Annotated in this window: 98 protein-coding genes and 4 pseudogenes (1 of these 102 running past the window's edge); 94 read left to right on the top strand and 8 right to left on the bottom strand. The window is 42.4% G+C overall.

What is annotated here, in order from left to right; genetic code table 11:
• The 11 genes from DWW60_RS09435 to DWW60_RS09485 form a co-directional block, all read left to right on the top strand.
• Positions 1–2,439: Ig-like domain-containing protein (locus tag DWW60_RS09435; RefSeq protein WP_199414453.1), on the top strand; the 2,439-nt coding region annotated here is incomplete at its 5' end.
• Between the two features lie 220 nt (positions 2,440–2,659).
• Positions 2,660–3,283, top strand: a complete 624-nt coding sequence (locus DWW60_RS09440) for a GDSL-type esterase/lipase family protein (protein WP_117875185.1) — start codon at positions 2,660–2,662, stop codon at positions 3,281–3,283.
• A 100-nt stretch (positions 3,284–3,383) separates the two neighbouring features.
• Complete coding sequence (gene cysK, locus DWW60_RS09445; RefSeq protein WP_055223423.1) at positions 3,384–4,316, top strand: cysteine synthase A; 933 nt, start codon at positions 3,384–3,386, stop codon at positions 4,314–4,316.
• A gap of 241 nt (positions 4,317–4,557) precedes the next feature.
• Positions 4,558–5,568 (top strand): sulfate ABC transporter substrate-binding protein, encoded by a 1,011-nt coding sequence (locus DWW60_RS09450; RefSeq protein ID WP_117875296.1) that lies wholly within the window; start codon positions 4,558–4,560, stop codon positions 5,566–5,568.
• A gap of 18 nt (positions 5,569–5,586) precedes the next feature.
• Positions 5,587–6,456, top strand: a complete 870-nt coding sequence (gene cysT, locus DWW60_RS09455; RefSeq protein WP_117875187.1) for a sulfate ABC transporter permease subunit CysT — start codon at positions 5,587–5,589, stop codon at positions 6,454–6,456.
• Positions 6,457–6,517: 61 nt separating this feature from the next.
• A complete protein-coding gene (locus DWW60_RS09460; RefSeq protein WP_117875189.1) occupies positions 6,518–7,390 on the top strand; it encodes a sulfate ABC transporter permease in 873 nt (290 codons plus the stop codon).
• A 97-nt stretch (positions 7,391–7,487) separates the two neighbouring features.
• Positions 7,488–8,549 carry an ABC transporter ATP-binding protein gene (locus DWW60_RS09465; protein ID WP_004851740.1) on the top strand — a complete coding sequence of 354 codons (1,062 nt, stop codon included), beginning with the start codon at positions 7,488–7,490 and terminating at the stop codon, positions 8,547–8,549.
• 25 nt (positions 8,550–8,574) lie between these two features.
• Positions 8,575–10,353: an adenylyl-sulfate reductase subunit alpha gene (locus tag DWW60_RS09470; RefSeq protein WP_117875191.1), complete on the top strand. Its 1,779-nt coding sequence runs from the start codon at positions 8,575–8,577 to the stop codon at positions 10,351–10,353.
• Positions 10,334–10,648 carry a 4Fe-4S dicluster domain-containing protein gene (locus DWW60_RS09475; protein WP_004851736.1) on the top strand — a complete coding sequence of 105 codons (315 nt, stop codon included), beginning with the start codon at positions 10,334–10,336 and terminating at the stop codon, positions 10,646–10,648. Before DWW60_RS09470 ends, DWW60_RS09475 begins: the two co-directional genes overlap by 20 nt.
• A gap of 30 nt (positions 10,649–10,678) precedes the next feature.
• Entirely contained in the window at positions 10,679–11,578 is a 900-nt protein-coding gene (gene cysD / locus DWW60_RS09480) for a sulfate adenylyltransferase subunit CysD (protein WP_015534724.1), read from the top strand.
• A gap of 1 nt (position 11,579) precedes the next feature.
• The gene (locus DWW60_RS09485) at positions 11,580–13,220 is read left to right on the top strand and encodes a sulfate adenylyltransferase subunit 1 (protein ID WP_117875193.1); all 1,641 of its coding nucleotides are present in this window, start codon (positions 11,580–11,582) and stop codon (positions 13,218–13,220) included.
• A gap of 96 nt (positions 13,221–13,316) precedes the next feature.
• On the opposite strand, the gene DWW60_RS09490 is transcribed toward DWW60_RS09485, so the two are convergent.
• Positions 13,317–14,255 (bottom strand): hypothetical protein, encoded by a 939-nt coding sequence (locus DWW60_RS09490; protein ID WP_117875195.1) that lies wholly within the window; start codon positions 14,253–14,255, stop codon positions 13,317–13,319.
• 395 nt (positions 14,256–14,650) lie between these two features.
• Between DWW60_RS09490 and DWW60_RS09495 the strand changes: the two genes are divergently transcribed.
• From DWW60_RS09495 to DWW60_RS09580, 18 genes are all read left to right on the top strand, one after another.
• Positions 14,651–16,024 carry an MATE family efflux transporter gene (locus DWW60_RS09495; RefSeq protein ID WP_055145444.1) on the top strand — a complete coding sequence of 458 codons (1,374 nt, stop codon included), beginning with the start codon at positions 14,651–14,653 and terminating at the stop codon, positions 16,022–16,024.
• A 185-nt stretch (positions 16,025–16,209) separates the two neighbouring features.
• Complete coding sequence (locus DWW60_RS09500) at positions 16,210–16,524, top strand: helix-turn-helix domain-containing protein (protein WP_117875197.1); 315 nt, start codon at positions 16,210–16,212, stop codon at positions 16,522–16,524.
• 392 nt (positions 16,525–16,916) lie between these two features.
• Complete coding sequence (locus DWW60_RS09505) at positions 16,917–18,140, top strand: O-acetylhomoserine aminocarboxypropyltransferase/cysteine synthase family protein (RefSeq protein WP_117875199.1); 1,224 nt, start codon at positions 16,917–16,919, stop codon at positions 18,138–18,140.
• Between the two features lie 126 nt (positions 18,141–18,266).
• The gene (locus DWW60_RS09510) at positions 18,267–19,127 is read left to right on the top strand and encodes a 4Fe-4S binding protein (protein WP_004851725.1); all 861 of its coding nucleotides are present in this window, start codon (positions 18,267–18,269) and stop codon (positions 19,125–19,127) included.
• Positions 19,120–19,365, top strand: coding sequence for a sulfurtransferase TusA family protein (locus DWW60_RS09515; protein ID WP_015534730.1), 246 nt, complete (start codon positions 19,120–19,122; stop codon positions 19,363–19,365). Before DWW60_RS09510 ends, DWW60_RS09515 begins: the two co-directional genes overlap by 8 nt.
• A 19-nt stretch (positions 19,366–19,384) precedes the next feature.
• Complete coding sequence (locus DWW60_RS09520; protein WP_022217143.1) at positions 19,385–19,702, top strand: thioredoxin family protein; 318 nt, start codon at positions 19,385–19,387, stop codon at positions 19,700–19,702.
• Positions 19,703–19,866: 164 nt separating this feature from the next.
• A complete protein-coding gene (gene thiS, locus DWW60_RS09525) occupies positions 19,867–20,076 on the top strand; it encodes a sulfur carrier protein ThiS (protein ID WP_015534732.1) in 210 nt (69 codons plus the stop codon).
• On the top strand, positions 20,076–20,885 hold the full coding sequence (thiF, locus tag DWW60_RS09530; protein WP_004851717.1) for a thiazole biosynthesis adenylyltransferase ThiF: 810 nt from the start codon (positions 20,076–20,078) through the stop codon (positions 20,883–20,885). The genes thiS and thiF overlap by 1 nt, the downstream gene beginning before the upstream one ends.
• A gap of 265 nt (positions 20,886–21,150) precedes the next feature.
• Positions 21,151–21,567, top strand: a complete 417-nt coding sequence (locus DWW60_RS09535; protein WP_117875201.1) for a M67 family metallopeptidase — start codon at positions 21,151–21,153, stop codon at positions 21,565–21,567.
• Positions 21,568–21,665: 98 nt separating this feature from the next.
• Positions 21,666–22,961, top strand: coding sequence for a hypothetical protein (locus DWW60_RS09540; RefSeq protein WP_117875203.1), 1,296 nt, complete (start codon positions 21,666–21,668; stop codon positions 22,959–22,961).
• A 126-nt stretch (positions 22,962–23,087) separates the two neighbouring features.
• A complete protein-coding gene (locus DWW60_RS09545; protein ID WP_243002945.1) occupies positions 23,088–23,687 on the top strand; it encodes a precorrin-2 dehydrogenase/sirohydrochlorin ferrochelatase family protein in 600 nt (199 codons plus the stop codon).
• Entirely contained in the window at positions 23,677–24,729 is a 1,053-nt protein-coding gene (hemC, locus tag DWW60_RS09550) for a hydroxymethylbilane synthase (protein WP_117875205.1), read from the top strand. Before DWW60_RS09545 ends, hemC begins: the two co-directional genes overlap by 11 nt.
• 32 nt (positions 24,730–24,761) lie before the next feature.
• Entirely contained in the window at positions 24,762–26,354 is a 1,593-nt protein-coding gene (gene cobA / locus DWW60_RS09555) for a uroporphyrinogen-III C-methyltransferase (RefSeq protein ID WP_117875207.1), read from the top strand.
• A 1-nt stretch (position 26,355) separates the two neighbouring features.
• Entirely contained in the window at positions 26,356–27,348 is a 993-nt protein-coding gene (hemB, locus tag DWW60_RS09560) for a porphobilinogen synthase (RefSeq protein ID WP_117875209.1), read from the top strand.
• Positions 27,349–27,520: 172 nt separating this feature from the next.
• Positions 27,521–28,798 carry a glutamate-1-semialdehyde 2,1-aminomutase gene (hemL, locus tag DWW60_RS09565; protein WP_117875211.1) on the top strand — a complete coding sequence of 426 codons (1,278 nt, stop codon included), beginning with the start codon at positions 27,521–27,523 and terminating at the stop codon, positions 28,796–28,798.
• 416 nt (positions 28,799–29,214) lie between these two features.
• Positions 29,215–30,162 (top strand): NAD(P)/FAD-dependent oxidoreductase, encoded by a 948-nt coding sequence (locus DWW60_RS09570; protein WP_117875213.1) that lies wholly within the window; start codon positions 29,215–29,217, stop codon positions 30,160–30,162.
• Positions 30,163–30,364: 202 nt separating this feature from the next.
• Complete coding sequence (locus DWW60_RS09575; protein WP_015534740.1) at positions 30,365–30,799, top strand: RrF2 family transcriptional regulator; 435 nt, start codon at positions 30,365–30,367, stop codon at positions 30,797–30,799.
• A 119-nt stretch (positions 30,800–30,918) separates the two neighbouring features.
• Positions 30,919–31,674, top strand: coding sequence for a tRNA threonylcarbamoyladenosine dehydratase (locus DWW60_RS09580; RefSeq protein ID WP_117550388.1), 756 nt, complete (start codon positions 30,919–30,921; stop codon positions 31,672–31,674).
• Between the two features lie 20 nt (positions 31,675–31,694).
• On the opposite strand, the gene DWW60_RS09585 is transcribed toward DWW60_RS09580, so the two are convergent.
• Positions 31,695–32,123 (bottom strand): DUF3592 domain-containing protein, encoded by a 429-nt coding sequence (locus tag DWW60_RS09585; RefSeq protein WP_117875215.1) that lies wholly within the window; start codon positions 32,121–32,123, stop codon positions 31,695–31,697.
• Between the two features lie 309 nt (positions 32,124–32,432).
• Between DWW60_RS09585 and DWW60_RS09590 the strand changes: the two genes are divergently transcribed.
• The 48 genes and pseudogenes from DWW60_RS09590 (at position 32,433) to DWW60_RS09815 (ending at position 84,251) form a co-directional block, all read left to right on the top strand.
• Entirely contained in the window at positions 32,433–33,290 is an 858-nt protein-coding gene (locus tag DWW60_RS09590) for a DUF3737 family protein (RefSeq protein WP_117875217.1), read from the top strand.
• A gap of 374 nt (positions 33,291–33,664) precedes the next feature.
• Positions 33,665–34,885 (top strand): MalY/PatB family protein, encoded by a 1,221-nt coding sequence (locus DWW60_RS09595; RefSeq protein ID WP_117875219.1) that lies wholly within the window; start codon positions 33,665–33,667, stop codon positions 34,883–34,885.
• The gene (locus tag DWW60_RS09600; RefSeq protein ID WP_117875221.1) at positions 34,878–36,293 is read left to right on the top strand and encodes an MATE family efflux transporter; all 1,416 of its coding nucleotides are present in this window, start codon (positions 34,878–34,880) and stop codon (positions 36,291–36,293) included. The genes DWW60_RS09595 and DWW60_RS09600 overlap by 8 nt, the downstream gene beginning before the upstream one ends.
• Before the next feature lie 70 nt (positions 36,294–36,363).
• The gene (locus DWW60_RS09605) at positions 36,364–37,854 is read left to right on the top strand and encodes an AAA family ATPase (protein WP_117875223.1); all 1,491 of its coding nucleotides are present in this window, start codon (positions 36,364–36,366) and stop codon (positions 37,852–37,854) included.
• 111 nt (positions 37,855–37,965) lie between these two features.
• Positions 37,966–39,027 (top strand): LacI family DNA-binding transcriptional regulator, encoded by a 1,062-nt coding sequence (locus tag DWW60_RS09610; protein WP_117875225.1) that lies wholly within the window; start codon positions 37,966–37,968, stop codon positions 39,025–39,027.
• A 280-nt stretch (positions 39,028–39,307) separates the two neighbouring features.
• Positions 39,308–40,786, top strand: coding sequence for an ABC transporter substrate-binding protein (locus tag DWW60_RS09615; protein WP_117550400.1), 1,479 nt, complete (start codon positions 39,308–39,310; stop codon positions 40,784–40,786).
• Positions 40,787–40,974: 188 nt separating this feature from the next.
• Positions 40,975–41,871, top strand: a complete 897-nt coding sequence (locus DWW60_RS09620) for a carbohydrate ABC transporter permease (RefSeq protein ID WP_044998090.1) — start codon at positions 40,975–40,977, stop codon at positions 41,869–41,871.
• Entirely contained in the window at positions 41,871–42,707 is an 837-nt protein-coding gene (locus DWW60_RS09625; protein ID WP_117875227.1) for a carbohydrate ABC transporter permease, read from the top strand. Before DWW60_RS09620 ends, DWW60_RS09625 begins: the two co-directional genes overlap by 1 nt.
• A 9-nt stretch (positions 42,708–42,716) precedes the next feature.
• Entirely contained in the window at positions 42,717–44,414 is a 1,698-nt protein-coding gene (locus tag DWW60_RS09630) for an alpha-glucosidase (RefSeq protein WP_117875229.1), read from the top strand.
• A 386-nt stretch (positions 44,415–44,800) separates the two neighbouring features.
• Positions 44,801–47,125: an alpha-galactosidase gene (locus DWW60_RS09635; protein WP_117875231.1), complete on the top strand. Its 2,325-nt coding sequence runs from the start codon at positions 44,801–44,803 to the stop codon at positions 47,123–47,125.
• 435 nt (positions 47,126–47,560) lie between these two features.
• Complete coding sequence (locus tag DWW60_RS09640; RefSeq protein WP_117875233.1) at positions 47,561–51,370, top strand: EAL domain-containing protein; 3,810 nt, start codon at positions 47,561–47,563, stop codon at positions 51,368–51,370.
• A 21-nt stretch (positions 51,371–51,391) separates the two neighbouring features.
• On the top strand, positions 51,392–52,672 hold the full coding sequence (locus DWW60_RS09645) for an O-acetylhomoserine aminocarboxypropyltransferase/cysteine synthase family protein (protein WP_015534752.1): 1,281 nt from the start codon (positions 51,392–51,394) through the stop codon (positions 52,670–52,672).
• Positions 52,669–53,526 carry a TrmH family RNA methyltransferase gene (locus tag DWW60_RS09650; RefSeq protein ID WP_117875235.1) on the top strand — a complete coding sequence of 286 codons (858 nt, stop codon included), beginning with the start codon at positions 52,669–52,671 and terminating at the stop codon, positions 53,524–53,526. The genes DWW60_RS09645 and DWW60_RS09650 overlap by 4 nt, the downstream gene beginning before the upstream one ends.
• Before the next feature lie 131 nt (positions 53,527–53,657).
• Positions 53,658–54,413 (top strand): hypothetical protein, encoded by a 756-nt coding sequence (locus DWW60_RS09655; RefSeq protein WP_015534754.1) that lies wholly within the window; start codon positions 53,658–53,660, stop codon positions 54,411–54,413.
• Between the two features lie 263 nt (positions 54,414–54,676).
• On the top strand, positions 54,677–55,390 hold the full coding sequence (locus DWW60_RS09660; RefSeq protein ID WP_117875237.1) for a CpsB/CapC family capsule biosynthesis tyrosine phosphatase: 714 nt from the start codon (positions 54,677–54,679) through the stop codon (positions 55,388–55,390).
• A 55-nt stretch (positions 55,391–55,445) separates the two neighbouring features.
• Positions 55,446–55,571, top strand: coding sequence for a hypothetical protein (locus DWW60_RS13800; RefSeq protein ID WP_255415671.1), 126 nt, complete (start codon positions 55,446–55,448; stop codon positions 55,569–55,571).
• 28 nt (positions 55,572–55,599) lie between these two features.
• The gene (locus tag DWW60_RS09665) at positions 55,600–56,610 is read left to right on the top strand and encodes an LCP family protein (protein ID WP_117875238.1); all 1,011 of its coding nucleotides are present in this window, start codon (positions 55,600–55,602) and stop codon (positions 56,608–56,610) included.
• 54 nt (positions 56,611–56,664) lie between these two features.
• On the top strand, positions 56,665–57,483 hold the full coding sequence (locus DWW60_RS09670; protein ID WP_117875240.1) for a YveK family protein: 819 nt from the start codon (positions 56,665–56,667) through the stop codon (positions 57,481–57,483).
• Positions 57,480–58,232 (top strand): CpsD/CapB family tyrosine-protein kinase, encoded by a 753-nt coding sequence (locus DWW60_RS09675; RefSeq protein ID WP_117550425.1) that lies wholly within the window; start codon positions 57,480–57,482, stop codon positions 58,230–58,232. The genes DWW60_RS09670 and DWW60_RS09675 overlap by 4 nt, the downstream gene beginning before the upstream one ends.
• 93 nt (positions 58,233–58,325) lie before the next feature.
• On the top strand, positions 58,326–59,096 hold the full coding sequence (locus tag DWW60_RS09680; protein WP_055145518.1) for a hypothetical protein: 771 nt from the start codon (positions 58,326–58,328) through the stop codon (positions 59,094–59,096).
• 246 nt (positions 59,097–59,342) lie between these two features.
• Entirely contained in the window at positions 59,343–60,794 is a 1,452-nt protein-coding gene (locus tag DWW60_RS09685; protein ID WP_117875242.1) for a sugar transferase, read from the top strand.
• A 13-nt stretch (positions 60,795–60,807) separates the two neighbouring features.
• Positions 60,808–61,704, top strand: coding sequence for a glucose-1-phosphate thymidylyltransferase RfbA (gene rfbA / locus DWW60_RS09690; RefSeq protein WP_117550428.1), 897 nt, complete (start codon positions 60,808–60,810; stop codon positions 61,702–61,704).
• A gap of 92 nt (positions 61,705–61,796) precedes the next feature.
• Complete coding sequence (gene rfbB / locus DWW60_RS09695) at positions 61,797–62,816, top strand: dTDP-glucose 4,6-dehydratase (protein ID WP_117550429.1); 1,020 nt, start codon at positions 61,797–61,799, stop codon at positions 62,814–62,816.
• Positions 62,817–62,827: 11 nt separating this feature from the next.
• Positions 62,828–63,739 carry a dTDP-4-dehydrorhamnose reductase gene (rfbD, locus tag DWW60_RS09700; protein WP_117550431.1) on the top strand — a complete coding sequence of 304 codons (912 nt, stop codon included), beginning with the start codon at positions 62,828–62,830 and terminating at the stop codon, positions 63,737–63,739.
• 115 nt (positions 63,740–63,854) lie between these two features.
• Positions 63,855–64,463 (top strand): dTDP-4-dehydrorhamnose 3,5-epimerase, encoded by a 609-nt coding sequence (rfbC, locus tag DWW60_RS09705; protein WP_117875244.1) that lies wholly within the window; start codon positions 63,855–63,857, stop codon positions 64,461–64,463.
• Between the two features lie 40 nt (positions 64,464–64,503).
• Complete coding sequence (locus DWW60_RS09710; RefSeq protein ID WP_117875246.1) at positions 64,504–65,328, top strand: glycosyltransferase; 825 nt, start codon at positions 64,504–64,506, stop codon at positions 65,326–65,328.
• A 19-nt stretch (positions 65,329–65,347) separates the two neighbouring features.
• A complete protein-coding gene (locus tag DWW60_RS09715; RefSeq protein WP_117550437.1) occupies positions 65,348–66,454 on the top strand; it encodes a glycosyltransferase family 1 protein in 1,107 nt (368 codons plus the stop codon).
• Between the two features lie 20 nt (positions 66,455–66,474).
• Positions 66,475–67,635 (top strand): polysaccharide pyruvyl transferase family protein, encoded by a 1,161-nt coding sequence (locus tag DWW60_RS09720; RefSeq protein WP_117875249.1) that lies wholly within the window; start codon positions 66,475–66,477, stop codon positions 67,633–67,635.
• Positions 67,632–68,828 carry a Coenzyme F420 hydrogenase/dehydrogenase, beta subunit C-terminal domain gene (locus DWW60_RS09725; RefSeq protein WP_158565903.1) on the top strand — a complete coding sequence of 399 codons (1,197 nt, stop codon included), beginning with the start codon at positions 67,632–67,634 and terminating at the stop codon, positions 68,826–68,828. The genes DWW60_RS09720 and DWW60_RS09725 overlap by 4 nt, the downstream gene beginning before the upstream one ends.
• A gap of 11 nt (positions 68,829–68,839) precedes the next feature.
• Positions 68,840–69,964 (top strand): glycosyltransferase WbsX family protein, encoded by a 1,125-nt coding sequence (locus DWW60_RS09730; protein WP_117875254.1) that lies wholly within the window; start codon positions 68,840–68,842, stop codon positions 69,962–69,964.
• A 2-nt stretch (positions 69,965–69,966) separates the two neighbouring features.
• Positions 69,967–71,133, top strand: a complete 1,167-nt coding sequence (locus DWW60_RS09735) for a glycosyltransferase WbsX family protein (RefSeq protein ID WP_117550445.1) — start codon at positions 69,967–69,969, stop codon at positions 71,131–71,133.
• A gap of 111 nt (positions 71,134–71,244) precedes the next feature.
• Entirely contained in the window at positions 71,245–72,402 is a 1,158-nt protein-coding gene (locus tag DWW60_RS09740) for a hypothetical protein (RefSeq protein WP_117550447.1), read from the top strand.
• Positions 72,403–72,440: 38 nt separating this feature from the next.
• Entirely contained in the window at positions 72,441–73,445 is a 1,005-nt protein-coding gene (locus DWW60_RS09745) for a capsular polysaccharide synthesis protein (RefSeq protein WP_158547601.1), read from the top strand.
• Entirely contained in the window at positions 73,446–74,978 is a 1,533-nt protein-coding gene (locus DWW60_RS09750; protein ID WP_117875256.1) for a hypothetical protein, read from the top strand.
• A 6-nt stretch (positions 74,979–74,984) separates the two neighbouring features.
• Entirely contained in the window at positions 74,985–75,818 is an 834-nt protein-coding gene (locus DWW60_RS09755; protein ID WP_117550453.1) for a glycosyltransferase family 2 protein, read from the top strand.
• Between the two features lie 320 nt (positions 75,819–76,138).
• Positions 76,139–76,315: pseudogene (locus DWW60_RS14105) on the top strand (DapH/DapD/GlmU-related protein); the annotation flags it as partial.
• A gap of 286 nt (positions 76,316–76,601) precedes the next feature.
• Positions 76,602–77,043: pseudogene (locus tag DWW60_RS14045) on the top strand (sugar phosphate nucleotidyltransferase); the annotation flags it as partial.
• 157 nt (positions 77,044–77,200) lie between these two features.
• On the top strand, positions 77,201–78,103 hold the full coding sequence (locus tag DWW60_RS09770) for a sugar phosphate nucleotidyltransferase (protein ID WP_117875258.1): 903 nt from the start codon (positions 77,201–77,203) through the stop codon (positions 78,101–78,103).
• Between the two features lie 273 nt (positions 78,104–78,376).
• Positions 78,377–78,523, top strand: coding sequence for an abortive infection family protein (locus tag DWW60_RS14050; RefSeq protein WP_255415676.1), 147 nt, complete (start codon positions 78,377–78,379; stop codon positions 78,521–78,523).
• A 4-nt stretch (positions 78,524–78,527) separates the two neighbouring features.
• The gene (locus DWW60_RS13420) at positions 78,528–78,701 is read left to right on the top strand and encodes a hypothetical protein (protein WP_004851608.1); all 174 of its coding nucleotides are present in this window, start codon (positions 78,528–78,530) and stop codon (positions 78,699–78,701) included.
• 3 nt (positions 78,702–78,704) lie between these two features.
• Positions 78,705–79,001 carry a hypothetical protein gene (locus DWW60_RS09780; protein ID WP_117875263.1) on the top strand — a complete coding sequence of 99 codons (297 nt, stop codon included), beginning with the start codon at positions 78,705–78,707 and terminating at the stop codon, positions 78,999–79,001.
• Complete coding sequence (locus DWW60_RS09785; protein ID WP_117875264.1) at positions 78,992–79,567, top strand: hypothetical protein; 576 nt, start codon at positions 78,992–78,994, stop codon at positions 79,565–79,567. The genes DWW60_RS09780 and DWW60_RS09785 overlap by 10 nt, the downstream gene beginning before the upstream one ends.
• Positions 79,568–79,628: 61 nt before the next feature.
• On the top strand, positions 79,629–80,516 hold the full coding sequence (locus DWW60_RS09790) for a hypothetical protein (RefSeq protein ID WP_117875265.1): 888 nt from the start codon (positions 79,629–79,631) through the stop codon (positions 80,514–80,516).
• A gap of 320 nt (positions 80,517–80,836) precedes the next feature.
• A complete protein-coding gene (locus DWW60_RS09795; protein ID WP_117875266.1) occupies positions 80,837–81,121 on the top strand; it encodes a hypothetical protein in 285 nt (94 codons plus the stop codon).
• On the top strand, positions 81,111–81,299 hold the full coding sequence (locus DWW60_RS09800; protein ID WP_117875267.1) for a hypothetical protein: 189 nt from the start codon (positions 81,111–81,113) through the stop codon (positions 81,297–81,299). Before DWW60_RS09795 ends, DWW60_RS09800 begins: the two co-directional genes overlap by 11 nt.
• Positions 81,300–81,769: 470 nt before the next feature.
• The gene (locus DWW60_RS09805) at positions 81,770–82,114 is read left to right on the top strand and encodes a helix-turn-helix domain-containing protein (protein WP_117875268.1); all 345 of its coding nucleotides are present in this window, start codon (positions 81,770–81,772) and stop codon (positions 82,112–82,114) included.
• Between the two features lie 281 nt (positions 82,115–82,395).
• Positions 82,396–82,875: a type III toxin-antitoxin system CptIN family toxin gene (gene cptIN / locus DWW60_RS09810; RefSeq protein WP_117875269.1), complete on the top strand. Its 480-nt coding sequence runs from the start codon at positions 82,396–82,398 to the stop codon at positions 82,873–82,875.
• 818 nt (positions 82,876–83,693) lie between these two features.
• Positions 83,694–84,251, top strand: coding sequence for a sce7726 family protein (locus DWW60_RS09815; RefSeq protein ID WP_158565904.1), 558 nt, complete (start codon positions 83,694–83,696; stop codon positions 84,249–84,251).
• Positions 84,252–84,278: 27 nt separating this feature from the next.
• Here the strand turns inward: DWW60_RS09815 and DWW60_RS09820 are convergent, their stop codons facing one another.
• A complete protein-coding gene (locus DWW60_RS09820; RefSeq protein ID WP_158565905.1) occupies positions 84,279–85,325 on the bottom strand; it encodes a beta family protein in 1,047 nt (348 codons plus the stop codon).
• 923 nt (positions 85,326–86,248) lie between these two features.
• Here DWW60_RS09820 and DWW60_RS09825 point away from each other — a divergent pair.
• The 6 genes and pseudogenes from DWW60_RS09825 to DWW60_RS09850 form a co-directional block, all read left to right on the top strand.
• Positions 86,249–87,577: pseudogene (locus tag DWW60_RS09825) on the top strand (deoxyguanosinetriphosphate triphosphohydrolase family protein); the annotation flags it as partial.
• A 68-nt stretch (positions 87,578–87,645) separates the two neighbouring features.
• On the top strand, positions 87,646–87,990 hold the full coding sequence (locus DWW60_RS09830; RefSeq protein ID WP_117875273.1) for a hypothetical protein: 345 nt from the start codon (positions 87,646–87,648) through the stop codon (positions 87,988–87,990).
• Between the two features lie 41 nt (positions 87,991–88,031).
• Complete coding sequence (locus DWW60_RS09835; RefSeq protein ID WP_117875274.1) at positions 88,032–88,379, top strand: hypothetical protein; 348 nt, start codon at positions 88,032–88,034, stop codon at positions 88,377–88,379.
• A gap of 11 nt (positions 88,380–88,390) precedes the next feature.
• On the top strand, positions 88,391–88,699 hold the full coding sequence (locus DWW60_RS09840) for a DUF1653 domain-containing protein (RefSeq protein WP_117550469.1): 309 nt from the start codon (positions 88,391–88,393) through the stop codon (positions 88,697–88,699).
• Positions 88,700–89,049: 350 nt separating this feature from the next.
• Complete coding sequence (locus DWW60_RS09845) at positions 89,050–90,297, top strand: AbiH family protein (protein ID WP_117875275.1); 1,248 nt, start codon at positions 89,050–89,052, stop codon at positions 90,295–90,297.
• Between the two features lie 968 nt (positions 90,298–91,265).
• Positions 91,266–92,570 (top strand): hypothetical protein, encoded by a 1,305-nt coding sequence (locus DWW60_RS09850; RefSeq protein WP_117550473.1) that lies wholly within the window; start codon positions 91,266–91,268, stop codon positions 92,568–92,570.
• Here DWW60_RS09850 and DWW60_RS14055 read toward each other — a convergent pair whose 3' ends face one another.
• Positions 92,571–92,765 (bottom strand): IS110 family transposase, encoded by a 195-nt coding sequence (locus DWW60_RS14055; protein WP_243104886.1) that lies wholly within the window; start codon positions 92,763–92,765, stop codon positions 92,571–92,573.
• 4 nt (positions 92,766–92,769) lie between these two features.
• On the opposite strand from DWW60_RS14055, the gene DWW60_RS09860 reads away from it, so the two are divergent.
• The 6 genes from DWW60_RS09860 (at position 92,770) to DWW60_RS09885 (ending at position 102,272) form a co-directional block, all read left to right on the top strand.
• On the top strand, positions 92,770–93,024 hold the full coding sequence (locus DWW60_RS09860; RefSeq protein WP_133302871.1) for a hypothetical protein: 255 nt from the start codon (positions 92,770–92,772) through the stop codon (positions 93,022–93,024).
• A gap of 63 nt (positions 93,025–93,087) precedes the next feature.
• Entirely contained in the window at positions 93,088–93,960 is an 873-nt protein-coding gene (locus DWW60_RS09865; protein WP_117550477.1) for a macro domain-containing protein, read from the top strand.
• The gene (locus DWW60_RS09870) at positions 93,960–94,970 is read left to right on the top strand and encodes a DarT ssDNA thymidine ADP-ribosyltransferase family protein (protein ID WP_117550479.1); all 1,011 of its coding nucleotides are present in this window, start codon (positions 93,960–93,962) and stop codon (positions 94,968–94,970) included. Before DWW60_RS09865 ends, DWW60_RS09870 begins: the two co-directional genes overlap by 1 nt.
• 668 nt (positions 94,971–95,638) lie before the next feature.
• Positions 95,639–96,034: a hypothetical protein gene (locus tag DWW60_RS09875; RefSeq protein WP_242992666.1), complete on the top strand. Its 396-nt coding sequence runs from the start codon at positions 95,639–95,641 to the stop codon at positions 96,032–96,034.
• 771 nt (positions 96,035–96,805) lie between these two features.
• Complete coding sequence (locus DWW60_RS13700) at positions 96,806–99,541, top strand: ATP-dependent DNA helicase (RefSeq protein ID WP_117550481.1); 2,736 nt, start codon at positions 96,806–96,808, stop codon at positions 99,539–99,541.
• A 325-nt stretch (positions 99,542–99,866) separates the two neighbouring features.
• Positions 99,867–102,272 carry a dCMP deaminase gene (locus DWW60_RS09885; RefSeq protein WP_158547602.1) on the top strand — a complete coding sequence of 802 codons (2,406 nt, stop codon included), beginning with the start codon at positions 99,867–99,869 and terminating at the stop codon, positions 102,270–102,272.
• 833 nt (positions 102,273–103,105) lie between these two features.
• On the opposite strand, the gene DWW60_RS09890 is transcribed toward DWW60_RS09885, so the two are convergent.
• On the bottom strand, positions 103,106–104,443 hold the full coding sequence (locus DWW60_RS09890) for a nucleotide sugar dehydrogenase (RefSeq protein ID WP_117875276.1): 1,338 nt from the start codon (positions 104,441–104,443) through the stop codon (positions 103,106–103,108).
• A 340-nt stretch (positions 104,444–104,783) separates the two neighbouring features.
• On the opposite strand from DWW60_RS09890, the gene DWW60_RS09895 reads away from it, so the two are divergent.
• Positions 104,784–106,478 (top strand): ATP-dependent nuclease, encoded by a 1,695-nt coding sequence (locus DWW60_RS09895; RefSeq protein ID WP_117875277.1) that lies wholly within the window; start codon positions 104,784–104,786, stop codon positions 106,476–106,478.
• A gap of 104 nt (positions 106,479–106,582) precedes the next feature.
• Positions 106,583–107,503, top strand: a complete 921-nt coding sequence (locus DWW60_RS09900) for an exopolyphosphatase (protein ID WP_117875278.1) — start codon at positions 106,583–106,585, stop codon at positions 107,501–107,503.
• A gap of 99 nt (positions 107,504–107,602) precedes the next feature.
• Here DWW60_RS09900 and DWW60_RS09905 read toward each other — a convergent pair whose 3' ends face one another.
• Both DWW60_RS09905 and DWW60_RS09910 read right to left on the bottom strand, forming a co-directional pair.
• Positions 107,603–109,084 carry a nucleotide sugar dehydrogenase gene (locus DWW60_RS09905; RefSeq protein ID WP_022215939.1) on the bottom strand — a complete coding sequence of 494 codons (1,482 nt, stop codon included), beginning with the start codon at positions 109,082–109,084 and terminating at the stop codon, positions 107,603–107,605.
• A gap of 209 nt (positions 109,085–109,293) precedes the next feature.
• On the bottom strand, positions 109,294–110,397 hold the full coding sequence (locus DWW60_RS09910; protein WP_117875279.1) for an endonuclease/exonuclease/phosphatase family protein: 1,104 nt from the start codon (positions 110,395–110,397) through the stop codon (positions 109,294–109,296).
• A gap of 337 nt (positions 110,398–110,734) precedes the next feature.
• Here DWW60_RS09910 and DWW60_RS09915 point away from each other — a divergent pair, with 337 nt between their 5' ends.
• Entirely contained in the window at positions 110,735–111,307 is a 573-nt protein-coding gene (locus DWW60_RS09915) for a VanZ family protein (protein ID WP_117875280.1), read from the top strand.
• Positions 111,308–111,310: 3 nt separating this feature from the next.
• Positions 111,311–112,789 carry a C69 family dipeptidase gene (locus DWW60_RS09920; protein WP_117875281.1) on the top strand — a complete coding sequence of 493 codons (1,479 nt, stop codon included), beginning with the start codon at positions 111,311–111,313 and terminating at the stop codon, positions 112,787–112,789.
• 21 nt (positions 112,790–112,810) lie between these two features.
• Here the strand turns inward: DWW60_RS09920 and DWW60_RS09925 are convergent, their stop codons facing one another.
• Entirely contained in the window at positions 112,811–113,698 is an 888-nt protein-coding gene (locus tag DWW60_RS09925) for an AraC family transcriptional regulator (protein ID WP_022215944.1), read from the bottom strand.
• A 171-nt stretch (positions 113,699–113,869) separates the two neighbouring features.
• On the opposite strand from DWW60_RS09925, the pseudogene malQ reads away from it, so the two are divergent.
• Positions 113,870–115,343 (top strand): annotated as a pseudogene (malQ, locus tag DWW60_RS14060) (4-alpha-glucanotransferase); its annotated part runs 5 nt beyond the window's last position; the annotation flags it as partial.

A 115,343-nucleotide genomic window follows, 5' to 3' on the forward strand; every position in this document is an offset into this window, starting at 1 on the left:
GCATTTGCATTGACATTTACAGGTGTCAGCATTCCGGCAAAAGCAGCGACCACAACAACCATCAGTAGTATTACGGTGAAAAATCTTCCAAGTAATACACTAACACTCAAGGCAGGGAAAACATTTACACTGAAGACAAATACGACTTCAGGCAATCTGAAATTCTCAACAAGCAATAAAAAGATCGTGACAGTATCTTCTACAGGTAAGATAAAAGCAGTGAAAAAGGGTAGTGCAAATATCACGATCTCTCTCAAGTCAAACGCAAAGATCAAGAAGGTGGTGAAGGTCACAGTCGGACAGCCGGCCACAAGAGTCAAGGTGAACAAATCTGCGCTGACGATCAAGAAGGGCAGGTCGGCAGTGATAAAGGCGACAGTAGGTCCTAACACAACCAGCAATAAGAAGGTTATCTGGAAAAGCAGCAATTCCAAGATCGCAAAGGTAAGTGCTACAGGCAGGGTCACAGCGGTAAAAGGCGGAAAAGTGACTATCACAGCAGTGGCTGCTGACGGTTCAGGAAAGAAAGCAGTCTGCAAGGTAACAGTAAAGGCACCGATAACATCATTAAAATTCAGCAAAATAAGTGGAAGGCTGTATGTAGGCAAAACGATGCAGCTCAGCCCAGTTATAAAGCCGACAGATGCAACCAATAAGAAATGTGCATGGAGTTCTTCAAATGATAAGGTAGCCATGGTAAATTCTGCAGGAAATGTATATGCAGCTGCTACAGGAACAGCGGTGATAACAGCGAAGGCTAAAGATGGCACCGGCAAGAAGGCTTCGTACAAAATAACGGTCGAAAAACCAGTCACAATTGTATCGGTAATGATGAGTAACCCTCGTACAGTTAAACTTACGCTGTCATCTGAACAGAAACTGACGTCCTCAAGTTTTTCAATCAAGGCGAGTACAGTGATGAATGGTAATTATAATTACAATATTCCATTTGACAGTGTTACAACAAAAGACAATAAGAACTATACGATTGCACTGAGAAGAGGCTATACATTGTCAAGAAAGGCAAGAATCTGCATATATATAAAGGGACTTACGGGTACAGGTAATTCTAAAATTGAGACATATTATTCTGGAGACGTGAATAATAGAACGATTTATGTATCCTATAAGTGTGAGCAGAATGTTGGTATGAATAAGACTCTGGATGTAAATAGCATTGAAGGTTATAAGGGCATATGTGTGATCAATGTAGTGGGCCTCCCTGCCGGCGTGAAATACAAGGTGGATCCAGGAGATGCCAATAAGGTTTATTTCAGTGGAAAACCGACTAAGGCGGGAACGACTGTGACAACTGTTAAAGCAGTCGATGAACTGGGAAATGTGGACACTTATGAAATTTCATGGAATATATACAGCCAGACAACGATTGCAGGAAATTATGAACCAGTATTTAAAATTATGGGACGTAACAGCCATATCTGTAGGATCAACAATAGTATTGCAGCTGTGGCTGGCGGTTCCGGAAGTTATACATACAGTTTTGTCGGAGAAAGTTATAATCTCAGCATTGATTCAAAAGGAAAAATAACCGGTAAATTAGAAGAAGAAGGTACATATAATCTCAAAGTAAAAATAACAGATGCCAACAACGAAAAAATAAGTACCATAGTTGGTTGTGTGATAAAAACTATACTTGGATCAACTCTTATGGGGTATGTCAGAGATAAAAATGGCAATATACTGGATGGGGCAAGTGTTATTATCATAAACAAAGATAATTCAGTCCAATACGAACTTAACAGTGAATTTGCTACAGTAGATCGTAATGGACAATATTATATGTCAATTATTCCTGGAACATATGATGTGAAAATTAAAATTGGGGACGATGTGACTTATATCGGCAATCGTACATTTGGCGTTGGGGAGAATAAAGTGGATCTTGCGGCGGATGTAACAAAGATTGCGGTCAAATCTAACAATGAAAAGTGCACGGTTGACGATCTGGGCAGATGGACAGATGAATATGGTAGAATATGTGGCTGGAACGGATATGTGTATCTTGTTCCTGGAACATATGAGCTGACAGCGGAAGGTTCAGGTAAGCGTGGTGTGATATCAGCAAAAGTGACCAGTAAGACGACCACGTTAACTGCGGATGTGAATGAATTTGCTATTGACTTTGGCAATTTTAACGATGTATATGCAGAAGTTGGAATGTATTACAGGTATGTGCCAAAGAAAACAGGAACATATTATTTTTATTCTGTTTCATACGGTGATCCAAAGGGATACTTATATGATGAGAACAAAAATCTGCTCATGGAAGTGGACGATGCAGAGCATAGCAAGACAACAAATAAAAAAGATTTTTACATGAGCTATAACTGTGAAGCTGGAAAGTCATATTACATAAAAGTAAGCGGTAGTTCGGTTGATGTGTATGTAAGAGATTGTGATCCTAATGCAGAGGATTAACGGCTGGATATGTGCTTTATAAAGGAGTGGAGATGATATTTTTTACATCTTCACTCTTTTTTTAAACAATAAAAGCACATAATCCCTATTGACATAGTAGGAAATAAGTTGTATACTCCAACATGTTGACAGATAATTACTACATATCAGATAGGATATATGTGGATTGACAATGAGATCCATTGGACAGAACGAGGTTCAATAGACGGGAGGTGGACAGATGCAACAGGTGTTGTGCTTTGGAGATTCCAATACATGGGGATACAATCCTGAGAATGGTGAGAGATTTCCCTGGGGGATCAGATGGACCAGTATATTGCAGCAGAAGCTGGCAAATAAAGATATAAGGATCATAGAGGAAGGTCTCTGTGGAAGAACAACAGTGTTCGAGGATCCACTGAGACAGGGAAGAAAGGGCGTGTCGCTGTTCCCTACTCTGCTGGAGACACATAAACCGGAGAATATAGTGATCATGCTTGGAACAAATGACTGTAAAACAGTGTTCTCGGCATCGCCGGATGTGATAGGCAAGGGAATACGGAGACTGCTCATTCAGGCAAAACAGTATTCAGCGGACAGCAGGATACTTCTCGTATCGCCAATACACTTAGGTGAGCAGGTGTGGAAGGATGAATTTGATCCTGAGTTCTCACCGGAATCCGTTGAGGTGTCAAGAAAACTTACAGATGTGTACAGGAAGATAGCAGATGAGTTTGGTGTGGAATTCCTGGCGGCATCATCCGTGGCGGACAGCAGCGAGGCAGATCAGGAACAAATGAATCCTGAGGGCCATGCAGCACTGGCAGGAGCGATAGAGGAAAAGATTTATCAGATGGCCTGTTAAGAATTATATAGAAAATAATGTACAGTATATAAAGATAGTAAAGAATCAAGAAAGAACATAGAGACTTGAAAAAAGTAAAAAAAGAAAGGAAACAAGAACCATGGCAAAGATAGCATCACAGTTAACAGAACTTATAGGAAACACTCCACTTCTGGAGCTCACAAATTATGAGAAGGAGCTTGGACTCAAGGCACACATCGTTGCAAAGCTTGAGTATTTCAACCCGCTTGGCTCAGTGAAGGATCGTGTGGCAGCAGCCATGATCGAGCAGGGAATAAAGGATGGCCTCATCAATCAGGAGACAGTCATCATCGAGCCTACATCAGGCAATACAGGAATCGGACTTGCATTTGTATCAGCAGCAAAGGGCCTTCACCTGATACTCACCATGCCGGACACCATGAGCGTTGAGCGTAGAAAGATCGTGTCAGCTCTCGGTGCTGAGATCGTGTTAACACCGGGCAGAGAGGGAATGAAGGGAGCCATCGCCAAGGCAAATGAGCTCAAAGAGCAGTACGGCAATGCATTCATCCCACAGCAGTTTGAGAACAAGGCAAATCCTGCTATCCACAAGAAGACAACGGCGGAGGAGATCTGGAGAGATACAGACGGAAAGGTTGATGCATTTGTATCAGCAGTAGGAACAGGCGGAACAGCTACAGGAACAGGAAGCGGACTCAAGGAGCACAATCCAAATGTCAAGCTGATTGCAGTTGAGCCTGCTGATTCACCGGTTCTCTCAGGCGGAGCACCTGGCCCACACAAGATCCAGGGAATCGGAGCCGGATTTATACCTGGCGTCATGGATCTGAGCATCGTGGACGAGATCATCAGGATCCAGAACGATGACGCATTTGACACAGCAAGAAAGATTGCAAAGACAGATGGTGTTCTGGTTGGAATATCCGCAGGTGCGGCACTCTATGCGGCAACCGAGCTTGCAAAGAGACCTGAGTACGAGGGCAAGACCATCGTGGTCCTCTTCCCGGATACAGGAGAGAGATACCTCTCAACATCACTGTTTAACCTGTAGACCGCAATAATTGCCTAGAGGTTGTGAACTGTATACAGTATTTGACATATCCAGTCGGGAGCGCTTTCGCTCGACTCAGTCTGCAGCGGTACTAAGGTGCCGCCTAAGGCGCCACCTAAGGACCGGCGACTTCGTATGTCCCTCCTTGGATGATGTCAAAACTGTATAGCAGAAGTTAATATCGTTGCAGCAATTATTGCTCATTGGATGAATTGACCTATTTATGAGAAAGAGAAAAGATATGAGACTTGGAAAAAGAGTATTGCTTCTGTCCATGGCGACGGTGCTGGCGATAGGCGCGGCCGGCTGTGGCGGGAAGAAGGACGATGTTATCACAATTACAAATGTTTCGTATGACCCGACGAGGGAGCTGTATGAGCGATACAATGACATGTTCGAACAGTATTACAAAGAGCAGTACGGACAGGACATCAAGGTCATCCAGTCTCATGGAGGCTCCGGCTCACAGGCGAGATCGGTGGTGGAGGGCTGTAATGCAGATGTTGTCACACTGGCACTTGAGCATGACATTGACCTCATATCGGCAAATGGTCTGATAGATAAGGGCTGGATAGATGAATTTGACAAGGATTCAGCACCCTACACATCTACTATCGTGTTCCTGGTGAGAAAGGGAAATGCTAAGGATATAAAGGACTGGGACGATCTGGTGAAGGACGATGTGGAAGTCATAACACCTGATCCGAAGAGTAGCGGCGGAGCCTGTTGGAATTTCCTTGCGGCTCTTGCCTATGCCAGAACTACATACAGCGATGAAGCTGATATATGGCAGTTTATGAAGAAGCTTTATCAGAATGTGTCGGTCATGGATTCGGGAGCCAGAGGTTCGACGACCACATTTGTGGAGAATGGCAAGGGTGATGTACTGATTGCCTGGGAGAATGAGGCGATAGCAACCCTGAGGGAATACCCGGAGGATTACGAGATAGTTAATCCGTCGGTGAGTATACTGGCTCAGCCGAGTGTGGCGGTTGTCGATGACAACGCAAAGCACAATGGAACAGAGTCGGTCAGCACAGAGTATCTGAAGTACCTGTACAGCGATGACGCTCAGAGGCTTGAGGCTGAGAGCGGCTATCGCCCGACAAATGAGAAGATACTTGCAGAGTATGCAGACGTATTTGATCTGGACATCAAGCAGTGGACCATAGATGATTTCGGAGGCTGGGACAAAGCCTATGAGGATTTCTTCGATGACGGTGCAAAGTTTGACGAGATATATGATTATTAAAATGGATTGGAAGACGAGATGGCAGCAGAGGAAAATGGCAAGAAGGATAAACTTAATAACGCAAAGAAGACCAGAGTTATCCCGGGATATCATCTGACGCTTGGAATAGTCATTGCAATGCTGTCGCTGATAGTTCTGATCCCGCTGGCATCGGTGCTGGTGTCATCGCTGAAGCTCTCACCGGGTGAATTCTGGCATCTGCTTCTGAAGAAGAATGTGCTGAATGCATTTAAGACCAGCATCGGCTGTTCGTTCATAGCGGCGATAGCCAACACGGTGTTTGGTCTGATAATAGCGTGGACACTGGTCAAATACGATTTTCCCGGCAAGAAGATACTGGACGGATTCATAGAGCTTCCATTCTGTCTGCCAACGGCGGTTGCCGGTATCACACTGTCGAGACTTTACAGTGAGGATGGATTTCTTGGAAAAACGCTCAAGGCTCTTGGAATAGACGTTGCATACACGAAGATAGGACTTACCATCGCTCTCGTATTCGTTGGAATACCATTTGTCATAAGGGCGGTGCAGCCGATACTTGAGAAGATGGACAATCAGTACGAGGAGGCGGCTTACATGCTGGGAGCCACACCGAGAAGAACATTCTTCAAGGTTATTCTTCCGGAGCTCAGGCCGGCACTGCTTACAGGATTTGGACTGGCATTTGCCAGAGGGATCGGAGAGTACGGCAGTGTCATCTACATATCGGGCAACAGCGCAAAGGAGCAGACGCAGGTCATATCATACGTGATCATGCAGAAGCTTAGCTACATAGACTATGCCAGCGCAACAGCCATAGCACTGGTGATGCTGGTCATATCATTTGTACTGTTGTTCGCGATCAACATAGTACAGCTGAGGCAGTCGAGAAGGACAAACCTACTATAAACCTATAATAAGTTACGACAATCATTGATGTGCAAATGCACAAACGAAAGGAGGAAACACAATGAGCGAACAGGAAAAGCTGCAGCGCGGCAAGCGCAGGACAAAGATAATACTGATAACCGTGACGGTGCTTTTCATAGTGCTCATGCTTGTTGTTCCACTTATATCGGTGATAACAAGTGCGCTGAAGGAGGGTTTTAAGTTCTACCTGCAGTCCATCACGACAGAGTACGTGATAAGTGCACTTGGTGTCACACTTATTGCCACAGTCATAGCTGTGGTGGTAAACACATTTTTCGGAATATGTGCGGCATGGCTGCTGACGAAGTTCTCCTTCAAAGGCAAGCAGGTGCTGGCGACACTGATAGACATTCCGTTTTCCATATCACCTGTCATCGTAGGCCTTGCCTACCTCATGACATTTGGAAGACTTGGATGGACGTATCCGGCGATCAGATGGATCAATGATATGCTGGAAACAAATATCAGGATAACTTTTGCAGTTCCGGGCGTTGTGCTTGCTACCATATTCGTGACATTCCCATTTGTGTCAAGGGAGCTTATCCCGGTGCTGAACGCGCAGGGCAAGGATGAGGAGGAGGCTGCGGCGCTCATGGGAGCGAAAGGCTTCACGATATTCAGAAGAATAACACTTCCCCAGATGAAATGGGGACTCATATACGGAATAATTCTCTGTACCGCCAGAGCACTCGGCGAGTTCGGTGCGGTAAATGCACTGTCCAAGACAAGGGGCGGGACATTTACACTTCCACTTGAGATCGATGCGCTGTACATGTCGGGAACGGAGGAATCCATCACAGCGGCATTTGCAGTATCATCCATACTGGTGATCATAGCGGTCATCATATTGTTTCTGAGAAATCTGCTTGAGTACAGAGCGAAGAGGAAACGCGCTTATGAACGAAGTTCATAACTCTCATGCGCGTGACGACCTGCCGCTGAGCGGAGGCGAGGGGGCGATACCCGAGAAAGGGCGAGGTAAGGTAATTAATAATAAGGAGGCTGACGACATGTACGTCGAGATGAAAAATATATACAAAAAATATGGAGACTTCCTGGCGTCCAACAATGTCAGTTTCGGTGTGGAGAAAGGCAAGCTGGTGGCACTTCTGGGACCGTCGGGAAGCGGAAAGACGACACTTCTCCGAATGATAGCCGGACTTGAAAATCCAAATTCCGGTGACATATACATAGACGGCAGGCGTGTAAATGATATACCAGCTGCGAAGAGAGGAATAGGATTTGTATTCCAGAATTATGCACTGTTCCGTTACATGACGGTATTTGACAATGTGGCATTTGGACTTGAACTCATGAAGGTTCCAAAGAAGGAGATCAAGAAGAGAGTTATGGAGCTTCTGGAGCTTACAGGGCTGTCGGGTATGGAGAAGAGATATCCGAATCAGCTCTCAGGCGGACAACGGCAGAGAGTGGCATTTGCCAGGGCGCTGGCACCGAATCCACAGGTGTTGCTGCTGGACGAGCCATTTGCCGCGATAGATGCAAAGGTCAGGACGGAGCTTAGAACCTGGCTCAAGGAGATGGTTGAAAAGCTTGGCATAACGAGCATATTTGTCACTCACGATCAGGATGAGGCTGTGGAGGTTGCGGATGAGATCATCATCACCAACCACGGACAGATAGAGCAGATGGGATCGCCGATGGAGATATACAAGACGCCGTCCACACCGTTTGTGGCACAGTTCATCGGAAGGTCAACTGTTGTGGAGGACTACGAGAAGCTCAAGGGTTTTGACAGGGTGCCGGGAGCGGACAGAGCGGTCATCAGACCGGAGTTTGTCAAGATATCCAAGAGCGGCAGGCTGGATCAGTACCAGAGTGCGGCGGAGTCGGGGATAGTCAAGGATGTGCTGTTTCGCGGAAGCCATCTGGACGTCACAGTTGATGTCAACGGTGTGGAGATCGTAGCCGAGAGATCTATGGAGAAGGATGTCGTAAAGCCGGGGGAGCAGGTCCACGTTCTTATCTACAGGCTGTATGTATTTGATGAGAATCAGACATATCTGCTGGAGAACAAGGCAATGCAGGACAACGATGTATTCTACATCTAATTATAAAAGTGATTGGAGAGAAAATATGGGTATTGCAAACAGGAAAATACTTCATACGGACATTTTGATAATCGGTGGTGGTACGGCTGGCTGCTATGCAGCGCTGACTGTCAGAGAGCATTCTGATTATTCCATCGTCATCGCGGAGAAGGCAAATATAAAGAGAAGTGGATGTCTGGCGGCGGGAGTGAACGCCATCAACGCATACATAGTGAAGGGCAGGAAGCCTGAGGACTATGTGGACTACTGCAGGAAAGACGCTGACGGGATCGTCAGAGAAGATCTTTTGCTTTCTATGTCACAGGGGCTGAACCGTGTAACAGACAAGATGGAGAAGCTGGGGCTGGTTATCCTCAAGGATGAGAATGGAGAGTATGTTGCAAGGGGCAACAGAAATATCAAGATAAATGGTGAGAACATGAAGCCGCTGCTTGCAAAGGCGGTGGAGGAGCTTGACAACTGTCAGATACTTAACAGAGTTAACATCACGGACTATATAGTTGAAAATAATCAGATCCTCGGGGCATTTGGATTCTCCATAGAGGATAATACAGCCTACGAGATCAGAGCAAAGAAAGTGCTTTGTGCTACAGGCGGTGCGGCGGGACTTTACAGACCGAACAATCCGGGATTTTCGAGGCATAAGATGTGGTATCCGCCGTTCAACACCGGAGCGGGATACGCAATGGGAATAAATGCCGGAGCGGAGATGACGACATTTGAGATGAGATTCATAGCACTCAGATGTAAGGACACCATAGCACCTACGGGAACCATAGCCCAGGGTGTCGGCGCCAAGCAGGTCAACTCACTCGGCGAGGTATACGAGAACAAATACGGACTCACCACATCCCAGAGAGTGTACGGAACGGTGAGAGAGAATATAGAGGGAAGAGGTCCATGTTACCTGAGAACAGAGGGCATCACCTCTGAGCAGGATGACTCACTGAAGAGAGCATACCTCAATATGGCTCCGAGCCAGACTCTCAAATGGCTTGAGTCCGGCAAGAATCCGAGTGAGCAGAATGTGGAGATAGAGGGCACAGAGCCTTATATAGTCGGCGGCCACACAGCGAGCGGTTACTGGGTGGACAACGACAGAGAGTCCACAATACGCGGACTGTTCGCAGCCGGAGATGTGGCGGGCGGATGTCCACAGAAGTATGTGACCGGAGCGATGGTTGAGGGAGAGATAGCAGCCATTGCCATGGTAAAGCAGCTTGACGAGGGATACACCGAGCCGGAGCTTGACGAGGAGGCTGCATTTGACAGAAAGATAGAAGAGTATGACCATTTCCTCGACACTGACGAGAAGATGTTCACGTACGAGGCGATAGAGGAGGCCATGCAGAAGGTCATGGACAACTACGCCGGAGGAATATCCACCCACTACCAGTTCAATGAGAAACAGCTTGAGCTGGCAAAGGAGAAGATAGAGCAGCTCCAGAAACTTGTATGGCACATAAGTGCCCACGACATGCACGAGCTCATGTTTGTGTATGAGGTGAGGGAGAGACTCACAGTTGCACTCTCTGTAATCGCACACCTGAAGGACAGGAAGGAGACGAGATGGCACAGCTTTGCTGAGAACCTGGACTACCCGGAGAAGAGCAAAGACTGGGAGATATTTGTCAACTCCAAGATGGTGGACGGCGAGCTTAAGATGATACACAGAGAGCTGGTTAATTTGTGCCAGGTTCCCGCAGGGAATATGGCATGCAGCGTCAGCCCCTCGCCGGAGGCGACTTCAAATGGGCTGATGTTCCAAGGAAAGGGGGAAGCATATGAGCATAGTGATAAATAAAGAGCTTTGCAAAAACTGTGGCAAATGTGCAAATGTCTGCCCGGGTTCCCTCATAAAGAGAGATGAGGATGGACAGATATTCATGAAATACCCAAAGGATTGTTGGGGATGCTCATCCTGTATCAAGGAGTGTGCATTTGACGCCATCTCATTATATCTCGGAGCTGACATCGGCGGAATGGGAAGCCAGATGTCGGTGGAGAACAAAGGAGATCTGCTTCTGTGGAATATCCGCAAGATGGATGGCACCACAGACCAGATCGTGATAGATAAGAAGGAAGCAAATAAATATTAAAATATATAAAGAAGAAAGGTTGGTATAGATATGGGTACATTATCACATCTTGACGAACTGGAGGCAGAGGCGATATACATCATCCGCGAAGTTGCTGCGGAGTGTGAGAAGCCTGTTATGCTTTACTCCATAGGAAAGGACAGCTCGGTAATGCTTCATCTGGCACTCAAGGCATTCTATCCTGAGAAGCCGCCATTTCCATTTTTACATGTAAATACAACATGGAAGTTCAAGGAAATGATCGAGTTCAGAGACAAGACAGCGAAGAAATATGGACTGGACATGATCGAGTACATCAACGAGGAGGGTGTCAAGAAGGGCATCAACCCATTTGACCACGGCTCAGCATACACAGATATCATGAAGACACAGGCGCTCAAGCAGGCTCTTGACAAATACGGTTTCACAGCAGCATTTGGCGGCGGACGCAGAGACGAGGAGAAGTCCCGTGCGAAGGAGAGGATACTCTCATTCAGAAATGCACAGCATGCCTGGGATCCAAAGAACCAGAGACCGGAGATGTGGAAGTTGTTCAACACCAAGATCCAGAAGGGCGAGGAGGTCAGAGTGTTCCCACTTTCCAACTGGACAGAGGCTGATATATGGGAGTACATAGAGCGTGAGAACATAGAGATCCCATCACTGTACTTTGCAAAGGAGAGACCTGTTGTATACCGTGACGGCAATATCATCATGGTCGATGATGACAGAATGAAACTCAGACCTGGTGAGAAGATAGAGATGAAGAGTGTTCGTTTCAGAACTCTCGGATGCTATCCACTGACAGGCGGCGTGGAGTCCACAGCGGACACACTCCCTGAGATTATCGAGGAGACGCTCAGTGCGGTATCCTCAGAGAGAACCACCAGAGTTATTGACAACGAGGCAGCAGGCAGCATGGAGCGTAGAAAGAGGGAGGGATACTTCTAAGATGAGTGGATTACTTAAATTTATAACATGCGGAAGTGTAGATGACGGAAAGTCAACACTTATAGGACATATATTATATGATTCAAAGCTTTTATATGCAGATCAGGAGAAGGCTCTGGAGCTTGATTCCAAGGTAGGAAGCCGTGGCGGTGCCATCGACTATTCACTTCTTCTGGACGGACTGATGGCAGAGCGTGAGCAGGGTATCACCATCGACGTTGCATACAGATATTTTACAACGGACAAGAGAAGCTTCATCGTGGCAGATACACCGGGCCATGAGGAGTACACAAGGAACATGGCGGTTGGAGCTTCATTTGCCGACCTGGCAGTCATCCTCATAGATGCAAAGCAGGGCGTGCTGGTGCAGACCAGAAGACACGCAAGGATCTGCGCGCTGATGGGAATCAGATACTTTGTATTTGCAGTAAATAAGATGGATCTTGTCGGATACGATGAGAAGCGTTTCAACGAGATAGTTGAGCAGATAAATGAGCTGTCATCAGAGCTCAGCCTGCCAAATATCACTATCATCCCAGTGTCAGCTACAGAGGGTGACAACGTGACAAAGAAGTCAGAGAACATACCTTGGTATGAGGGCCCCGCACTCCTTACATACCTTGAGGATATAGATATCGCAGAGGATAACACAGAGGCAGGATTCTATATGCCTGTTCAGAGAGTGTGCCGTCCTGACCACACATTCAGAGGTTTCCAAGGTCAGATCGAGGATGGTGAGATCCACGTTGGAGACGAGATCAACACACTCCCAAGCAACGAGACCGCAAAGGTCAAGAGCATCCATGTGGGATTTGACACAGTGGACTCAGCACAGAAGGGACAGCCTGTAACAATACAGCTTGACCGTGAGGTTGACGTGTCAAGAGGATGTGTGCTCACAGTTGATTCAGGTGCAAAGGTTGCATCTTCGATCACCGCAACACTTCTCTGGATGGATGACGATGAGCTGTACAATGGCAAGAACTTCTTCGTGAAGCTCGGAACAAAAATGATCCCTGGTACAGTTACACACATCGATTACACCATAGATGTAAATACAGGTGAGCAGAAATCAGCAGACACCCTTTCCAAGAATGGTATCGCAGTCTGCAGAATCGCATTTGCCGACAGGATCGTGGTTGACGAGTTCAAGAAGCATAAGACTCTCGGAGAACTCATACTCATCGATCGTGTAACAGACATGACAAGTGCCTGCGGTGTTGTCGAGGAGGTTCACACTGAGGAGACCGGACTTTACGAGGGACGCATAGACAGAAATGTGCGTGCAGCGATCAAGGGACAGAAGGCTGTCATAGTTCCATTTGCAGCAGGCAATGTCACAAGAGATTTCGTTGAGTCTGTAGAGAAGAAGCTCAGCATCGATGGACGTCATACATATCTGTACGCTCCAGATATCCGCGAGGATGTAAATGCTGTATTAAAGCATCTTCATCATGCCGGAATCATCGTGCTTCTCTTCGCAAGCGAGCAGCAGATCGCAGGAATCAAGGTAGAAGGCGCCGAGGTTTACAGCGGCGACTGGAATGCTGACGTCGAGCTTGACGCAGACGAGATAGCGGACGAGATCCGAAAGGAGTCTGTATACGACGCGGCCCAGGTTCACGATGGAAATTACATCTAAAAAAGATCACGTAGTAATATAATAATAAAGCGAAGGACGGAGGTGTTTTATGCCTTCGTCCTTCGCTTTTGTATAGAAAGTAGTAATATGAAATATTTATTTGTCAGAACCTTTAAGTCTGGCTATTTCTGCCCTTAATTCGGCAAGCTCGTTGTCCTTGTCGGCGAGCTTCTTGTCTTTGTCGGCAATCTCCTTATCCATCTCAGCCATACGTTTTTCCATCCTGGCTTTCTCTTCCTGAAAAACATCCACAAATGTAATAATCGACTGTTCCACCATATCCGTAACCTCCTCGGTCTCTTCAAACTGGGAATATAGGCGAGTATAAAGCATCTGAGTAAATCTGTATAGTTGTGCTCCATCCTCAGCTGTTATATTCCCAAGTTCCACGTTCTTGTCTATGCTACCCATTATATCTGTTTTGATGAGGCTTTTCAATGAGGCTATATTCTCTGGTGTACGTGCTTTCTTATTCCTCAGCTTTTCGCGGAGTTTCAGAATGTAGAATGGAATCAGGATGATCATTTTCCTGTCGTTTATTTCCTTTACGGAGCAGGACGTGAGTTTTGTAACAGGGACGTTATAGGTTATGTTCTGGGTATGCCCGAATCCCACCTGCAACGAATATGTATCAGGTACTGATTTTGGTACATTGCTCAGATATATCACACAGGGTTCAGGAAAATGAATTCGATATACCTGACAGCCCTCTTCGTCCTGCAGTATCTTCTTAGTCTGATCTGCATATCCCGCTCCATATGAAAATACACGGAATACAATAGAATCATCCTTTTTCATCTGCGCTTCCATATGATATGCATCGGAATTGTTGATTACGAGTATGGTGTCGGCCAGAGTTGTGGTCATAGAATTCTGATTATCGTGAACATTTTCAGTCCAGTGATAAGATACTGTTGAGTTTTCCGGATCGTAAAACATGTTGAACAGGCCGTTAATCATGTTGATCACAGCTTTCGAGGACAGCGTGAGAATCTTCTTGAAGATGCTGTCATAAAGTTTTCTTGTTGTTGGCAAGAGTGTTCCTCCTTAGTATTTTATCCGGCCGGTAGGCACACTTTAGACCATTCAAATCGCTGTGTCAATAGGTTTTGGCAAATGCGTTTATAAAGCGCAGAGTGACGCTGTGAGTGGAAAAATAAGGGGGAAATGGAAGGTGATTTTACTATTTGTATAGTAGACGAGGGAATATGTTTTGCTCTTGTTTTGTTTGCTTCACATCCTCCATTGTGCCCCAACATACTCTGTGTTAAAATTGTTCATGGGACTAGGCACCAATGGTACGAGGTGCTGCGACTGGGAGACCGCCATGAAGCGGGCTGATGAATATATGTACAGGCAGAAGAGCGAACATAAGCATTGCTGTGTGTGATTTATCAGAACATATATGCTATTAGTTGGTGAGGAAAGAAATGAGTTCTACATTAAAACAAAATAAATATGAAATTGATATGTGCAACGGGACGATCATGGATAAGCTGATCTCATTTTCGCTCCCGCTTATGCTCTCGGGTATTCTGCAGCTGATGTTCAATGCGGTGGATATCATTGTTGTAGGGAAGTTCAGTGGTAACGAGTCGCTGGCGGCGGTCGGTTCAACCACAGCACTTATCAATGTATTCACCAATTTGTTCATAGGGATATCCCTTGGGGCAAATGTGCTTGCGGCAAGGCTTTATGCCGCAGGAAAAGATAAAGAAATGTCAGAGACAGTACATACCGCGATCGCGCTGGCGCTGGTCAGCGGTATTATTATGGCCTTTGTCGGGTGGATTTGCGCAAAACCGGCGCTTGAGCTTATGGATACTCCGGGGGATGTCATCGGACTTTCTTCTTTATATATGAGGATATATTTCCTGGGAATGCCATTTTTCATGCTGTACAATTACGGCGCTGCCATACTCAGGGCGGTGGGAGATACCAAAAGACCACTCCTTTTTCTGGTTATATCCGGAATTGCAAATACAGGCCTTAACCTGTGTTTTGTGATCATTTTCAAGCTTGGAGTTGCGGGGGTCGCAATCGGAACAGTCATCTCACAGCTGATATCCTGCGTACTCGTCCTCCGCTGCCTGTGCAGGTCAGAAACGAGCTATCAGCTTAGATTTTCAAAGCTTACCATCAAGGGTGCATATGTAAAGCAGATCTTTTCGGTCGGAGTTCCGGCTGGAATCCAGAGCACGGTCATCAACTTCTCAAATGTACTGCTGCAGTCGTCAGTCAACTCGTTTGGCTCGGTTGCCATGGCGGGCTACACGTCGGCAAATAATATATTTGGCTTTCTGTATGTGACGGTGAATGCTGTAACGCAGGCGTGCATGAGTTTTACGAGCCAGAACTACGGTGTCGGCAAATGGAAACGTATGGAGAGAGTTCTGATCGACTGCCTGATATTGTCATTTGCGGCAATGATGGTTCTGGGCAATGGAGCGTATTTCTTTGGACCGCAGCTGCTGCATATATATACGAGCAGCGACGCGGTTATAAAGTGCGGAATGGAGATTCTGCTGTATACGACAGTCACATATTTCCTGTGCGGATTTATGGACTTGTTCCCGGGGGCGCTTCGTGGGATGGGACATTCCGGAGTTCCGATGCTCCTCTCGATCATAGGAACGGTGGGAACCCGAATCGTGTGGATATACTGGATTTTCCCGAGACACAGATCCCTGGCGGTTCTGTTCATCTCATATCCGGCGTCCTGGATCATAACCCTTGCTATGCAGATAGTATGTTATTTCTATGTGAGGAAGATGCTGTATAAGAAAATTGCAAATAAGAAATGAGTGAAAACGTATGGGGAAGCTGCCAGAGAAATGGGGGGGTGATCCATACGTTTTTTATTTGCTGTTGTTTAAGAAGATAGAGATGTTGTATAAGAATAGGCTTATCTGCCTTGCAAAATAAAGTAAATAAAAATTGACATAATCAATTAAAATGAATAATATTATTTACATAAGGAGATGATATTATGCCGAAAAAGTCATTGGTATTATTACCAGAGACAGAGAGAATACTAGAACAGATGGGACAGCAGATAAAGTATGCCAGACTTAGAAGAAAGCTGCCTGCAGAGCTTGTTGCTGAGCGGGCGGGTATCAGCAGAGCCACATTGGTGTCTATAGAAAAAGGTGCATCTTCGGTGGCGATTGGATGCTATGCAGCCGTGTTACATGCGCTTAACTATATGGATAAGGATCTGTTGCTAGTTGCAAAGGATGATGAACTTGGAAGAAAATTGCAGGATTTGGATCTGCATGTGAAGAAACGGGTGTCGAGGAAATGAATTAAAATAAGCAATGCTTCCCCTCGCCACTGACGTGGCTCGTGAGGAGGGGCTGCATGAACGAAGTTCATATTTAATCAGCCCCGACGACCTGCCGCCGAGCGAAGGCGAGGGGGCATTACCAGAGAATGGCATGCGTCGTGGAAGACGGACGGAATTATAAAATAAGCCATGCTCCCCTCGCCGCTAACGCGGCTCGTGGAATGGCATGCGCCATATAGATAACAAAAAAACACCAGTTGATTGTGAGCAAGCTCCCATCAACTGGCATTTTTTTATTATCTGCATTGCTTATTTTATAATTCCTATTGACATAGTAGGGTATAAGAGCTATAATCCTATCATGTTCGTAGGAATTATAGGATTTATTATTTAGTGAGGCATAGAAGATCATGAGATTTAACACAGCATTATTACACAGCGCAAAGCTTGGTGATGAGAATACAGGCGCCACACTTACACCGATCTATCAATCCAGTGCATTCTATCAGCCTTCAGCGGAGCAGCATGAGAAGCTCTTCCACAACAAGGCGACGGGTTATTCTTATACGAGGATCAACAACCCGACGATAGCTGCATTTGAGGAGCGGATGACGAATCTTGAAAAGGGAGTGGGTTCGGTAGCGTGTTCTTCTGGAATGGCGGCACTCACAAATGCACTCTTAAATATAGTAGGAGCTGGCGGAGAGATAGTGTCCAGCACAGGACTCTACGGGGGAACGATAGATCTGTTCCACGATCTGGAGGCATTTGGGATCAAGACGACATTTGTGGAGATATCGGATAAGGATGCGGTCGAGGCAGCGATAAATGAGAACACCAGAGTGATATTTGCTGAGACCATCGGCAATCCGAAGCTTGATGTGGTGGATATAAAGGCGCTTTCGGAGCTGGCACATTCACACAGGCTTCCGCTCCTAATAGACAATACAGTGGCAACTGCATATCTGGTCACACCGCTTACACTTGGAGCGGACATAGTCATCAATTCCACATCCAAGTACATCAATGGCAACAGCGATGCCATAAGCGGAGTTATCACTGACAGCGGCAATTTCAAATGGGACGCAGAGCGTTATCCGCTTCTGCAGCAGTACAAGATGTTCGGAAAGTTCGCCTACATAGCAAAGCTCAGAAACGGACTTTTTAGAAATACAGGAGCCTGCATAGCTCCGCAGACGGCATTTTACAATATGCTCGGCATGGAAACTCTGGGACTTAGAATGGAGAGGTGCTGCAGCAACGCACTTGCACTTGCAAAGTTCCTCGAGAGCCAGGAGGGAGTGAAGGTCAATTATCCGGGACTTACCTCAAGCCCATGGCATGACATAGCGGATAAGCAGCTGCACGGAGGCTACGGCGCTATTATTACTATCAGAGTTGGAAGCAAGGAGAAGGCATTTGCGGTGATGAACAAGCTCACAATACCGCAGATAGTGTCGAACATAGGAGACACAAAGACGATCATCGTGCATCCTGAATCAACACTGAATGCGCACAGCACAGAGCAGGAGAAGCTTGACGCCAACGTATATGATGATATGATTCGTATTAGTGTCGGAATCGAGGACGTGGAGGATCTCATAGAGGACTTCCGGAAGGCCTTGGAAAGTTAAGCAATTGCGAAGACCGAGTTAAGCGAAAGCGACCCCTAATCGGTATACTAAATCACCTCATGCGTTAAACAACATTCAGGTTTCGCAATTGATTGAACACGTAAATATGATTTGGAGGAACTACATATGGCAGTAGATTACGCAGCTCTGAAAAAGGGCGGATTCATGAGACAGAAGCAGAAGAATAACTTTTCTCTGAGACTTCAGGTGGTGGGAGGAAATCTTACCGCAGAGAATCTCAAGAAGATAGCAGAGGTTGCCGAGAAATACGGAGATGGACATGTACATCTCACATCGAGACAGAGTGTTGAGATCCCATTTGTTAAGCTTGACGATGTGGAAGAGGTAAAGGAAGAACTGGCAAAGGGAGGCTGTAAGCCGGGTGTGTGTGGCCCAAGAGTAAGAACAGTCACAGCGTGCCAGGGAAATCAGATCTGTCCGAGCGGCAATATAGACACTTATGATATAGCAAAGAAGCTTGATGCGAGATATTACGCAAGGGAGCTTCCCCACAAGTTCAAGTTCGGTGTCACAGGATGCCAGAACAACTGTCTGAAGGCAGAGGAGAACGATGTGGGAATCAAGGGCGCAATGGTAGTAGAGTGGGATGAGCCATCATGTATCATGTGTGGCGTGTGCGTCAAGGCGTGCCGTGAGGGCGCGATCACCATGGCGGACGGCAAGATCATTCTCGACACAGACAAATGTAACTACTGCGGTCGATGCGCAAAGGCATGTCCTACAGATGCATGGAAGGGTGAGACAGGATACCTTGTATCATTCGGAGGATTATTTGGAAATACTATCCACCGCGGTGAGGAGTTACTTCCGGTTGTTACATCTGAGGAGCAGCTTTTCCGTATCACAGATGCGGCAATACAGTTCTTTGCAGACAATGCAAAGCCAAGCGAGCGTTTCCAGTTTACACTGGAGCGCGTGGGCTTAGACAAATTCAAAGAAGTATTAAAGGAGGCTTACAATGGCTGATTATGAAATCAATGACAGAGTAGATATAACTGATGTGGTGTGCCCGATGACATTTGTCAAGGCGAAGGTAGCCATGGAGGAGCTTGAGATAGGACAGGTGCTTGCGGTTACCATGAATGACGGCGAGCCTGTACAGAACGTACCAAGAAGCTTCAAGGAGGAAGGACAGCAGATCCTGAAGCTCATCGACAACGAGAATGGCACTTATGATCTTATAGTTAAAAAATTGGAGGATTGATCAGGAAAGGAGAAAATGAATGGCAGTAAGAGTCAGTGCAGAGGATTTCGATGCGAAGGTTCTTCAGTCGGAGCTCCCGGCCATCGTGGAATTCTATTCGGACAGCTGCATACCATGCAAGCAGCTCTCACCTATCCTTGGTGGCATCGAGGATGACTACGAGGACAAGGTAAATGTATACAAGGTAAATGTAAACTTCGACGCAGAGCTTGCTGAGAAGTACGCAGTCATGGCGTCACCAACTATACTCTTCTTCAAGGGAGGCGAGGAGGTTTCCCGCATCCGTGGCCTTGTGAAGAGAAATGCGCTGGAGGAGGAAGTTGGCAAATTATTGTAGAAATTTGTTGGTAAAGTGACACAATGGAGTATTTGACTGTAGTCAATTACTTCCGGTGTACAGAAGAATGAAACTATATAATTAAAATTATAAAGTATATAATCACATTTTATGTCAGTTTGGCAACGCCGGACAGGCAAATGAATCGTCAGGAGGAAAGAAAAATGACAGTCACAATAGCAGGAAAGAAGAAAGAGATAGCAGAGAAGACAACAATAGCTCAGATCATTGTGTCAGAGAACGTTGAGAATCCGGACTATGTCACAGTAACAGTCAATGATGAGTTTGTTGACTCAGATGCATTTGCAACAACAGAGCTCAAGGACGGCGATACAGTAGAGTTCCTCTACTTCATGGGAGGTGGCAGCTTCTAATGGCATTCACAAACGAACAGATGGAACGTTACTCACGTCACATCATCCTTCAGGAAGTTGGCGTGAAGGGACAGAAGAAATTGTTAAATGGCAAGGTGCTGATCATCGGCGCAGGTGGACTGGGAGCGCCAGCCGCTATGTACCTGGCAGCAGCCGGAGTAGGAACCATCGGTATAGTTGATGCCGATGAGGTAGATCTGTCAAATCTTCAGAGACAGATTATTCACGGAACAGCAGATGTGGGCAAGGCAAAGGTCAAATCCGCAAAGGAGACCATGAACGCCATGAACCCTGATGTAAATGTGATCACATACAGAGAGTTCGTGACATCAGAGAACATCATGGATCTCATCAAGGACTATGATTTCATCATCGATGGAACAGACAACTTCCCTGCAAAATTCCTTATCAACGATGCCTGTGTTATGGCTAAGAAGCCATTTTCACATGCAGGAATCATCAGATTCAAGGGTCAGCTCATGACATATGTTCCAGATGAGGGACCATGTTACAGATGTGTATTCAAGGATCCACCTCCAAAGGATGCGGTTCCTACATGTAAGCAGGCCGGAGTCATCGGAGCAATGGGCGGTGTTATCGGAAGTCTTCAGGCTATGGAGGCAATCAAGTATCTCATTGGAGTTGGCGATCTTCTGACAGGAAGACTCCTTACATTTGACGCACTTAAGATGGAATTCCACACAGTAAAGCTCCCTCACAAGAAGGGCTGTGGATGTGCTGTATGTGGACCAAATCCAACCATCACCAAGCTCATCGACTACGAGCAGGTAGAGTGTGATGGTAAGTAGAAGATCAAGGCAGGTATCTGTGCTTGAGGAATGCCTGTACGGTTGTTATTATGCCGCCCCTGATGAACATATACCATATCAGGGGAATACGCGGTCGCCGGTACTTAGGTGGTGCTTTAAGCAGCACCTTAGTACCGCTGCAGACCAAGTTAAGCGAGAGCGACCCCGGATATGGTATTGTCAGTCGGGGGCGGGCATACAACAAACAATGTATCCTCAAGCACAGATCCTGTTACAGTTGATAATAAGGAGGATATGAAGTAAGATGTTGTACATGACAAAGTCTGATTACGAGAAGATACTTGCACACTGCAAGGAAGGCCTTCCAAATGAGTCCTGTGGTCTGATCGGCGGTGTCAGAGAGGGAGACAAGAAGTACATCAGGAAGGTGTATCTCCTGACAAATATTGACGCCAGCAACGAGCATTTTTCCATGGACCCGAGAGAGCAGCTTGCGGCAGTTAAGGATATGCGTGCAAATGGATACGAGCTTCTTGGCAACTTCCATTCCCATCCAGAGTCTCCATCCAGACCTTCGGAGGAGGATAAGAGACTTGCATATGATTCCAAGTTGAATTATCTGATCCTCTCCCTCATGGAGATAGACAATCCGGTACTCAAAGCCTTCAACATAGATGAGGAAAAGAATGTGACGATAGAGGAGCTTGTTATAGAATCATGATAGATAGCAGGCATTTGAAAGAACAGGGCGGGCTTTGATACCCGCCCTTGTTCTTTACGTGGGCTTGTCATAAATTTTCATTTGGAGTTACTGAAGATATGTTTTGCATAAGTATAAATCATAAGAATACACCGGCCGATGTCAGGGAGAGCTTTGCATTTTCGACAAAAGGACAGAGACAGTTCACCGAGCGGCTAAAGGCTGCGGTGGGTGGATGTGTCGTGTTGTCGACCTGCAATAGGATGGAAATATACTTTACGGATAAATGTGAGCCATGTGGGTCTGTTATAACAGGAAAAATGAGCAGCGGTGAAGCTTCCGGTGGGCGAGGTGGACTGCTTGAACAGGTAGAAATGCTTCTGGCTAATGATAGGGATGTCCCTGTCAGCCTCATAAGAAGATATAGCATGAATTATGAGGGATTCCAGTGTATGTTACATCTGTGCAGAGTGGCGTGTGGTATGGATTCCATGGTGCTCGGCGAGGTGGAGATCATACATCAGGTGAAGAGCGCATATCTTGTGGCAAAGAAGCTTGGAGCCTGTGACGGCGAGCTGAATATAGCATTTCAGGGAGCACTTGCGGCGGCAAAGGCGGTGGCGACGGAGAGTGACACTACGAGACTTCCGGTATCCGTCGGAACCTTGTCAGCACGGGAGGCAGTGAATTTTACAAGAAATGGCGGCATTGAAAACACGTGCAGAGATGTTCGAAGTGATGTGGTAAGCAGCAGTCAAGTTGAGAGTGTGGATGCTGAAAAGGCAAATACCGGGCATATCCTAGTCGTAGGAGCCACAGGCAAGATAGGCAGCATAGTTGTCAAGGATATTGCAGATCTTGCACCAGATATAGAGATAACAGGCACAAGCAGAAGTCACAACAGTGCAGATAGCATATTTGACAGACATCAGCAGATCAGGATAGAGGACTACAGCAGAAGATATGAGCTGGCAGCCTGGGCGGATGTCATCATCAGTGCGACAGCAAGCCCGCATTATACATTTGTCAGGGATGAGCTGGCGGAGGCTGTGAAAATGCAGCCGAAGCGGAGATTGCTCCTTGATCTGGCAATGCCAAAGGACATTGATCCTGCGGTCTCAGATGTGGACGGATGTGTGCTGCGTGACATAGACTATATCAGGACACTCTCCAGAGAGAACAATGAAAGCAGGGCAAAGACAATCACAGAGATGGAGCCGTGGCTCATATCGCAGGTTGACGAGATCATGAAGAACATAGCATTTTCGAGGTTCAACAGGGAGCACGGAGACGTGATGGCGAAGCTTAAGACTATAGATGGCGCAAAGATGGTATATAAACTCAAAGGACAGCTTGAGTATGATGCATTTGAGAAAATGCTGGACAGTATTGTGACTGCCGGATGTGAGAACTGAATACTGCTTGTTTGCCTGAGGTTATGCAGTATCATCGGCTGATGATGTTTATGTCAGATGTCAGATAATTGGAACAACTTTTGGTGCTTTTTAATAGAGACTCAATAATAGAAATTAGAGGTAGCGATGTCGTATTTCCCATTTATGATAGAATTGAATAATGAGAGATGCCTGATCGCAGGAGGCGGAACTGTTGCATACAGAAAGGTGTGCAGCATGCTGGAATTTGGCGCGGTGGTCACGGTGGTGTCACCGGAGTTCTGCCCGGAGCTTTTAGAACTGGCGGAGCGATTGTGTGTATCGGATAAATATAGTTCAGGACATCTCACACTTGTGAAAAGATGCGTGCAGCCGCAGGATATTGACGGTGCATTTGTCGTCATAATGGCGACGGACGATGAGAAGGTCAACCACGACATGGCTGAGCTCTGCAGGCAGCAGCGCATACTGGTAAATGTGGTGGATGTGAAATCGGATTGTGGATTCTACTTTCCGGCGATCATAAAGGATAAAGAGGTCGTGATAAGCGTTTCCACTGGAGGACAGAGTCCGGTGCTTGCGGGAACGATTAAGAGAAATATAGAGAGCCATTTAGGCAGGAGTTATGGCGACATAGCGGAGCGGATGGGGGAGCTCCGGGAGCAGATCAAAGCACAGATAGACGGCGAGGAAGAGCGAAAGAAAGCATTTCAGCAAATGGTTAGGAGTCTGTTAGATGAGAGTTGAGAATGGACATGGTAAAAATAAACCGAATATTCGTAAATTTGCGGAGAATGACATGGCAGATGGATTCAATAGTGACGGTTTGGATTGCGAAAGCGGAGGACAGAAAAAAACAGTAAAAGTTGGAACCCGTGGCAGCATGCTTGCTCTTGCTCAGACTGAACTGGTGATAAAGGCACTCAAAGAGAGATTTTCCCAGATTGATTTTCAGATGATTACAATGAGTACCCGGGGGGATCGGGACACCAGCAGAGCGCTTCTGGAATTCGGAGGCAAAGCGGTATTTGTCGAGGAGTTCGAGGAAGCTATACTTAAAGGTGACATAGACATAGCGGTACACAGTGCCAAGGATATGCCGATGGAGATCATGGAAGGTCTTACGATAGCGGGCACACTTCCAAGGGCCTGTCCGCAGGACGTTCTCATATATAAGAGCGGCAGGTCATTTGACAGAAACGACAGTTTCGTGGTGGGAACCAGCAGCCTAAGACGGCAGTACCAGATAAGAGACATGTATCCAAATGTGGTGTGTAAGAATCTGAGAGGAAATGTCGGTACCCGCATACAGAAGCTGGAAGATGGCGAATACGATGCCATCATTCTTGCAGCGGCAGGGCTTGAGCGCCTGGGAGTTATTGAAGACAAAGGCAATGACAGCACAGAATGCTTTGAAGTGCACAAGGACGAACTTACATTCAGATACATCAGCACAGAGTCCATGCTTCCGGCAGCATGTCAGGGAATCATAGCCATAGAGACACGAACCTCTGGCGAGGTATACGACATGGTCAGAGCGATAAATGACACAGAGGCATACACACAGCTCACATGCGAGCGCGCAGTTCTGAATCGCCTGAACGCCGGCTGTCACGAACCGATAGGCGTGTACTCAGAACTTCATGGCGACCACATGAAGCTAAGCCTGATGAAAGCAGATGCGGCTTCATCGGACAAAGAGAAAGATGAAGAAATCCAGATACACAGAAAGACGGTAGAAGGAAACACCGCAGAATGGGAACAGCTGGTAGAGGCGTTGATAAAGTAGGTTGTGGCACACCCAGCGTATTGGAGAACAAAATGGTATATTTAATAGGCGCAGGCCCCGGCGACCCGGGACTCATCACGGTGAAGGGCCTGGAATTCATAAAACAATGCGATACAATCATATATGACAGGCTTGGAACTTATCAGCTTCTGGAGATGGTGAAGCCGGACTGCCGCAGGATATACGTCGGCAAACAGGCGGGCAGCCACTACAAGAAGCAGCCTGAGATAAACGAGATACTTGTTGAGGAAGGCCGCAAAGGCAACATGGTGGTGCGCCTCAAAGGTGGCGATCCATTTGTGTTTGGAAGAGGCGGCGAGGAAGTGACTGCACTTCTAAAAGCGGGGATCCCATTTCAGGTGATACCGGGAATAACATCCGCAGTGGCGGTTCCGGAGGTGTGCGGCATACCGGTGACACACCGAGGAACGAGCAGAAGCTTTCACGTGATAACAGGACACAAGCGGGCGGACATACACAGATCTGATGAAGGTGGTTTAGATGACTACGACTACATCAGAAATCAGGAAGGGACAAGCGTGTTCCTGATGGGGCTGAACAGACTGCCACAGATCATGGAGAGACTTGTTCAGACTGGGGCGGAGGAACATACTCCGGTCGCGGTCATTTCCAAAGGAACCATGCCAGGGCAGAGGATAGTCCGCGGCGATATACAGACAATTGCGGACAAGGTGAACGAGGCAAAGCTTGAATCTCCTGCGATCATAGTCGTGGGTGAAAATGCAGCACTGGATTTTACTGCACCGAACAGAGGACCGCTTCAGAATGTCCACGTTGGACTAGTTGGAACGCCAAAGCTTCGCGAGAAGATGAGAGTTGCAATAGATGCGCTCGGTGGTCAGTCCTACAGCATAGTGGATATGAGTGTGGAGCAGACAGAGGAGAAGGACAGGCTGTGCGTGGCTCTGGAACATATAGAAGATTACAGCTGGCTGGCATTTACCAGTCAGAACACCATAACCCTGTTTTTCAAATGGCTCAGGGAGTGGAATATAGATGTCAGAAAACTGGCTCATCTGAAATTTGCGGTGGTCGGTGCCGGAACAAGGGATGCGTTAAGATCCGAAGGCTACATAGCGGACTATGTGCCGGACGAGTACACCACAAGCGCTCTTGCTATGGGACTTGCAAATGTGATGAATGACGGAGAGAAACTTCTCCTTCCGAGAGCCGTTCAGGGCAGCGAGACAATGCTTGATATACTTGATAAGGGCGGCGTAACATACGAGGAGATTCCAGTATATGATGTGGTTGGCCGCAGGATGGAGAGCATACAGTATCTGAAAGATCTGGATGTGATCACATTTGTCAGCGCGTCAGGTGTCAGGGGATTCCTGAAAGTCCTTGACGCAGAGGAAAATGGATCTGGCATGGATCATATGCCGAATGATGTTGATTCATGCAGGGAGCATACGAATAATACAGAAAGTACTTTAAAAATTCATGATATAATGAAAAACATCCGCATAGCAGCACTTGGAAATGTGACAGAGAAGGCTTTGGAGAAAGCTGGTTATCATGCGGATATAGTTCCGAAGGTCGGTGATATCGAGCACCTTATATCAGCCATCGGTGATTATTATTTTAGAGAAAAGAGGCAGTAACATGATAAGACTCAGAAGACTTCGTGGCAGCGAGGCCATCAGAAATATGGTTAGAGAGAACCGGGTTAACAAGGAGGATCTTGTATATCCGATGTTTGTGGCGGAGGGCACAGGGATCAAGAATCCGGTAGACTCCATGCCGGGAATATACCAGTATTCACTCGACACATTTGAGGAGGAGCTTCGCAGAGTGGCGGACGCTGGAATCAGCGCGGTTCTCCTGTTCGGCATACCGGCTCACAAGGATGAGGTGGGCAGCAGTGCGTACGACGACCAGGGAATCATGCAGAAAGCGGTCAGGAGGATAAAAGAGCTGTATCCGGACATGATAGTCATAGCGGACATTTGTCTGTGCGAGTACACATCACACGGTCACTGCGGAATTATCCATGACGGCAAGATACTCAACGATGAGACTCTTCCATATCTGGGCAAGATGGCTGTATCACTTGCAAAGGCTGGCGCAGACATGGTGGCTCCGTCGGATATGATGGATGGACACACCGCATACATCAGAAAGGCACTTGACGACAACGGGCTGACGGATGTACTGATCATGGGTTACAGTGCGAAATTTGCATCTGGTTACTACGCACCATTTCGCGATGCGGCACATTCTGCACCACAGTTTGGAGACAGAAGGACATACCAGATGGATCCCGCAAATGGCAGGGAGGCTCTGAGAGAGTGCGAGGCGGATATCGCCGAGGGAGCAGACATAATCATGGTCAAGCCGGCACTTGCTTATCTGGATGTAGTCAAGGATGTGAGAAAACACACGGACTATCCGATAGCGGTGTACAATGTCAGCGGCGAATACTCCATGGTCAAGGCAGCTGCGGCAAATGGCTGGATAGACGAGAAGAGGATCGTCATGGAGAACATGACAGCCATGAAGAGAGCCGGCGCAGGGATCATCATAACCTATCACGCTATAGACGTGGCACACTGGCTTGATGAGGAGAATGCGACATCAACACTTAAAAGAAGATAGAGCTGAGTAGGACAATAGTTTCTATGTATAACGAGACGTTTTTATCTATTTGGAATATAAAATAGAAAAAGATATAATATTGTATCTAAACGGCTAAAATAACATAGCTTTGCGAAAAACAAAATGAAACAAAGAAAAAAGTCACACAGGACGATAAATTATAGAAAGAAGAATGGCAATGACAAATTCACAGGATCTATTTGAGAAATCACAGAAGGTAATTCCGGGCGGCGTCAATTCACCGGTCAGGGCATTTGGCTCGGTGGGACGGACACCTGTATTTATGAAGAAAGCAAAAGGTTCACATATATTTGACGAGGATGGCAATTCCTACGTGGATTATGTTTGTTCCTGGGGCCCGGGAATTCTGGGGCATGCCGATGACAGAGTCATAGATGCGGTGAAGGCGGCTTGTGATGACGGACTTACATTTGGCGCACCGACAAGGAAAGAGCTCGAGATCGCAGAGCTGATAAATGAGCTCATGCCGTCAATGGAGCTGACACGAATGGTCAACTCGGGAACAGAGGCAGTGATGAGTGCGCTCAGAGTGGCGAGAGGATTTACAGGCAGAGACAAGATTGTAAAGTTCCGCGGCTGCTATCACGGACACAGTGATGGACTTCTGGTCAAGGCAGGCTCGGCGGCACTTACACAGTCAGTTCCGGACAGCCTGGGAGTTCCAAAGTCGTATACACAGCATACACTCATAGCAGAGTATAACAACGAGGACAGCGTAAAGAAGTTATTTGAGGCGGAGGGCAAAGACATTGCCGCAATCGTGGTCGAGCCGGTTGCCGCAAATATGGGAGTTGTCCCACCGCATGATGGATTCCTTCAGTTCCTCAGGGACATAACAAATGAGTACGGCGCACTTCTTATATTTGATGAGGTCATCACAGGTTTCAGACTCAGCCTTGGCGGTGCCCAGGAATACTTCGGGGTAAAGCCTGATCTCACAACACTTGGCAAGATAGTCGGAGGCGGAATGCCGGTGGGAGCATACGGCGGACGCCGCGATGTCATGAGCATGGTGGCACCACTTGGCGGAGTATACCAGGCGGGAACTCTGTCGGGCAATCCGATAGCCATGACAGCCGGACTCACAACGCTCCGCATACTCCAGAAGGAAAAGGATACAATATATCCGGCGATAGAAAAGAGCACAAGGCAGATAGCCGACACAGTCAGAAGCACATTTGGCGACACAGTCCATGTCAACCAGATAGGCTCACTGATGAGCGTATTCTTCACAGATCAGGAAGTGGTGGATATGGACACGTCAATATCCAGCGACACCGCAAGGTATGCAAAGTATTTCTCATACATGCTGGACAACGGAATCTACCTTGCACCATCACAGTTCGAGGCAATGTTCGTATCTTACGCACACAGCAAGGAAGACGTATCCAAAACCTGTGAGCTGATAAAGAAATACAAAGAGAACTAGAGAGACTTAGTAGGTCAGAAGATGTCTCATTAAAAAGGAATTTATATTCCTATATTGTAGAAATAATTAGATAAGTATTAAAAGAGTGGTTTGGAAATAACATAATAAAACTAACGGTTATCGAAGAGTAAGCTGTCATGTTTATGTGATGCTCCAAAGGCGAGTAGCACATAGACGACGGAAGCTTGTCGCTCCTTGCTGAGCGGGAGCCCCCCTGCCCTTATAGGGGGCGGGAGCGAATGCAAATAATGTGTCAAGTTTTCTGTGAAAACTTGACATGTAGCGTCAGCCCTCGCCGAAGGCGACTTTTGATGGGCTGATGTTCAATTCAGGAGTTAAGACAAGGTGACAGAGTCGTGCGTAGCCTTGGAGCATCACATAAACATGACAGCAACCTTCTTCGACAAGGAGGAAATATGAGAGATTTGGTTATTGTGGGCAGCGGCCCTGCGGGTCTGTCCGCCGCAGTCTACGCCAAGAGGGCGATGCTGGACGTGGTGGTACTGGAGAAGGAGGCATTCTCCGGCGGGCAGATCGTGAATACAGAGCAGGTTGACAACTACCTTGGACTGCCGGGCATAAGCGGCTTTGACATGGGTATGAAGTTCAGAGAACACGCGGATACATTTGGCGTGGAGTTTGATGACAGAGAGGTGACAGCCATCGAGGATTACGGTGATCACAAAAAGGTCAGCCTGGAGGATGGCAGCAACATAGAGACAAAGGCGGTTCTGATAGCCACGGGTGCAAAGCACAGAAAGCTTGGCGTTCCCGGTGAGGAGGAATTCACAGGGGCAGGAGTTTCTTACTGTGCCACATGTGATGGAGCGTTCTTTAGGAACAAAGAAGTCGCAGTTGTGGGCGGAGGTAATATAGCTCTTGAGGATGCCCTGTATCTGTCAAAGATGTGCAGCAAGGTACATCTGATCCACAGAAGAGATGAGTTCAGAGGCGAGAAAATACTCGGAGCGCAGGTGCTTGAGACTGAGAATATAGAATTCCACCCATTTGCGCAGGTGACAGAGATAGGCGGAACGCCGGGCAAGCTGGAACTCAAGGTCGCTGTTAAGACACCGAAAACAGTGGACGGACAGGCAGACAGCAATTTCACGCTTCCGGTAGCCGGTGTATTTATTGCCATAGGAACAAGCCCTATCACAGACTTCCTCGGTGACGTTGTGGAGCTTGATGACGCTGGTTATGTTGCAGCGGGCGAGACCGGACAGACCAGCACACCGGGAATATTTGCTGCGGGAGATGTGAGGACCAAGGCAGTGCGCCAGGTGGCGACAGCAGTTGGAGATGGTGCAGCAGTTATCCATTATGTTGAGGAATACCTGAACGGATTAAAAAAGAAGGTATAACTTGAGTATCTGATCAGCAACATATGGTAGGCAGTATAGAAACATAATCATAAAAATCAAGTGAATTAAACGGAAAATAATTGGCACGGAGATAAGGTAAGAACATCAATGATATAACTGCTTTTTCTCCCTGCCAAAAAAAATAAAACTAATTCATAGTAATTCTATAGGTAAAATATAACAATGAACAGGAGGCGGAAAAATGTTAATATCATCAAAGGGACAATATGCACTGAGACTCATGGTAGATATATCGATAAACAGCGGCAGCACGGTTACTGTCAAAGCCGTAGCCAGAAGATGTGGATTGTCTGACAAATATCTTGAGCAGGTTACATCTTCTCTGCTAAAGGCAGGATATTTAAGGAGCGTGAGAGGTCCGAGAGGTGGTTACCGTCTGAACATGCCGGCGGAGGAGATCACGGTTGGGATGGTGCTAAGGGCGATAGAGGGCAGGATATCACCAATCGATAACAGAGTTGATGAGGATGGCGACACCAACATGGTCATGAACGATGTCATTGGAGAGGTGTGGGATGATCTTGAGTCTGCCATCAACAATGTCCTTGACAACAAAACCATCGCCGATCTCACCCGGGAGTACAGTGACCGGATCGGATACATGTACTCAATATAAATCAGGGACGGAGGGGACAGGTACCTCCGTCCCCGGAGGGGCAATAAGATTTCAGTTGAAAAAAAACTTATTTTGTATATAGTTGTAGTGGGATATATATCATATTAGGAGAATAAGAGATGTTAACACAGTTTTCGAGAACGGAGCTGCTATTTGGCAAGGAAGCCATGGACAAGCTGGCAGGCTCTAAGGTAGCGGTATTTGGAATAGGCGGAGTTGGCGGTTATGTATGCGAGGCGCTGGTCAGAAGCGGTGTCGGAGCATTTGACCTGATAGATGACGACAAGGTGTGTCTGACAAATCTCAACAGACAGATCATAGCGACAAGGAGCACAGTTGGAAAGTATAAGACCGATGTTATGAGGGACAGGATGCTTGACATCAATCCAAATGTGGAGGTTGAGGTACACAAATGTTTCTTCCTTCCGGAGAATGCGGATGACTTCCCTTGGGACAGCTACGACTACGTAGTCGACGCGGTGGACACCGTGACAGCCAAGATCGCTCTTGTCATGAAGTGTAAGGAGAAGAACATTCCGATCATCAGCAGCATGGGTGCGGGAAACAAGCTTGACGGAAGCCAGTTCAAGGTTGCAGATATATACAAGACAAAGGTGTGCCCTCTTGCGAAGGTCATGAGAAGAGAACTGAAGAAGAGGGGCGTCAAGAAACTCAAGGTCGTATACTCTGAAGAGATTCCGACAAGGCCGATCGAAGATATGGCGATAAGCTGCAGAAACAACTGCATTTGTCCTCCGGGTGCAGAACACAAATGTACAGAGCGCAGAGACATCCCGGGCAGCGTGGCATTTGTGCCATCAGTCGCAGGGCTTATCATAGCCGGTGAGGTTGCGAAGGATCTCATCAGGGTATAATAAAAAAGGACGCTGAGAAATCAGCGTCTTCTCCATAAAAATACCAGAGTTCCAAGCAGAACAGCACTTCCATAGATGAATGGTGCATTTTTGTCACTGCTTAAAGTTTTTTCCGTATAAGATGTGGATGGATTATCTGGGTTGTAATATATTGCGATGGACGACATGGAGCTGTAATTTGTTAGACCGCGGACGGAGAGAAAACCATTGTGCAATACTCCGGATTGGTCGCGGTATTCATAGTTGATATGGGTTCTTTTACTGACTCTTCTGACAGATGTGATATCGGCGGACGTTCTGGTATAGTCCCGCTCGATACGGCATGCCTTACCCCGTATGGAAAGACCGATGACCACAGCTATGATGAATGATGCTATTGGAATAATGTAAGTCGTATAAGGTAATAGTCTGAAAAAAATACTGATAGAATCCCCTGATGTTAAAATCATGATATACCCCCTGAAATTGTTGTTTCCCCAAAATGTCAGACATGAGATTCCTATTTACATGCCAGACTTGTATGTGTAAATTATAATATAAAGTGGACAGGTTGAGAATCCATTAATTTAAGCGGATAAGTCTGTTAATATAGCAAAATTCAGGTGAATAGATATATTACTGTTTGCTCTGCCGGTGGTCTTTTGAGCGATATTCTGTGCGGTCATAAGCTCAGTCATATTCGCATTTGCCAGAAGTGATAACATGGCGATAATAGGCCAATAATATAATAGAGAATATACAAAAGGAAGATGAACGAGATGGATAATAAAGAAGAAAAGAAGATTATAAGACAAGAGTTTCTGACAGGTGAGAGAGCTCTTTTCATGGGAAAAAATCTCGATATATATGACACGATATTTGATGACGGCGAGTCTCCACTTAAGGAGAGCCGCGATATAAATCTGTACGGCAGCATGTTCAAATGGAAGTATCCGCTGTGGTACAGCAAGAACATCGTTGCGGAGGATTGCCACTGGTTTGAGATGGCGAGAGCCGGAGTCTGGTACACAGATAATATCGCAGTGAGGCGGGCACTCATCCAGGCGCCAAAAAACTTCCGCAGATGTAAAGACCTGGAGCTTACGGATGTGACATTCACCCATGCGGAGGAGACACTGTGGAGCTGCGATGACGTGACAATAGATCATGTGACAGCAAAGGGTGACTATTTTGCCATGAACAGCAATAATATGAAGATAGATGGCCTGAAGCTTGATGGAAATTATTCATTTGACGGATGCAGGAATGTGGAGATAAGAAACTCAAATCTGCTTTCAAAGGATGCATTCTGGAATACTGAGAACGTGGCCGTATATGATTCATTCATATCGGGCGAGTATCTTGGCTGGAACGCAAAAAACCTCACCCTGGTGAACTGCACCATCGAGAGCCTTCAGGGCATGTGTTACATCGATAACCTTGTGATGAAGAACTGCAAGCTCATCAACACAACACTTGCCTTTGAATACTCAGCAGTGGATGCCGACATCTGCAGCAAGATAGACAGCGTCATGAATCCGATGTCAGGGACCATCAAAGCCCAGCACATCGACAACCTGATAATAGAAAAGGACAAAGTAGATCCGTCAAAGACAAAAATAATAGTACAGGACTAAATTAAAGCACAGAGATTCACGGCAAAACATCAGTCCTACGTGTGACAACATATGATAATATAAATAAGAGAAATATAATAATTTTTACGTAGAATGATGATAAACACATGGTGGCATATCATAACGTAAATGAGATTCCGCGGCTGCTGTGGTGAAACGAGTTTGCATATATAGAGTGCTCAATCGGTAGTGAAGTCGACTGAGCCTTGCTGCTTCTTGCCGGAGCGGCGCAAGCAACGCCCTTATCGCTTGCAGAGCGCAGTGCAGATAGAAGCAAAGCAAGGCGAGGAAAGACGAACGTGATGGAGCACTCTATATGTGTCAGCCGTTTGCCACAGCAGCCGTGGAATCTCTCCATGAAGTGGAGGGAAAACATGAAGTTTGATTTCGACAAGGTTATAGACAGACGCGGCACAGGCTCCCTGAAATGGGACGTGCCGGAAAATGAACTGCCAATGTGGGTGGCAGATATGGATTTCCAGACGGCTCCGTGCATCAGGGAGGCACTGTCAGCTCGGGTGGAGCACGGAATATTCGGATATTCCATCATCCCGGACGAGTGGGCAGATGCCTACGTGAACTGGTGGGGCAGCAGACACGGATTTGCGATAGACAGGGATTGGCTGGTGTTCTGTACCGGAGTCATCCCAGCAATATCAACGGCGGTCAGGAAACTCACTACACCTGCAGAGAATGTGGTGGTGCAGACCCCTGTCTACAATATTTTCTTCAATTCTATATACAACAATGGGCGCAACATACTGGAGAGCCCTCTGAAGTACGACGGCGAGGAATATGCCATGGATTTTGAGGATCTTGAGGCAAAGCTTGCGGATCCACAGACCAGCCTCATGATACTCTGCAATCCACAGAATCCTGCGGGAAAGATCTGGGATAAGGAGACACTTGCCCATGTGGGAGAGCTATGCGCAAAGTACGGTGTGACGGTCATTTCGGATGAGATACACTGCGATCTTACCGATCCCGGAAAGGAGTATGTGCCATTTGCCACGGCATCTGATACATGCAGGGATATAAGCGTGACCTGTATTGCGCCGACAAAGACCTTCAACATAGCCGGAATCCAGACCGCGGCTATTGTGGTTCCGGATAAATTCCTGAGACACAAGATGTGGAGAGGGCTGAACACAGACGAGGTAGCCGAGCCAAATGCATTTGCGGTGGATGCGGCGATAGCAGCATTTACAAATGGCGGCGAGTGGCTGGACAGTCTCAGACAGTATCTTTATGAGAACAAGCAGTATGTGAGAAAATTTGTATCTGAGAATATCCCTGACATGAAGGTGGTGTACTCGGAGGCAACATACCTTCTCTGGCTTGACTGCAGTAAGATAACTGACAACGCAAAACAGCTTTCAGCATTTATCAGGAAGAACACCGGACTCTATATGTCGCCGGGACTTTCATATGGTAAGAACGGAAAGGCATTTATCAGACTTAACATCGCATGTCCAAGGTCGATCGTGGAAGAGGGCATGAAGAGACTTGCCGAGGGAACCACGGCATTCAGAAAAATGAACGCAGAGACGGTAAACATAGACAATGCGGCTAAAAAAGGAGATATAGATGAGTAGCAGTGAAAACTTGCTGAAGGACATGATATCTGGAAAGTCCATGACCGCATCCCAGCAGATAGGACTTACGGTCAGGCTCAGCATCCCGGCGATCCTTGCCCAGATCTCGTCCATTGTCATGCAGTACATCGATGCATCCATGGTGGGGCGTCTTGGTGCAAATGCATCGGGAGCCATCGGACTTGTCTCGTCCACGACATGGCTGTTTGGCGGGCTATGCATTGCGGTGACTACAGGATTTACTGTGCAGATAGCCCAGGCTGTGGGGGCCGGTGAGGATAAATCTGCCAGAAATATCATGAAACAGGGACTCATAATAGCCCTGTGCATAAGCGCCATGCTTGCACTCATCGCAGCACTTATAAGCACACCGCTTCCGAGATGGCTCGGCGGTGAAGCTGCGATACAGAAGATGGCAAGCCAGTATTTCCTTGTGTACATGCTGGGGCTTCCCGCTCTGCAGATGAACAGCATAGCGGGTGGTATGCACCAGAGTTCCGGAAATATGCGCCTTCCGGGCATATTGAATGTCATGTGCTGTGTGATGGACGTATTTTTCAATATGCTGTTTATATTCCAGACAAGGAGTGTGCAGATAAATAGCATAACATTTACCATGCCGGGACTTGGACTTGGCGTTGCAGGTGCGGCGCTCGGAACCATCACGGCGGAGGCGGTCACCTGTGCCATCATGGTCACTGCACTTCTGTGGAAGAACAGGACACTTCATTTAAGAAAGGGTGAGCACTTGAGATTTCACAGGGATACCCTTGCCCGGGCGGTAAAGATAGGAGCGCCTGTGGGACTTGAGCAGATGGTCATGTGCTCAGCGTATGTCATGTCGACAAGGATCGTGTCACCCCTTGGAACAATAGCCATCGCAGCCAATTCATTTGCGGTGACTGCGGAGAGCTTCTGCTACATGCCGGGGTACGGAGTACAGGCGGCAGCAACTACACTTGTGGGACAATGCGTGGGAGCCGGACAAAAACAGTTGTCCAGAAGGATGGCATGGATTACAATGGGATTAGGTGTGTCGGTTATGACCGTTGGCGGAGTCCTAATGTACATAGCAGCTCCGGCCATGATAGGTGTACTGACCCCGAACGAAGAGATAAGAAATCTAGGTGCGGCAGTGCTGAGGATAGAGGCATTTGCTGAACCGTTTTACGCCGCATCCATAGTTGCTTCGGGAGCACTCAGGGGAGCCGGGGACACTCTGGTCCCAAGCTGCATGAACTTTGCAAGTATGTGGTGTGTGCGGATACCGCTTGCAGCCATACTTGCACCGAGGGTGGGGCTCTATGGTGTATGGATCGCCATGTGCGTGGAGCTCTGTTTCAGGGGAATCCTATTCACCACAAGGCTTAAACGGGAAAGATGGATGCGGGTGTTTGAAGAAAAATAAAATATGATGTTTTATAATTGCAAGGTATGATTAAACTTGCAATAAAACATCATTAAACAGGGAGGAAAATATGCCAGTATTTGATTTCAGCGGAAGTGACAACAAGAATAAGAACATAGTTACATATGAGACGTTCCAGTCTTCGGAGTCTGCAGCAACAGCGGAGAAGCCGATCATGATCCTTGAGAACACGACCAGGAAGTGGGCTCACCACTCCAGCGGAAAGTTCACCAATCCGATCAAGAGAACAGCATTTGAATTTGACGAGGTGGACGGAGTTCAGTCCGCCGACATAATGAAGATAGATGCGAGATTTGTAAGCCTTCTCAAATGGCTCGGCGAGAATCACATCAACGTCCGTCTGTCGGGAGAGAACAGACCGGAGGGCTACGCAGTGTACAAGATAAGGGAGACTGAGTTTGGCGGCGGATCAAAGCTCTCGGCAAATGATGGATTCCTGCAGTTTATGATAGAGAGACTTCTTGCCAGCGATGCCCCTTCGGAGGAAGAGAAATCCGAGGAGGAAGAAGAGGAGGAGGCACTTGGCGATGACATGAAGCTCACGAGCATGCAGAGCATCATTGACTTCATGCACTGCGCCGGAAGAACACTTCCTGACAATATAAGGCTGTGGGCCAGAAGAAATCTTGCGGTTGCGAGATCCAGCGAGGTATCACCGGAGGAGAGACGCCACGCCCAGAGAGCACTTTCCATGGCGATGAACATCAGATGGAAGAGCAATTACTTTGAGGCGATAGATCCGGAAGAGGCCAGAAGGATACTGGACGAGGAACTCTACGGAATGGAGAAGGTAAAGCAGAGGATCATCGAGACAATCATCCAGATCAACCGTACACATACACTTCCTGCATACGGACTTCTGCTCTGCGGACCTGCCGGAACAGGAAAGTCACAGATAGCCTATGCGGTTGCGAGAATACTCAGACTTCCATGGACGACCCTCGACATGAGTTCCATCAACGATCCGGAGCAGCTTACAGGAAGTTCAAGAGTATATTCCAATGCCAAGCCGGGAATCATCATGGAGGCATTTTCACAGGCTGGAGAATCTAACCTCGTATTCATCATCAACGAGCTGGACAAGGCAAATTCCGGCAAGGGCAACGGCAATCCTGCCGATGTACTGCTGACACTCCTGGATAACCTGGGATTCACCGACAACTACATGGAGTGCATGATCCCGACAAATGGCGTGTATCCTATAGCAACGGCAAATGACAAGGAGAACATCAGCAAGCCAATCATGTCGAGATTTGCTGTTATAGACATACCGGATTACACCCCGGATGAGAAGAAGGAGATATTCAACAAATTTGTTCTGCCGAAGGTGCTCAAGCGCATCGGACTTGAAGGGAGCGAGTGCATCATCCTTCCAGACGGCGTGGATGCTGTCATCAAGAAGTGCGACGGCGTGACCGGAATCAGAGATATAGAGCAGGCTGCAGAGCACATAGTTGCACATGCGCTTTACCAGATCGAGGTAAATCACGTTCAGAGCGTGACATTTGACGGAGCTATGATAGATGAGCTTTTGAGCTGATTATCGTCATATTACACAATTTACATTACGGAAAGTATTATGGTATACTCTTCTTATGAAACAAGTTTCATGGACTACAGTCTGAAATTCATAAGGAGAGTATATTTATATATGGCAAGTATAAGAGATGTTGCAAAGGAGGCCGGTGTTGCTATCTGCACGGTGTCGAGACTTATCAACGGCACGGCAAAAGTTGAACCCGAGACTCAGAAGAAGATAGAAGATGCGATGAAGAAACTGGATTATGTTCCAAATGAGCTTGCGCGAGGCATGTTCAAGGGCAGATCAAACTCCATTGCGATGTTGGTTCCAAATATCCAGCACCCATGGTTCTCATCACTGGCATCGGAGATAGAAAAGATACTTTATGAGAAGAAATACAAGTTTATGCTTTTTTCCACATCCGATGACAAGCAGAGGGAGAAGGAGTGTTTCAAGCTGTTAAAGTCCAACATCGTGGATGGGATCATATGCGGAACGTCGGCATGTACGGCGAAGGAATACCAGAAGATAGATAAGCCGATGGTCATGCTGGATTATAAGGTTGGCAGCAAATTTCCTGTCGTAGTGTCGGATCACAAGATGGGCGGACAACTTGCTGCCCAGGAATTTATAAACAGTGGATGCAAATATGTCATCCACATATCAGGAATCAAGGTAGATAAGAATATCATGTCATTTGAGTGTCATGAGGAACTAGATAGAGTCCTTGCCGAGAATGGGATAAAATCCAGACGAGTTCCAATACAGTGGAACGACTTTGATTTTCATGGATATTTTGAGATGGCAAAATGCATACTGGAGGAGTATCCTGACGTGGACGGAATATTTGCCGCAGACATGCCGGCGATAGCATTCCTAAAGGCGGCACTTGCCATAGGCAAAAAGATTCCTGATGACCTGGCGATCGTGGCATACGACGGAACGTACATAACCAACGCCAGCACGACAAGTCTCACATCGATACATCAGCCGTACAAGGAGATCGCCCAGGAGGCAGTACGCCAGCTTATGGAGATGATCGACGGACCGAAGGAGGAAGATGATGCCGAAGGACAGGTTGAAAGTGCAACCGCAGATCAGATCGACAGCGCAAAAGAGAGAAACACACATATAGACGGAAATCTTATACTACTTCCGGTGAGCGTAGAAAAAGGTGATACAACTTTATAGTATGATTACGAAAAGAAGTTCATGAAGAGAAAATGAGGTGCCACTCAAAAATCATGAACTTCTTTTTTATGCGGGTACAAAACATAAGAAACTTGCTAAGAGCACAAAATACAAAAATCTATAAATCCCCTATTGACGAAACATGTTTCATGTGATAATCTTAATGCAAATGAAACATGTTTCATTCAAGCGCTTATGAAATATGTTTTATCGGGACAATATAAATGATAGCAAGAATTAACAAGAGGGAAAATTCAAAGCAAGAAAAGGAGAAAAGGTTATGAGAGCAAAGAAATTAGTAGCATGTGCGCTTTCAGCAGCTATGATGCTGGGACTTTCATCTATGACAGGATGTGGTTCAGCAAAGAAGGATTACGATCTGTATATTTACAACACAAAGTCTGAGATCGCAGACAGTATCCAGGATCTGTGCAAGGATTATGAGACAGAGACAGGAGTTAAGGTTAAGGTTTACACATGTGGTACACAGGAGACCATGGAGACACTCAGATCTGAGATGAATTCCAAGAACTATCCTACACTGTACGCGATAAACCAGGCACAGTTCACAGAGTGGAATGAGGGCGGATTTGTACTTCCATCAACATCAGTAAATAATGAAGAGTTAAAGTCAATCTACGATTCAATCCCAGATAGCATGCAGCTCGCAGATGAGAGCGGAGCAAGCTGCGGAATCCCTTACAACGTAGAGGGTTACGGACTTATCGCAGATACACAGATGATATGTGATGTATTTGGACTTGACAACGCAGACGCATTTGTCGCTGATTACAGAAGTGCCAATTATGAAGAGTTCACCGGCATGATCAAGGCAATCGATGATTACATAAACGGCAAGGGTGGCGAGAAGGTTACACTTTCAGGCAATGCATACACCACGGCAAAGGACAAGACAGCCACAACAGAGAACATGAACGGAGTGTTTGCAATCGCAGGCGCTGAGAAGTGGACATATGCAAACCACTATACAAACTACGCACTGAATGCAGTGTTCCCTAACTACAATGCAACGGCAGCAGCTACAAAGGAAGATGTTGATAAGCTTGAGGAGCCACTTGTAAAGATGGTTCAGGAGCTCGATATGCTTTCAAGCTACACAGCAGGACCAAGCGGCAAGGTAGAGCGTGGATCAGAGTACATCAACTCAACAGTGACAGGATATGATCAGGCAGTTCAGACATTTGCCGAGGGTAAGGCAATGTTCATCAAGCAGGGTAACTGGGTATACGGAACCATCGCAGGTGTGGATGCAGACAAGGCATCAAGACTCACAATGCTCCCAATGAAGGTCAACCTTGAGCAGAGTGACATCTCAGCTGAGGGCGTTACAGTTGACAAGATGAACAGCTCAATCCCTGAGTTCGTTTCACAGTATTACGTTATCAACAAGAAGGATTCCGAAGAGGAGCAGAAAGCCGCTGAGGACTTCCTTGTATGGCTCTACACATCAGATACAGGAAAAGATTACATCACCAACAAATTTGCATTTGTCCCATTCAACGCAGACGAGAGCGAGAAGCTTGAGAATCCTCTCAGCAATTCACTTGTATACTATATGAGCAATGACCTTGTAATGGGCAATGACTTCGATGCATTCCCTGAGTCATGGGGACTCAATACCATCGGTGCAACTATTCAGGAGCAGTTGTTTACAAATCCTGATCAGTGGGATGAGAACACTATAAGAACAGGTGTGGAAGATGCACTGACAAAGTGGAAGGACAGCATCAAGGAGTAGTAGTTTAAGATATGTCAGATTCCCGATGGGAATCTGACAGGCAGCACCAGCCTTGACCGAGGAGATGCCCATGTGGCGAAGCCACATCTTAAAATGGCATCGACGACCTATCGCATTGCGAAGCAATGCGATCATACAACGAAGGCAAATTTTGCATGGCTGGTGCTAAATGTAGGAAAGGAAAAACTATGAAAAGATTTTACAAGAGAAAATTCTGGTTTATGGTTCTGCCTTCTATAGTGTTGTTTCTGCTGGTTATCATAGTTCCTTTTATAGAGGGTGTGATCTACTCCTTCACTGAGTGGAGAGGTTCATACTTCGTAGGTGGGGAGCACTGGTGGAACGCACTGGTGGGACTTAAGAATTATACAAGCATATTCAAGTCAAAGGATTTCCTTCAGTCACTTGGATACACGGCCATATATGCTGTACTTGCAGTAATAGCACAGAATGTTGTCAGTCTTCTTCTGGCACTCATGATCAAGAAGCTCACCAAGGGCAAGGGACTTTTCAGAACGGTACTGTTCCTTCCGTATGTACTTGGAATGCTTGCCATGGGTTATGTATGGCGTTTCATATTTGAAAATGTATTTTCACAGACACTGTTTGGAACAGACGGTGTGGTACATGTAGAGGTGCTCAACAACATGCTTCAGAATCAGTGGAAGGCACTTCTGGCATATGCCATTGTCGGAGTATGGCAGGTTGCAGGTTACTACCTGATAATCTACCTCAACGGACTCAACAATATTTCAGAGGATATTTATGAGGCGGCCAGAATAGATGGAGCCACAGGCTGGACAAGCTTCAGGAAGATCACACTTCCGCTTCTCATGCCTTCATTTACGATAGTTCTCTTCATGTCACTGGCAAACAGCTTCAAGATGCTCGACCTCAACGTTTCTCTGACAGAGGGCAATTTCGGAACGACCATGATATCCTACATGATACTGAAAACAGTAAGAGAGAGCTCTCCTCCGGCATACGGAGAGGCACAGGCACAGGCAGTTATATTCTTCGTAATCATTGCAGTTATATCTATAGCTCAGGTAATGATCACTAAGAGAAAGGAGATCGAATCATAATGGGAGTAAGAGGCAAGATCAAAAGAGCAATCATAGTGGTTATACTCGCTGTATTGGCAATCGTGACCATATTCCCGATATGGTTCCTGATCGTCAATTCGTTCAAGGGACAGCAGGAGATAGTAGCATCTCCAATAGCTCTCCCGAAGTCATGGAATCTGGACTATCTGAAGAATGCAGCTGAGCAGATAAATCTCGGCAGCAGCCTGCTTCAGACAGTACTCATAACAGTTGCAGCTGTGGCACTTATCGTGTTCATATCTTCATTTGCCGCATGGGCAATTGCCAGAACAGATTCCAAAGTGGCAAATATACTCTTCATCGCGTACACAGCAGCCATGCTCATACCTTTCCAGTCAGTTATGTACCCATTGGTATCACTTATGGACAAGCTGGGACTCAAGAACACACCGGGTCTGATCCTCATGTACGGAGGCTTTGGAATCAGTATGTCGGTTCTGCTGTACAGAGGATTCATCAAGAGTATTCCGCTGTCACTTGAGGAGGCAGCCATGCTCGATGGAGCAAATATATTCCAGATATACAGATATGTGGTCATGCCGCTCTTAAAGCCGACGACCATGACAGTTGTCATCACAAATGCAGTGTGGATATGGAACGATTACCTTCTTCCATTCCTCGTAATAGGAAATAACGACAAAAAGACGCTCACGCTGAGCTTATATTATGCAAAGAGTCTGTCAGGACAGTACGGAAATCCATGGGAGCTCATCTTCCCTGCAGTACTTCTCTGTATCATCCCTATTGTGATCATATTCATCATTCTTCAGAAGAATATCATCGAGGGAATTTCAGCCGGAGCTGTGAAAGGATAAACATAAAATATGGACAAAAAATGGTGGAAAGAGGCGGTATTTTACCAGATATACCCTAGAAGCTTCTATGATAGCAACGGAGACGGCATAGGAGATCTGAAGGGGATAACCGAGAAATTGCCGTACCTCAAAGAACTTGGCGTGACCGCTGTGTGGATATGTCCATTCTTCAAGTCGCCTATGAAGGACAACGGATATGACATATCGGATTACTACGATGTGAATCCTGAGTTTGGAACCATAGAGGATGCGGATGAACTTATAAGATGTGCAAATGAAAATGGCATCAAGATCATCATGGACATGGTCATCAATCACACATCAGACCAGCACAGATGGTTCCAGGAGGCGTGCCGGGACAGACACAGCAAATACAGAAATTACTATATATTTAAGGACAACATAGATGGACTTGCAGATCTCAGATCTAATTTCGGTGGAAGCACATGGACACAGATTGAGGATGGCAGCTGGTATTTCCATTCATTTGCGAAGGAGCAGCCGGATCTCAACTGGGAATGTGAGGAGATGAGACAGGAGCTCTACGACATGATGAACTGGTGGCTCGACAAGGGAGTTGCCGGATTCCGAATGGATGCCATCACATTTATCAAGAAAGACCTCTCATTCCCGCCTATGCCGTCAGACGGCGAGGACGGCAGATGCGATGTTGGCAAATGCTGCCTCAACAGGCCGGGAATAGATGAGTTCCTTCACGAGTTAAAGCTTAACACATATGGCAGAGGAGACTTTGTGACTGTCGCAGAGACTCCTGGAGTTCCAAGTAAGGATTTGGACAAATACATTGGAAGAGATGGACATTTCTCCATGATATTTGACTTCAGCTACACAGACATAGATATCAATCCGGGCGATCTCTGGCTGCACCAGAGAGACTGGACGATAGAGGAGTTCAAGGACAAGCTGTTCACCAATCAGAGACTCGTGAAAAAGATTGGATGGGCGGCGAATTACCTGGAAAACCACGATCAGCCTAGAAGTATAGGCAAATACTTCCCAGCCGGTGATATACCTGAATACAGGACACAGATGGCAAAGGCGCTTGGCGCGTTGTTCTTCTTCCTGAAGGGCACGCCATTTGTATATCAGGGACAGGAGCTTGGAATGATCAACACTCATTTTGACAATATAGATGAGCTCGACGATATCAATTCCAAGGGACAGTATGCGAGATGCCTTGAAGCCGGATACAGTGAGACTGAGGCGATGGAATCCGTAAATATAAGGAGCCGCGACCAGTCAAGACTTCCAATGCAGTGGAACAGCGAAAAAAACTTTGGATTTTCAGCGCATGAGCCATGGCTGGCATGCAACAATCAGTGTGACCTCCAGACGGTGGAGCTTGAGAGCGTTGATAAGAATTCTGTGCTTAACTTTTATAAGGCGATGATACAGCTCAGAAATCACTCAGAGTACACACAGACTCTCATCTACGGAGACCTGGAGGATGTGGAGACGGATAATGCAGGAATCATAGTGTACAGGCGCAAGCCGGTTCAGATTGAGTGTGCATGTGGAACTGGAGCAAATGCAGAAAGCACAGACAGAACGGTATATGTTGTTGTCAACATGACCGGTGAGGATGTGGGCTATGCAATTCCTGAGACTGCGGATGTGCTTATGGGTAATTATGCGGATTATGATGGTACGCTCAGACCTTATGAGACTGTGGTGTACGCGGTGTAGGCCGGAGCTGGCAGAAAAAGCCTGAATATTGGTGGAGACTGATTGAAAATTACAGTTGGTCTGGTATCAGTATTCAGGCTTTTTTCGTTGTCTGTATACTTTTGGGATACTTTGCTCAAATCTATAGACAAAGTGAATGGATCATTAAATGCAAGATATGTCTTAATGTTCAAAGCGTATTCACAGTTCAGAATAATCACCCAACTTAACCATCAGCAGTACCATATTTGGTCAACTTTTTTCCATATAAAATATAATACCCAGATATTAAAATAGCTGTATAAAAAGCAGTCAGACATGAGATTTAAGAGCAGAGGGTGTGCAGTGTACAGGCGTAACGGAGGTTGTCTGCTCAGACAAATAAATGGAGAAAAGGAGATACACTTATGGGTATTATATTTCACGAAGAGACACAGACATTTCACCTTACAAATGGTGAGATAAGCTACATCATGACGGTGCTCCCGAACGGACATCTGGGAAATCTGTACTATGGTAAGGCGATAAGGGACAGAGAGGATTTCTCACATCTGTTGGAGCTCGTCCAGAGACCTATGTTCCAGTATGTATATGACGACGACAGGTTGTTCTCACTTGAGTCAGTGAAGCAGGAGCTTCCTGTGTACGGAACCACAGACTACAGAGCACCGATGGTTGAAGTCCTTCAGTCAAATGGCAGCAGGATATCAGATTTTGTATATGTATCACATGAGGTAAATGCGGGCAAGCCAAAGCTTGAGGCACTGCCGGCAACATACACAGAGAATGATGACGAGGCAGAGACATTGATCGTCACATTGAAGGATTCACTCACAGGCATAAAGGCGAGAATGCTTTATACAATATGGAGCGACAGACCAGTCATAGCAAAGAGCGTAGAGTATGTAAATGAAGGCACAGAGGCGGTACATCTCACCACTGCTTACAGCATGTGCCTGGATCTCCCTGATCCTGATTACCAGTGGATGCAGCTCTCGGGCGCATGGGCAAGGGAGCGCCACATAATAACAAGAGACCTCGAGCAGGGCTTACAGTCGATAGGCAGCAACCGTGGTCATTCATCCCATGAGCACAATCCGTTCATCGCATTGAAGAGAGAGACAACGGACGAGAACCAGGGAGAGGCGATTGGAATAAGCCTTGTATACAGCGGCAATTTTAAGATACAGGCAGAGGTTGACACGAGAAATACAGCCCGTATTCTGGCCGGAATAAATCCGGATACATTTGACTGGAAGCTCGATGCAGGAGAGCATTTCCAGACTCCTGAGGCAGTTATTGTGTATTCAGACCAGGGACTCAACAAGATGAGCCAGACATTCCACAAGCTGTACCAGAAGAGACTTGCGAGAGGCGAGTGGAGAGACAAGCCAAGACCAATCCTTATCAATAACTGGGAGGCGACATATTTTGATTTCACCAGAGAGAAGCTCATAGCCATCGCACAGAAGGCAAAGGAGTGCGGAGTTGAGCTGTTCGTTCTTGACGACGGCTGGTTTGGAGCCAGAACCACAGACCATGCAGGGCTTGGAGACTGGGTTGCAAATCCAGACAGACTCCCGGAGGGAATCACAGGAATTGCAGAGGATATAGAGAAGGTAGGTCTGAAGTTCGGACTGTGGTTCGAGCCTGAGATGACAAATAAAGACTCAGACCTCTACAGAGAGCACCCAGACTGGATACTTTCAGTTCCAGGAAGACATGACTCACACGGAAGATTCCAGTACGTTCTGGATTTCTCCAGAAAAGAGGTCGTTGACAGAATATATGAGATGATGGCAAAGATACTCAGCACGGCAAAGGTGTCATATGTGAAGTGGGATATGAACAGAAGTATCACCGAGTGCTATAGTGCGGCTCTTCCGGCTGACAGACAGGGCGAGGTGTTCCACAGATACATACTTGGTGTGTACGATCTGTATGAGAGACTTACGAGCACATTTCCACATGTACTCTTTGAGTCATGTGCCAGCGGCGGCGGACGTTTTGATCCGGGTATCCTCTACTATGCGCCACAGGGCTGGACAAGCGATGACACGGATGCCATAGAGAGAGTCAAGATCCAGTATGGAACGTCCATGTGTTACCCGATCAGCAGCATGGGAAGCCACGTGTCGGTTGTGCCAAATCACCAGACAAGGCGAGAGGCTCCGCTGAGAACCCGTGCAAATGCTGCATACTTCGGAACATTTGGCTATGAGCTGGATCTAGGCAAGCTTACCGCTGATGAGATAGAGGAAGTCAAGGAGCAGGTCAGGTTCATGAAGGTATACCGTGAGCTGATCCAGTACGGAACATTCTACAGACTTGCAAGTCCATTTGAAGATGAGGAGTGCGGCTGGATGGTCGTGTCAGACGATAAGAAGACCGCCATAGTTGCGTGGTTCAGAACGCTCTACACACCTAACAAATGTTTTACAAGAATGAAGCTCCACGGTCTTGATCCGGATGCGTTATATAGCTGCAATGTGCTCGGAGGACAGGCACTCACAGTGAGCAAGACACCGGATGGAAAGCTGATATATGAGAAAGTGTCAGGAGACAAAGGAGAGGATTCTGCAGTCAATGTCATCGCAGGCCCTTCATGCTATGGCGATGAGCTGATGAACCTCGGACTCATCACCAGCGACACATCGGCGGGAGAGATAGTCGGAGAGGATATGCCTTGCGGAGACTATGATTCCAGACTCTATGTGCTCAAAGCAGAGTAAGCGGGTTTGCGAAAAAAATTTCCTGGATATAGTCCAAAATAATAGAAAGCGTACAAGATTTTTGGATTTTGTACGCTTTCCTGCTTTTTCGGGCAGAAAAAGAAAAAAGACAGTTAAGATGTGCCTGCGTAAATCGGAGGAGAAAACACAGTATGAATATATTTGACATAATGGGGCCTGTAATGGTTGGACCGTCGAGCTCACACACGGCAGGGGGTGAAGGTGTGTATCGGTGCAGACATGTCCGATACACTGAAGGAGACTGCGCGTGGAGGCCTTGCAACCACTCGCACGGCGCTTGAGGTGAAAAATAGACTAAAAATGTAGATAGAAACTATGGCATTTGTCAAATTGCATAAATAAGGTTTTTTTTAGCCTGCAAACATGATATAATTGCATAAAGAATGTTTTAAAAATGCAGTTGGGGATGATCAGATGAGCAACAGGAAGAGAATATGCGTTATAACAGCACAGGTTGAAGAGAGTACACAGAATCGCTTCATGCAGGGATTTCTGAAGCAGGCATATGATATGAATTACGATGTCTGCATATTTTCCATGTTTTTGAAGTACCAGGATTCAACAGACAGGGAGGTTGGAGATTCAAACATCTACAACCTTATTAATTTTAACCTTTTTGATGCTGTGGTATTGTGTCAGGACACCATACAGACTCCGGGAGTCGTAGAAAAGCTGGAGAAGCACCTGCAGTCAGAATTTGCAAATGGTGTGGTAGTGGTAGTCGACAAAGAGAATAACATATTCCCAACGGTCATGATGGATCATTATACCCCTATAGTAAAACTCGTGGATCACCTTATAGAGGTTCACGGCCACAAGAACATATATTTCCTGGGCGGACTCAAGGAGCACATACACTCCAAGCAGCGACTCGCCGGTTACATAGACAGCATGAAGGCGCACAACCTGCCGGTTACGGACGACATGATATATTATGGAACATACTGGTACGACAGCGGCGACTACATGGTGGACGAGCTTGTGAAGGATATGGAGCATCTGCCGGATGCCATCGTATGTGCAAATGACTGTATGGCCATCGGAGTGTGCACCGCATTTGACAGATATGGAATAAGAGTTCCCGAGGACATAGCCGTGGTGGGCTATGACTCCATAGAAGACGGAAGAAACAGTCCTGTTCCGATCACATCTGCGGACATACCGGCGGATGACTGCGGGCACTACTGTATGAAATATATAGATGCAAAGCTTAACGGACATGACGTACCGGAATTCAAGTCCAATGTGGAGCTGTACATAGGAGGAACCTGTGGTTGTGAGGGCTGGGAACGAGAGACAGTCAGGATCAGAAGAGACAAATGGGAGACAGACCTCTCAGAGACCGGCTTCTACTCTTGCTTCAACAACATGGCGGATGACCTTGTGGCGCAGACGAGCGTGGAGTCATTCTTTGACACCGTGTCGGAATACGTGTACCAGATAAGACCATTTGAGAGCTTCCATCTGTGCCTGAACGACTACTGGAGAAATCCGGAGGTCATGACCGGCGATGAGGCACTTCGCCACGGTTACACAGATCATGTATACAGACTGATAAAGTGCGGCCCGGATGAAAAAGAAGAGAGACACATACGCTACGACGACGTATTCGAGTCTGCGAAGCTGTTGCCGGAGCTGTACGAGGACAGGGATTATCCTACAGCGTTCATATTTACACCATTGTTCTTCCAAGACAGAAGCTTTGGCTATGCAGTGGTGAACTACGGTGCAGAGCCGAGGGTGTACGAAGATGTATACAGATCCTGGATCAAGACGGTTGCCAGGGACATGGAGTCATTTGCAAGACATCAGGGACTCAATGTACTTCTAAACAAGCTTGAGGCGGATCAGATAAGAGACGGTCTCACCGGAATGTACAACTACAGAGGCTTCATAGGCAGGGCAAATGACATGATAAGCCAGGCCGCTGAAGAGAAGTCTGAGATACTTGTGTTGGCGGTGGATCTGAAGAATACACGCCAGATAAACAGCAATTACGGAAGAACAGAGGGTGACAGAGTCCTAAGCTATGTTGCCCAGTCGATAAATGAGATACTTACCCCATACGAGATATCCATGAGGATGGGAAATGACGAGTTCGTCATAGCCACAGTGGCAAAGAGTGGCGATATCTCAAGGGGAGAATATATAGCCGAGGAACTCAAGAAGAAGCTTGAGGCGGCAAACAGTGGCGGAAAGGACGATTACGAGCTCGGTATATATTACGGATGTAAGAAGGCTCTGGTCAAGTCATCTGCCGAGCTGGAGACCCTCATCAACGATACGGTCAACCAGAAGAACCGCATAAAAGAACAGAACAATGCCAAGGGACGCAACAAAGCGACGATAACGAACAGGGATCTGGAGAGAGATGAGATAGTAGCTATGATACTGGACAACAACATGCTCACATATCATTTCCAGCCTATAGTAAGTGCCCGTGACGGAGGCATATTTGCATACGAGGCACTTATGAGGATACTGGTTCCTATGAGAATGTCACCCCCTGAGCTTCTGGAGAGTGCAGAGAGACTGAACAGACTGTACGATGTGGAAAAACTCACACTGTTCAACGTCGTGGAGATCGTGGCATCGAATCCTGAGATGTTCAGGGGCAAGAAGGTATTTATCAACAGCATGCCGGGGCATATGCTCAACGCACAGGACAGAAAAGAATTCCTTTCAAAGGTGAAGACGCTCCAGTGTGCAGGCATAGTCATAGAATTTACCGAGGGAGCAGAGCTGTCGGATGCGGAACTGAATGATCTCGAGGCATTCCTCAGAGGAAATGGCATGGAGATCGCTATAGACGACTACGGCGCAGGCTATTCAAATGTAAACAATCTTCTCAGGTATATGCCTGAGTATGTGAAGATAGACAGAATGCTTCTGACAGGGATCGATGCAGACCCACACAGACAGCATTTCGTCAAGGATATAATAGAATTCACCTCGACCAACGACATCAAGGCGCTGGCGGAGGGCGTTGAGACCACGAAGGAGATGAAGACCGTCATCCAGCTCGGTGCGGATCTCATTCAGGGATACTATACCGCCCATCCGAACGCGGAGGTAGTACAGCTCATATCCCCACAGGTTGTGAATGAGATAGTTCAGTACAACCAACAGGAAGAGGTGGCTGAGAACAGCAGCATATTTGTCATGGAGCATGAGAGAAATGCATCACTTCTGAAGCTCGCATCCCAGGGAATCAGGGAGATAGTTGTGGCACAGAGAGCCGGTGGCGACAACAATGTCCGCATAGTCGGCGCACAGGGCTTCAAGTCAAATATGACACTCAAGATAAAGGATGGTTTCACCGGAACCATAGTGCTGCAGAACGTAAGCTTCTCGGGCGACCGCGACAAGCCTTGTATAGACTGCGGTGAGAATACGGATCTGCACATCGTGTTTGAGGGTAAGAATTTCTGCAGGAATGGCGGAATAAAGATACCGGAGTCGTCCAGAGTGACATTTATCGGAGATGGTGATATAATGGTCCGCGTCAACGGTAACAGCTATTACGGAATAGGCAATGACATTCATTCAAAGCATGGAGTCATGAAGTTCAAGCAGGAGGGCGCCATTAATATAGAAACAAACGGTGTGAACGGAGTGGCAATAGGCGCCGGACTCGGAGGAGATATACGTATAGAGAAGGGCCGATACGACCTGTATATCAACGGCGAGAACGGAGTTGCTATTGGAAGCATAAGCACCCCGGTGAATCTGAATCTCCTGCAGGCGGACATAGACATAACCTATGAGGCTGCAAATGGAGTCGCCATCGGCTCGGTGAGCCAGCACGCAGATATCGCGATAAAGAACACATCCATATCGCTCAGAGGATCGGGCAACAGATACGTGGCGGTCGGAACCCTGGACGGAGATGGATGCAGCGTAGATATAAGCAGAGCACATGTGGACATGAACCTTAAGGGCAATTCGTGCATAGCCATGGGATCTGACCATGGAATAGCAGACATACGCATGACGGACGCCAACTCAAGGCTGGCGGTTCAGGGCGAGGCGTGCTTCGCACTTGGAAGCAGAGACGGCACAGGCATGCTGTCTAGCAATAATGCAGATCTGAATGTGGTTGTCAGGAATTCACTGAACATAGATATATCCGCGGCAGAGCAGGACATACGTCTGGTGAATGGAAGATACATGTTCATTTTGAACAATGAGAATATAGAGCGCAAGGTAGTAGAGCGCTATTAATTCAAAGGAGTATAAAGGATAATGGAAAGAGAGACTATGTGTATACAGGCTGGATACCAGCCTAAGAATGGGGAGTCAAGAATGATACCGATCGTACAGAGCACAACGTTCAAGTACGACACGAGCGAGGATATGGGTAAGCTGTTTGACCTTGAGGAGAGCGGATATTTCTACACCAGACTTGCAAATCCGACAAATGACTATGTGGCAGCCAAGATATGTGCCCTGGAGGGGGGATCGGCAGCAGTGCTCACATCGTCAGGACAGGCAGCAACATTCTTCTCGGTATTCAACATTGCCGGAGTGGGAGATCACGTTGTGGCATCATCCACCATATACGGAGGAAGCTTCAACCTTTTTGCCGTGACCATGAAGAGAATGGGTGTGGAATTCACATTTGTGGATCCAGACTGCTCGGACGAGGAACTTGAGGCAGCGTTCAGACCGAACACCAAGGCCGTGTTTGGCGAGACCATAGCCAATCCGGCACTCATAGTATTCGATATAGAGAGATTTGCAAATGCGGCACATGCACACGGAGTACCACTCATCGTGGACAACACATTTGCCACACCGATCAACTGCAGACCTATAGAGTGGGGCGCAGACATAGTCACACACTCCACCACGAAGTACATGGACGGACATGATGCAACCGTGGGTGGGGCGATCGTGGATTCAGGCAAATTCGACTGGATGGCACACGCAGACAAGTTCCCAGGACTCACCACACCTGATGAGTCATATCACGGAGTGGTATACGCAGAGAAGTTCGGCCAGGGCGGCGCATATATCAACAAGATCGTGGCACAGCTTATGAGAGATCTCGGCCCGATACCTGCACCTATGAATTCGTACATGCTCAATCTTGGACTGGAGTCGCTTCACGTGCGTATGCCACGTCACTGTGAGAACGCACTGGCGGTTGCGAAGTTCCTCGAGGCACACGATAAGATAGCCTGGGTAAATTATCCTGGACTTGAGAGCAGCAAGTATTACGAGCGTGCTAAGAAGTATATGCCGGACGGCACATGTGGAGTTGTGTCATTTGGCGTCAAGGGAGGAAGAGCTGCTGCGGAGGCCTTCATGAAGGAACTCAAGGTTGCGATGATAGCAACACATGTGGCGGATGCACATACATGCGTTCTTCATCCTGCATCAGCTACACACAGACAGATGAATGACGAGGAGCTTCTGGCGGCAGGAGTAAGTCCTGATCTTGTGAGACTGTCGGTGGGCATTGAGAATGTAAAAGACATAATAGCAGATCTTGAAAATGCACTGGATAAGGTACAGATATGAGAATAATAAATATAACCGACCTTTCGGCACCCGAGCTTGATATATATGCGCGCATGTCAGAGAATCAACTGGCGCACATATATGAACCGGCTTCCGGGCTGTTCATAGCTGAGAGTCCAAAGGTCATAGAGAGGGCACTGGATGCGGGTTACGAGCCAGTGTCCATTCTATTGGAAGACAGGCACGTGGAAGGACAGTGCGCGGATATAATAAAGCGGTGCGGAGATATACCGATATACACAGCACCATTTGATGTCCTCACGAAGCTCACGGGATTTGCCCTGACAAGGGGGATGCTGTGCGCCATGAGGAGGGCAGAGCTGCCGTCTGTTGAGAGCGTGTGTGAACATGCCGCCAGAATAGCGGTGCTTGAGGAAGTGATGAACCCGACAAATGTGGGAGCGATATTTAGAAGTGCGGCGGCACTAGGGATGGATGCTGTACTGCTCACGCCGGGCTGCAGTGACCCGCTCTACAGGAGGGCGGCAAGGGTCAGCATGGGAACGGTGTTCCAGATACCGTGGACATATATTACATTTGACACCCTGGGTCTTGCACACAATAAAGCAGATCATGGCATATGGCCGGAGTTTGGGATGGAACAACTTCACAGTATGGGCTTCAGGACGACATCCATGGCGCTAAGAAATGACACGATAGACATACACGACCCGGAGCTGAAGCAGATCGACAGACTTGCAGTAATACTGGGAACCGAGGGAGAAGGCCTCAAGACAGAGACCATAGATTCCAGCGACTACACAGTGAAGATACCAATGTATCACGGAGCGGACAGCCTGAATGTGGCTGCAGCCAGTGCCGTGGCATTCTGGGAACTTGGCAGACGCTCGTAAAACGTCGAAAAACATCCCTCAAAAAATACGCATACATATCTACAGGATATGGAAAATATGTTATAATAGTCAGGACGTGAACAGACAGGCTCATAGTCGGCAGAAGGAAAAGACTTAGGAGGATGATAGACATGTTTTATGCTATTTCAGGAATTAACGGGGATTATGAGGCATACAAGAGAGCACTCAAGAAACTTAAGTTTCAGAACCTTGACGATATAAAGGAAGAGGACATCATGAACGAGGAGGCAGTCATCAGCACCCTTGAGGGCGAGGATGTCCTGTATGTCCTTGGCAATATAATCGGAGCAGGCGGCGGATCCATGAAGATACTTCAGGATATGATGAGCAGAGATAATGTCATCGCAGTTGTCGGTGAGAACGAGTACAAGATCACACAGGCACTCAAGGCACTGAATGACCATATCCAGTCCACAGGTGAGGTGCCACCACAGATGCTGGTAGACAAGATAACATCCATGCTTGGAGAAGAACTCTCAGGTGCGGTGGAGGAGTTCCTGCAGCTTGACGATGAAGAGCGTGAGGATGTCATAGAGTATATAGATGAGATTTCTGAGGAAGCGTTCCTCGAAGTGATGATGGCGAGAAAGAAATTTGTGCTGGTTCACGCCGGAATAAGAAACTTCGATCCGAAGAAGGAACTGGATGAGTACGACACAGAGGACTTCATCACAGAGCCAGCAGACCTGGACAAGACATATTACAAGAACAGAACACTCGTTGTTGGACATGTGCCAACCACAGAGCTCGGCGGTGAGGGCAAGATCGTTAAGAAGAACAACAACGTTGCCATCGACTGCGGGTGCGGCAAGGGCGGACAGCTTGGAATATACTGCCTGGGCAACGGCTCGGAGATGTATGTATAATAGAATAAAGAAGAGATTGACACGGCGGGATATGAAATATCATATTCCGCTTTTTTATTATGGAAGAAATTGGATTAAGAAAATAAAGTGGTTTATACAAATTGTATAGTTAAGCAAAAAATCAACGAGGATTTTTGTCGATTTTAAATCGCAAATGGAATTGAAAAATTGTGAAGAAACTGTTAAATTAGGGGGTGAGCATGTATAAAGAATTTCCCTATATAAATATTTATAGTTTTTTATAAAGAAAACAGGAGGAAAACATGGGTGTTATAGATTTTCATTCACACATACTGCCGGGTATAGACGACGGCAGCAGGAATGTCGAGACATCTATAGGCATGCTTCGGATGTGCAAAGAGCACGGCGTTGATATTATGATAGCGACGCCGCACTTTTATGCTGATTCAAATACTGTGGAGAGGTTCATTGATTCAAGACAGAAAGCATATGATAAAGTCATGGCTGAGAATATGGACATACCGCAGATTATAATGGGGGCAGAGGTCGCGTTTTTTGCAGGAATAAGCAGAGCGGAGAAAACGGACGCACTAAAAGTAGAAGGAACTGATATCATGTTGCTGGAGATGCCGTTTGTGACATGGAGTAATTCGGTAGTGCAGGAAGTACGAGACTTAATTGAGAAGAGACATTTCCATATCATACTAGCTCATATAGAGCGATTCTTACAGATACCAGGCAACAAGCCATATGTGAGACAGATCCTTGAACTGCCAGTTACGGTGCAGGTGAATGCGGCGACACTTCTGGATTTCAGACAGAAGGGCAAAATGCTCAAGATGTTCAAGAAAGGACAGGTACACATCATAGGAAGCGACTGCCATGGTATGCATCACAGGGTGCCGAACTTGTGGCTTGGCCGCGAGGTGCTGGAGAAGAAGCTGGGACATGAATTCCTAGAGAACATGGACAGCTACGGAACAAAGCTCCTGAAAGAACATCAGATACACCCATAATCAGCAATAACAACGAAACATGTAAAAGATAAACAGATAGATGGAGGACAACAACATGTCTAAGAAGACAGCGATAATCATCAGTATTGTGCTGTTCATAATACTGTGTGGTCTTATTGTGTGCGAGAAGAAGTGGCCTACAGCGGGAACAGACCTGCTTATGCTGGACGTTCTGAGATAGCACATTACATTCCGAAGAGGTGATACATATGTCATACAGGAACAGAACACTATCAGAAAAAAAGAGAATATACAAGAAGCTTGGACTTGTGATCACAGCCATACTGGTCGTATGCATTGCACTGGCGATAGCACTCAGACCGACAAAAGGAAATGCATCACACAATGCATCGGGCACACAGGCGGTCGAAGGCATGATTGAGGTGGACGGAGTCAAATACGTTCCCAAGAAGAATATAGAAACATATCTTTTTATGGGAATCGACAACATGGGCAAGGTTCAGAAAGTCACCGATTATGAGGGGGCAGGCCGATGCGATGTGGTCATGCTGATGGTCAGAGACCTGACAGATGGAACATACAAGACGCTGAGCATAGACAGAAATACCATAGTGGAGCAGGATACACTGGATCCCGACGGAACCTACGTTGCAACGAGCCCGGCACAGCTTGCTCTGGCACATGAGAATGGTGACGGAATGGAGATAAGCTGCGAGAACGTGGTCAAGGCGGTGTCAAACTTCCTTGGCGGCCAGAAGATAGACGGATACGCAGCGGTGAATATGGGGGCCATAGGAACCATCAACAATCTGGCTGGCGGAGTCACGGTTACCATAGAGGATGATTTCTCCAAGGTGGATAAGACAATGAAGCAGGGAGAGACCATCACACTGACCGATGAGCAGGCAGTACATTTTATCCATGACAGATTCGATGTGGGAGATGAATCCAACACCCAGCGAATGAAGCGTCAGGAGGTGTACAAGGCAGGACTCAAGGATAACCTGGCGGCAAAGTGCAGCGAGGATAACACATATCCACTGACCATATATGACGCCCTGAGAGATTACATGGTGACAGATATCAGCTCACAGAAATTCTCCAAGCTGGCACTCCTTGTTCTCAAGGATAAGGACGCCGGAACGGTGTCAATAGAAGGAACAGAGACCATAGATGATCTCGGATTTGTCGAGGTGGAGCCGGATGCGGACAGCCTTCAGCAGGCGATCGTAGAGCTGTTCTACAAGGAATATAACTAGCATCACACATTTGATGCAGGGGATATAGATACAAAAAACGGATGGAGGGAATATATGAATTCCAACAAGAAAATGGCTGCTGTGCAGGATAAGACCACACAGATAGCCGCAGTGAACACATACAAGAATACAGAGGATGATGAAAACGAGATCGATCTCCTGGACATGGGAATGGCGCTTCTTGAGAAGCTCCCATACATCATACTGTGCTTCCTGATCGGTGCGGTGCTGTTCAACGCATTTGCATACTTCCTGATCAAGCCGACATACCAGTCGACAGCCAAGCTGTACGTGGTATCAGCATCAGATGATTCCATAGTAAATCTCCAGGACCTTAACATCGGTTCATCCCTTACCAAGGATTACGAAGACCTGATACTCAGCTATCCGGTTCTCGACCAGGTCATCGAAAAGCTCGGCCTTGATATGGACTCAGAGAGGCTTGCCAAGATGATAACCCTTGAGAATCCTTCAGACACACGAGTCCTGAAGATCACGGTCACAAGCACTGACAAGCAGCAGGCATGTGACATTGCAAATACACTGGCGAACGTGTCGATAGAGTATCTCCCGGATACCATGAGCACAAGCGCACCTAACATAGCCCAGGTTGCAAGGGTAGCAGACCAGAAGGTCGGACCAAGCTACCTTAAGTACACCGCCATAGGTGCATTGCTTGGAGCACTCATCTACTGCCTGATCGTCATTGTGGGATACCTGATGGATGACACGATCCACTCAGCAGACGACATGGAGAAGTATTTCGGAATAGTACCGCTCACGACAATACCTGAGAGCGACCAGTTCAGAACAGACGATTCAGATGAAGAGCCTGGAAAGAAACATAACAGGAAAGAGAGGGTCAGAGCATGAAGAAGCTTAACATAGAGTTTCAGGAACTCCCATATGCAGTGGAGGAGGCGATGAACCGTCTCAGGATCAACATAAAGTTCTGTGGCAAGAACACAAGAAAGATACTCATAACCAGCAGCATGCCAAATGAGGGCAAGAGCAGCGTGGCGATCAACCTGTGGAAGATGCTCGCCGAGGCAGGATTCCCTGCTGTGCTGGTGGATGTGGATCTTCGTAAGTCAGTCATAAAGGACAGACATCACATAAAGGATGCTGACAAGCTTCCGGATCTTGGATATTTCCTTTCGGGACAGTCCGAGATGGAGGATGTCATCTATGAAACACAGGTAGAAAATGCATACATCGTACCTTGTATGAACCTTCTGGAGAATCCATCGGCTCTTCTGGAGGATGCTAGATTTGCAGAGCTTCTTGACAAGCTGGCAGAGACATATAGGTATGTCATTATAGACTCGCCACCGCTTGGCAGTGTGGCGGATGCCGCTCAGATCGCATCACTGTGCGATGGCGCAGCTCTGGTAGTCAGAGCAGGTGAGACATCAAGAAGTCTCATCAAACAGTCATTCCAGCAGCTTGACCAGGTAGGTTGTACGCTGCTTGGAGTCATACTCAACAGAGCCCAGACAACGGGGAGAGCATACAAGAAATACTACGGCAAGTATGGCAAATACTATAGCCAGTACGGCTATGGTTATGGCACTTACGGCAAAGAGGCTGCAGCCTCCAGCGACGGCACCCCGTCAAAATAATTCACTTTGGATATAACGCCATGTATAGTGGCGTACAGGGCGTTTTATCATATATTCAATACAATAGAACTTTTTTGGAAGGAGGAATTTATTGTGAAGAATTTAAAGAAGCTTTTGGCTATAGTTGTATGTATCGCAATGATGGTGCCAACAGTTGCATTTGCAGCTACATCATCACCAACTAAGGTAAACGTTAAGTCTGCTACAGCAAAGTCGCTTACATACAATGCAAAGAGCCAGACAACAACAATTGTTGTTAACGGTAAGACACTTACCCTGAACAAGGATTTCAAAGTCGTTTCAGGAAGCCTTAAGGCAACAAAGGCTGGTACATACACAGTTAAGATCAAGGGAATAGGTAACTATTCAGGCGATACAACAGTTAAGTACACAGTTAACGCACAGCAGAGCTACAAGGCTACTGCTGCTGCAAAGACATACAATGCTAAGAATCAGACAACCAAGGTTACAGTTAAGTATGGTAACACAGTTCTCAAGAGAGGTACTGATTACAAGATTACTGGTGTAACTAAGGCTAAGAACGCTGGCAAGTATAAGATTACCGTAAAGGGTATCAACAACTACAAGGGTACAAAGACAATTTACTACACAATTAACAAGGCTGCTCAGAAGTCTGTTAAGGTTAAGGTAAATGCTTCTAAGAAGAAGATCACTGTATCTGGTGTTAAGGCAAAGGCAAAGGTTACTTACAAGTCAGCCAATAAGAAGGTCAAGGTTAAGAATGGCAAGATTACTGTTGGTAAGGGTGTCAAGAAGGGCACAAAGGTAAGAATCACTGTTAAGGTTGCTGCAACAAAGAACTACAAGGCATACAGCAAGTCAATTATTTACAAGGTTAAATAATCAACCTGCTATGTTAAATAGTTCCAAGCCCTAGCCGGTGGCGCAAAACGAATGTCCATGCCACAGGACGTTCCGCGCCGCCAGTGTGGGTGATAAATAACAGACCGTTTAATGAGAAACATGGTTTACAGATGAAAAGGTTCAGCCGACAATCACACGGGCTGAGTCATTTCATGTATGAATCAACAGACCGGGTCATGCGGGCACAAATATGACCCTGACGACAGAGGATGAGGAGAGAAAATTATGTATCAGAAAGGCGCAAAAGGCTGGCTGAAGCACTTTGACTTCATGCTGCTGGATCTTATAGTACTTCAATTGTCATTTCTTGTGGCATTCCAGATCAGACACGGCATGGTAAATCCGTATGCGAACAGAGACTATCTCGCGCTGGCTATCATCACGGAGCTGGCGGATATAGTAGCCATGATATTTCTGAATACATATGAGGGCGTCATCAGAAGAGGATACTTCAAGGAATTCATATCCAGCTTCAAGAACGGTTTCGTGATCGTTGCACTGCTCCTTCTGTATGTGTTTGTCCTCAAGGATACATCTATATATTCCAGAACTACTATACTGCTCATGTGGGCCATATACGTATATGCTACATTTGCAGTGAGGAGCCTGTGGAAGAAGCATCTCGAGAAATATGCAGAGCATGGCAAGGGCAAGAAGCTCCTGGTCATGACCACCAGACATGTAGCAGATGAAGTGGTGGCAGGCCTCAAGGAGAAGAACTACTCCGGGTTTGATATAGTAGGAGTCATGGTGATAGATGCAAACCTCGTCGGTCAGGAGATTCAGGGAGTGCCGGTGGTGGCGGATTACAACACCGCAGTTGACTATGTGAGAACCGCATGGGTGGACGAGATATACGTGGATGTGCGCGGAGCATACGGATATGCGAACACCCTGATAGAGGCATTTGTCGAGGGCGGCATCACGGTTCACATGTGTATATCATCCATCGTGAAGACCCACGGCGACAAGCAGCTCATCCAGAAGATAAATGGTGAGACCGTGGTCACGACCATGATGAACTACGCAACACCGAAGCAGATGCTGCTCAAGAGAACGGCAGATATAATAGGTGGTCTGGTGGGCAGCGTATTCACGCTCATCCTCACCATATTCATAGGACCTATCATATACATCAAGTCCCCGGGACCGATCTTCTTCAAGCAGGAGAGAGTGGGACTGAATGGCAAGATATTCAAGATGTACAAGTTCCGAAGCATGTACATGGACGCTGAGGAGCGCAAGAAGGAACTCATGGCGCAGAACACCATGAGCGATTCGAAGATGTTCAAGATGGACTTTGACCCGAGAGTCATAGGCAACAAGATCCTGCCGGACGGCACCAAGAAGAAGGGAATAGGTCAGTATATCAGAGACTTCTCCATAGATGAGTTCCCACAGTTCTTCAATGTGCTAAAAGGGGATCTGTCACTGGTTGGAACCAGGCCGCCTCTCATCTCTGAGGTGGAGCAGTATGAGATGCACCACAAGAGCCGCCTTGCTACGAAACCGGGAATCACAGGTATGTGGCAGGTGAGCGGCCGAAGTGACATAACTGACTTCGAGGAGGTTGTGAGACTGGATACGGAGTATATAGAGAACTGGAGCTTTGGACTGGATCTGAAGATAGTGCTGAAGACTATCAAGGTTGTGCTTGGTAGGGAAGGATCAAAGTAGAGGAGGAAGATGGATGAAAGGAATCATACTCGCCGGAGGCTCCGGAACAAGATTGTACCCACTGACTATGGTGACGAGCAAGCAGCTCCTGCCAATATATGATAAACCGATGATATACTATCCACTGTCTGTACTTATGAATGCGGGAATTAGGGAGATTCTTATCATCTCAACTCCTGCTGATACGCCGAGATTTGAAGAGCTTCTAGGCGATGGACATCAGTTCGGCATAGAACTGTCATACGCAGTACAGTCGTCACCTGATGGGCTTGCCCAGGCATTCATCATAGGTGCGGATTTCATCGGAGACGACAGTGTGGCGATGGTGCTGGGAGATAACATATTCGCAGGTCACGGACTCAAGAAGAGACTCAATGCAGCAGTGGTAAATGCTGAAGGTGGCAAGGGCGCAACAGTGTTTGGGTATTATGTGGACGACCCGGAGAGGTTTGGCATAGTTGAGTTTGATGAGAACGGCAAGGCCATATCCATAGAGGAGAAGCCGGAGAAGCCGAAGAGCAACTATTGTGTGACCGGACTGTACTTCTATGACAATAGAGTTGTGGAGTATGCTAAAGGGCTTAAGCCATCTGCAAGAGGCGAACTGGAGATCACTGATCTGAACAGGATATATCTGGAGAACGGTGATCTGAATGTTGAGCTTCTCGGACAGGGATTCACATGGCTTGATACAGGAACACATGAGAGTCTGGTGGATGCAACCAACTTTGTAAAGACGGTGGAGCAGCATCAGCACAGGAAGATAGCGTGCCTTGAGGAGATAGCATACCTGAATGGATGGATCAGCAGGGAAGAAGTTCTTGAGGTATATGAGGTGCTGAAGAAGAACCAGTATGGACAGTACCTTAAGGATGTATTAGATGGTAAATACCAAGAGCATCTTTATTAGAATAAAGACACTAATAATTATAGATACATTGAACATTTGCTGATATACAAATATAGAAAAAGAAGTAAGAGGCAAATGCGAGGAGGAGAATTATGACAATTATAGTAACAGGTGGAGCAGGATTTATAGGAAGCAACTTCGTATTCCACATGCTTAAGAAGTACCCGGGCTACAGAATCATATGTCTCGACAAGCTGACATATGCTGGCAATTTGTCAACCCTTGAGCCGGTTATGGATAACTCAAACTTCAGATTTGTAAAGCTTGATATATGTGATAGAGAGGGTGTATATAAGCTGTTCGAAGAGGAACATCCAGATATGGTAGTGAACTTCGCTGCTGAGTCCCATGTGGACAGATCCATAGAGAATCCTGAGATATTCCTTCAGACAAATATCATAGGAACAGCTACATTGATGGATGCATGTAGAAAGTATGGTATACAGAGATATCATCAGGTAAGTACCGATGAAGTATATGGAGACCTTCCACTTGACAGACCGGATCTCTTCTTCACAGAGGAGACTCCTATACATACAAGTTCACCATACAGCAGCTCCAAGGCTGGTGCGGATTTGCTCGTTCTTGCTTATCACAGAACGTATGGACTTCCTGTTACTATCAGTAGATGTTCGAATAACTATGGTCCGTATCACTTCCCAGAGAAGCTTATACCGCTTATGATAGCCAATGCTTTGGCAGATAAGCCTCTTCCAGTATATGGGGAGGGATTAAACGTGCGTGACTGGCTCTATGTGGAGGATCACTGTAAGGCGATAGACCTTATCATCCACAAGGGACGAGTGGGAGAGGTCTACAATGTAGGCGGACACAACGAGAAGAAGAATATAGATATAGTGAAGATCATCTGTAAGGAGCTTGGCAAGCCAGAAAGCCTTATAACTCATGTGGGAGATAGAAAGGGACATGACATGAGATATGCCATAGACCCTACAAAGATCCACAATGAACTCGGCTGGCTTCCAGAGACGAAGTTCGAGGACGGAATCAAGAAGACAATACAGTGGTATCTGGACAATCGTGAGTGGTGGGAGACCATCATATCAGGCGAGTACCAGAACTACTATGAGAAGATGTATAGCAATAGATAAGGGGTAAGAGGATGAAATTCTTTGTAACAGGCGTTGGCGGTCAGCTGGGACATGACGTGATGAATGAACTTCTGAAGCGTGGATATGAAGGCGTTGGTTCTGACATACAGCCGGAATATAGTGGCGTGGATGACGGTTCACCAGTGACTAAGGCTGATTATGTGCAGCTCGACATCACTGATAAGGCTGCTGTAGAAAAGATAATAACAGAGATCAAGCCAGATGCGGTTATCCACTGTGCGGCGTGGACTGCGGTGGATGCTGCAGAAGATGAAGAGAATATAGACAAGGTTCGTGCCATCAATGCTGGCGGAACAAGAAATATTGCAGAGGTATGTAAATCACTTGACTGTAAGATGACATATACCAGTACGGATTATGTGTTTGATGGTCAGGGAGATATACCATGGGAGCCGGACTGTAAGGACTATGCTCCTCTCAATGTGTATGGACAGACAAAGCTTGAGGGTGAGCTTGCGGTATCTGAATTGCTTGATAAATACTTCATAGTGAGAATAGCCTGGGTGTTCGGTCTCAATGGAAAGAACTTCATCAAGACAATGCTCTCTGTAGGTAAGACTCATGATGAGGTAAGAGTAGTATGTGACCAGATAGGAACACCTACTTATACGCTGGATCTTGCAAGGCTTCTTGTGGATATGAATGAGACTGAGAAGTATGGCTACTATCATGCCACCAATGAAGGCGGATATATCAGTTGGTATGATTTCACATGTGAGATATATAGACAGGCTGGATACAGCACAAAGGTGACTCCTGTTACTACAGAGGAGTATGGCCTTTCAAAGGCTGCAAGGCCTTATAATAGCAGACTTGACAAGAAGAAACTTGTAGAGGCAGGGTTTACGCCACTTCCAACATGGCAGGATGCGCTTAGCAGATATATTAAAGATTTATCATGAGGAGGGACCCTCGTTAGAGGGAGGAGTCCTGATGATTACGCAGACGCTACGCGCAAGCGTCTTAGATGCGTCTGCTCCATAATAGAGTATTAAAGAAATAAGAGGTATAGATACAATGGGACAGATAAAGGTTGAGAAGAATGTAGGTGGTATAGAAGGTCTGTGTGTCATCGAGCCGGCAGTTCATGGCGACAGCAGAGGATACTTCATGGAGACTTATAATGAGAGAGACATGAAGGAAGCTGGAATAGATGTGAAGTTTGTACAGGATAACCAGTCTATGTCAACCAAAGGGGTTCTCAGAGGACTTCATTTCCAGAAGAACTTTCCGCAGTGTAAGCTTGTAAGAGCTGTGCGCGGTGAAGTGTTCGATGTGGCTGTGGATCTTAGAAGTAATTCGGAAACTTATGGTAAGTGGTATGGTGTAAGACTTTCCGCTGAGAATAAGAAACAGTTCCTCATACCTGAGGGATTCGCCCATGGTTTCCTTGTGCTTTCTGATGAGGCAGAGTTCTGTTATAAGGTGAATGACTTTTGGCATCCAAATGATGAGGGAGGTATGGCTTGGAATGATCCGGAGATCGGTATTGAGTGGCCGGAACTGAAAGGTGAGTACAAGGGCAGTGCAAGTGCAGAGGGCTACACGCTGGAAGATGGTACTGCACTGAACCTGAGCGATAAGGACCAGAAGTGGTTGGGACTGAAGGATACCTTCAAGTTTTGATTTGAAGTGAGCAGAATAAACTAGAAGGTAGGATAGAACTATGAAAAATACCCCATATACAGTTCTAATGTCTGTATACATAAAAGAAAAGGCTGAGTATTTAAAATTAAGCATTCAGAGTATGCTCGATCAAACGGTTCCGCCTGATGAGTTTATTCTTGTTAAAGATGGTCCATTAACAACGGAACTGGATGCAGTTGTGGACTATTACAATCAAAAATATCCAGGTTTGTTTACCATAATTTCAAATGAAACGAATCTTGGACTTGGACCAGCACTGGCAAAAGGCATAGTCGCATCAAGAAATGAACTGATTGCAAGAATGGATTCTGATGATGTATCAGAAAAAACTCGATGTGAAAAACAACTTGCTGCCTTTGAAAAGGATTCAAAGTTAGAGATGGTTGGGTCATTTGAGGCGGAATTTATCGGAGAAAAAGACAACATTGTGTCAGTTCATCGAGTGCCTGAAACACATAATGAAATCACAAAATTTATGCGTCGTAGGTGTGCCATTCTGCATCCAACAGTAATGTACAAGAAAAGTGCCGTAATCAGAAGTGGAAACTATCACTCTGTTCCATTATATGAAGATTATGATCTTTTTGCTAGAATGGTGCTGGAATACAATGTGCGTAGCTATAATATTCAAGAGAACTTATACTATATTAGAACAAGTGAGGATTTCTTTAAAAGACGCGGTGGATTAAAATACGCAAGAACAGTATTGAACTTTAAATGGAACCAGCACAAAAAAGGATATATGTCGCTGACAGATTTTTGCATTAGTGGTTTGGGACAGGCATTTGTATGTGTTCTACCAAATACATTACGTAAAGCTGTTTATTTGAAGCTATTACGATAATAATAGATTGAGGACAATTATGGAAAAGGAACCAATAAGAGTTTTACATATTGTGCCTAATATGCAGGCAGGAGGACTTGAAACATTAATTATGAATATCTATAGAAATATAGATAGAACTAAAGTCCAGTTTGATTTTCTTGTCCATTATACTGGAAATTACTTTTATGATGACGAAATCAGGAGTTTGGGCGGAAGAATATATAAGTTGTCAGTACGCGATGACAACAATTTTATAAAATATTTGAAAGATTTGGATGCGTTTTTTAAGGCGCATCCAGAATATAAGATTGTTCATGGACACATGGAAAGTTTAGGACAATTTTATTTTAAGGCTGCAAAAAGGAATGGAGTTCCTGTACGCGTTGCACACAGTCATAATTCAGCAACAGAAGATACACTCAAGGGAAAAATTAAGGGACTTCTCTTGAAACGATATAAAGTATTTGCAACAGATTACTTTGCTTGTTCACAAAAAGCGGGTGAGTTTATGTTTGCAAATAAAAAGTTTACTGTTCTGAAGAATGCAATCATTGTAAATAATTTTGCTTACAATGAAGATGAAAGAAATCGACTGAGAAAAGAACTCGGTATTGAGGATAAAATAGTCATTGGTCATGCAGGAAGGTTCTGTGAACAGAAAAATCATAAGTTTTTAATAGATGTTTTTAAGAAAATTGCTGATCTGGAAAATAATGCTGTTTTGTTGTTGATTGGTGCTGGAGAAACGTTTGAAAGAATAAAGGAACAAGTTCAAGAGTATGGTTTGGAAGAACGTGTTATTTTCCTAGGGGTTAGAAAAGATATTGCAAGCTTGTATCAGGCGATGGACTGTTTTGTGTTTCCGTCACTTTTTGAAGGTCTTGGTATTGTTGCAATAGAAGCACAGTGTTCTGGTTTGCCAGTAGTCGGCTCTGATGTTATTCCAAAAGAAGCTGCGGTAACAAATCAATTTCACTATATGTCGTTGGATGATTCTGCAGATGAATGGGCAAAAAAAATTCTTGAAGTAACGAAACAGGAGAGAAAAGCTGAAATCGATAAAATTCGAGCTGCGGGATATGACGTGCATGATGTGGCGGAATATTTAGAAGATTTTTATATAAAGAAGTATTTGGAGAATTAAGAAAGCTAGAGGGCGGAAAGATGAAAAAAGTTGGTCTAGTTTCTGTGAGAAACTATAACTATGGAAGTATATTGCAAGCATATGCCTTGCAGCAGGAGTTGTTTGCAGCAGGGGTTGATAATGAATTAATCTATTATAAAAAGCGTAATGTTGTCAAGCAAGCTCTTAGAATATTTAATCTGCCGCTCCTCATGGCAAAGATGAAAGATGTCTGGCGTGTAATTGAAGGAAAGACTAATCCCAAATTAAAACCGATTATTTCTGGAAGAAATAGAGCTTTTTCGGATTTTCTGAAAGATAATTTTGTATTTACACCGTGCTTAAGCGGCAGAAAACAGCTTATTGATTACACAAAGAAATTTGATGCTTTCATTTTGGGAAGCGATCAGGTATGGAATCCAATGTTACTTGGTGGAGATTATTATACATTAACTTGGGTGGATTCTCGTCGCCCTAAAGTAACATACGCTTCGAGCTTTGGTGTATCAGAGATACCTGCGAGCCAAGTAAAGAAGACAAAAGAATACCTGTCTCGATTCAATATGATCTCTGTTAGAGAGGAACAGGGGGCAGAGATTGTCGAAAAATTGACGAGGAAAAAGGCTGAAGTCTGTTGTGATCCTACTGTGCTGACAGACCGGAAGAGATGGGATGAGCTTAGTGGAGATTGTCCGTTTGTGAGTGAAAAGTATATTTTCTGCTACTTTATTGGCAATAATCCAAGCCAACGAGAGTTTGCAAAAAAATTAGCACAGAAAACGGGCTGCAAAATCCTAGCAGTTAAACACATTGATGAGTATATTAAAAGTGATGATGACTTTGGCGATATTGACTATTTAGAAGTTGGGCCAAAAGAGTTTGTCAATTTTATTAGGTATGCTACATATGTATGTACGGATTCTTTTCATGGAACGATTTTCTCGATAATGTATAATAAGAACTTCTTTACATTTATGAGATTCTCAGATAGCCAGAAAAGCTCTATGAATTCGAGAGTAAAAAATATTCTTTCAATCGTTGGTTTGTCCAACCGCTTGTTTGAAAACTCAATTACCCCGGAAGCAGCACTCGCATATCAAGTGGACTGGTCTGATGTTAATAAGAGGCTAAATGATTTTAGAAAAAGTTCACGAGAGTATTTTGAAAGAGCAATAATATGCTTAAAGGGTACACAGGAATGATTAAATTAGTTGAGAAAGAGCACTGCTCAGGCTGTACAGCTTGTATGGTCTGTTGTCCAAAAGAAGCAATATCAATGTGCGCTGATGAGGAAGGATTTAAATATCCAGTTATTGATAGAAATCGGTGCGTGGAATGCGGAAAATGTGTAAGGACATGTCCTATCACGAATAAGCAAAAGAAAAATTCAGTAGTTGATTCATATATTGCTATAAATAACGATAAGAATCAGCGTGAGGCAAGTGCGTCAGGTGGTCTGTTTAGCGTCATAGCTCATTATGTTTTGGAAAAAAATGGCGTAGTTTTTGGTGCGGCATATGATGAAGAACTTAGGGTTAAACATACAGCTATAGAACACGAAGCAGATTTAGAAAAATTGAGAATGTCCAAGTATGTGCAAAGCGATTTGGGTGATACATTTAAACAGGTGGACAAGTATTTAAAAGCGGATAGAATCGTTTTGTTTTCTGGTACGCCTTGTCAAGTAGCAGGACTTAGAGCGTATATTAATAGAGAAGACGCAAATCTAATTCTCCTTGATTTGGTTTGTCATGGCGTTCCATCGCCAAAGCTGTTTGAAGACTATAAGGCTGCACTCTCAGAAAAATACGAAAGTGATATTCAGAATATATATTTTAGAAGCAAAGTTTTAGGGCATCACTTGTCCACGATCGCAGTTCGTTTTTCAAATGGAAAGTTAATTCACAGCAGACGATTGGTGAAATCTTATCCGAGATTATGGTTTGCCGGGTTTACATCACGGCCATCTTGCTATGCCTGCAGTTTTAAAGAAGAAGATCGTGTGAGTGATTTTACACTATTTGATTCTTTTAAGTCAGCTGGACAGTATGACTTTAAAGATGATGATATGGGGCTGTCCAATGTGTATGTTCGCACACAAAAGGCAACTGATTTGTGGAAACAAATCGAGGCTCAAGTAACTGCTGTAAAAACGAAAACAGCGGTTACGAATAAGAATGACGGAGATATGATTTACGAATCCGCAGTAAAAAATAAGGCCCGTGCAGAATTTTGGAGTGATTATGGAAAACTTTCATATACAGAATTAATTGATAAGTATATTCCATATTCTAAAAAAGAAGCCATTATGGATAAGGTTAAACGAGTGATGGTTAGCACAGGCCTGAGTAAAAATTTGAAGATTAAAAAGCTACTTACAAAGATTAAAAGGTAAAGGAAGAAGAAATGAAAGTAATTGCATTCTATCTGCCACAGTTCCATGAAACGCCAGAAAATAATGAATGGTGGGGACAAGGCTTTACTGAGTGGAATAACATGAAAGCTGCCAAACCACTTTTTGAGGGGCATAACCAGCCAAGAATTCCGCTTAACAATAATTATTATAACCTTTTGAATGAGAAAACTCTGGAGTGGCAGACTGAAATTGCAAAAGAACACGGCGTATACGGTTTCTGCTGCTACCACTATTGGTTTGGAAGCAAAATGCTTCTTGAAAAGCCGATGGAGATTTATCTGAAAGATAAAAACTGTGATTTGCCATTTTGCTTTTGCTGGGCAAACGAAACATGGACAAATGCTTGGGCTGCGGAAACTGAGTCTGATCGAAAGACCTTAATCAAGCAGGAGTACGGTGATAAAGAAGAATGGGAGAGACATTTCCAGTATTTGCTTCCGTTCTTTAAGGACGAGAGATACATAAAGGAGGGTAATAAACCGCTTTTTGTGATTTATCGTCCACAGTATATTACAGAGCTGAGTGCAAGACTGGCTTATTATAATAAACGTGCTCAAGAAGAGGGCTTTGACGGGCTGGTTTTTGCAGCACAGCATGTTTCTTTTTATGCTGAGAAGAGCGTCGATAAGTCGATGTTTAAATACCAGATTGAATATCAGCCAGGCTTTGCGTTTTATGATATGAGCTCTTGGATGCAGAAGCAGATGAGCGTTATTAAGCAGAATGTACAGACATGGGCAAGGGATCATTTGAAAAGCTTTAAGTCTGCTAAAAAGGCAAAACTGCAGAAATTATCGTATGACGAAGTGTGGAATACAGTTCTAAATAGAAAAGCAGAGCCGGGAATGATTCCAGGGGCATTTGTGGACTGGGATAATACACCGAGATATAAAGAAAAAGGTCGTGTTTTGACTGGGGCAACACCTGAAAAGTTTAAAGAGTATTTTGGAAAACAGCTGAAAAGAGCACGGGATGAATACAAGTCTGACTATATTTTCATTTTTTCATGGAATGAATGGTCAGAAGGTGGATATTTAGAGCCTGATATGAAAAATCAGTACGGTTACTTAGATGCAATCAAATCATGCGTCGATGAATTGGAAAGTGAGAACTAAAAATGGCAGAGATATTATCAAATAATAAAATTAAAACAATTGCGTTTTATTTACCTCAGTATCATGCCATTCCGGAAAACGATAAATTTTGGGGAAAAGGATTCACGGAATGGGTAAATACGAAAAAGGCTACTCCGCTATTTGAGGGGCATTATCAGCCAAAAGTTCCGTTAAATGAAAACTATTATAACTTGCTAGATGACGATGTTAAAATTTGGCAGGCGAATTTGGCGAAGAAGTATGGTGTGTTTGGCTTTTGCTACTATCACTACTGGTTTAAAGACGGAAAGAAGCTGCTTGAAAAACCACTAGAGCAAATGTTGCAAAATAAAGATGTTGATATCCCATTTTGCATGTCTTGGGCAAATGAGAACTGGAGTAAGCGATGGGATGGCGGTAATCAGGAGATTATTGCCGAGCAGGATTACGGCACAGAAGATGATTGGAAAAAGCACTTGCTTTATATGGTTCAGTTTTTCAAAGATGAACGATATATTACCCTGAATGGCGATCCGGTTTTTCTTATTTATAAACCTGAAGAGATTCCTGATTTGCATCGTATGGTAACTTATTGGCAGTCGGAAATTAAAAAGTTTGGCTTCAATCGGATTTGCTTAATGATCCAGAATTCGGGATGGTATTTTTCACCATCTTACAATGATAGAGATTTCGATTATCAAGTTAAATTTGAACCATACTTTTCAAAGCAGTATGCAGAAAAAGATTTAAATAAAATTAGGCGTCTCCAGATTGCTTATCGAATTCTGAAGAAAGTTAAATTGGAAAAGCCAATCTATGCATTTGTGAAGAGTAGAAAAAAAGTGGCCGGAAATGATAAGCCGTTGTCAATTTTTAGCTATGATAAAGAATGCGCAGATATCCTGAATGGCCCACATTCCCAGAAGATTGTGCAGGGGTTGTTTACAGATTGGGATAACACTGCAAGGCGAAAAAATGGCTTTGTTTTTAAAGGAGGAAATCCGGAGAAATTTGGAAACTGCGCAAAGGCTCTCTTTAACCAGATGAGAGAAAAGAATGATCTTCCGCTTGTCTTTATTAATGCTTGGAATGAGTGGGCAGAGGGAGCGTATTTAGAACCGGACGAAAAGCATGGCTATGCTTATCTTGAGCAATTACAAAATGCTATGGAAAAGTATAATAGAGGTTAATATTTTTATATTGTCTTTTTATTAAGAAAGATATTTAAGAGTGCGTGAATCAACTATTGTATTTATGTAATTTGTGAAAGAATCGAATATCTAAGAAAGAGAAATTTAATCATGACAACCAGAGAATTTGGAAAAGTTACATCAAATCAATTGTATTTGTATGCTCTAGTACTGTACATTTTACTAAATTACACAATTTTAGGAGTACAATGGAACTATCCATTCTCCATTTTAAAAAATGCAGCACAGATTATATTGACATATTTTATTCCTTTCTTATTATGCGTGCGATTCATGCTAGGGTTTATAAAAAAGAGAACATGGCATCAATTAATAACTGTGCTGATAATTAGCTGCACTTTATATTCATCAAGCGTAATACACAGTAATGCACTTGCTTATACAGCCGCGTTTATTCTATTGGCGCCAGGAATTGATTATGATGAAATCGTAAGAGCATTCTACAAAGCAGCTTTTTTTTCAGTAGCGCTATTGATTCTTGCAACAATAATTGGAGCTGTCAATGATAATCAAATACGCTTTACATATGCAACGGGCGTATTGTATGGACATACAATGGGAACCTCACATCCTAACAATTTTGCAGCCTATGTAATGACGACTCTTTTTCTATGGCTGTATATGAATAGAAAAAGAAAATCACCGGCTAAACTGATTTGTGTTGATATAATAGTTGGCGTGATTGTATTTATATTAACGGCGTCAAGGACGAGTTCAATTGTAATATTAGCATTTGCTGTAATTTATTTGTTGTATGAAGTAATGAAAAAGGTTAATGCAGAAAGGCTGATTAACCTATTAAAATTGGCAATAGTGGCTGTTTTTGCAGTTTCAATTTATTTAATGAATTCTATGGGGCAAGTCGGATCAAACGGAATATTAGCAGATTTGACGTTTGCAACACGTTTTTCATCGGCATACAATATTTATCAACAGTATGGAATTCAACCGTTTGGTTCAGATATTGAGTTTGTAAGTTCTGTTGTTTCAGCTCAGACAGGTAAGTCGTCTGTGATACTTGATTCGGCGTATTTGAACTTGCTTTTGTATCGGGGATATATTGTCACTGTTTTGTTTGCGATAGCTGTAGTTCTCTTGTTTAGGAAAATTGGAAAACAACGAGAGTATATCTTGATGATTATAGCCGCGCTATTTGTTGTTGATGGTCTGATGGAACAAAATGTATTTATGATTTATTGTAATTTTACTTTGATGGCTTGCTTTTCAGGATTAGAGAGTATCGATTAATAGACAAGAGCCATTGCTAACAAATGGAGGAATATAGGGTGCGAATAATAAATAGAATTAAACGAAAACTAAGTTCTATTATTAATGATCCTTGGGTGAAAAACAACGGGGAAGTTAGAAAGGAATTTGGATTATTTACTGGTTTAATTATCTTGGTTTTAAATATTGTTGATATGGTAACCAGTTATAAGACAGTATTTTACAAGAACTATTTACTAAAGATAATTAAAAAGGACGTACAGATAACTGTAGACAAATATAAAAAAGATACTTGTGTATTTGACGGTAAAATCACAAATAATGCTAAGATACATGTATGGGTGATATGGTGGCAAGACATAAAAAATGCACCTCAAATAGTTCAAGAGTGTATAGCAAGCCAAAGACTATATATTAATAATAAATATTATGAATATCATTTACTAAATAGTGAGACAGTTTGGGACTATGTTGAACTACCACAGGAAATTATAGAGAAATTTAATCGTAAGGAAATAGGATTTGCGCACTTTTCGGATATTTTAAGACTGGCTCTAATAAAAAAATATGGAGGAGTCTGGATGGATGCCACAATTTTTATGACAAATCAGCTTCCTGAAAGTATAAGAGCGAGTTCTTTTTATTCAAATAAGAAAAAAGCCGATGGATATAATCAGAGAAAATTAATATCAGAGGGTAAATGGACAACCTACTTTTTTAAAGCAGAGCCCGATGATATTATTGTTTCATTTGTTCTAGATGCACTTATTGAATATTGGAGAAAGCATTCTGTGGCTGTAGATTATTTTTTGTTTGATTATTTAATAGCAGTTGCATATGATGAATTTTCACGCGCGAAACATGAAATAGATTTGATCCCTGAGAATAATCCGGAAGTATTTAGTCTTTTTGTTGAGAGAAATAAAAGATATACTCTTGAATTCTTTGAAAAAATTACAAAAGATACTATTATTCATAAACAGTCCTATAAGTTTCCCTACAGTAAACAGGATAAAGACGGTTTTATAACGAACTGGGGACATGCTTGCGAAAGGATAAAATAAATGAGTCTTAAGAGTGATCGAATAAAAAATACAAGGAGAAATGCTATATGGGGAATTGTAAATAAGTTCATTACAATACTCCTTCCGTTTATTACCAGAACAGTTTTGATTTATGTGTTGGGGGTTGAATATGTTGGCATAAACGGACTGTTTTCTTCTATATTACAAGTCTTGAGCTTAGCGGAACTGGGATTTTCTAGTGCAATTGTTTATAGCATGTATAAGCCGCTGGCAGAGAATGATAACGATGTTGTATGCGCATTGCTCCAGTTCTACAAAAAAATATATCGCTGCATTGGTAGTATTGTGCTGATAATTGGTGTTGCACTGATTCCTTTTCTGAAGTACTTGATTTCAGGATCTTGTCCGAGCGATGTTAACATATATGTTGTTTATATAATTTATCTTCTTAATACGTCCTGTAGCTATTTCTTATTTGCTTATAAAAAATCTTTGCTTTCAGCTGTGCAAAGGCAGGACATTATTAGTAAAGTTGCAATGATTAATAAAATCATCAGTAGCTTTATCCAGATTGTGGGATTGCTTCTCCTGAAGCAGTACTATATCTTTATTGTGGTTTTACCGTTGATGTCTTTGCTGGATAACTTGCTGTGTGAATTTCTGGCAAAAAAATATTATCCTCAATTTGAGTGCCACGGAAAGCTCGATAAGAAATATAAGGAAGATATTATTGAAAAAACAAAGGGATTGCTTATTCACAAAATTTGCGGTGTGACACGCAATTCATGTGATAATATTTTCATATCTATGTTTTTGGGGTTAACGCCAGTTGGCATATATAGCAACTACTATTATGTCATGAGTTCAGTAAGAGGAATCCTGGATGTATTTACGGTTTCTATGAGTGCGAGTGTTGGTAACAGCGTTGCTATTGAAAGCGTAGAAAAAAATTATAAGAATTTAAATTTGTTTACATTTATATATGAGTGGCTATGCGGTTGGTGCACGGTTTGTATGCTTTGCCTTTTTCAGCCTTTTATGAGAATTTGGGTTGGAGAAAAGGCGATGTTTTCATTTGATGTCGTGATTGCAATTTGCATATATTTTTATGTTTGGACAATTGGAGATATTAAAAGTCAGTATGCCGATGCCGCAGGCCTTTGGTGGAAAGATCGAATCCGAGCGTCTGTTGAAGCAATTGCCAATATAGCGTTGAATTATGTCCTTGTAAAAAATTTTGGCGTTTTTGGAATTGTTATTGCGACAGCAATATCAATTCTATTTATTGGCTTTCCTTGGAGTACAAAGATTGTATTTGATAATTATTTCAAAGGAAAAAGCTTTTTGCGTTATATGCGTGACGAAGTATTTTATGCAGTGGTTACAATTATAGTTTGCTTTGTCACTTATGAGATTTGTAACTTCGTTAATGTGTCTGGAATTCTGGGGCTTATTATATATGCAGTTATTTGTGTTATAATTCCTAATGTTCTATATTTGCTGGCATATTTTAAGTCACGTTATTTTAAAGATGCAGTACGATTTGTAAAGAAAATTGTTGTAAAGGGGTGATTATGTGTGATTTCGGTAGTGATGCCAGCCTATAACAGAGAAAATATTATAAAAGAAGCGATTAATAGTGTTTTAGGCCAAACATATGAGGATATTGAGTTAATTGTTGTTGATGACGGCTCCACTGATCAAACTTCTAAAGTGGTTCGTGAAATTGAGGATCCGAGATTAAAATATTTTTATCAAGAAAATGCAGGAGCTTGTGCGGCTAGAAATAAGGGGGTTGAGCTCTCGCAAGGAGAACTTGTTGCCTTTCATGATAGCGATGATATTTGGCATCAAGACAAATTAGAAAAACAGATAAAGGTGATGGAAACATCAGGTGCAGATCTTGTTTTTTGTAAACTTGTCAAATATTATGCGAATGGAAAAACTCAGCTATTGCCAGATTCAATAAGTGAGGGCTTTTTGAATCCCGTCGAAAACTTGTTTGGAATAGGGACACAAAGCCTATTAGCAAAAAAAGAAGTATTTGAAAAATGTCCATTTGATACTTCGATGCCACGCTTTCAGGAGTTTGAAATGCTGGTCAGAATTGCAGAAAAGTATCGAATTTATTGTCTTGATGATGGACTGGTTGATTATAAAATCGGAAATGATTCTATAAGTAGTAATCCTGAAAAACTTTATAAAGCCTGTGATTTAATTTTACAGAAGCATCCATCTTTTCAGAAAAAATACCCTAAAATGATGCATGTTATGGCTAGTGCGTTACAGGATGCGGGAAATGAATTGAAAAAATCGGGAAAAAATAATTATAAGAAATTCTACGATAAAAGCTTAGAGTATGATAGCTCGTTAAAAAGAAAAATTTCAATTTATATTAAAGGAATTATTTGAGGGATGAACTTATGTTTGATAAAATAAAATTATGGCTAAAGAAAAAAGAGTGGAGAAAAAGAAATGTTCATAATGAAACTAGTATTGTGAATGCTTTTAACTTTGCTCAGGTTTCAGTTGGAAAAGGTACTTATGGAGGAATAACTGCTATTTTAATGGCAGATGATTCTTGTATTAAAATTGGAAACTACTGTTCGATAGGACCCAAGGTTATTTTTATGGGGGGGGGCGAGCATAATTACAAGAGGATATCTACATATCCTTTTCAATCAAAAGTTTATAAACAAAAAACTAATAACCCCGTGAATCACTCCATTATCATAGAAGATGATGTTTGGATTGGATATGATGCGCTTATTATGCCCGGAGTAACTATTGGTAAAGGTAGTGTTATTGGTGCAAGAGCGATTGTCACAAAGGATGTTCCGCCGTATTCGATATATGTTGGTAATAAAGTAATCAAGAAAAGATTTTCTGAGGATATTATAAATAAACTGAGCATAATTGATTTTTCAAAAGTTGAGCACACCAGTTTTGATACATATATAAATTACTGCCAAACAGAAATCACTTCAAGTAATGTGGATGATATACTGGAGTGCTTCGTTACGAGAAAATAATATTTGAGGGCATCTAAAAGGAGTTTTTCAGGCAATAAATACCATTTTTTGTTCTGCTATGATTTTTGTATGTGGCTATATTGTTACAAGTATTGTAAATAGGATTCCATTTGTGGGGAAATGGATTGTTTAAAAGAAAAAGAATAGAGGGAAAAAGGAAAAAATGACCACAACATTACTTATCATGGCTGCTGGAATCGGCAGCCGCTTCGGAATAGGAATCAAGCAGTTGGAACCAGTTGATGACGTGAACAATATCATCATGGATTACTCGATTCACGATGCGATTGAGGCAGGCTTCAACCATGTGGTCTTTATTATTCGCAAGGATATCGAGGAGGAGTTCAAAGAGGTCATCGGTAATCGTATTGCCTCTATTTGCTCCTCTCATAATGTAACTGTGGACTATGCTTTCTAGGATATCAATGATATTCCGGGAGAACTTCAGGCAGGCCGTACAAAACCGAGGGGGAACTGGACAGGCTGTGCTTGTAGCGAAAAATGTGATTGATACCCCGTTCATTGTGATCAATGCAGATGATTACTATGGCAAAGAAGGCTTCAAGGCTGTCCACGAATATCTGGTGATAGGCAGTCTGAGGTGTCAGGTGCAAATGAATATATTTATTTAAATATGCCTGTGCTGTACTAAATAATTGGGGCAGTTGCGATAGTAACAAATAGTATATATCATTATTTGAGTTTATTTGTAGATAATAAAGATGAACATAAACTTATTACTTACTAATGAGGAGAAAACAAATGGAGACAACTTTACTTATAATGGCGGCAGGAATCGGTTCAAGGTTTGGAACAGGAATAAAACAGCTGGAGCCTGTAGATGATGGTAATCACATTATCATGGATTATTCAATTCATGATGCCATAGAGGCAGGATTTAATCATGTCGTATTTATTATTCGCAAGGATATCGAGAGAGAATTTAGATCTGTTATAGGTGATCGGATTGCCGCCATTTGCGGGAAATCTGGCGTTACGGTTGATTATGCATTCCAGAATATCGAGGATATTCCAGGGGAGCTGCCGACAGACAGAACAAAGCCATGGGGAACAGGACAGGCCGTGCTTGCAGCTAAAGCCGTGCTGAAGACACCATTTGTCGTGATAAATGCAGATGATTATTATGGCAAGGAAGGCTTCAGGTTGGTTCATGAGTATCTGGTGAATGGAGGACAGTCATGTATGGCTGGATTCGTACTTAAGAATACATTGTCTGATAATGGTGGTGTGACCAGAGGCATTTGCAAGATGGACGATCAGAATAATCTGACAGAGGTGGTGGAGACCAAGAATATCGTCAAGACTGTGGACGGTGCAGAGACGGACGGCACAGCCATTGATACGGAGTCTCTGGTGTCCATGAACATGTGGGGACTGACACTGGAATTCTTGGATATGTTGGAGGCAGGATTTGCGGAGTTCTTTGAGACGGAGGTTCCGACTGATCCACTTAAGGCAGAGTTCCTTATTCCTACATTTATAGGAGAACTTCTGGATGAGAAGAAGATGACGGTTAAGGTTCTCCGGACGAATGATAGCTGGTATGGTATGACGTATAAGGAGGATGTTGAGGCTGTTAAGGGGAGCTTTAAGGGGATGATTGAGGACGGTGTGTATGAGAAGGATTTGTTTGGGGATTTGTAGATAGGATGTTTATATGGATGTGATGTGATATGATGTGATGTGATTGCCAGCCCGGAAGGGCTGGCAATTGGTGGTTATAGGTAATATTATAGACCTGTTGTGATTTGCTATACAATGTGGATTGAAAAAAGAAAGTATGCTATAATGTTTAATACCAAAGTATGCAATGAAACAAGTGGTTGATGATAATTTTACGAAAAACAAAGTGGGGAGGGATATAATATGGATGATTTATTCGAATCAATTCGTAATAAAAAATAATAGAGATCTTCAATTGCTGAAATGAGAAACAAGGACAGTGATGCGCATGGAGTTGGGACTAATAGGATAGCGATTGATGAACATCATGCAAGACTGTTTGTAAATGCGGCAATGACAATGTCAGATTTTATATTATCTGTTTATATTAAGGAGGCATGACGATATGATTCATAGAGTGACTTGTGATAAATGTGGTTCCATTTCGGAATATGATGATAGATCTATATGGGAGGGCAACCGTGAACGTGAAGAGGTAGAATGCCCTGTGTGTGGGAATATTATTGGGAGCGTTTTTACAGACCTTATACCTGTAGCAAGGCTTATAAGTAAAGGATAAATTATGTATAGAAAAGTAATGTTTTCATTGATGTTGCTGTCATTGATACTATTATCTCTAATTGCATGGAAAGTTGGTGTGTTTACAGCAATTGTAGGCCTACCATTCTTTCCGTTAGTAGAGAAGATTGTTACAAATACATATTTTTCTGGTGTAGCTTGCAGTATTATTGCTGTTATTATTATTTACAAATGGCAGGTGTTGTATAGCAAGAGAAAGCTGAAGCAGGATTTTAGATGTAACGAATGTATTGAAGGTATATATGATGGCATTGAAGCAGTTAAAAATATATGCCATTAGTTCCAGAAAAGGAAAAATGGGATAGAGTTTGTGATTATGAAGAATTTCGCAAAAAAAATGCAAAGAAATATATTGATTTCTATGGGGAGCATAAAGGTGACATTTATATTGCAAATTTGACATTATCATACAAGGGCAATGATTTGCTGATTGACTCAATTCAATCATGCTTTTTCATTAACCTTAATTTCAAGTTGTTGGGGATTTTGAATCATGTGAAGAATAGGCTGCCAAATCTCAGAAACAAATACCCTGAAATTGAGAAGCTGGCAAAAGAATACATAGAATCGGCTAGTGAAGACATAATGATACAACTGGGAGAAACGTTGGACTCATACTATGTAGATGTGAGATGTATGGCAGACTACTGGCAGAAGTTGCTTGATTATTTAGAGTATAATCCGACGTTCGTTAAACTATTTGTAAAAACGTATAATGCACGATATAAATTTGAAGATGATATAAAGTTGCCAGTAACGGTTAGGAATAGCCAGGCTATTGATGTGGAGAGAGAAGTAAAAAAGGCGATTCTAAGATATAAAATCAGAAACTTTTGGAAAAAATAAGAGTGTATAAGCACGATTAAAATAACTTTTACATTTTATAATTTGTGAAAGAGAGAATATAATGAAGCACATTTTACAAGACAATGCACTTGAATCATGGGCAATGTCCATTAAATATAGCAATTTCATTTTAAACGGAAAGGCTACACTACAATATCGAAAACAATTTGTATCATCCTTACACAATGCGGTCGAGCTATTTATCAAGCAGTTGATGCTTGATAATAATGATCACAGGGTATGCAGCGTAAGAAAGGGTTGTGATGCAGGTGGACATCCGGCGGTAGAATTTTATAATGCCGCGGATCTTAATAGTTACTTTGAGAACCTGGCAGATGAAGACATGAAAAAGTTCTATTCGATTGAATTTAATGAGATACAGAGGTTGGTCAAAGAACTATTTAGTGGATATTATGGTGAGCATTCTGACGATAAGATAGTTGTGGATGATTCGATTGCATTATTAGGACGGCTGAGAAACGGAGAAACACATTTCTTCGTTGAAAAGAATAGTTTTCTCACTGATAAGGAATTTCAAAAACTATATAATTTTATGATTGTGTTAAATGCAATACTACATTATTATAACTTGCTTCCGTATTGGGGAAAGCCATGGGGAGAATTTGAAAGATTTGAGGTAGGCGAGACAAGCTTACAGAATTTTTCGTATAAGAAAGCCGTTCAACAATCAAAATTCTATCAAAAGTTGAAAGAATGTATTTCTGAAGAAGTGTATCCTGCAAATGGAAATACTGCATATGACTATGCTGAAGACATGTACTTTTATTTACGGAATAAAGATAAAGACATGGATTTTGATGAATTGTGGACTTGTATTGAGATGGCAGTTCATTACGATCTATTATCGTATGAAGATGTTGTTGATGAGTATGATGAACCGGAGATAGGGACCGGGGCGAATGTTTATAGGGTGTTTAAACTTAAGTAGCGTAGATTAGAAGGTTATATTATAAAGATTATACAAGTTTTTAGGTATTTATAGATATATGAAATGAGGCCTGAATGTGAAGCGGCATATCAATAATCCATATAAAGTAAACTGGATTATGTACATAAGTATTGGCGGAATATCAGTACTGATAATGATTTGTGCAGTTTGGTGGAACAGGTGTACAAATAGTTTCGTTTCGGATGTGATAAAAAACTTAGCATTTGGTTGCGTAGCATCAACTTTAGTTGTCTTACTGATCTAGTGTCTGGAGTGTCGGGTACGAATAAAAATTCTGTGAAAAGATGGTGAGGAGAGTCATGAAAAATATAAGACAAGAGTATTATGATGGTGAATTTGAATATAATGGGCATATGATTAAATATCATATAGGAGATGAGTTTAAAAACAAGAAGTATGATAATCATGGACAATTGGTAAAAGCATTGAGATACATAGATTTTATAGATGAGACGGATTCAAAAAAAGGTGGAGTTTATCCGTATTATGATGTTATAGAAAAGATTACCAATATTAGCCAATGGGATGCACTTGATTTATATAAAAAAATGTGCGAGATGGGGGAAGATAAGCATGATAGATAAATCCTATTTTGAAGAAGCTGGGAAGATATATAATGTATCGTATAAATATGAGAAGAAGATAGTTTGGGCAATTACTTATGTAGATGGAGTGCAGATAAAAGCATATGGGACAGATGAAGAAACTGCTTATTGGGCTGTTCAGCAAAAAGTATATCAACAATTAAATGTTAGATTATAATCAGAAAGATCTGATGTGCCAGGTGCAGACGAACATTTGTACTTGGACGCTTGAGATTCCTTCGCGAAAACTCAGCCGCTAGCGAAAAAGTTTACCACTCCGCTAGCGAATTAGTTTACCATCTGCTACTGAAAAAGTTTACCATGTCGGTCCAAATATAAGGGAAGACCCATATATAAGATGTGCAGGAAAGAATCACCATTAAGATGTTTTTAAAGGTTCTGAATATACGACTGGAGGTTCCTGGTGCAGGTGAACATTCTGTGAACATTTGCACTGGCACGTTTTAGAATTCTTCGTCAAATTATGGCTTTTGCATAGAAACAGATATAAAATAAACATATAATTATAGATTGTGGTACAGGAGTATAAAGAATTTAAAAAAATACGTCAACAGGGGTTGTGCGAATTTGTTTTGTATGATATTATCCGTAAATAACGATATTGATCTTTGGGGAGGAAGATAGGGCATGACAGTAGGACAACGAATCTTTGAATTATTGGATCAAAAAGGAATGTCACAGAAAGAGTTTTCAATTAGAACTGGGATAGCGACCACAACGATCAGTGATTGGCGGAAGAAGAATACGAATCCGGGTTCAGATAAAATATTGCTTATATGTGCAGCTCTGGATGTAACACCAGAATATCTGCTATCTGGTGTTACAGAGGATAGCAAGAGAGGACGGGCTATGGACTATGTGGTTATTCCTAAGGATACTGAAGAACGATGGGTTATAGATACATTTAGCAAGATGGATTTTGAAGACAGGGAGCATCTGATTTCATATATGAAGATGATGGCGAAGAAATAATGAATTTTGAATGTAGAGAAGTGGAGAAGCATATACTTATAATACAGCAGCGTGCTGTCTTCAAACTCGAGGCTAGCATATTGACAGCAAGAGCATTTGAATATATACTTTAATTACAGTAGGTATTTACTGCAAATGTTTGTTGCTACTCGATACGCAACTAAAATAAGGTCGAGTTCAAATGTTTGTCGCTACTCGATATGCGACTTATAAAAGGTCGAGTTCAAATGTTTCGAGACTTCATTCGTGAGAGTGAGGTCTCTTTTTGTTAGGAGAAATAAATGGAAGTAGGACATTTTTATTACATAGATGATAGTTATTTTATGGATTTTCCAGATCAATATCTTATGAAGAATAAAGAGACAGTAAATGGGCAGGTGCATGATAGACCTTGTTTTTATACATTCAAAGATAATTCTACAGGAATATATTGGATGATTCCATTTTCATCTCAGGTATCAAAGTTTAAAAAGATCTATAACAGCAAAATACAAAAATATAAGCGCTGTGATACCATAGTTTTTGGCGAGGTGCTCGGTCATGAAAAAGCGTTCCTTATTCAAAATATGTGTCCTATTACATCAAAATATATGAAAAATGAATATTTTGATGCAAGGTCAAATGTACCGGTTCGTGTGACCGGTATATTGGAAAAAGATTTAAAAGAAAAAGCAAGCAAAGTGTTGGCGCTACAGAGGAAAGGCGCAAAACTTATATTCCCCAATGTATTAGAAATTGAAAGAAAGTTACTTGATATGTAATTCATTATACTATAGAGGCAGGATTTAATCATGTTGTATTTGTTATCAGCAAGTATATGCGGAGTTATTGAGACTGAGGTTCCAGGTGATCCGATTAAGGCTAAGTTCTTTATTACTGCATTTATAGGAGCGATTTAAGGGGCTGGCAATTGGTTGTTATGAGGAATTATATATTGACATAGAAAAACACAATATTCAAGATACACATTGATTTTGAATACTAAAGACATAGTATAAAAAAGAATTGTATGGTAGAATGTTAATGGAGTATAAAGAAGTTGTATTGATAGAATTAGAAAAATATTGCAGAAAAGCGCACAATAGGTCAATGTTATGATGTTGGAGTAAATCGGTGGAGAGAATGGAGAATAGAGTTATATATAATGTGAAGGTCAATGAAGATACATATAAAGTGGAATTGGAAAAAAATGTGATGGCTAATAGCAGTTTTGAAGTTCAATAATCAAGTGCGAATGTTTGTTTTGAAACAATAAAATCAGAATATGATTATTGCGTTACAAGGGCAGAAAAGCTAAGTTATTTAAGTAGTAAATATATTGGATGTTCCAGAGTAATATTATTGTGTGGAGATATTGCCAATTCAGTAGACGGAGAAAACGCATGTCCATACGGGCAAGACTCCTTAATATGCTAGTTTACTCATACAGAGTATAGCATGTCTGCCAAAGTCTTCCTTGACAGTAACTTTGGCATTTGCTCGATAAATAAAAGTTATTTGAGAATTATTATATAAAGTGGTATACTTTTTAATTGCTAGTTCAAATATGTCAGGAAATGTATAGGGGGATTGTGCTTTGTTGAAAGACAATGATATAAGAACAACCTTGATTGATGAATTGAATAAAATAAATGCCAAACATGATTATAGAATTGTAGAGGAATTGGCTGTTTGTGATGGGGAAGCAAGAGTTGATGTTGCGGTTGCAAATGGAAAACTGTGTGGATACGAGATTAAAAGTGATGCAGATACATTAGAACGACTTCCGTTACAACAAAAATGCTATGATAAGACGTTTGATATGGTTTCAATTGTGGTAGGAGAGAAGTTTAAAGATAAAATAGAAGAATATATTCCTGAATATTGGGGAATATACATAGTTTGTGAATCCAAAGGAGAATATAGAATTAGAAAGAAACGAAATGCTAAAATAAATAAAAACATAGAAGCTATTTCTTTACTTGAATTATTATGGAAAGAAGAACTTATTTCACTATTGAAAAAGGCTGGAGTAAAAGGAATATCTGGAAAAAATAGAAGAATATTGCGTCAAATAATACTGGAGAAATTTTCTTTAAAACAAATAAGAGATTATACACGAGAAACTATTAAATATAGAGAGAATTGGAGAGATTAGATATATTTATTCTAATCTCTCCGTTTTTTACATTAAAGAGACGATCAAGGTAATATGGTGATTAAAACTATATTCGACCCAATTGGTGAGATTCCCTCCCTTGCTATATGTTCCGTTAGCTATCGAATCTATTATGCCATCTCCATATGAGAATGACTTACCAGAATAAAGAGGGTGGTTTATGAGCTGTTTACATGCAGTTACTATATTTGTTAAGTCGAGCCCGCCTTTTTTGAGAGGAAGTCCTTTATAGATTAGATATTTTTCCTCGGTAGAATATTTAATTTTAAAAGTAGGAGACATGCCAATTACGTAAGGTGTTTCATTTAAGTTCATAGGTCCATAGTCAGCATATACATAATTAAAAGTAAAATTACGTTGTAAATTCAGGGATATTTGATGTATTGCTAATTCTGCACGTTTGCGCTCGCTTATGCAATTTGATGTAAGGCTTGATATATCCTTAGGGAATGAACAACTGGCAACAATAACACGCCTGTAATTAGATAAATTAGGAATATCAGATATTGCTGTTGTTAATGCTGCTTTTTTAGGATATATCTCATCGTCGATGTAAGTTAAGTCAAGTAACAGATCCGTTTCTTCGGGAATAATCCAAGAATTTTCAATATAATCATGCAGAGTTTGACCTATCGATTCAAAGTCGTTCACGCGTATCCTTAAGCAAATTCCATTTGTATTTTCTAAACTTGCCGCATGGCTGATATTGATTTCATCATTGATGTCAAAAGCTGGTATAGCTCCTGGATGATGTATGAGTGTGAATAAATTTCTGTATATATCAAAATATTCGTCAGGGTTATAAACGTCTGCGTACCAACTGGCTGATAAATATAAATAGAATAATTTATCCTCCCAACTTATGTTGAAAGATGATATCAATTTTTTAAATTTTTTTTCGTAGGCAGATTCGTCTGTGGTTGTTGAGGAAACTGTAGGAGGAGCAACCTCAATAAATGGAATAATTTGACTTGATATTTCAGAAGGAAGATTTTCAAGACATTTTCTCTCCCCAGTTTTCCATCTCAAAATTGGTGTATATTTTATATCCATAGTATGCATCTCCTTTTGTATTAATTTATTATGGGTTTGTGACTTAGTATATTTATAAACTGTATCAAAATCTTACAACTGTCTATATATTAGGTTAACATATATATTAACTAGAGTCAATAAGTAAGAGGCAATGCCATTAAGCTAAGTGTTCGATAAAGTGTTATGTGTGAAAAACACTCGTGGGTAGAGTGGATGATTACAAGCCAAATGTACAAAACAGAATTTTTAAGCATGACAAATAGACAGATTACTATCCATTTGCGTGTTTTAGATAGAGGAAGGAAACTTCAATTCCCCACCTATAGTGGTATCTCTTTCATGTCGTTGACATTAATTGCATTAGGTGTAAGTACAAGAACAATTGATGCTTATGGGGATTTTATTTAGAAGTGTGGAAGAAAAATAATAATTGATGGAGATAATGGTGGATTTTGTGCAGCGTGCGCACCTGATCATTGATGATGATGTTGTTGGGATGTCCCACTATAACTAGGCGGGCTATCTAATTACTAATTGTTTAGGAGAAACGGAATGGGTAAATATTTTGATAAATTAGATGATAAATTGAGATAATATAGGGCTTAAGCAAAGGTTATTGTTTACTGAAAGAAGGCTATTTGTGGTTGCCAGCCCATAAGGACTGGCAATTAGTAGTTATTGGGGATAAAACATATATTGCGTTTTACTATACAATATGGATTTGAAAAAAGCTATATGATATAATATTGACTATCAAAGTACATATTAAGATAAATGATAAAGTGCAATTTGTAGACAAATGTTCATTCATTGTAAAAAAAGAAAAATGGAGGGGAATAAAGATGAAAAATGAAAACTGGGAAAACAAGAAAAAGGTTATGTATTCATTAAAAGCACCTAAGAAGTTAGCAATTCGTCCGTCAAAAATACAAGATAGGCAGCAGTATCGCTCGGAATTTATGAGAGATAGAGATCGGATATTATATTGTAAGGCGTTTAGGCGTCTATCTGGTAAAACTCAGGTGTATTTATCGGGAAGTGACGATCATAAAAGAACAAGATTGACACATACTTTAGAAGTTGCACAGATTGCAAAGACAATTGCACTTGAACTGAGATTGGACGTAGATTTAACAGAGGGGATGGCGTTGGGACATGATATAGGACATACACCTTTTGGACATGCAGGCGAGAGAATGTTGCATCAAATAATGACGCCGACAAAGAAGAAGGATGTTATTGACTCTCCATACGAGAATATTAGAAATGGAGAATATAAAAAGTTTTATGGCTTTAAGCATAATTTACAGAGTGTATGTGTAGCATTGTCGCAGGAAAAGGATTATGGTGATACAGGGTTAGATTTGACCAATTTTACATTGTATGGTATGGCGGCACATTCATCAAAGGAGTATAAGAATGACCCTATAAAAGAATCTTTAAGTTATTATGCACAATATGATAAATATATGAAACTTCCTAATAGTGATAATTTTGCATGGTCATTTGAAGCTTATGTTGTAAAAGAGGCAGATGAAATTGCACAGAGACATCATGACATAGAGGATGCAATAAGAGGAAAACTTCTATCAAAGGAAGAAGTTGTAAAACAGATCACTAATTGCTTTAGATCGTTTTTTCGCTCCAGTGAAAGAAAAATTTTAAGAGAAATAAAAAATACATATGACGAAGAGACTAGCATAACTTTACTTTCAAGGTTACTTGTTAATCTGTTTGTTACTCGAATAATAAGATGTTCAATATATAATATGAACAAGTTTATTGTCGATAATAATTTAAATGAGAAGAAATTTTCTTATTTCTTATTGAATAATCCACAACCAGATGTGGAGCGGATTATCTCATATGATTATGTAGGGGATGAAACACTATTTAAAAATGCAATGAAAGAGTTTGAAAACAGTATTTCAACTAGAGTACTATCTTCTTATGATATTCAAAAATCTGATGCACGCGGACAGTATATTATTAGAAAGATATTCGCAGCATTATATAAAACTCCATCTCAATTGCCAGATCATTGTATTATAGAGTTTTATTTGAATACTAAAAAACTGGAATCTAACGATATTCAGGAGATAATTAGAAATAATGGAATTGGAGAATTAAGATCGAGATTTTATAATTTAGTTAAGGGCGACAAGTTAAATATAGAGGATAAATTTACATTAATGAGAACTATATGTAATCAGATTGCTGGTATGACAGACTCATATGCTGCAAAGATATATAATAGTTTATATAATTAGATAGTTAAGACAGTTGCGGGGTAATAGCTTACATGGATGAATTAGTAAAATAAATAGGAGGTGATGGCGTGGAGGAAAGAAATGATTTAAAATCTATAATAGCAGGATTAGTAATTATTATTGGAGGCGTAGTAGCAATTCTTATTGATTTATTTTGGTTAAAAACTGACCGTAGTATTTGGATTAGTATTGGGTGTTCGTTACTTGCATCTGGTATTGTTATTTTAGCTCAAGTATTATTAATAGAAGATAGGAAAGTAAATCCTTTGGAAAAATGGGGATTGGAGAAAATATATGAAACCAGAGCTGAAAAAAATCAAGAATCTGATCCGGAATTGGATAAAGCGAAAGTGCAAATTGATGCGGTAGCTTTTGGATTGAAAGCTTTTCGTTCAAGGAGTAAAAAAAAGTAGAGAAGGTTTTAAAAAGAGGAGTAAATATCAGAATACTGACAATGAATCCAGAGGAAAACAATTTATTTTTGAAGCAACGAGAGGTAGAAGAGCAGGAGACAAATGGCCAAATTTTAAATAGTATAATTCAATTGGTTAGATGGGCTAATCAATTGAATTCGCGTAATTATGATGGCAAAGTACTTGTTAAAGGTTACAAATGTATGACTTTGGATTTTTATTGGCGCGTAGATGATGAGATTTACATTGGACCATACTGGTATCATTATGGAAGTCAACAAACAATCACGTATAAATTTAAAAAAGGCAAGAAAGGCTTTGATATTTACAGCGAGTATTTTGAGGATTTATGGGAAGATGTGGAAAATACAGTTATGTTAACAAAGTGAGGAGAATGGGAATGGTTGAGGAAAGACATTTTGACATAGGAGATATAGTTAGACATTTTAAACGGGAATTTGTGACAGATAATTCTTCAATGTATATTTATAGAATAATTGCATTTGCAATTCATAGTGAAAATAATGAGCGCTTAGTTATATATCAGGGACTTTATCCGCCATATAAGACCTGCGCGCGGCCATATGAAATGTTTATAAGTAAGGTTGATTCAGAAAAATATCCAAATGTAAAACAAAAGTATAGGTTTGAGAAAGTAAAAACTGATATGTGGCCTGATTGTGCTTTATCCTTGGAGAAGACTTTATGATTGGCTTTGGGTAAGAGGCAATACCCATTAAGCTAAGTGTTCGATAAAGAGTTCTGTGTAAAAAATATTCGTGGGTAGAGTGAATAAGTATGGATATTTGAGATGCCAGTGAATATTCCGTGAATATCCGTGCTAATAGGGCTTAGGAAATTTCATGAAAACTCTGTTAGGTGTATAGAAACTGATATTATAAAAATATGATTATTTTTGGTGTGTATGCAACTGAAATAAGGTCAAGTTCAAATGGTTCGGGACTTCATTCGTGAGAGTGAGGCCTCTTTTGTTAGGAGAAAGAAATAGAAGTAGGGCATTTTTATTACATACAGTACATTTGGAAAGAAGTGAATGAGATGATTTTCAGAAAAAAGAAGAAAACAACTGAAAGCCTATCCCCAATAGATACGATCATAGTTATTGGAAACGGATTTGACAGGTGGCAAGGGCTGAATACATCTTATGCGGACTTTCAGACATATTACCATGAACACTTGGATGAAATTTTGAAAAAGTTCCATATCAAAAAGCGCAAGTATGTCAGTCCCGACGGTACGGTCGAAGAATGGTCAGATGTAGAGTTGATTTATGGAGACCCATTTGAACCTAGGGAACTTGATAATGAATTTTGGAATGATTTTGAAAATTCATTGGCTGATATTGATGCAGAACGACTTAATCTTTTCTTTGGAAAAGAGAGAAGTGATCTAAAAGACATGCGGAGGTCACTTCGTAATGCGAAAAGAATTTTAACAGAGGCTTTTTGTGGATGGATTGCCACAATTTCTATCACAAAGGAAGATGCAGGGTATCAGTTTGGAGATAACTGTGTGTTCATCAATTTTAACTATACAGATACGCTACGAAAACGCTTTGGCGTCGACGAAATGAGAGAATTTCATATACACGGTGAGGCCACAGACAAAAAATCTATTGTTTTTGGACACAATCGACATCCGCAGGAACCGGAAACGCTGCTTGCAACAATGGGAGGACGCTTTGGGGGATTGTATTTGGTGGATGAAATCTTATATGAAACAGATAAGCACTGCCAGGACAATATCCAGATCCTGTGCATGTTCCTAGCAATGAATGATGTAATGTGTGAGGAGATTAAAGACATCTATGTCTTGGGACAGTCGATGAGTCCTGTGGATATTGAGTATTTTGATTTCCTGATGAGATGCAGTAAAGTGCCGTCCTTGGACAATGCGGAAGAAGAATCAGGTGAACTTGAGGCAGAAGATGAATTGGATGAGCTGGATGAACTGAATCAGCGAATACAGTTCATAATTGACGAGATTGGATATCACAATACAGCGAATGAAAATGCCGCAAATGCCATGGAAAGATGGCAGCAAAGGGAACAAGCTGCGAGAAACGAGCAATATAGCAAAGAATTCCTGAAGATGATTGGTAACCCAACAAAGACGGAACTGGATTCCGTAAAGGTTGCTCCCAGAACAGAAGATGCGAAATGGCATATTTCTTATTTCGGGAATACGGATAAGGAATGGAAAGAAATTGTGATGAAAGAGCTAGGTTGTAGTAACTATCAATTATATCCAAGTATAGATGAATGTATTTCTAAGTGGAAAAAGTGATTGTATTTGGAAGACTATGAGTCTACATGGATGCGTTGCTTAAAGATAGGGGCAATAAGAGTTGCCGTGTGCAAGTGATTCCGAAGTGAATGAATTATTGGAGTTAAAGAAAAAAGACTTGATACATTTTAAAATCTTACATATAATATAGGTGAAAGAAGAAATTCTTTGAGAGGATACGGATAGCACCTCTTTCCCTAGTGGGGGACAATAAATATACCATGAATGCTCGGCAATAGGTGATATGTTGTCGCTATCCTTATTTAGGACTTAGGGCTCGGTTCAATTGAACTGAGCCTTTATTCGTATATGGAGAAGAAAATGTTAACAGTACCGGATTTGATAAATATTCAATATATACCAGAAATAACTGACATATCGCTTATACTCATGGTGAATTTTTATGAACAATATCTTTGTAAGCGATTTTGGGTGTTTGAATTAACAGATGGACAAAAAGTCAAATTGTTTTTTTAAGATACATCTGAGATTTTTCATGTTTCTGGAATTGAACATATATATGGGAAAAAAGATAGAGGCAGTTAAGAATAAAGGCATTAGGTTAGGAAAGAAAAGTGTATAAGAGTTTTTTTATGCCTACGAGTGGTTTACCGTTTACGCTATGAACATGTGGAGACAGAATTTGCGGCGTTTTTGAGATGGAGTTTTCTACATATTCACTTAAGGTGAAGTTTCTTATTCTTCCAGTATTTGTTGGAGAATGGTATTGGTATGTGGTTATCAGCAACAGAATTAGGTGGAAAATGTGGTTTAACAGGGGAACAATTTAATTGTGTACAAAATGATAAGGGGATAGCGACGAAACACAAGAGGAGTATTATCACTATTTAAAAGTGAAGAATTTCCCAATATTAAAAGGGAGAGATAATCCATTACGATACAGCATGGCAGAGATAATTGGACAAACAACAATGAATTTATAATAAAATAAAAGGGGGATATAGTAAATGGAAATAAAGAAATTTAAGCAGTGGTTGATTGAAAATGAGTACGAAGAGGATGAGCTTTTTGTTCAATCAATAAAGTGTTTTCAAATAGAAGCATACAAAGCAGCATATTTGTATTCTTATTTAGCCTTGATAAATTATATTAAAGAGATAATTATTGGCTATCACGGAATACCAATTCCTTTTCTCGAAAAAATTAAAGGAAAAACGGACAATGATAAGAAGGCCATATGGAAAAAGAAAATCAACGATTTGAATTTAGATGATAAATGGGAAGAAAATACATGGAACTTTATTAATGAAGGAAAAGAAACTAATATATTTAAGTTAACAGATAGTGTTAGGGTTGAATTCAGCCAAAAAAAGAATTTGAGAAATTCCTGTGTACATAATAAAAAAAGAGATGTTTCTTCTGCAACAGTTGAAGACTTATGGGATTTTATTACTTATGTCAAGCCATTATTAGTAATAAATGGGACGGTTGAAATGTTAATAAATAAGTTTAAGAAAATTATCAAGTTTACGGATCAAAAAGATTATGAAGAAGAAATTGATATATTTTATAAACAATACATTTTGCTACAATACGATGATAGGAAGGAAGTATTTGTAAGTATTATAAATTATTTGGAGGAATGCATACATACGAATGATTATGAAGGGATGGAGTGCATTGATGTTTTAATGGCAAAGGTTTTTCAAAAAAATAATGTTAATGAATATGATTGGATAAATAATATATATATAGAAATCTATTTATTTGTCAATTTAGATTCGTTTGAGTTGAAATATTCTAAGGAGGATCTTCAAGAATATGTATTTCTCAATAAAAATCGCTTCTTGTCAATTGTAATTCCTCTAGGAAAGTATAAAAAAAATGATGAACTTCTAAAAAAAATATTTTCTAATAAACAGTTTAGTGAATGGTGGGAGATTTTTACGACTATTGCAGGAAGTGAAGAAATGTTTGAAATGAGTGAAGATATTATGGATATGATTATAAACTCAAATAAAATAGATGATATCCTAGAACAAATGGAGAAACAGTTGTATTACTATGTAACAAGCTGGGGAAGTGTAAAACAATGTGACACTTTTGACTATCGAAAATTTAATAAATATAGAGGCTATGTAAAGATTATTTTAATGATGATAAAGTGCGGAAAATTATCTAACATAAAAACAGATGAATTAGTAGAAAGGTGCAAGAAAATTCTGAACCTGGATTATTCTGTAGAATCTACTCGAAATAATTATTTGGATATATGTAATTTTTTGAAAGGATGTCCTGGTATTTATGAGTGATTACAAATTATATAAATTTATCCAAGATATAATCAGATGAGTTTGTATTGACACTCCTAATCGAACGTGGGTTGGCGCCGGATTTACAAAACAGGCTGCTGTACAAAAGTATTGTGGACTACCAGATATAAGCAAATTAGCCTGAAAGTTTCCAGACTGATAGACAGAAGGATCTAAACCAGCATATGCAAGCAACTTGTTGGAGCTGGAGAAACGATGTATAGTAAATATAAATGACCCTCAATTTGAGGCAGAAGTATGCCAATGCAATGTTGTAGCACTGTTCAATTCATATTGTAAAAAATATTTTAGCCATGATGATATTACATATTTTGACGACATATCATTTGATGATGTTATAAATAAATCTGATAAAAGCATGGAATGGGATACTAAATTCAAAAGATTTGAGGAGGCAAGAAAAGCTTTTCAGGAAATGAAAGTCTGTAATTAATATACTTGGTGAGGGAAAATGTGTTATAGTGCATATATATTCAAAAGTTAGGAATGGTGAAGTATGATAACATATATAGAAGGTGATTTATTCAATAGTCCGGCACAGGTACTGGTTAATACGGTGAATACCGTGGGGGTTATGGGAAAAGGAATTGCTTTGGAATTTAAAAAAAGATATCCGGAAATGTTTAAACAGTATAAAAAGATGTGTGACGAACATAAACTTACAATAGGTCGACTGATGCTATGGTATGAGCAGGATCATTGGCTTTTGCAATTCCCAACTAAAGAAAATTGGCGAAATCCTTCAAAAATCGAGTATATAGAGAAAGGTCTTGCTTCATTTGTAAAGAAATACGCAGATTACAATATTTCATCTATAGCTTTTCCTAAGCTAGGGTGTGGGAACGGTGAATTAAACTGGGATGATGTTAAGATTGTCATGGAGAAATATCTTAATGATTTACCAATAGATGTGTATGTATATTTACGACCGTTAGACAAGCAGCTGCCAGAGCATAAGAAAACAGTGGAAATGACAAAGTGGTTGAGACAAAATGCAAAAGATATGTCATTTGCTGGTGTGAAAGATGATATATCATATAGCAGTGCATTGGTTCCTATAACATTTGAAGTAGAAGGAATGAAGTGGACGGCAAGTTGGAACGCTGAAGATTTTCTAATATTTGAGAATGGCGAGGAAACATTGAAACTTAGCGATGAGGATGCCCGAGCTATTTGGGATAAAATAAGTGAAAAGAGGGTTTTTGCTACGGATGATAATAAGATTCATGACCTTTTTTATATCTTATTAGCTCATATGGGATATCTGGATGAAGTAAATATAGATGATAACATGAAAGCTGGTTTAAAAAAGGGATATCAGTTGAATTCATGGAAGGGACAAGCTTTTCTGGTTAAGGGGGATAAGTAATGACATATGAGGAGATTATCGCACAGAATTATTTGAATAAATGGTGGGCGGAATTTGCATTTCATTATACTGATATGTCAAATGCTGTTAATATTCTTCGCGATGGTTGTTTATATAGCAGGATTGACGCTGAGATATATGGAAATATGAGTAATGATAATGCAAGTATGCAGGTAATCAATATGACCAATTCAGATATTGAGTCATATGTGAGAATGTATTTCAGACCACATACGCCTACACAGTATCATAATGAGGGATATAAACATGTTCGACTAAGATATTGCCGTGATCAGGAGGCTAATGTACCAGTTCCTGTATTTTTTTTGTTTGATCTAGCATCTGTTTTGAAAAAGAAAGGAACTATGTTTTCAGAGAAATCTCTAGCCGGATTTGGAGACCAACTGCAGAACGGAGTGGAAGCCTTTGCTAACTTGAATTTTCAACAAATATATAAGACTGGTTACATGGAGAATCCGAATCTGGAAAAGAAATATAGACAGGCAGAAATTGTGTACCCTGGGGAATTCCCTATTGAAGATACACTCTGCTGTATAGTTTGTAGAAATGATATAGAACGTCAGTCTTTGCTGAATAAACTGCGTTGTGTAGATTACAACTTGTTTGTAAAATACAGAAATCGTATAAAAGTTGATCGTAGCTGTTTTGAATGTAATGGACTATTTATAGAACAATGTAATTATTATGGAGATAAAATTGGTGTAGTGTATTCAGATACGAAGGATAAAAAATATTATATTCGCAGGTATAAAGATGGCGATGAGCAGTTATTGGTACGTGCTCATGCAGAGTTTATTTGGAAACGATCTGAACAGGTGATATTTAGGCAGTACTGTGATTTTGCTATAGATTATGAAAATCCCCGTTCTACACAATTTAGCGGAATGGTGAAACCAGAAGGTGCGACTGCATTGTATATGGAAATATCATTTGAAAATAAAAGCATGTGTTTAGTGTGCTGGCAGTTGGCAGAGTCTGCAATGTTGTAGAAATTAGAATACATATAACGATTGCTATAATGGAGTTATCAATGTCGAAAAATATATATTCGCCGATTGTATAATGAAGTTGGACACTAACTAAATAAAATAGCTCATGGCACAAGAGCTCATTTCTAAAGAAGTTGATGGTATGTCAGATGAACAGTTTTTGACGAAGATGAAGTTGTTAATAGGTGGCAAGGTTACAAATGCTGCAATGCTTTTGTTGGGAAATTCTGATTTTGACTATTTGTTCACAGCCGCTCCAAGTATTATGTGACGTATCTATGGTGCGGACGGAACATTATTAACGGTCTTAAAAAATAAGAATGTTATTGAAAAGTATGGAGAAAACCAACGTAAAGCTAACTGGATATTAAAAGATTAATCGGTTTAGGATTGGTTTAGTTTGTTTTGTTTAAACCGATTGAATCAGCAATTGAATATTCTTGTGCGACAGAGGACACTAGAGGTGCCAGGTGCAGACGAACATTTGCATTTGCACGTTTGAGATTTCTTCGTGAAAACTCGGCTGCTAGCGAAAAAGTTTACCACTTCGATAAAGGAGCGTGATTTATATGCACCACAAATTAGATATCCATCAAATACCGGAAGAAATGCTCTATGTCAATGACCCTTAATTGGCTGTGAAAGTACCATATGAAACGGAAGACGAGATGGAGAAAGCAGTCACTGGAAAGAAAAAGTCTGAGGGTGGGATTCTACCAGATGACAATGTGAGAATATATGTGCCGATGGATTTGAATGACGATGGCATTATGCGTCAGCTTTACGCTCTCTATGGCGCACTCGGCGAGCCGACGGAAAGTAATGAATTGGTTTATCATTCTGGCGTAAGAAAAATAATTACTCAGCTGGAAATATATGACCAGGTGTGGGTGGCAAGAAAAGTTGAAGAGAGCGTTCAGAAAGAGAACGGTGGCGTGATACACAGTCGGAAGGGGATTGAATTGGCAGGAGAGATTATCAATTATCTGGAAGAAAACGAAAGGGCTGCCGAGTGTTTTCCGTATGATGAGGTCGAGGAGCTGAGAGATGCATTCTGGCTCTGAATGGATCTTCGTAAAACTATGGGTAGCAATAACTATGATAATTTGGGATAACGCAAATACTTGAAAAAAACATTGTTTTTTTATGAAAATCGCATATACTAATATCAACAGTACCCAACACGCCTCTCAACGATGCGGACCACGTTGGGTCTTTTAATTTTAAGGAGAAAATATATGGGGGAACTGAAACAACATCAACCATCAATGTCAATTGATGAGCAGGTGGAGAATTTAAAATCACTGGAATTTATATGTAGACCAAATAGAAGCATTAATAGAGAAGTATGAAAAAATAGATGTAAGGACAATGGGATTTACTGATAATTGGAAGGAATTATTGGAGATAGGTTAAGTTGGAATTTGCAGAGACAGATAAATAATATTGATGAGCATAAAAATGGGCTGTGAAAAAACTCAATCGAGTTTTTTCACAGCCATTGTTTTATATATAACAGTGTTGTTGGGAGCATGTTAAAGGCAGGTGAATAAAACCATCTGTAAAACAAGCTTTGAACTTTACTTCGGGAGTTGACTTTCGCATATTATACTTAACTCCCTATAAACCTGTCCCCAGTTCCGTAACGGAAGTGTCCTTTTCTTAGTTGCTTCAAGATAAGATTGCAAAAATGTGACAAAACTAGAAAAATACTACAAAAAATACATCTCAGATTGCAAAAAATGACATATATATATTGTTTCTGCGCTGAATTTCATATAAAATATACGACATATCTATATATGTATAAATAAAAAGGGGGATGCATAGTAGTTATGTTGAAAATTGAAGAAAAGATATATGACATCGATAATGTGATATGTGAAAATTTGAATATGCTGGATAGCACAATGGTTACAAGGGACATCATATCTCAAAATTTATTAGCCCAATCTAGAAACCTTGTTGAGCATATTGCGGTGAGAGCTTATGGTGGAGGAAAAGAAATTGCTATTAATCGAGATACTGTGCCAAGAGCATTGGCATATCTCAAAGAAGATAATAAATATTTGTTTTTGAGAAAATTTCATTCATTTCTGCAAGAATCAAAATCTCATTACACACCAGATAATGAGGGCGCCGAGAGGCTGATGATAAAATATTATCAGTTTTTTGCGATGATTAGAAATTTTGCTAAGTATGAATATGGAATGGAGTTATTATCAAATTTGGAAAAATTTCCACTTAATACAGATAGAACAGTAGAAGAATTCCGTGAAAAAATAGCGGAATTGTTGAAAGAAAAAAGAAATTTCGTCGATTACAGTCGAACTGAAAGGATGTATGTACATAAGGTTATTCCATTTATTGTTGATGGAGTTCCATATTATGAAATGGTACTTACACCTGCGTATGACTCTACAAGTAAATTTGATAGATTTATTGTTTACTCTGAAAATATGCTACCATCGCATTATGCAATAAAAGCTGCAATTTTTTATGAAGATATTGAGGTAAATGGCAAAAAAATGCCAGTTAATATTTTGACTGAATTCTCTGTATCTATTAGGCCATGTGAATTTAATAATTTTGCTGATCTGTTTGATGAAAAAATACGAATGACAACAGGGAGCGCAGAGTATATAGGTATGATGAAATATTTGTCTTATTCTGGGGCAAGTCTGCTGGATGTTGTTTTATCATCAGAGAGTGACTATATAAGGTATAAGAATGTAATGTTTGGGCGGAGTAAGGCAAAACATTTTGAGCCGGTTTTGGATAGTGCACGTTGTTTGATTTTGGCGGGAAAGCCAGGAAGTAATGTTATTAGATACTTGCTTCATACTATGAATAATAAAGTTCTTAAGTTGCAGAAGGACAAAGATTACAATAGTGTACTTTCAGGTCTTAGACTTAAATGGGGATGCATTCCTTTTGATGAAATGCCATTTGCAACATCGTTGATTCGTCATAATCCTGAAACTATAGATCTATTTGAAAGTATTGATCAGTCAGGGAGAGAGCACGAGTTTATGGCTAAGTATATTAAGAACAATATGAATACTAATTCTAAACTTTATACACCTATAAAAGAGTTAGAAGGGTTCACAAATGACATAGATGCAGCTATAGATACATTTAACAGAAATATTCATATAAAAAAACATGAAGGACGAAAGCTTGCAAAATTTGGACAGAGTGTTTATGTGAAAGGGGCTTTTGATAATACGAAGTATATTATAGAAGAGCTGATGAGAGTGTCCGAATCAGGTATATTGGGATATACAAATGCTATTTCTGCATGGATGGATGAAAATCAGGCTATCGATAGTGAAGAAAAAAAGGCGATTTTACAAAGACTGTTTGAAAGAACGCATGTTGCAATGATTTATGGAGCTGCAGGAACAGGAAAGACCTATATGATTAATCAGGTATCACAGTTCCTTGATTCACATTCTAAATTATATCTTGCAAATACTAATCCAGCAGTTGAAAATCTAAGGCGAAATGTGATGGCACAAAATTGTAAATTTATGACTATTCGTAAGTATATTCTGACGAAAAATGTGCCAGTAGATGTCGACATTTTGATAATGGACGAGTGTAGTATGGTCAGTAATTCAGATATGGCTGATGTTTTAAGAAAGATAAATTGTAAAGTTATGCTTTTAGTAGGAGATACATACCAGATAGAATCTATTGATTTTGGTAATTGGTTTTCAATGGCAAAGTATTTTATTCCAAGATATGCATGGTACGAGTTAGAAACTCCATATAGAACCAAGGATGAAGATTTATTAACCTTGTGGAAAAAGGTTAGAAAGCTTGATGAAGATTTGACGGAACATATTGTTGCGAACAGGTATGCATCTAATCTGGGGGCTTCAGTTTTTGATAAGAAGTCGGAAGAGGAAATAATACTTTGCTTGAATTATGATGGACTGTATGGAATTAACAATATAAATCGGTTCCTTCAAGAGAACAATCCTAATCCTGCAGTGAGATGGGGAATGTGGACATACAAAGTGGGGGATCCAATCCTTTTTAATGAGTCAGATAGGTTTGTGCCATTATTGTATAATAATTTAAAAGGTACTATTATAGAAATAAAAAAAGAGTCTGAAGATAAGATATGGTTTACACTTGAAATTGATAAGATCCTTACAGAACTTGATGTTATGGAATGGGATATTGAGCTATTGGAATCTATTACACCAGGAAAATCTGTCATTAGATTTTATTCATTAAAAAAAGATTCTGATAATGATGATGCAGATTTTTCATATGAGACAGATGTGCCATTCCAAATTGCATATGCTATATCTATACATAAAGCGCAAGGCTTGGAGTATGATTCTGTTAAAATAATAATTACAGAGGAAGTTGATCGTATGATCACGCATAATATTTTTTATACGGCTATTACTCGATCAAAGAAAAATCTGAAAATATACTGGAGTCCTGAGACTCAGGAAAAAGTTATTAATAACTTTGAGATTACAAATGCAAAAGGTGATTCAACAATCTTTGCAGCACAAACTCATAAAAAAATGATGAAGATTAAAGAATGAGCTATCAGTTATGTGTAGAATTATTGAGTGCCCATATCTGAAATTCCGCAGGTATTTTGTAATGAAGGCGGAACATATGAAGTGCCTTATTGTGCAAACTGTGGAAGTCAACTCACGTTTAATCGAAAAGGTCAACTCGAATGTCATTGTAATGCTCCTATTTCCATTATGTGTGGAGAAGGACATCGATCAACGGAACTGAACAAATATGGGGCACCCCTTTTACTGGAGACTTAGTGAAAGGGTGGATATATTATTTATGAGGAAGAGTATATTTTAAATAATGACTATAATATTTAATAATTTTGACGATGGAGGATTGAGTATGGAGAATTACAATGATGCTGTTAACCAAATCTATAGTGAAAAAGAAAATGAGATTATAATAGGCTTGACGGGCAGGACAGGAGCAGGATGTAGTACTGCTGCTGGTATTTTAAAAAAGTCATTTGATGAACTGGAGTATGAGTATTTTGATAGTGACGATAACTCGATAAGGGAAAGAAAAGAGTTTGATATAATAAAGGATTATATGGAGTCTGATAGTAGATGGAGGCCGTTCGAGGTAATAGAAGGAAGTTGTATAATACTGTCATATATTTTAGAACAAGAGGGTGGGGTAAAGGCCTTTATAGAATATTTGAAATATCTTCAAAGTAATCATAATAAGACATCATTTATTATTTTGAATTTTAATGAACTTGTAAATGAAATAAATGGTTTGGATTATATGTTTAAGGAAATTTCAGAATTTCCTATACCTTCAATTGAGGAACTAAATTCTTTTTCGACAGATGTGTTGGACAAGTATTATGAATTGTATATTAGGAAATTAGCTGATTATAAAAATAGATTTAAAAAAATTTTTTATAAATATTCTTGTTATGAGGAAGAGAAGAGAAAACTTCAAGATGAACCTCCAGTAAAATATCATTTATATACATATTTATTGCAAAAAATTGCTAATAATATTAGAGCCAGTGGTACTCCATATGAAGATAAATTGTGCCAAAATAGAATATTAGATTTTGCAAAGCGAATAAAATTAATGATAGAGTTAATAAAAAAATATAGAAAAGGGGACAAAATACGTATATGTATAGATGCAATTAGAAATGCGAATGAGTCAAACTATTTAAAAGACGTTTATCGATCATACTTCTTGATATCTATAAGCGTGGATGAGAAAATGCGGCAAAAAAGATTAGGCAAATTAGATGTGGAAGAACAAAGAGGTTTAGATTATGTAGAATATGAGTCGAATCTAGATAATGGAGAAATATTTTATCATCAAAATATAGCGAATTGTTTTGAAATGGCAGATATTCATCTAGTTAATTTAGATGAGCAAAATGGTAGAAGATTGATGCTAACTAGGCAGTTAGTTAAATATATTACACTGATGATTCATCCGGGATTGGTCGTTCCAAACGATGTAGAAAGGTGTATGCAACTTGCATATAATCTAAAGTATAATTCAGGGTGTTTATCTAGACAGGTCGGGGCAATTGTAACTGATAGCAATTTCTCAGTAAAATCAGTAGGGTGGAACGATGTTCCTAATAAGCAACTGGAATGTATATACAGAGATGTTCATGGATATTGTAAAGGAAATCAGAGAGAATGTTATAGTCAGTTTGAATATGATAATGAGACATTAAAAAAGATATTTGAACATTTAGATAAAGAGATTTCTAAAGTCGATTTGCATGGAAGAAAGTTTTCATATTGTTTTAAGGATATTTATAATGGATGGAAAGGCGATAAAAACCAGGTGTTTACAAGGGCTCTTCATGCAGAAGAAAATGCTTTTTTGCAAATATCTAAATATGGAGGTATGGGAATAGAAGGCGGAAATTTATTTTGTACAGCAAGCCCATGCGAATTATGTTCGAAAAAGGCGTTTCAATTAGGAATAAAAAAAATCTACTACATAGATCCTTATCCTGGAATTGCGCAAACGCATATATTAAGATTTGGAAAAGGTAAAGGAAATCCGGAATTGCATTTGTTTAGTGGAGCTATTGGAGAGGCATATGTTAGGTTGTACAGACCTATGCTTGCTCAGAAAGATGAATTAGAATTAGTAACGGGGATAAATAGTAAAGCGGAAGTACGGAGTATTATTGATACAAGCTCAAGAAAAACATCTGCAAAGGATCTGAAGTATAAATTGATGGAGGTTTCATTAGAGTTTGTTAGTAGAGAAAGCATAGAGAGTATTAGAAAAGTAGATTTAGAAGTGCTAGATGGTGAATTTGATGTTTTGGAAAGAAGTATAACTTGGACAGGAAGTTCATATGATAAATCAGAGCTTATTGATGATGGAGACAAATTCACATTGGAAGACTCGAAAGATCAAGTATCCCCATATCATTATAAAATAAATCTAAACAATAAGTTTTGTAAAGGTCAGCGGATTTCATACGGAATAAAAACTTATTTAAAGGATGAATCTCAATTAATGCATGAGTATTTGGCCCAGATTGTAAAGTATCCAATTGAAAATCTGATTTTAAGAGTAATTATTCCTGAAAAGAATGCGTTGCTTGATAATGTGCGTTATGTAAGATATGCGGATATGAAAATGGAGTATGAATTTCTTGATCAAGAAAATAAAGTAACAGAAACAAAAAAAGATAATAAGATAATATATGAATTACAGATTGAAAATCCGAATCTATTTTATACATATAGTATGGAATGGGATTTTATTAAAGTCAAGTCTTGAATAACAAATTATTTAATACTATCATAGGTATATGAGGAGGATTTTTATATGGACGGAGACTGAGGTAGTTATAATTAAAGAGAGCGGTATCGGTACATTGGTTGGTATCTCATAATCAAGAAAAAGTTCACGGCAGAGTCGTGGACTTTTTCTTTTAAAATAAGCAAGATATTTAGTTAAATGCCACATGAGATTTGGCAAAAGCGATTATGCCAAACCAAAATGAATGTTAAATGCGAGACTGTTATGTACATTTCACTTTCCATTATCAGATTTACAACTACAGCTAGTTAATAAATATGGTATTGAAGAATGTGAATAATCCGGGCTCCGTGTCCCTGTTGTCCGGGAATAGGAAAACACAAATGTAATGATTTGGACGAATTTTGTCAAAACTATTCGGAATATATAAAAAAGCATGATTATACGTATCAATTACTTAAAGATATTGAAATTACAGCATGATAAATGCAAATTCATGAAAATATTAGTGCAATATTTATGGATATTGCATATACTAAGACCAACAGAACCCAACACGCCTTTCAACGATGCGGACCATGTTGGGTCTTTTGATTTTTAAGGAACTCAATTTTTGAGTTCCTTTTTGAGTTCTTCAATTGTTTTTTTACTTGATTGCAAGAACTAAAAACAAAACATGAGAAAGTGAAATGATAATTAAAAAGGGGACATAAGTTGTTGACTCCTTAAATTAGCATAATACTGTTTATTGTATACTTAAAATACCAACTATTGCAGAGGGCAATCCCCAAAGTTGCATGAGGATTTGGAGGCAAAGGAATTGGCGTGAATGTTTTAACAATTTTTAGAGATTAATCGCTCTTAAAAATATCCCTCGTATAAACTTTATCCTTCACATCGTCAAGGCACGAGTCGTATCTGTTGGCGATGATAGCATGGCTGATTTTTTTGAATTTCTTAAGGTTATTTACCACTTCTGAGCCGAAGAATGTTTCGCCGTTCTTGAGAGTTGGCTCGTAGATGATAACTTTGGCGCCTTTGGCCTTGATCCTTTTTATGACACCCTGGATGGAGGATTGGCGGAAATTATCTGAGTTGCTCTTCATGGTCAGGCGGTACACGCCAATCACACATTCCTTCTCCTGTTCAGGAGCGAAATCACCGCGATTATTATAATCATAGTAGCCGGCCATATTCAGTACCTGGTCCGCTATGAAATCTTTTCTTGTCTTGTTGCTCTCGACAATGGCAGATATCATGTTCTGTGGCACATCGTTGTAGTTTGCCAGCAGCTGCTTTGTATCCTTTGGAAGGCAGTATCCACCATATCCGAAACTTGGATTGTTATAGTGATTGCCGATACGCGGATCAAGACATACTCCATTGATGATCTCCTGTGTATTTAGTCCCCTTGTTTCTGCGTAGGTGTCAAGTTCGTTGAAATATGAGACACGTAATGCAAGGTAAGTATTTGCAAAGAGCTTTACAGCCTCTGCCTCTGTGAAGCCCATGAACAGTGTATCGATATTTTCTTTGATAGCTCCCTGCTGAAGCAATGCCGCAAATGTGTGGGCCTTTTCGGACGACTCTTCATCGCAGGATACGATGATTCGTGATGGGTAGAGGTTGTCGTACAGAGCCTTAGATTCCCGTAGAAATTCAGGACTGAATATGATATTCCTGGTATTGTATTTCTCTCTTACAGAAGCAGTATAGCCCACTGGAACGGTTGATTTGATGATCATTGTAGCATCAGGATTTACTTTGAGTACAAGCTCTATAACGGCTTCGACTGCAGAGCAGTCGAAGAAATTCTTTTTACTGTCGTAGTTGGTTGGAGCCGCTATGACCACAAAGTCAGCAGTTCTGTATGCTTCCTCGGCATCAAGGGTTGCGGTGAGATCCAGTTTCTTCTCGGCAAGATACATCTCTATATAGTCGTCCTGGATAGGAGATTTTCTGTTGTTGATAAGTTCGACCTTTTCAGGAATGATATCGACCGCAGTTACATGGTTGTGCTGTGCAAGAAGCGTTGCGATTGACAGACCAACATAACCGGTACCTGCTACTGCTATATTGTATGCTCTGTCGAGGCTTGTTGTATTGACAGCTTTCTTTTTCTCTTCTAACAGATCAACAACTTCAAAGTCAAGGGCTTCGGCCATCTTGGTTATTGATATTTTTTTCATGGGTAGAGTCCTCTCTAAATTTATATTGCAAGTTGATAGACAATCGGTGCAATGCCTTGATGTGATTTAAAATAACACATATCAACCAAATACAAAAAATATTACGGTATGTGATGCTTATAATTGCGAAGATAACACCAGTATGGGGAGATGTCAATACGTTGCATATATTCATTATGATGTGTGAATGTGTAATTTTATAATTGCTCACAAAACGACATAAATATTGATTTAAATAGAAAACATATTAAAATTACGGTATATACGTATTCGATATTGGCACATAAAACAGTGATAAATCTATCAACCATAAATATATTGTAGTAGAAAGGAGTCACCCATGTACAAAGGAATAAGATTCAAAGGCTACAAAGCCTTCACCGCCGACACATACACAGAACTTGACAACCTCCCAAGGGTGTCAGTGATAATCGGCAAGAACAACAGCGGAAAATCAAGTGTCATCGACGTGGTGGGGATGATGTATGACAGGATGTATGCATTCAGAGAGCAGATCGCATCCTGTGCGGACGAGATCATCGCGGAGATACCGGTCACCCGGGAGATGTGTGACAGCTTGCTTCGTGGGTATTCATCAATTCAAGGTTATACAAGCGGAACCATGTGGAACCTGTCAAATGGACGTTCGATAGGATACAGGGTGGAGCCTGAGGACAGTGGTGGTTACATAGTGGAGTGGAATGACAGACTGCCTCTATGGAATACTTCATATGCAAATGGAGTGGGAGTTGATATAGGTAATGAGAGGGACAGATATGTATTCAGACACGTTGCTGCGGAGCGCAATATTGTTCCCGAGGAGGAAGAGAAGCTTGGTGAGACTCTGGAGGATCTGTCCAGCACTGGCAGTGGTGCAAGCAACATTATTAGGGCATTTCTGAACAATAGCAGTTACGATGAGACGATAATTGAGGACACTCTTCTAAAAGCGGTAAATGAGATCATGAGTCCGGAGGCTGTATTTGAGAGCATAAGGGTGCAGCAGGTACAGGATGGATATGGGAATATCCGGTGGGAGGTGTTTCTCAAGGAAAAGGGCATGAGCAGGTGCCCTTTGTCACGCATGGGAAGCGGTCTTAAGACGATCATTCTGGTGCTGCTAAATCTGCTGGTTATACCGGAGCTGGAGGGGTATAAGGATAAGAAGATGATCTATGGTTTTGAGGAGCTTGAGAATAATCTTCACCCTGCCATGCAGAGGAAACTGTTTGAGTATATATATGAATTTGCTGAAAAGAATGATGTTCAGGTGTTCATCACGACCCATTCCCATGTGGCGATAAATGCATTCTACGACAAGGACGATGCTGTGATATTCCATGTGTACAAGCAGGACGGCAGAGCATTTGTCAAAAGGATAGAATCGTATCTGGACAAGACCCGGATACTGGATGATCTGGACGTGAAGGCAAGCGATCTTCTTCAGTCAAATGGGATTATATGGGTGGAAGGACCGTCAGACAGAGTGTATATAAAACACTGGCTAGACATGTATTTCCCGGACCGTTTCGTGGAGGGCGTGCACTACCAGTTCCTGTATTATGGTGGAAGACTGCTGTCACAGTACTCGGCTGAGGAGATGACGGAGCTCATAAGTGTTATCAAGACCAACAGAAATGCGGTCATTGTGATGGATAGTGATAAGAAAAACAGGAATGCCCGGCTGAATGATACCAAGAAGAGAATAATTCAGGAATTTGATGATCTTGGGATGATGTCATGGGTTACTAAGGGCAAGGAGATAGAAAATTACATCCCAAAGGAAGTCATAGAGGAAGTTCTGGGAATCAGTTTGAAGAAGCCGTGTGGACAGTATGAGCTGTTTCCTGGTTACATAGAGCCGTATTACAGAGGCTTTGCAGGCAAAAAGGTCAAGTTTGCAAGGAGTGTTGCGGAGCATATGACCTTGGAGAACATGGCTGGTATGCTGGATGTGAAGAAACAAGTTACGGAACTCGGCAAGCGGATCTCTGATTGGAATGGCGAACCTTGCGCTAATAAAAATGCTCCTTGAAATACCCCACCCGCTTCTATATAATTAAGATATATTTGTTACGGAAAATGGACGATTCAGCCCGGTTTTACAGGGCTGAAGTTCAATACCAGGGAGGATTTACTATGAGGTTGGTTACAAGATCGGATTTTGATGGACTTGCGTGTGGCGCACTGCTGAAGGAAGCGGGAATTATTGATCATTGGAAGTTTGCGCATCCGAAGGATCTTCAGGACGGATTGATTGAGGTTACGGAGGATGACTGCCTTGCAAATGTGCCATTTGTTGAGGGCTGCGGACTTTGGTTCGATCATCATTCAAGTGAGCATGAGAGATTGGCACTTGAGGGTAAATACAAGGGGGAGAGTCGTATAACTCCATCGTGCGCTAGAATAATCTATGAGTATTATGGAGGCAGAGAGAGATTCCCGCAGTTTGACGATATGATGGAGGCTGTTGATAAGGTTGATTCAGGTAATCTTACCATCGATGAGGTACAGAATCCAAAGGGATGGATACTTATTGGATTCCTGATGGATCCTAGAACCGGACTTGGAAGATTCAGAAATTTCACCATATCAAACTATCAGCTCATGGAGAAGCTTATAGATGCATGTCGTACCATGACCACTGATGAGATACTTGCCATGCCGGATATACAGGAAAGAATAGTTCTGTATAATGAGCAGACAGAGAAGTTCAAGGAGATGGTCAAGGCACATACCATAGTGGACGGTAATCTTATCATAAGCGATCTTCGCGGAGTGGATCCGATATACACCGGCAATCGTTTCATGATATACAGTATGTATCCTGAACAGAATGTGTCAGCGTGGATAGTAAGCGGACGTGGTGGACAGGGATGTTCGGCAGCAGTTGGATACAGTATCCTGAACCGCACAGCGACCATGGATGTTGGAAGCCTTATGCTCAAGTATGGTGGCGGTGGACACAGGAAGGTTGGTACATGTCAGTTCAAGGATGACGAGATGGATACAAGACTTCCTCAGATGCTTGGGGAGCTCAAGGCTCAGGCTAATTCATAAGAAATATTGACAAAAAATAACCGAATGATACAAGTTTTAATTCGTATCATTCGGTTATTTTTTATGTTATAAAAATGTTCTTAAAGGTCTTATTAAAGATTAGTCTCTCTGGAACAGATCTCTTGTGTATACCTTGTCTTTGATGTCGTCGAGGCATGAATTGTACCTGTTGGCGATGACAGCGTCGGACATGGATTTGAATTTGTCTAGGTCATTTACAACTTTGCTTCCGAAGAATGTGGTTCCGTCTTCAAGGGTTGGCTCGTATACAACGACGGTTGCGCCCTTGGCTTTGATTCGCTTCATGACACCCTGTATACTGCTCTGGCGGAAGTTGTCGGAGTTGCTCTTCATCGTCAGTCTGTATACACCTATGACACATTCCTTCTCCTGGGCTGCTGAGTAATCACCGTTATTGTTGTAGTCGTAGTAGCCTGCGATGGAGAGAACGCGGTCTGCGATGAAGTCCTTTCTCGTTCTGTTGCTCTCAACGATGGCGCTCATCATATTCTGAGGCACGTCGTTGTAGTTGGCAAGGAGCTGCTTTGTATCCTTTGGCAGACAGTATCCGCCGTATCCAAATGATGGGTTGTTGTAGTGTGTTCCGATTCTTGGGTCGAGACATACGCCGTTTATGATGTCCTGTGTGTTAAGTCCCTTCATCTCTGCGTATGTGTCAAGCTCGTTGAAGTAGGACACGCGGAGTGCGAGATAGGTATTTGCAAATAACTTTACAGCCTCAGCTTCGGTGAAGCCCATGAACAGAGTGTCTATATCTTCCTTGAGGGCACCCTCCTGAAGCAGTGCGGCAAATGTATGGGATGCCTTAACTATCTTCTCGTCATTCTTGTCTGTGCTGACAATTATCCTTGATGGATAGAGGTTGTCGTACAGTGCCTTTGATTCACGAAGAAATTCTGGGCTGAAAATGATATTTGACGTGTTGTATTTCTTCCTTACAGACTCGGTATATCCAACTGGTATAGTTGATTTGATGACCATGATGGCATCCGGGTTGACCTTGAGGACGAGCTCGATAACGGCCTCAACGGCTGATGTGTCGAAATAGTTCTTGTTGCTGTCGTAGTTTGTCGGAGCAGCTATGATTACGAAATCTGCATCCTTGTATGCTGATTTGCCATCGAGAGTTGCTGTGAGATCAAGCTCCTTCTCGGCGAGATATTTCTCAATATAGTCGTCCTGTATAGGGGATTTCTTGTTGTTGATGAGATCAACCTTTTCAGGGATGATGTCAACTGCCGTTACATGGTTGTGCTGTGCCAGCAGGGTCGCAATGGACAGACCAACGTAACCGGTTCCTGCCACTGCAATGTTCAGTGGGGATGGAGACTCGAGCTTGTGTGCGCCAGCATTGATGAACATTTCTGTGAGGTCGAAGTTCAAAACCTCTGACAAACTTTCGAGCTGTTCTATAGAAGGAACAAAATCCTTCTGCTCTATTCTGGAAATGAGTGCTCTGTTGATACCGGTTGCATCGGCGAGCTGAGCCTGGGTCATACCCTTTTCTTTTCTTCCGTTCATGACAGTGTCGGCGAGACGTGACTGTGATAATTTCTTCATGATCAAAATTCCTTTCTCTGATGAGTATTCTCTATTATTCTTAGAAGTATTATTCAAAACTAGCAACAAATGTTAATATTTATAACATTTACAATGCCATAATACATGTAAAAACGGCATAAATCAAGAGAAAAATGTATTTTAAACATAAAATTATACATAATTAATGTTAATTAAAATAACATGCATAAAACAACTGAAAATATAGTTTATTTCAACGCAACATCGAGTCTTATCGGATTGTGATCGCTGTTTTTAAAATCCAGATCTATGGTCTCTGTGGAGTTGATCTGCAAATTGCTCGATACTATGAATCCGTCGATGACATAATATTGGAAACTCTCGTGGTCATGTCCTTCGTATGGTTTGTCCAGGGATCGGCATGTCGGAGCTGAGGAATCGGTGGTGCAGGTGAAGGAATCTCCAAATTCAGATACATCTATGCTTCCTGGTGCCCACAGGTCAGCGGACTGCTGAGGGTATGCGGACAGATCCACATTTGAAAAAGTCTGGTTGAAGTCGCCTCCTGCGATAACGTAGTTCCCTGCTGCAGCCTCATTTTGGAGAATGTCGGCGAGCATCCTGGTCTGGGCGGCTTTGCCCTCGCCTGAGTCATAAGCCTCCAGGTGGAGATTTACTATGACGAGTTCGTGTTCACTTCCGGCAATCGGTATTCTGGACACGATCAGGCATCTTTTCAGGTTGCAGAGTCTGATCGGGTAGGAAAATGGACATGGAAGCTGTATTCTTTCTGCATCCGATACTTCAAATGAGCTGAGAGTCATTATTCCTGATGTCACTCTGCCGATCGGTGGAAGTGGATATGGAACCATGAGTGTTTTGTAGTTGTAGGCGTATGAGCTTGTGTATGACGGCAGCTTTTCCTTCAAAATATCGGCTTCGTTTATCTTGTGGCTTCTGGATGATCGTTCATCAACCTCCTGGAGAAGAAAGATGTCAGCGGCAAGTGAATTCAGCTCTGATGTGATGGCCTCCATATTGTCGTTTACCTGCTTGGCTGTGGAAGTGTACACACTGTCTCCTCCGTCCATGAAAAAGTCAGCATTTGCACCGAGGGATCCGTAGCCGAGATTCCATGTCACGATGGATATGGAGTCGCCGACAGATGGTGAAAGCTTGGCTGAGCCGGTTGCATTTTTGCCAAATGTGCTTCCGGATGTGACCTCAAGGGATTCGGAATCGTCTGGCTTGTATTCTGTTATAGTGAGAACTCCCACAAATATTATGGTGGCCACAAGGATCACACCGAGGACAATACAAGTTATTTTTAGAATTTTTTTTGCTATTATCATGTTGGATATTTCCTGTTCTATATTTGTTCAGCCCGTCCAAATGGTTAGTTGGACTGACATGTAAAGTATATCAGACGCGGTGTATGTAAACAATGTGTAAAATGACACATGTTGGGAATCGTGGTATAATGTAGCACGCTGATGCGTGCGCAGGTCATCGCGCTTGCGCACGATGACATATGATATAATGAGCGCAAGTGAGCCAACATGCTTGCATGATTGGCGAGCGGCGAATTGGATTATGATAGTTGCGACAGCAACGGAAAGCACCATAGGTGCGAATCATGATATAATGGGCAGTGCGACATAGTATAGTAGAAATTATTGAGGGGAATGTATGTTTGAACTTATTATAAAAGATATAATGGAGGTCGCGGGCTACCTTCCGATAGGGATTCTATGCGGATGCATAGCAGTCGTGGTTTATCTCGTGTATACAGTGAGTCCTGCAGGAAAAAAGGTCAGTGCCGGAGGACGTGTGAAGAAGTCAATAGTGTGGTTCCTGCTGGTGGTGTATCTGGCGGTGATGGCAGTTACTGTGTTCCTGTCCAGAGAGCCGGGCTCAAGGCAAGGCATTGACATGACGCTGTTTCAGACGTGGGGAGTGACGCCCCAGGAGCACGCATTTGTCATAGAAAATATATTGCTCTTTGTGCCGTTCGGCGTGCTTTTTCCGCTGGCGGTGGCTGGAAGTAAGAATGGCGATGGCAGGGCGGTAGACAGGTTGTCCAAATGTACTGTACTGTTTGGATTTCTATGCAGTGTCTGCATAGAGACGGTTCAGCTTATAACGGAGCGCGGTTACTGCCAGCTCGATGATGTAGTTATGAATACCCTCGGAAGCCTTGCGGGATACATTATATTTTTAATTATAAAAAAGATGAAAAATATTAAAAAAATGGAGGAATAGATCATGCCATGTACAACAATATTGGTAGGAAAAAATGCGTCTTATGACGGTTCAACAATAATAGCGAGAAATGACGATTCGGGTGCCGGTTCGTACACGCCGAAGAAATATGTGGTTGTGAAGCCGGAGGAGCAGCCAAGAATATACAAGTCGGAGATATCCCATGTGGAGATTGAACTTCCGGATGATCCGATGCGTTACACCTGTGTTCCAAATGCGCTGGCGGGCGAAGGAATCTGGGCGGCAAGCGGAGTGAATTCTGCAAATGTGGCTATGACGGCGACGGAGACCATAACCTCAAATCCAAGAGTGCTCGGCGCGGATCCACTGGTGTGCTATGAGCCTGCGGAGGGAGATAAGCCTGAGAAGACTGGAGGTATCGGCGAGGAGGATATAGTCAGCATTACACTTCCATATATAAAGAGCGCAAGAGAGGGCGTGAAGAGACTTGGCAGCCTGCTTGAGCGATATGGAACCTATGAGATGAACGGAATTGCATTTCAGGATGTAGACGAGATCTGGTGGCTTGAGACCATCGGAGGACATCATTGGATCGCGAGAAAAGTTCCTGATGATGTGTATGTTGTCATGCCAAACCAGTTTGGTATGGACGAATTTGATATTGCAGACGCAATGGGAGCGCAGAGCGAGTTCATGTGCTCGGCAGATCTTCCAGCATTTATAGAGAAGTATCATCTGAACGTGGAGAATATGGAGGACACGATCTGTCCACGGGATATATTCGGCAGCCACGACGATGCGGATCACGTGTACAACACCCCGAGGGCATGGTTCATGGAGCGGACGCTCAACCCGAATTCGGCAGTCTGGGACGGACCGGATGCGGACTTTACGCCGGTTTCGGATGACATTCCATGGTGCATGATACCAGAGAAGAAGATAACCATGGAGGATGTGAAGTATGTGCTTTCTTCGCATTATCAGGGAACTCCGTATGATCCGTACGGCAATTACGGCGACAATAAGATGCGCGGGGCATATAGATCGATAGGTGTGAACAGGACGGATTTCATGTCGGCGATCCAGATGAGACCATATGTTGGAGAGGATAACTGCGCTGTACAGTGGATAGCATTTGCATCGAATGCATTCAATGTCATGGTTCCTTTCTATGCAAATGTAGACACGACTCCTGAGTATCTGGCAAATACAGGGGCGGATGCTTCCACGGACAACTTCTACTGGACCAGCCGTATGATAGCGGCGATGGCGGACGCATCTTATGCAAAGTCGGTGTTCCATATCGAGAGGTACGAGGAGAAAGTCATGTCCAAGGCACATGAGATAATATACAGATATGATGATATTATGAATGAACAGCCATTGGGCGAGAAACTCCGACAGCAGGCAAACCAGGAGACCGCAGACATGGTGAGACATGAGGCAAATGCCACCCTTGGCAGAGTCCTGTACGAACTCAGCAATCAGATGAGGAATTCATATTCAAGATCTGATGCGTAGCAGCAGGCAATATGCGGTCGCTTACAGGTTATGATTATCCCTGTATTTACCCGGAGTCACGCCGTATTTCTTCTTAAACATCCTGTTGAAGTAGGACAGGTTGAAGAAGCCGCAGTTCTCCGCGACGGAGAGTATGCTCTCGTCATTGGAGGAGAGAAGTCTTGCGGCAACATTCAGCCTGAAGTCGTTCAGATATGATACAAATGACACCCCCATGGTGTTCTTGAAAAATCGCATAAAATGGGATTCAGAGAATCCACAGTAGGAGGCTATATCCGTTATGGATATGGCCTCTTTGTAATTTTCGTCTATGTAGGAGAGGATGAGTTTTGTTCTCTCCAGATCCCTGGCTCGGTTCTTCCTGTCTGCCTCATCCCTTGCGGTGGAGTTGGCATAGAGAATGTAGAAGAATTCAAAATAGCATCCCTTAAGTGCAAGGTGGTATCCCTTTGGCGTCTCTGAGCAGAGCTTGTCTACCCTGTTAAGACACGCGGAAAGAGACGGATATAATGGATCGTCCCTGTCATAAATACTCTTGATATCCACGTCGCCCGCCAGCAGAGGCAGGAAAAACTCGCTGTCCAGTGAGTCGTGATTTCTGGATCTGAACATGTCGACGGAGAAAAGAATATTCTCATATTCCATTGAATAGCCTTCGTGCTGGGAGATTCCGTGAATGTGTCCTGGCAGGATAATGACTATGTCACCCTCCTCAACATAGTGAGTTGTGAAGTCCACAGTCACATTTCCCTTGCCTTTTTTGATATAGATAATCTCCATAAATTCATGCCAGTGCAGAGACACAGAATTGAAGTCAAGTGGTATGGAGCACAGGTAAGTATTGTACGGAAACATCGGGTCCGCATGGGTCTTATTCTCCAGAAGATTTTCGTATTCAAGACTGTTCATATAACCATGTGCCTCCTTTTTGTTAATTCGACGATTTTTTACAGCTTTTACATATTGTACATCATCAAGATGATAGAATTGTACAATTAATTGCTTATATAATGCAAGCATAAAAGGGGAAATGCTAATAAAATACAAGCCATAACAGGAACTGTTCAGGAGGTATCATATATGAGTAAAGCGTTGGAGCGTGGCGCAGGAATACTCCTGCCGATAAGCAGCCTCCCATCACCATATGGAATTGGAACCATGGGAAGAGATGCTTATGATTTTGTTGATATGTTGAAAAGAGCAGGGCAGAAGTACTGGCAGGTGCTTCCGATAGGACCAACAAGCTTCGGTGACAGTCCTTATCAGTCGTTTTCAGCATTTGCGGGCAATCCGTATTTTATCGATCTGGATACATTGATAGCTGAAGGGCTTATCAAGAAAGAGGAGGTAGAATCCTACAAATGGGCTGACAGTGATGACGAGATCGACTACGCCAGAATATACAGACAGAGATTTGAAGTTCTCAGAAAAGCATTTGGCAGATCAGAGCACAAAGACAGCAGGGATTACGTAGATTTCATAGAGGAAAATGAACAGTGGATAGATGACTATGCGCTGTATATGGCGATCAAGGCTGATCATAACAATAGAGAATGGCTTGCGTGGGAACCGGCGATCAAGAAGAGAAAGCCGGAGGCTATGGCAGCTTACAGAGAAAAGCTTGGTGAAGACGTGGAATTCTACAAATTCCTTCAGTTCAAGTTCTACGAGCAGTGGATGCCATTAAAAGAGTATGCCAACAGAAACGGCATAAGCATCATTGGAGATATTCCGATCTATGTGGCACTGGACAGTGCTGATGTGTGGGCTAACACAGACCAGTTCCAGCTGTCCGGAAGCCTTGCACCGGCGGTTGTGGCAGGATGCCCACCAGACATGTTCTCAAGCTACGGACAGAAGTGGGGTAACCCGATTTATGACTGGGATGTCATGGAGAAGGATGATTTCGCGTGGTGGAAGAAGAGAATTGCTGCATCTGCAAAGCTCTACGACGTGATCCGTATAGATCATTTTATCGGAATAGTCAGATACTACAGCATCCCGGCAAATGGCGAGCCGAAGGATGGCTACTACAGACAGGGACCGGGAAAGAAACTCATCGATGCTATAGACAGTGCCATAGGTTCATCCAAGGTTATAGCTGAGGACCTCGGCGTGGTCGTGCCAGAGGTTCAGAAACTTGTAAAGGAATCCGGTTATCCGGGCATGAAGGTGTTGGAATTTGCATTTGACGGCAATACGGCAAATGAATATCTGCCGCACAATCACGCAAAGAACTACGTAGCGTATATCGGAACCCACGACAATGATATGCTGAAAAGTTATATCAGCGGACAGAGTGAGGAGCTTCAGGAATATATGATGAAGTACCTCATGGCGAACAGCCTGGATGATGTGGCAGAGAAGATGATACATGCACTTTACATGAGCTCAGCGGACACGGTCATACTTCAGATGCAGGATATTTTGGGCAAGGACAACAGCGCCAGAATGAACTATCCATCAACGCTTGGCGGCAACTGGAAGTGGCGGCTTACCAAGGGAGCAACATGGGAATTTACACAGGAACATATAGATAAATTAAGGGATCTCA

Source organism: Coprococcus sp. AF16-22 (assembly GCF_003461545.1).
Lineage (GTDB): Bacteria > Bacillota > Clostridia > Lachnospirales > Lachnospiraceae > Coprococcus > Coprococcus aceti.

Bases quoted from the DNA above. Each gene is read 5' to 3' on its own strand.
- DWW60_RS09440 (WP_117875185.1), top strand. From the start codon at position 2,660: ATGCAACAGGTGTTGTGCTTTGGAGATTCCAATACATGGGGATACAAT.
- cysK (WP_055223423.1), top strand. From the start codon at position 3,384: ATGGCAAAGATAGCATCACAGTTAACAGAACTTATAGGAAACACTCCA.
- DWW60_RS09450 (WP_117875296.1), top strand. From the start codon at position 4,558: ATGAGACTTGGAAAAAGAGTATTGCTTCTGTCCATGGCGACGGTGCTG.
- cysT (WP_117875187.1), top strand. From the start codon at position 5,587: ATGGCAGCAGAGGAAAATGGCAAGAAGGATAAACTTAATAACGCAAAG.
- DWW60_RS09460 (WP_117875189.1), top strand. From the start codon at position 6,518: ATGAGCGAACAGGAAAAGCTGCAGCGCGGCAAGCGCAGGACAAAGATA.
- DWW60_RS09465 (WP_004851740.1), top strand. From the start codon at position 7,488: ATGTACGTCGAGATGAAAAATATATACAAAAAATATGGAGACTTCCTG.
- DWW60_RS09470 (WP_117875191.1), top strand. From the start codon at position 8,575: ATGGGTATTGCAAACAGGAAAATACTTCATACGGACATTTTGATAATC.
- DWW60_RS09475 (WP_004851736.1), top strand. From the start codon at position 10,334: ATGAGCATAGTGATAAATAAAGAGCTTTGCAAAAACTGTGGCAAATGT.
- cysD (WP_015534724.1), top strand. From the start codon at position 10,679: ATGGGTACATTATCACATCTTGACGAACTGGAGGCAGAGGCGATATAC.
- DWW60_RS09485 (WP_117875193.1), top strand. From the start codon at position 11,580: ATGAGTGGATTACTTAAATTTATAACATGCGGAAGTGTAGATGACGGA.
- DWW60_RS09495 (WP_055145444.1), top strand. From the start codon at position 14,651: ATGAGTTCTACATTAAAACAAAATAAATATGAAATTGATATGTGCAAC.
- DWW60_RS09500 (WP_117875197.1), top strand. From the start codon at position 16,210: ATGCCGAAAAAGTCATTGGTATTATTACCAGAGACAGAGAGAATACTA.
- DWW60_RS09505 (WP_117875199.1), top strand. From the start codon at position 16,917: ATGAGATTTAACACAGCATTATTACACAGCGCAAAGCTTGGTGATGAG.
- DWW60_RS09510 (WP_004851725.1), top strand. From the start codon at position 18,267: ATGGCAGTAGATTACGCAGCTCTGAAAAAGGGCGGATTCATGAGACAG.
- DWW60_RS09515 (WP_015534730.1), top strand. From the start codon at position 19,120: ATGGCTGATTATGAAATCAATGACAGAGTAGATATAACTGATGTGGTG.
- DWW60_RS09520 (WP_022217143.1), top strand. From the start codon at position 19,385: ATGGCAGTAAGAGTCAGTGCAGAGGATTTCGATGCGAAGGTTCTTCAG.
- thiS (WP_015534732.1), top strand. From the start codon at position 19,867: ATGACAGTCACAATAGCAGGAAAGAAGAAAGAGATAGCAGAGAAGACA.
- thiF (WP_004851717.1), top strand. From the start codon at position 20,076: ATGGCATTCACAAACGAACAGATGGAACGTTACTCACGTCACATCATC.
- DWW60_RS09535 (WP_117875201.1), top strand. From the start codon at position 21,151: ATGTTGTACATGACAAAGTCTGATTACGAGAAGATACTTGCACACTGC.
- DWW60_RS09540 (WP_117875203.1), top strand. From the start codon at position 21,666: ATGTTTTGCATAAGTATAAATCATAAGAATACACCGGCCGATGTCAGG.
- DWW60_RS09545 (WP_243002945.1), top strand. From the start codon at position 23,088: ATGTCGTATTTCCCATTTATGATAGAATTGAATAATGAGAGATGCCTG.
- hemC (WP_117875205.1), top strand. From the start codon at position 23,677: ATGAGAGTTGAGAATGGACATGGTAAAAATAAACCGAATATTCGTAAA.
- cobA (WP_117875207.1), top strand. From the start codon at position 24,762: ATGGTATATTTAATAGGCGCAGGCCCCGGCGACCCGGGACTCATCACG.
- hemB (WP_117875209.1), top strand. From the start codon at position 26,356: ATGATAAGACTCAGAAGACTTCGTGGCAGCGAGGCCATCAGAAATATG.
- hemL (WP_117875211.1), top strand. From the start codon at position 27,521: ATGGCAATGACAAATTCACAGGATCTATTTGAGAAATCACAGAAGGTA.
- DWW60_RS09570 (WP_117875213.1), top strand. From the start codon at position 29,215: ATGAGAGATTTGGTTATTGTGGGCAGCGGCCCTGCGGGTCTGTCCGCC.
- DWW60_RS09575 (WP_015534740.1), top strand. From the start codon at position 30,365: ATGTTAATATCATCAAAGGGACAATATGCACTGAGACTCATGGTAGAT.
- DWW60_RS09580 (WP_117550388.1), top strand. From the start codon at position 30,919: ATGTTAACACAGTTTTCGAGAACGGAGCTGCTATTTGGCAAGGAAGCC.
- DWW60_RS09585 (WP_117875215.1), bottom strand. From the start codon at position 32,123: ATGATTTTAACATCAGGGGATTCTATCAGTATTTTTTTCAGACTATTA.
- DWW60_RS09590 (WP_117875217.1), top strand. From the start codon at position 32,433: ATGGATAATAAAGAAGAAAAGAAGATTATAAGACAAGAGTTTCTGACA.
- DWW60_RS09595 (WP_117875219.1), top strand. From the start codon at position 33,665: ATGAAGTTTGATTTCGACAAGGTTATAGACAGACGCGGCACAGGCTCC.
- DWW60_RS09600 (WP_117875221.1), top strand. From the start codon at position 34,878: ATGAGTAGCAGTGAAAACTTGCTGAAGGACATGATATCTGGAAAGTCC.
- DWW60_RS09605 (WP_117875223.1), top strand. From the start codon at position 36,364: ATGCCAGTATTTGATTTCAGCGGAAGTGACAACAAGAATAAGAACATA.
- DWW60_RS09610 (WP_117875225.1), top strand. From the start codon at position 37,966: ATGGCAAGTATAAGAGATGTTGCAAAGGAGGCCGGTGTTGCTATCTGC.
- DWW60_RS09615 (WP_117550400.1), top strand. From the start codon at position 39,308: ATGAGAGCAAAGAAATTAGTAGCATGTGCGCTTTCAGCAGCTATGATG.
- DWW60_RS09620 (WP_044998090.1), top strand. From the start codon at position 40,975: ATGAAAAGATTTTACAAGAGAAAATTCTGGTTTATGGTTCTGCCTTCT.
- DWW60_RS09625 (WP_117875227.1), top strand. From the start codon at position 41,871: ATGGGAGTAAGAGGCAAGATCAAAAGAGCAATCATAGTGGTTATACTC.
- DWW60_RS09630 (WP_117875229.1), top strand. From the start codon at position 42,717: ATGGACAAAAAATGGTGGAAAGAGGCGGTATTTTACCAGATATACCCT.
- DWW60_RS09635 (WP_117875231.1), top strand. From the start codon at position 44,801: ATGGGTATTATATTTCACGAAGAGACACAGACATTTCACCTTACAAAT.
- DWW60_RS09640 (WP_117875233.1), top strand. From the start codon at position 47,561: ATGAGCAACAGGAAGAGAATATGCGTTATAACAGCACAGGTTGAAGAG.
- DWW60_RS09645 (WP_015534752.1), top strand. From the start codon at position 51,392: ATGGAAAGAGAGACTATGTGTATACAGGCTGGATACCAGCCTAAGAAT.
- DWW60_RS09650 (WP_117875235.1), top strand. From the start codon at position 52,669: ATGAGAATAATAAATATAACCGACCTTTCGGCACCCGAGCTTGATATA.
- DWW60_RS09655 (WP_015534754.1), top strand. From the start codon at position 53,658: ATGTTTTATGCTATTTCAGGAATTAACGGGGATTATGAGGCATACAAG.
- DWW60_RS09660 (WP_117875237.1), top strand. From the start codon at position 54,677: ATGGGTGTTATAGATTTTCATTCACACATACTGCCGGGTATAGACGAC.
- DWW60_RS13800 (WP_255415671.1), top strand. From the start codon at position 55,446: ATGTCTAAGAAGACAGCGATAATCATCAGTATTGTGCTGTTCATAATA.
- DWW60_RS09665 (WP_117875238.1), top strand. From the start codon at position 55,600: ATGTCATACAGGAACAGAACACTATCAGAAAAAAAGAGAATATACAAG.
- DWW60_RS09670 (WP_117875240.1), top strand. From the start codon at position 56,665: ATGAATTCCAACAAGAAAATGGCTGCTGTGCAGGATAAGACCACACAG.
- DWW60_RS09675 (WP_117550425.1), top strand. From the start codon at position 57,480: ATGAAGAAGCTTAACATAGAGTTTCAGGAACTCCCATATGCAGTGGAG.
- DWW60_RS09685 (WP_117875242.1), top strand. From the start codon at position 59,343: ATGTATCAGAAAGGCGCAAAAGGCTGGCTGAAGCACTTTGACTTCATG.
- rfbA (WP_117550428.1), top strand. From the start codon at position 60,808: ATGAAAGGAATCATACTCGCCGGAGGCTCCGGAACAAGATTGTACCCA.
- rfbB (WP_117550429.1), top strand. From the start codon at position 61,797: ATGACAATTATAGTAACAGGTGGAGCAGGATTTATAGGAAGCAACTTC.
- rfbD (WP_117550431.1), top strand. From the start codon at position 62,828: ATGAAATTCTTTGTAACAGGCGTTGGCGGTCAGCTGGGACATGACGTG.
- rfbC (WP_117875244.1), top strand. From the start codon at position 63,855: ATGGGACAGATAAAGGTTGAGAAGAATGTAGGTGGTATAGAAGGTCTG.
- DWW60_RS09710 (WP_117875246.1), top strand. From the start codon at position 64,504: ATGAAAAATACCCCATATACAGTTCTAATGTCTGTATACATAAAAGAA.
- DWW60_RS09715 (WP_117550437.1), top strand. From the start codon at position 65,348: ATGGAAAAGGAACCAATAAGAGTTTTACATATTGTGCCTAATATGCAG.
- DWW60_RS09720 (WP_117875249.1), top strand. From the start codon at position 66,475: ATGAAAAAAGTTGGTCTAGTTTCTGTGAGAAACTATAACTATGGAAGT.
- DWW60_RS09725 (WP_158565903.1), top strand. From the start codon at position 67,632: ATGATTAAATTAGTTGAGAAAGAGCACTGCTCAGGCTGTACAGCTTGT.
- DWW60_RS09730 (WP_117875254.1), top strand. From the start codon at position 68,840: ATGAAAGTAATTGCATTCTATCTGCCACAGTTCCATGAAACGCCAGAA.
- DWW60_RS09735 (WP_117550445.1), top strand. From the start codon at position 69,967: ATGGCAGAGATATTATCAAATAATAAAATTAAAACAATTGCGTTTTAT.
- DWW60_RS09740 (WP_117550447.1), top strand. From the start codon at position 71,245: ATGACAACCAGAGAATTTGGAAAAGTTACATCAAATCAATTGTATTTG.
- DWW60_RS09750 (WP_117875256.1), top strand. From the start codon at position 73,446: ATGAGTCTTAAGAGTGATCGAATAAAAAATACAAGGAGAAATGCTATA.
- DWW60_RS09770 (WP_117875258.1), top strand. From the start codon at position 77,201: ATGGAGACAACTTTACTTATAATGGCGGCAGGAATCGGTTCAAGGTTT.
- DWW60_RS13420 (WP_004851608.1), top strand. From the start codon at position 78,528: ATGATTCATAGAGTGACTTGTGATAAATGTGGTTCCATTTCGGAATAT.
- DWW60_RS09780 (WP_117875263.1), top strand. From the start codon at position 78,705: ATGTATAGAAAAGTAATGTTTTCATTGATGTTGCTGTCATTGATACTA.
- DWW60_RS09785 (WP_117875264.1), top strand. From the start codon at position 78,992: ATGCCATTAGTTCCAGAAAAGGAAAAATGGGATAGAGTTTGTGATTAT.
- DWW60_RS09790 (WP_117875265.1), top strand. From the start codon at position 79,629: ATGAAGCACATTTTACAAGACAATGCACTTGAATCATGGGCAATGTCC.
- DWW60_RS09795 (WP_117875266.1), top strand. From the start codon at position 80,837: ATGAAAAATATAAGACAAGAGTATTATGATGGTGAATTTGAATATAAT.
- DWW60_RS09800 (WP_117875267.1), top strand. From the start codon at position 81,111: ATGATAGATAAATCCTATTTTGAAGAAGCTGGGAAGATATATAATGTA.
- DWW60_RS09805 (WP_117875268.1), top strand. From the start codon at position 81,770: ATGACAGTAGGACAACGAATCTTTGAATTATTGGATCAAAAAGGAATG.
- cptIN (WP_117875269.1), top strand. From the start codon at position 82,396: ATGGAAGTAGGACATTTTTATTACATAGATGATAGTTATTTTATGGAT.
- DWW60_RS09820 (WP_158565905.1), bottom strand. From the start codon at position 85,325: ATGGATATAAAATATACACCAATTTTGAGATGGAAAACTGGGGAGAGA.
- DWW60_RS09835 (WP_117875274.1), top strand. From the start codon at position 88,032: ATGAATCCAGAGGAAAACAATTTATTTTTGAAGCAACGAGAGGTAGAA.
- DWW60_RS09840 (WP_117550469.1), top strand. From the start codon at position 88,391: ATGGTTGAGGAAAGACATTTTGACATAGGAGATATAGTTAGACATTTT.
- DWW60_RS09845 (WP_117875275.1), top strand. From the start codon at position 89,050: ATGATTTTCAGAAAAAAGAAGAAAACAACTGAAAGCCTATCCCCAATA.
- DWW60_RS09850 (WP_117550473.1), top strand. From the start codon at position 91,266: ATGGAAATAAAGAAATTTAAGCAGTGGTTGATTGAAAATGAGTACGAA.
- DWW60_RS09865 (WP_117550477.1), top strand. From the start codon at position 93,088: ATGATAACATATATAGAAGGTGATTTATTCAATAGTCCGGCACAGGTA.
- DWW60_RS09870 (WP_117550479.1), top strand. From the start codon at position 93,960: ATGACATATGAGGAGATTATCGCACAGAATTATTTGAATAAATGGTGG.
- DWW60_RS09875 (WP_242992666.1), top strand. From the start codon at position 95,639: ATGGAGAAAGCAGTCACTGGAAAGAAAAAGTCTGAGGGTGGGATTCTA.
- DWW60_RS13700 (WP_117550481.1), top strand. From the start codon at position 96,806: ATGTTGAAAATTGAAGAAAAGATATATGACATCGATAATGTGATATGT.
- DWW60_RS09885 (WP_158547602.1), top strand. From the start codon at position 99,867: ATGGAGAATTACAATGATGCTGTTAACCAAATCTATAGTGAAAAAGAA.
- DWW60_RS09890 (WP_117875276.1), bottom strand. From the start codon at position 104,443: ATGAAAAAAATATCAATAACCAAGATGGCCGAAGCCCTTGACTTTGAA.
- DWW60_RS09895 (WP_117875277.1), top strand. From the start codon at position 104,784: ATGTACAAAGGAATAAGATTCAAAGGCTACAAAGCCTTCACCGCCGAC.
- DWW60_RS09900 (WP_117875278.1), top strand. From the start codon at position 106,583: ATGAGGTTGGTTACAAGATCGGATTTTGATGGACTTGCGTGTGGCGCA.
- DWW60_RS09905 (WP_022215939.1), bottom strand. From the start codon at position 109,084: ATGAAGAAATTATCACAGTCACGTCTCGCCGACACTGTCATGAACGGA.
- DWW60_RS09910 (WP_117875279.1), bottom strand. From the start codon at position 110,397: ATGATAATAGCAAAAAAAATTCTAAAAATAACTTGTATTGTCCTCGGT.
- DWW60_RS09915 (WP_117875280.1), top strand. From the start codon at position 110,735: ATGTTTGAACTTATTATAAAAGATATAATGGAGGTCGCGGGCTACCTT.
- DWW60_RS09920 (WP_117875281.1), top strand. From the start codon at position 111,311: ATGCCATGTACAACAATATTGGTAGGAAAAAATGCGTCTTATGACGGT.
- DWW60_RS09925 (WP_022215944.1), bottom strand. From the start codon at position 113,698: ATGAACAGTCTTGAATACGAAAATCTTCTGGAGAATAAGACCCATGCG.